The sequence below is a fragment of the Paenibacillus sp. JZ16 genome, from assembly GCF_015326965.1.
GTDB lineage: Bacteria > Bacillota > Bacilli > Paenibacillales > Paenibacillaceae > Paenibacillus_AQ.
In genome coordinates this window covers 2,133,842-2,249,184 of record NZ_CP017659.1, presented here as the reverse complement: position 1 = coordinate 2,249,184, position 115,343 = coordinate 2,133,842, and the positions used below count along the sequence as shown (strand labels likewise).

The 115,343-nt window shown below is 48.0% G+C and carries 121 protein-coding genes and 4 pseudogenes (1 of these 125 cut by a window edge); 102 read left to right on the top strand and 23 right to left on the bottom strand.

Going from position 1 to position 115,343, the window contains the following annotated elements:
• From BJP58_RS10235 to BJP58_RS10180, 12 genes and pseudogenes are all read left to right on the top strand, one after another.
• Positions 1 to 204: the end of a carbon-nitrogen hydrolase family protein gene (locus BJP58_RS10235; RefSeq protein WP_194543834.1), read on the top strand. Its footprint begins 690 nt before the window's first position; 204 of the gene's 894 nt are visible here — the last part of the coding sequence; its start codon lies beyond the left edge, outside the window; its stop codon occupies positions 202 to 204.
• 60 nt (positions 205 to 264) lie between these two features.
• Positions 265 to 603: a GNAT family N-acetyltransferase gene (locus BJP58_RS10230; protein WP_233355029.1), complete on the top strand. Its 339-nt coding sequence runs from the start codon at positions 265 to 267 to the stop codon at positions 601 to 603.
• Between the two features lie 120 nt (positions 604 to 723).
• Positions 724 to 1,543 (top strand): annotated as a pseudogene (locus BJP58_RS10225) (GNAT family N-acetyltransferase).
• A gap of 65 nt (positions 1,544 to 1,608) precedes the next feature.
• Positions 1,609 to 2,097, top strand: a complete 489-nt coding sequence (locus BJP58_RS10220) for an NUDIX hydrolase (RefSeq protein WP_194544897.1) — start codon at positions 1,609 to 1,611, stop codon at positions 2,095 to 2,097.
• Between the two features lie 100 nt (positions 2,098 to 2,197).
• Positions 2,198 to 2,743, top strand: a complete 546-nt coding sequence (locus BJP58_RS10215) for a GrpB family protein (RefSeq protein WP_194543833.1) — start codon at positions 2,198 to 2,200, stop codon at positions 2,741 to 2,743.
• Between the two features lie 51 nt (positions 2,744 to 2,794).
• Positions 2,795 to 3,283, top strand: coding sequence for a GNAT family N-acetyltransferase (locus BJP58_RS10210; RefSeq protein ID WP_194543832.1), 489 nt, complete (start codon positions 2,795 to 2,797; stop codon positions 3,281 to 3,283).
• Between the two features lie 54 nt (positions 3,284 to 3,337).
• Entirely contained in the window at positions 3,338 to 3,796 is a 459-nt protein-coding gene (locus tag BJP58_RS10205; protein ID WP_194543831.1) for a hypothetical protein, read from the top strand.
• Positions 3,797 to 3,857: 61 nt separating this feature from the next.
• Complete coding sequence (locus BJP58_RS10200; protein WP_194543830.1) at positions 3,858 to 4,328, top strand: GNAT family N-acetyltransferase; 471 nt, start codon at positions 3,858 to 3,860, stop codon at positions 4,326 to 4,328.
• Between the two features lie 43 nt (positions 4,329 to 4,371).
• Complete coding sequence (locus BJP58_RS10195; protein WP_194543829.1) at positions 4,372 to 4,779, top strand: NUDIX hydrolase; 408 nt, start codon at positions 4,372 to 4,374, stop codon at positions 4,777 to 4,779.
• A gap of 109 nt (positions 4,780 to 4,888) precedes the next feature.
• The gene (locus tag BJP58_RS10190) at positions 4,889 to 5,347 is read left to right on the top strand and encodes a GyrI-like domain-containing protein (protein ID WP_194543828.1); all 459 of its coding nucleotides are present in this window, start codon (positions 4,889 to 4,891) and stop codon (positions 5,345 to 5,347) included.
• Between the two features lie 277 nt (positions 5,348 to 5,624).
• Positions 5,625 to 6,272, top strand: coding sequence for a FusB/FusC family EF-G-binding protein (locus tag BJP58_RS10185; RefSeq protein WP_194543827.1), 648 nt, complete (start codon positions 5,625 to 5,627; stop codon positions 6,270 to 6,272).
• A gap of 97 nt (positions 6,273 to 6,369) precedes the next feature.
• A complete protein-coding gene (locus BJP58_RS10180; RefSeq protein WP_194543826.1) occupies positions 6,370 to 6,894 on the top strand; it encodes a GNAT family N-acetyltransferase in 525 nt (174 codons plus the stop codon).
• On the opposite strand, the gene BJP58_RS10175 is transcribed toward BJP58_RS10180, so the two are convergent.
• Complete coding sequence (locus BJP58_RS10175; RefSeq protein WP_233355127.1) at positions 6,840 to 6,971, bottom strand: hypothetical protein; 132 nt, start codon at positions 6,969 to 6,971, stop codon at positions 6,840 to 6,842. The genes BJP58_RS10180 and BJP58_RS10175 overlap by 55 nt on opposite strands.
• Before the next feature lie 101 nt (positions 6,972 to 7,072).
• On the opposite strand from BJP58_RS10175, the gene BJP58_RS10170 reads away from it, so the two are divergent.
• From BJP58_RS10170 to BJP58_RS10145, 6 genes and pseudogenes are all read left to right on the top strand, one after another.
• On the top strand, positions 7,073 to 7,699 hold the full coding sequence (locus tag BJP58_RS10170) for a cysteine peptidase family C39 domain-containing protein (RefSeq protein WP_194543825.1): 627 nt from the start codon (positions 7,073 to 7,075) through the stop codon (positions 7,697 to 7,699).
• A gap of 247 nt (positions 7,700 to 7,946) precedes the next feature.
• Positions 7,947 to 8,496 (top strand): annotated as a pseudogene (locus BJP58_RS10165) (HAD-IIIA family hydrolase).
• 16 nt (positions 8,497 to 8,512) lie between these two features.
• Positions 8,513 to 9,208: a DinB family protein gene (locus BJP58_RS10160; protein WP_194543824.1), complete on the top strand. Its 696-nt coding sequence runs from the start codon at positions 8,513 to 8,515 to the stop codon at positions 9,206 to 9,208.
• Positions 9,209 to 9,250: 42 nt separating this feature from the next.
• Complete coding sequence (locus tag BJP58_RS10155) at positions 9,251 to 9,790, top strand: DinB family protein (RefSeq protein ID WP_194543823.1); 540 nt, start codon at positions 9,251 to 9,253, stop codon at positions 9,788 to 9,790.
• Entirely contained in the window at positions 9,783 to 10,013 is a 231-nt protein-coding gene (locus BJP58_RS10150) for a hypothetical protein (RefSeq protein ID WP_194543822.1), read from the top strand. The genes BJP58_RS10155 and BJP58_RS10150 overlap by 8 nt, the downstream gene beginning before the upstream one ends.
• Positions 10,014 to 10,114: 101 nt before the next feature.
• Positions 10,115 to 10,867: a hypothetical protein gene (locus tag BJP58_RS10145; protein WP_194543821.1), complete on the top strand. Its 753-nt coding sequence runs from the start codon at positions 10,115 to 10,117 to the stop codon at positions 10,865 to 10,867.
• Between the two features lie 141 nt (positions 10,868 to 11,008).
• On the opposite strand, the gene BJP58_RS10140 is transcribed toward BJP58_RS10145, so the two are convergent.
• The 3 genes and pseudogenes from BJP58_RS10140 to BJP58_RS10130 form a co-directional block, all read right to left on the bottom strand.
• Positions 11,009 to 11,875 (bottom strand): DUF4097 family beta strand repeat-containing protein, encoded by an 867-nt coding sequence (locus BJP58_RS10140; RefSeq protein WP_194543820.1) that lies wholly within the window; start codon positions 11,873 to 11,875, stop codon positions 11,009 to 11,011.
• A 31-nt stretch (positions 11,876 to 11,906) separates the two neighbouring features.
• On the bottom strand, positions 11,907 to 12,605 hold the full coding sequence (locus BJP58_RS10135) for an ABC transporter permease (protein WP_194543819.1): 699 nt from the start codon (positions 12,603 to 12,605) through the stop codon (positions 11,907 to 11,909).
• Positions 12,601 to 13,329: pseudogene (locus tag BJP58_RS10130) on the bottom strand (ABC transporter ATP-binding protein); the annotation flags it as partial. The gene BJP58_RS10135 and the pseudogene BJP58_RS10130, both read right to left, overlap by 5 nt.
• 178 nt (positions 13,330 to 13,507) lie before the next feature.
• Between BJP58_RS10130 and BJP58_RS10125 the strand changes: the two are divergent.
• The 10 genes from BJP58_RS10125 to BJP58_RS10080 all read left to right on the top strand — a co-directional run bounded on the left by BJP58_RS10125 (position 13,508) and on the right by BJP58_RS10080 (position 21,267).
• Positions 13,508 to 14,227: a response regulator transcription factor gene (locus BJP58_RS10125; protein ID WP_194543817.1), complete on the top strand. Its 720-nt coding sequence runs from the start codon at positions 13,508 to 13,510 to the stop codon at positions 14,225 to 14,227.
• Positions 14,218 to 15,327 carry a sensor histidine kinase gene (locus BJP58_RS10120; RefSeq protein ID WP_194543816.1) on the top strand — a complete coding sequence of 370 codons (1,110 nt, stop codon included), beginning with the start codon at positions 14,218 to 14,220 and terminating at the stop codon, positions 15,325 to 15,327. The genes BJP58_RS10125 and BJP58_RS10120 overlap by 10 nt, the downstream gene beginning before the upstream one ends.
• Entirely contained in the window at positions 15,324 to 15,878 is a 555-nt protein-coding gene (locus BJP58_RS10115; RefSeq protein WP_194543815.1) for a GNAT family N-acetyltransferase, read from the top strand. Before BJP58_RS10120 ends, BJP58_RS10115 begins: the two co-directional genes overlap by 4 nt.
• Before the next feature lie 105 nt (positions 15,879 to 15,983).
• Positions 15,984 to 16,631, top strand: a complete 648-nt coding sequence (locus BJP58_RS10110) for a TetR/AcrR family transcriptional regulator (RefSeq protein WP_194543814.1) — start codon at positions 15,984 to 15,986, stop codon at positions 16,629 to 16,631.
• Positions 16,624 to 16,800 carry a hypothetical protein gene (locus BJP58_RS10105; protein WP_194543813.1) on the top strand — a complete coding sequence of 59 codons (177 nt, stop codon included), beginning with the start codon at positions 16,624 to 16,626 and terminating at the stop codon, positions 16,798 to 16,800. Before BJP58_RS10110 ends, BJP58_RS10105 begins: the two co-directional genes overlap by 8 nt.
• Positions 16,775 to 19,093, top strand: a complete 2,319-nt coding sequence (locus tag BJP58_RS10100) for an ABC transporter permease (protein WP_194543812.1) — start codon at positions 16,775 to 16,777, stop codon at positions 19,091 to 19,093. The genes BJP58_RS10105 and BJP58_RS10100 overlap by 26 nt, the downstream gene beginning before the upstream one ends.
• 4 nt (positions 19,094 to 19,097) lie before the next feature.
• A complete protein-coding gene (locus BJP58_RS10095; RefSeq protein WP_194543811.1) occupies positions 19,098 to 19,856 on the top strand; it encodes an ABC transporter ATP-binding protein in 759 nt (252 codons plus the stop codon).
• A 140-nt stretch (positions 19,857 to 19,996) separates the two neighbouring features.
• Positions 19,997 to 20,137, top strand: a complete 141-nt coding sequence (locus BJP58_RS34115) for an NUDIX hydrolase (protein WP_194543810.1) — start codon at positions 19,997 to 19,999, stop codon at positions 20,135 to 20,137.
• Complete coding sequence (locus BJP58_RS10085) at positions 20,121 to 20,687, top strand: nucleoside-triphosphatase (RefSeq protein ID WP_233355028.1); 567 nt, start codon at positions 20,121 to 20,123, stop codon at positions 20,685 to 20,687. The genes BJP58_RS34115 and BJP58_RS10085 overlap by 17 nt, the downstream gene beginning before the upstream one ends.
• 1 nt (position 20,688) lies before the next feature.
• Complete coding sequence (locus BJP58_RS10080; protein ID WP_071221808.1) at positions 20,689 to 21,267, top strand: GNAT family N-acetyltransferase; 579 nt, start codon at positions 20,689 to 20,691, stop codon at positions 21,265 to 21,267.
• 86 nt (positions 21,268 to 21,353) lie between these two features.
• Here BJP58_RS10080 and BJP58_RS10075 read toward each other — a convergent pair whose 3' ends face one another.
• On the bottom strand, positions 21,354 to 22,400 hold the full coding sequence (locus BJP58_RS10075) for a PocR ligand-binding domain-containing protein (RefSeq protein WP_194543808.1): 1,047 nt from the start codon (positions 22,398 to 22,400) through the stop codon (positions 21,354 to 21,356).
• Between the two features lie 204 nt (positions 22,401 to 22,604).
• Between BJP58_RS10075 and BJP58_RS10070 the strand changes: the two genes are divergently transcribed.
• From BJP58_RS10070 to BJP58_RS10035, 8 genes are all read left to right on the top strand, one after another.
• Entirely contained in the window at positions 22,605 to 23,741 is a 1,137-nt protein-coding gene (locus BJP58_RS10070; protein WP_194543807.1) for a glycerol dehydrogenase, read from the top strand.
• Between the two features lies 1 nt (position 23,742).
• A complete protein-coding gene (gene dhaK, locus BJP58_RS10065) occupies positions 23,743 to 25,503 on the top strand; it encodes a dihydroxyacetone kinase subunit DhaK (protein ID WP_194543806.1) in 1,761 nt (586 codons plus the stop codon).
• Between the two features lie 354 nt (positions 25,504 to 25,857).
• Positions 25,858 to 26,808, top strand: a complete 951-nt coding sequence (locus BJP58_RS10060) for a LacI family DNA-binding transcriptional regulator (protein WP_194543805.1) — start codon at positions 25,858 to 25,860, stop codon at positions 26,806 to 26,808.
• 75 nt (positions 26,809 to 26,883) lie between these two features.
• The gene (locus BJP58_RS10055; protein ID WP_071219829.1) at positions 26,884 to 27,192 is read left to right on the top strand and encodes a hypothetical protein; all 309 of its coding nucleotides are present in this window, start codon (positions 26,884 to 26,886) and stop codon (positions 27,190 to 27,192) included.
• 536 nt (positions 27,193 to 27,728) lie between these two features.
• Positions 27,729 to 28,718, top strand: a complete 990-nt coding sequence (locus BJP58_RS10050; protein ID WP_194543804.1) for an ABC transporter permease — start codon at positions 27,729 to 27,731, stop codon at positions 28,716 to 28,718.
• Positions 28,719 to 28,734: 16 nt separating this feature from the next.
• Entirely contained in the window at positions 28,735 to 29,646 is a 912-nt protein-coding gene (locus BJP58_RS10045; protein WP_194543803.1) for a carbohydrate ABC transporter permease, read from the top strand.
• A gap of 52 nt (positions 29,647 to 29,698) precedes the next feature.
• Complete coding sequence (locus tag BJP58_RS10040) at positions 29,699 to 31,315, top strand: extracellular solute-binding protein (protein ID WP_194543802.1); 1,617 nt, start codon at positions 29,699 to 29,701, stop codon at positions 31,313 to 31,315.
• A 171-nt stretch (positions 31,316 to 31,486) separates the two neighbouring features.
• Entirely contained in the window at positions 31,487 to 32,503 is a 1,017-nt protein-coding gene (locus BJP58_RS10035) for a glycoside hydrolase family 130 protein (protein ID WP_194543801.1), read from the top strand.
• A gap of 58 nt (positions 32,504 to 32,561) precedes the next feature.
• Here BJP58_RS10035 and BJP58_RS10030 read toward each other — a convergent pair whose 3' ends face one another.
• Complete coding sequence (locus BJP58_RS10030) at positions 32,562 to 34,892, bottom strand: helix-turn-helix domain-containing protein (RefSeq protein ID WP_194543800.1); 2,331 nt, start codon at positions 34,890 to 34,892, stop codon at positions 32,562 to 32,564.
• Positions 34,893 to 35,133: 241 nt separating this feature from the next.
• Between BJP58_RS10030 and BJP58_RS10025 the strand changes: the two genes are divergently transcribed.
• Both BJP58_RS10025 and BJP58_RS10020 read left to right on the top strand, forming a co-directional pair.
• The gene (locus tag BJP58_RS10025; RefSeq protein ID WP_194543799.1) at positions 35,134 to 35,709 is read left to right on the top strand and encodes a hypothetical protein; all 576 of its coding nucleotides are present in this window, start codon (positions 35,134 to 35,136) and stop codon (positions 35,707 to 35,709) included.
• A 214-nt stretch (positions 35,710 to 35,923) separates the two neighbouring features.
• Entirely contained in the window at positions 35,924 to 36,973 is a 1,050-nt protein-coding gene (locus BJP58_RS10020; RefSeq protein WP_194543798.1) for a hypothetical protein, read from the top strand.
• A gap of 482 nt (positions 36,974 to 37,455) precedes the next feature.
• Here BJP58_RS10020 and BJP58_RS10015 read toward each other — a convergent pair whose 3' ends face one another.
• The 4 genes from BJP58_RS10015 to BJP58_RS10000 form a co-directional block, all read right to left on the bottom strand.
• Positions 37,456 to 38,496, bottom strand: a complete 1,041-nt coding sequence (locus BJP58_RS10015) for a hypothetical protein (RefSeq protein WP_194543797.1) — start codon at positions 38,494 to 38,496, stop codon at positions 37,456 to 37,458.
• Positions 38,477 to 39,010: an RNA polymerase sigma factor gene (locus BJP58_RS10010; RefSeq protein ID WP_194543796.1), complete on the bottom strand. Its 534-nt coding sequence runs from the start codon at positions 39,008 to 39,010 to the stop codon at positions 38,477 to 38,479. Before BJP58_RS10010 ends, BJP58_RS10015 begins: the two co-directional genes overlap by 20 nt.
• Before the next feature lie 415 nt (positions 39,011 to 39,425).
• The gene (locus BJP58_RS10005; protein WP_009590031.1) at positions 39,426 to 40,304 is read right to left on the bottom strand and encodes a carbohydrate ABC transporter permease; all 879 of its coding nucleotides are present in this window, start codon (positions 40,302 to 40,304) and stop codon (positions 39,426 to 39,428) included.
• 38 nt (positions 40,305 to 40,342) lie between these two features.
• Entirely contained in the window at positions 40,343 to 41,269 is a 927-nt protein-coding gene (locus BJP58_RS10000; protein WP_194543795.1) for an ABC transporter permease, read from the bottom strand.
• A gap of 460 nt (positions 41,270 to 41,729) precedes the next feature.
• Between BJP58_RS10000 and BJP58_RS09995 the strand changes: the two genes are divergently transcribed.
• From BJP58_RS09995 to BJP58_RS09925, 15 genes are all read left to right on the top strand, one after another.
• A complete protein-coding gene (locus tag BJP58_RS09995) occupies positions 41,730 to 44,015 on the top strand; it encodes a helix-turn-helix domain-containing protein (RefSeq protein ID WP_194543794.1) in 2,286 nt (761 codons plus the stop codon).
• A gap of 310 nt (positions 44,016 to 44,325) precedes the next feature.
• Positions 44,326 to 45,843, top strand: a complete 1,518-nt coding sequence (locus tag BJP58_RS09990; protein WP_194543793.1) for a DUF3502 domain-containing protein — start codon at positions 44,326 to 44,328, stop codon at positions 45,841 to 45,843.
• A 363-nt stretch (positions 45,844 to 46,206) separates the two neighbouring features.
• A complete protein-coding gene (locus BJP58_RS09985) occupies positions 46,207 to 47,580 on the top strand; it encodes an alpha-L-fucosidase (protein ID WP_194543792.1) in 1,374 nt (457 codons plus the stop codon).
• 3 nt (positions 47,581 to 47,583) lie between these two features.
• Positions 47,584 to 50,700, top strand: a complete 3,117-nt coding sequence (locus BJP58_RS09980; RefSeq protein WP_194543791.1) for a glycoside hydrolase 5 family protein — start codon at positions 47,584 to 47,586, stop codon at positions 50,698 to 50,700.
• A 299-nt stretch (positions 50,701 to 50,999) separates the two neighbouring features.
• The gene (locus tag BJP58_RS09975) at positions 51,000 to 53,291 is read left to right on the top strand and encodes a glycoside hydrolase family 3 N-terminal domain-containing protein (protein ID WP_194543790.1); all 2,292 of its coding nucleotides are present in this window, start codon (positions 51,000 to 51,002) and stop codon (positions 53,289 to 53,291) included.
• Between the two features lie 129 nt (positions 53,292 to 53,420).
• Positions 53,421 to 55,268 carry a sensor histidine kinase gene (locus BJP58_RS09970; protein WP_233355027.1) on the top strand — a complete coding sequence of 616 codons (1,848 nt, stop codon included), beginning with the start codon at positions 53,421 to 53,423 and terminating at the stop codon, positions 55,266 to 55,268.
• Positions 55,234 to 56,925: a response regulator transcription factor gene (locus BJP58_RS09965; RefSeq protein ID WP_194543789.1), complete on the top strand. Its 1,692-nt coding sequence runs from the start codon at positions 55,234 to 55,236 to the stop codon at positions 56,923 to 56,925. Before BJP58_RS09970 ends, BJP58_RS09965 begins: the two co-directional genes overlap by 35 nt.
• 94 nt (positions 56,926 to 57,019) lie before the next feature.
• Positions 57,020 to 58,705: an extracellular solute-binding protein gene (locus BJP58_RS09960; RefSeq protein ID WP_194543788.1), complete on the top strand. Its 1,686-nt coding sequence runs from the start codon at positions 57,020 to 57,022 to the stop codon at positions 58,703 to 58,705.
• A gap of 114 nt (positions 58,706 to 58,819) precedes the next feature.
• On the top strand, positions 58,820 to 59,719 hold the full coding sequence (locus tag BJP58_RS09955) for an ABC transporter permease (protein WP_194543787.1): 900 nt from the start codon (positions 58,820 to 58,822) through the stop codon (positions 59,717 to 59,719).
• Positions 59,720 to 59,736: 17 nt separating this feature from the next.
• Positions 59,737 to 60,618 (top strand): carbohydrate ABC transporter permease, encoded by an 882-nt coding sequence (locus BJP58_RS09950; protein WP_194543786.1) that lies wholly within the window; start codon positions 59,737 to 59,739, stop codon positions 60,616 to 60,618.
• Positions 60,619 to 60,770: 152 nt separating this feature from the next.
• Positions 60,771 to 61,247, top strand: coding sequence for a DinB family protein (locus BJP58_RS09945; RefSeq protein WP_194543785.1), 477 nt, complete (start codon positions 60,771 to 60,773; stop codon positions 61,245 to 61,247).
• A 317-nt stretch (positions 61,248 to 61,564) separates the two neighbouring features.
• Positions 61,565 to 62,332, top strand: coding sequence for a class I SAM-dependent methyltransferase (locus tag BJP58_RS09940; protein ID WP_194543784.1), 768 nt, complete (start codon positions 61,565 to 61,567; stop codon positions 62,330 to 62,332).
• Between the two features lie 131 nt (positions 62,333 to 62,463).
• Positions 62,464 to 63,135, top strand: coding sequence for an HAD family hydrolase (locus BJP58_RS09935; protein WP_194543783.1), 672 nt, complete (start codon positions 62,464 to 62,466; stop codon positions 63,133 to 63,135).
• A 295-nt stretch (positions 63,136 to 63,430) separates the two neighbouring features.
• Complete coding sequence (locus BJP58_RS09930) at positions 63,431 to 63,853, top strand: VOC family protein (RefSeq protein WP_194543782.1); 423 nt, start codon at positions 63,431 to 63,433, stop codon at positions 63,851 to 63,853.
• Positions 63,854 to 63,901: 48 nt separating this feature from the next.
• Positions 63,902 to 64,738 carry a PIG-L deacetylase family protein gene (locus BJP58_RS09925; RefSeq protein WP_194543781.1) on the top strand — a complete coding sequence of 279 codons (837 nt, stop codon included), beginning with the start codon at positions 63,902 to 63,904 and terminating at the stop codon, positions 64,736 to 64,738.
• A gap of 83 nt (positions 64,739 to 64,821) precedes the next feature.
• On the opposite strand, the gene BJP58_RS09920 is transcribed toward BJP58_RS09925, so the two are convergent.
• Positions 64,822 to 65,628: a lipase family protein gene (locus tag BJP58_RS09920; protein ID WP_194543780.1), complete on the bottom strand. Its 807-nt coding sequence runs from the start codon at positions 65,626 to 65,628 to the stop codon at positions 64,822 to 64,824.
• Positions 65,629 to 65,871: 243 nt separating this feature from the next.
• Here BJP58_RS09920 and BJP58_RS09915 point away from each other — a divergent pair, with 243 nt between their 5' ends.
• From BJP58_RS09915 to BJP58_RS09825, 19 genes and pseudogenes are all read left to right on the top strand, one after another.
• The gene (locus tag BJP58_RS09915; protein WP_194543779.1) at positions 65,872 to 67,422 is read left to right on the top strand and encodes a tetratricopeptide repeat protein; all 1,551 of its coding nucleotides are present in this window, start codon (positions 65,872 to 65,874) and stop codon (positions 67,420 to 67,422) included.
• A 244-nt stretch (positions 67,423 to 67,666) separates the two neighbouring features.
• Positions 67,667 to 68,443 (top strand): glutamate racemase, encoded by a 777-nt coding sequence (gene murI, locus BJP58_RS09910; RefSeq protein ID WP_194543778.1) that lies wholly within the window; start codon positions 67,667 to 67,669, stop codon positions 68,441 to 68,443.
• Positions 68,444 to 68,513: 70 nt separating this feature from the next.
• Complete coding sequence (locus BJP58_RS09905) at positions 68,514 to 68,837, top strand: 3'-5' exonuclease (protein WP_194543777.1); 324 nt, start codon at positions 68,514 to 68,516, stop codon at positions 68,835 to 68,837.
• A gap of 287 nt (positions 68,838 to 69,124) precedes the next feature.
• On the top strand, positions 69,125 to 69,973 hold the full coding sequence (locus BJP58_RS09900) for a methyltransferase domain-containing protein (RefSeq protein ID WP_194543776.1): 849 nt from the start codon (positions 69,125 to 69,127) through the stop codon (positions 69,971 to 69,973).
• A 76-nt stretch (positions 69,974 to 70,049) separates the two neighbouring features.
• Entirely contained in the window at positions 70,050 to 70,940 is an 891-nt protein-coding gene (locus BJP58_RS09895; protein ID WP_194543775.1) for a serine hydrolase domain-containing protein, read from the top strand.
• A gap of 176 nt (positions 70,941 to 71,116) precedes the next feature.
• Entirely contained in the window at positions 71,117 to 71,575 is a 459-nt protein-coding gene (locus BJP58_RS09890) for a DUF4830 domain-containing protein (protein WP_233355025.1), read from the top strand.
• Between the two features lie 181 nt (positions 71,576 to 71,756).
• Entirely contained in the window at positions 71,757 to 71,909 is a 153-nt protein-coding gene (locus BJP58_RS09885; protein ID WP_194543774.1) for a hypothetical protein, read from the top strand.
• A 97-nt stretch (positions 71,910 to 72,006) separates the two neighbouring features.
• Positions 72,007 to 72,582 (top strand): hypothetical protein, encoded by a 576-nt coding sequence (locus tag BJP58_RS09880; protein ID WP_194543773.1) that lies wholly within the window; start codon positions 72,007 to 72,009, stop codon positions 72,580 to 72,582.
• Between the two features lie 72 nt (positions 72,583 to 72,654).
• Positions 72,655 to 73,172: pseudogene (locus tag BJP58_RS09875) on the top strand (8-oxo-dGTP diphosphatase).
• Positions 73,169 to 73,714, top strand: coding sequence for an NUDIX hydrolase (locus tag BJP58_RS09870; protein WP_194543772.1), 546 nt, complete (start codon positions 73,169 to 73,171; stop codon positions 73,712 to 73,714). The pseudogene BJP58_RS09875 and the gene BJP58_RS09870 overlap by 4 nt, the downstream one beginning before the upstream one ends.
• A gap of 177 nt (positions 73,715 to 73,891) precedes the next feature.
• Positions 73,892 to 74,170 (top strand): hypothetical protein, encoded by a 279-nt coding sequence (locus BJP58_RS09865; RefSeq protein ID WP_071219849.1) that lies wholly within the window; start codon positions 73,892 to 73,894, stop codon positions 74,168 to 74,170.
• Positions 74,171 to 74,307: 137 nt separating this feature from the next.
• Positions 74,308 to 74,976 (top strand): response regulator transcription factor, encoded by a 669-nt coding sequence (locus tag BJP58_RS09860; RefSeq protein ID WP_194543771.1) that lies wholly within the window; start codon positions 74,308 to 74,310, stop codon positions 74,974 to 74,976.
• Positions 74,977 to 74,981: 5 nt separating this feature from the next.
• Positions 74,982 to 76,070: a sensor histidine kinase gene (locus BJP58_RS09855; protein ID WP_194543770.1), complete on the top strand. Its 1,089-nt coding sequence runs from the start codon at positions 74,982 to 74,984 to the stop codon at positions 76,068 to 76,070.
• Between the two features lie 86 nt (positions 76,071 to 76,156).
• A complete protein-coding gene (locus BJP58_RS09850; protein ID WP_194543769.1) occupies positions 76,157 to 77,542 on the top strand; it encodes an ABC transporter permease in 1,386 nt (461 codons plus the stop codon).
• Between the two features lie 14 nt (positions 77,543 to 77,556).
• Positions 77,557 to 78,225: an ATP-binding cassette domain-containing protein gene (locus tag BJP58_RS09845; RefSeq protein WP_194543768.1), complete on the top strand. Its 669-nt coding sequence runs from the start codon at positions 77,557 to 77,559 to the stop codon at positions 78,223 to 78,225.
• Positions 78,226 to 78,255: 30 nt separating this feature from the next.
• Positions 78,256 to 78,624 carry a hypothetical protein gene (locus BJP58_RS09840; protein ID WP_194543767.1) on the top strand — a complete coding sequence of 123 codons (369 nt, stop codon included), beginning with the start codon at positions 78,256 to 78,258 and terminating at the stop codon, positions 78,622 to 78,624.
• Positions 78,625 to 78,859: 235 nt separating this feature from the next.
• A complete protein-coding gene (locus BJP58_RS09835; protein WP_194543766.1) occupies positions 78,860 to 79,258 on the top strand; it encodes a DUF1801 domain-containing protein in 399 nt (132 codons plus the stop codon).
• Between the two features lie 63 nt (positions 79,259 to 79,321).
• On the top strand, positions 79,322 to 80,134 hold the full coding sequence (locus BJP58_RS09830) for a class I SAM-dependent methyltransferase (RefSeq protein WP_194543765.1): 813 nt from the start codon (positions 79,322 to 79,324) through the stop codon (positions 80,132 to 80,134).
• A 76-nt stretch (positions 80,135 to 80,210) separates the two neighbouring features.
• Entirely contained in the window at positions 80,211 to 80,678 is a 468-nt protein-coding gene (locus BJP58_RS09825) for a GNAT family N-acetyltransferase (RefSeq protein ID WP_194543764.1), read from the top strand.
• Positions 80,679 to 80,711: 33 nt separating this feature from the next.
• Here the strand turns inward: BJP58_RS09825 and BJP58_RS09820 are convergent, their stop codons facing one another.
• Positions 80,712 to 81,215 carry a VOC family protein gene (locus BJP58_RS09820; RefSeq protein WP_194543763.1) on the bottom strand — a complete coding sequence of 168 codons (504 nt, stop codon included), beginning with the start codon at positions 81,213 to 81,215 and terminating at the stop codon, positions 80,712 to 80,714.
• Between the two features lie 141 nt (positions 81,216 to 81,356).
• Here BJP58_RS09820 and BJP58_RS09815 point away from each other — a divergent pair, with 141 nt between their 5' ends.
• The 5 genes from BJP58_RS09815 to BJP58_RS09795 all read left to right on the top strand — a co-directional run bounded on the left by BJP58_RS09815 (position 81,357) and on the right by BJP58_RS09795 (position 84,569).
• A complete protein-coding gene (locus tag BJP58_RS09815; RefSeq protein ID WP_194543762.1) occupies positions 81,357 to 82,097 on the top strand; it encodes an SDR family NAD(P)-dependent oxidoreductase in 741 nt (246 codons plus the stop codon).
• 48 nt (positions 82,098 to 82,145) lie between these two features.
• Complete coding sequence (locus tag BJP58_RS09810) at positions 82,146 to 82,625, top strand: NUDIX hydrolase (protein WP_194543761.1); 480 nt, start codon at positions 82,146 to 82,148, stop codon at positions 82,623 to 82,625.
• 43 nt (positions 82,626 to 82,668) lie between these two features.
• A complete protein-coding gene (locus BJP58_RS09805) occupies positions 82,669 to 83,220 on the top strand; it encodes a GrpB family protein (protein ID WP_194543760.1) in 552 nt (183 codons plus the stop codon).
• A 5-nt stretch (positions 83,221 to 83,225) separates the two neighbouring features.
• Positions 83,226 to 84,107: a class I SAM-dependent methyltransferase gene (locus BJP58_RS09800; RefSeq protein WP_194544894.1), complete on the top strand. Its 882-nt coding sequence runs from the start codon at positions 83,226 to 83,228 to the stop codon at positions 84,105 to 84,107.
• A gap of 75 nt (positions 84,108 to 84,182) precedes the next feature.
• Positions 84,183 to 84,569, top strand: a complete 387-nt coding sequence (locus BJP58_RS09795) for a histidine phosphatase family protein (RefSeq protein ID WP_194543759.1) — start codon at positions 84,183 to 84,185, stop codon at positions 84,567 to 84,569.
• Here BJP58_RS09795 and BJP58_RS09790 read toward each other — a convergent pair.
• Genes BJP58_RS09790 through BJP58_RS09770 form a run of 5 tightly spaced genes read right to left on the bottom strand, consistent with a single transcriptional unit; the run spans position 84,541 to position 88,667 of the window.
• A complete protein-coding gene (locus BJP58_RS09790; protein ID WP_071219863.1) occupies positions 84,541 to 85,149 on the bottom strand; it encodes a response regulator transcription factor in 609 nt (202 codons plus the stop codon). The two genes, BJP58_RS09795 and BJP58_RS09790, sit on opposite strands and share 29 nt — an antisense overlap.
• Entirely contained in the window at positions 85,146 to 86,252 is a 1,107-nt protein-coding gene (locus BJP58_RS09785; RefSeq protein WP_194543758.1) for a sensor histidine kinase, read from the bottom strand. Before BJP58_RS09785 ends, BJP58_RS09790 begins: the two co-directional genes overlap by 4 nt.
• 51 nt (positions 86,253 to 86,303) lie before the next feature.
• The gene (locus BJP58_RS09780; RefSeq protein ID WP_194543757.1) at positions 86,304 to 86,990 is read right to left on the bottom strand and encodes an ABC transporter permease; all 687 of its coding nucleotides are present in this window, start codon (positions 86,988 to 86,990) and stop codon (positions 86,304 to 86,306) included.
• Positions 86,987 to 87,721: an ABC transporter permease gene (locus BJP58_RS09775; RefSeq protein ID WP_194543756.1), complete on the bottom strand. Its 735-nt coding sequence runs from the start codon at positions 87,719 to 87,721 to the stop codon at positions 86,987 to 86,989. The genes BJP58_RS09780 and BJP58_RS09775 overlap by 4 nt, the downstream gene beginning before the upstream one ends.
• Before the next feature lies 1 nt (position 87,722).
• Positions 87,723 to 88,667, bottom strand: coding sequence for an ABC transporter ATP-binding protein (locus BJP58_RS09770; RefSeq protein WP_194543755.1), 945 nt, complete (start codon positions 88,665 to 88,667; stop codon positions 87,723 to 87,725).
• 175 nt (positions 88,668 to 88,842) lie between these two features.
• On the opposite strand from BJP58_RS09770, the gene BJP58_RS09765 reads away from it, so the two are divergent.
• The 5 genes from BJP58_RS09765 (at position 88,843) to BJP58_RS09745 (ending at position 93,841) form a co-directional block, all read left to right on the top strand.
• The gene (locus tag BJP58_RS09765) at positions 88,843 to 89,538 is read left to right on the top strand and encodes a response regulator transcription factor (protein ID WP_194544893.1); all 696 of its coding nucleotides are present in this window, start codon (positions 88,843 to 88,845) and stop codon (positions 89,536 to 89,538) included.
• On the top strand, positions 89,535 to 91,070 hold the full coding sequence (locus tag BJP58_RS09760; RefSeq protein ID WP_194543754.1) for a sensor histidine kinase: 1,536 nt from the start codon (positions 89,535 to 89,537) through the stop codon (positions 91,068 to 91,070). The genes BJP58_RS09765 and BJP58_RS09760 overlap by 4 nt, the downstream gene beginning before the upstream one ends.
• A 182-nt stretch (positions 91,071 to 91,252) precedes the next feature.
• A complete protein-coding gene (locus BJP58_RS09755; RefSeq protein WP_194543753.1) occupies positions 91,253 to 92,461 on the top strand; it encodes a WD40 repeat domain-containing protein in 1,209 nt (402 codons plus the stop codon).
• Between the two features lie 69 nt (positions 92,462 to 92,530).
• Positions 92,531 to 93,220 (top strand): hypothetical protein, encoded by a 690-nt coding sequence (locus BJP58_RS09750; protein WP_194543752.1) that lies wholly within the window; start codon positions 92,531 to 92,533, stop codon positions 93,218 to 93,220.
• Between the two features lie 78 nt (positions 93,221 to 93,298).
• Positions 93,299 to 93,841, top strand: a complete 543-nt coding sequence (locus BJP58_RS09745) for an STAS/SEC14 domain-containing protein (protein ID WP_442953957.1) — start codon at positions 93,299 to 93,301, stop codon at positions 93,839 to 93,841.
• A 144-nt stretch (positions 93,842 to 93,985) separates the two neighbouring features.
• On the opposite strand, the gene BJP58_RS09740 is transcribed toward BJP58_RS09745, so the two are convergent.
• Entirely contained in the window at positions 93,986 to 94,246 is a 261-nt protein-coding gene (locus BJP58_RS09740) for a hypothetical protein (RefSeq protein ID WP_194543751.1), read from the bottom strand.
• Between the two features lie 129 nt (positions 94,247 to 94,375).
• On the opposite strand from BJP58_RS09740, the gene BJP58_RS09735 reads away from it, so the two are divergent.
• The 4 genes from BJP58_RS09735 (at position 94,376) to BJP58_RS09720 (ending at position 96,343) form a co-directional block, all read left to right on the top strand.
• Positions 94,376 to 94,759 carry a nuclear transport factor 2 family protein gene (locus tag BJP58_RS09735; RefSeq protein ID WP_194543750.1) on the top strand — a complete coding sequence of 128 codons (384 nt, stop codon included), beginning with the start codon at positions 94,376 to 94,378 and terminating at the stop codon, positions 94,757 to 94,759.
• A 174-nt stretch (positions 94,760 to 94,933) separates the two neighbouring features.
• Positions 94,934 to 95,359 carry a GNAT family N-acetyltransferase gene (locus BJP58_RS09730; RefSeq protein WP_194543749.1) on the top strand — a complete coding sequence of 142 codons (426 nt, stop codon included), beginning with the start codon at positions 94,934 to 94,936 and terminating at the stop codon, positions 95,357 to 95,359.
• Between the two features lie 39 nt (positions 95,360 to 95,398).
• Positions 95,399 to 95,842 (top strand): GNAT family N-acetyltransferase, encoded by a 444-nt coding sequence (locus BJP58_RS09725; RefSeq protein ID WP_194543748.1) that lies wholly within the window; start codon positions 95,399 to 95,401, stop codon positions 95,840 to 95,842.
• Positions 95,843 to 95,884: 42 nt separating this feature from the next.
• Entirely contained in the window at positions 95,885 to 96,343 is a 459-nt protein-coding gene (locus BJP58_RS09720) for an NUDIX domain-containing protein (protein WP_194543747.1), read from the top strand.
• A gap of 73 nt (positions 96,344 to 96,416) precedes the next feature.
• Here the strand turns inward: BJP58_RS09720 and BJP58_RS09715 are convergent, their stop codons facing one another.
• Positions 96,417 to 97,625, bottom strand: a complete 1,209-nt coding sequence (locus BJP58_RS09715; protein ID WP_194543746.1) for an S-layer homology domain-containing protein — start codon at positions 97,623 to 97,625, stop codon at positions 96,417 to 96,419.
• 363 nt (positions 97,626 to 97,988) lie between these two features.
• Here BJP58_RS09715 and BJP58_RS09710 point away from each other — a divergent pair, with 363 nt between their 5' ends.
• Positions 97,989 to 98,666 carry a class I SAM-dependent methyltransferase gene (locus BJP58_RS09710; protein WP_194543745.1) on the top strand — a complete coding sequence of 226 codons (678 nt, stop codon included), beginning with the start codon at positions 97,989 to 97,991 and terminating at the stop codon, positions 98,664 to 98,666.
• Between the two features lie 40 nt (positions 98,667 to 98,706).
• A complete protein-coding gene (locus tag BJP58_RS09705; protein ID WP_194543744.1) occupies positions 98,707 to 99,180 on the top strand; it encodes a DinB family protein in 474 nt (157 codons plus the stop codon).
• A 52-nt stretch (positions 99,181 to 99,232) separates the two neighbouring features.
• Here the strand turns inward: BJP58_RS09705 and BJP58_RS09700 are convergent, their stop codons facing one another.
• Positions 99,233 to 100,717 carry an endonuclease/exonuclease/phosphatase family protein gene (locus BJP58_RS09700; protein ID WP_194543743.1) on the bottom strand — a complete coding sequence of 495 codons (1,485 nt, stop codon included), beginning with the start codon at positions 100,715 to 100,717 and terminating at the stop codon, positions 99,233 to 99,235.
• Positions 100,718 to 101,039: 322 nt separating this feature from the next.
• On the opposite strand from BJP58_RS09700, the gene BJP58_RS09695 reads away from it, so the two are divergent.
• From BJP58_RS09695 to BJP58_RS09640, 12 genes are all read left to right on the top strand, one after another.
• A complete protein-coding gene (locus BJP58_RS09695) occupies positions 101,040 to 101,318 on the top strand; it encodes a hypothetical protein (protein WP_233355024.1) in 279 nt (92 codons plus the stop codon).
• A gap of 124 nt (positions 101,319 to 101,442) precedes the next feature.
• Positions 101,443 to 102,735 carry a LamG-like jellyroll fold domain-containing protein gene (locus BJP58_RS09690; RefSeq protein WP_233355023.1) on the top strand — a complete coding sequence of 431 codons (1,293 nt, stop codon included), beginning with the start codon at positions 101,443 to 101,445 and terminating at the stop codon, positions 102,733 to 102,735.
• Positions 102,736 to 102,907: 172 nt separating this feature from the next.
• Positions 102,908 to 103,258 carry an NUDIX domain-containing protein gene (locus tag BJP58_RS09685; RefSeq protein WP_194543741.1) on the top strand — a complete coding sequence of 117 codons (351 nt, stop codon included), beginning with the start codon at positions 102,908 to 102,910 and terminating at the stop codon, positions 103,256 to 103,258.
• An 84-nt stretch (positions 103,259 to 103,342) separates the two neighbouring features.
• Positions 103,343 to 103,882 (top strand): YfiT family bacillithiol transferase, encoded by a 540-nt coding sequence (locus BJP58_RS09680; RefSeq protein ID WP_233355022.1) that lies wholly within the window; start codon positions 103,343 to 103,345, stop codon positions 103,880 to 103,882.
• A gap of 6 nt (positions 103,883 to 103,888) precedes the next feature.
• Positions 103,889 to 104,329, top strand: coding sequence for an NUDIX hydrolase (locus tag BJP58_RS09675; protein WP_194543740.1), 441 nt, complete (start codon positions 103,889 to 103,891; stop codon positions 104,327 to 104,329).
• Between the two features lie 39 nt (positions 104,330 to 104,368).
• The gene (locus BJP58_RS09670) at positions 104,369 to 104,836 is read left to right on the top strand and encodes an NUDIX domain-containing protein (RefSeq protein WP_194543739.1); all 468 of its coding nucleotides are present in this window, start codon (positions 104,369 to 104,371) and stop codon (positions 104,834 to 104,836) included.
• 17 nt (positions 104,837 to 104,853) lie between these two features.
• Positions 104,854 to 105,540, top strand: coding sequence for an HAD family hydrolase (locus BJP58_RS09665; RefSeq protein WP_194543738.1), 687 nt, complete (start codon positions 104,854 to 104,856; stop codon positions 105,538 to 105,540).
• Between the two features lie 38 nt (positions 105,541 to 105,578).
• Positions 105,579 to 106,460, top strand: a complete 882-nt coding sequence (locus BJP58_RS09660) for an alpha/beta fold hydrolase (protein ID WP_194543737.1) — start codon at positions 105,579 to 105,581, stop codon at positions 106,458 to 106,460.
• Positions 106,461 to 106,477: 17 nt separating this feature from the next.
• The gene (locus BJP58_RS33580; protein ID WP_233355021.1) at positions 106,478 to 106,669 is read left to right on the top strand and encodes a hypothetical protein; all 192 of its coding nucleotides are present in this window, start codon (positions 106,478 to 106,480) and stop codon (positions 106,667 to 106,669) included.
• A 158-nt stretch (positions 106,670 to 106,827) separates the two neighbouring features.
• On the top strand, positions 106,828 to 107,514 hold the full coding sequence (locus tag BJP58_RS09650) for a class I SAM-dependent methyltransferase (RefSeq protein WP_194543736.1): 687 nt from the start codon (positions 106,828 to 106,830) through the stop codon (positions 107,512 to 107,514).
• A 22-nt stretch (positions 107,515 to 107,536) separates the two neighbouring features.
• Positions 107,537 to 107,803: a hypothetical protein gene (locus BJP58_RS09645; RefSeq protein WP_194543735.1), complete on the top strand. Its 267-nt coding sequence runs from the start codon at positions 107,537 to 107,539 to the stop codon at positions 107,801 to 107,803.
• 161 nt (positions 107,804 to 107,964) lie between these two features.
• On the top strand, positions 107,965 to 108,441 hold the full coding sequence (locus BJP58_RS09640; protein ID WP_194543734.1) for a GNAT family N-acetyltransferase: 477 nt from the start codon (positions 107,965 to 107,967) through the stop codon (positions 108,439 to 108,441).
• A gap of 154 nt (positions 108,442 to 108,595) precedes the next feature.
• On the opposite strand, the gene BJP58_RS09635 is transcribed toward BJP58_RS09640, so the two are convergent.
• From BJP58_RS09635 to BJP58_RS09625, 3 genes are all read right to left on the bottom strand, one after another.
• On the bottom strand, positions 108,596 to 108,994 hold the full coding sequence (locus BJP58_RS09635) for an SRPBCC family protein (RefSeq protein WP_194543733.1): 399 nt from the start codon (positions 108,992 to 108,994) through the stop codon (positions 108,596 to 108,598).
• Entirely contained in the window at positions 108,991 to 109,320 is a 330-nt protein-coding gene (locus tag BJP58_RS09630; protein ID WP_194543732.1) for an ArsR/SmtB family transcription factor, read from the bottom strand. Before BJP58_RS09630 ends, BJP58_RS09635 begins: the two co-directional genes overlap by 4 nt.
• Positions 109,321 to 109,495: 175 nt before the next feature.
• Positions 109,496 to 110,203: an FAD-dependent oxidoreductase gene (locus BJP58_RS09625; RefSeq protein WP_194543731.1), complete on the bottom strand. Its 708-nt coding sequence runs from the start codon at positions 110,201 to 110,203 to the stop codon at positions 109,496 to 109,498.
• Between the two features lie 335 nt (positions 110,204 to 110,538).
• Between BJP58_RS09625 and BJP58_RS09620 the strand changes: the two genes are divergently transcribed.
• Positions 110,539 to 112,599 carry an alpha-galactosidase gene (locus tag BJP58_RS09620; protein WP_194543730.1) on the top strand — a complete coding sequence of 687 codons (2,061 nt, stop codon included), beginning with the start codon at positions 110,539 to 110,541 and terminating at the stop codon, positions 112,597 to 112,599.
• A gap of 20 nt (positions 112,600 to 112,619) precedes the next feature.
• Entirely contained in the window at positions 112,620 to 115,229 is a 2,610-nt protein-coding gene (locus BJP58_RS09615) for a carbohydrate-binding protein (RefSeq protein ID WP_194543729.1), read from the top strand.
• Positions 115,230 to 115,343: the final 114 nt, after the last annotated feature.

The window sequence follows — 115,343 nt, the reverse complement described above, 5'->3', positions numbered from 1 at the left end:
ATGTGGGATTCTGATGGGAAATCGGTCGATAACACCATTATGCTGGCGGATCATATGTCAGAGGGCATATTTATTGCTGAATTTGATCTGGATGAAATTCGTAAGTATCGTAATAAAGAAATGATGGGCAATACGTTTAGGAAAGTGAAAGCTTATAAAGATTTACTAACTGAAAAAGTAGAAGAGCCTTTTATACGAGAATAAACGGAATCATCAGACCAAAACATATTAATAGCTGGAAAATTAATTAAATGAGGGTTAACTGTGGATCTGGAATATAGAATCAATGATGACTGTATTGTCAGCGAGGTTAAAGAAGTATTTATTCGATCAGGGATCAGGAGACCGGTAGGCGATTCAGATCGAATTCAGAGGATGATAGATCATGCAGATGAGATTATAACGGTAAGAGAAGGAAGTAAACTGGTGGGATTTTTAAGGGCCATCACAGATTATTCATATTGCTGCTATATTTCAGATATTGCGGTGGATACGGAATATCAAGGATTAGGAATTGGCAAGGAACTAATCAGAATATTGAGGGACAAATTAGGAGAAGACATATGTACTAACTTCAGCACCGAAAGCCGTAGGATTTTATGAGAGAATCGGATTCGAAAGGGCAGATAAAGCTTTTGTAATAAGAAGAAAGAAGAAAGAAGAAAGAAGAAAGAAGAAAGAAGAAAGAAGAATTGAATCTATTAATCAGATATTTGGTAAGGCATGGGGGATATAAAAGTGATAACAGAACTTAATAAATCAGAGTTTTATAAAATAAGACATTTTACGGATAAGTGTAAAAATATCGAGGTTAGGGCTGTGGTTAGCGGGAATAACCCGGGCGGGGTCTATGTAGATCATCCAACAGAACCCACAGCAGCATTAATTTGGATTGAAGGACAAAAGGGTTTTCAGATTGTTGGAGATGCTCAGAGTACAACATTTATAACAGAACTAGCAGAATACATGAGAAATCATATAGAACCCAAACTACAGGAGCAAGATATAAATTGGGTCGAGATTGGTCTGGATCCTGATCCTTGGGATAAAACGATACAAAACATTTTTCAGGAGCGCCGCATTTCGAGTGATACTCAACATGTGTTCACATTAAGAGGGAAGCCACCACACATTGAATTTCAAGATAGCGTTGTAAATATTCAACGGATAACTCGTGAGTTATTGAAGTCAAGACGATTGGATAACCATTCGTTTTTAGAAAAGAAGATATTACGATTTTGGGATTCTATAGACTCTTTCTTAGAGCAAGGATTCGGATACTTTGTTGAGGATAATCACTTTATGTTTTTCAGCATTTGTTGTAGATAAAACGCATGCAATTGATATCGAAACGCTTGAAGAGCATAAAAGAAGAAATTATGGTGCTGCAGTAGCTCAGGCATTTGTACAGGAATGTCTTCAAAAAGGAATTCGTCCATACTGGGACTGTACTCCGGAGAATACAGGGTCTATTCGACTTGCAGAGAAAGTAGGAATGACCCCTGATTTTGACTACCAAATATCATGGTATGGTTTATCCTAGGGGCACTTTAGAGAAACATCTCAGATGATGAAAGGATATAAAGTAATATAGAGGAAGTGATTGGTTTGGAATACCAGGCACCTAAACAATGTATTTCGGTTTCAGCTTTAGTCACTAATGATCGTGGTGAGGTATTGTTGCTTAGAACACATTGGCGATCAGATACATGGGAAATGCCAGGTGGGAATGTTGAGTTAGGGGAACCCCTTGATAAAGCAATTTGCAGAGAGTTTCTTGAGGAGACGGGTATCATTATTAAACCAACTGGTATAACCGGTGTTTATATGAATACAACAAAACAAGTATTGTCTATATGTTTTAGAGCTCAATACATAAGTGGAGAAATTAAAATACAAGAAGACGAGATACTCGAAGCTAGATACATAAAAATTGATCAATCTAATATCGAGGAATACATAACGAGACCGCAGCAAAGATCTAGATTATTGGATGCGATGAATGCAGCATGTTTTGTGCCCTTTGAAGCTTGGGAAGCAAACCCGAATTATATGTTGTTACATAGGTTGGAAGGAAACATGAACAATGATTATTAACGGATCCCTCAAAGTATGCAGAAGAACCTTGAGGAAAGGTGAATACCGAACGAACCACGAATCCGCTATTAAAAGAGTTAAACCAAAGGAGACAAATTACATGGATGATCAATGGCGAATAGCTGAGTATGATCCAGAGTGGCGAAACTTGTTCTTGGAGATAGGAGGGAACATACGAGAAGTTTTAGGGGATATAGCAGATCGAATTGACCACGTTGGATCTACGTCGATTGTTGGACTAGATGCCAAACCAATTATTGATATTCAAATCTCAATTAGTAATTTTGAAGATGTGAATCAATATAAGAATAAATTAGAGTCTATAGCGTTTGTATTTCGTAAAGAAAATCCTGATAAGACTAAAAGGTATTTTCGAGAAATTCCGGGACATCGGAGAACACATATTCATGTAAGACAAACGGGGAGTTACTCAGAACAATTGACATTATTATTTAGAGATTATTTGAGAGAACATAAAGAGGATTGCTTAAGATATTCGGCAGAGAAGCACCGGTTAATGGGATTGTACCATCATGAAAGACATAAATATGTTGAAGGCAAAGGCCCGATTGTATGGGAGTTAATACAAAAGGCACATGTTTGGTCACAAGAAATAGGTTGGAAACCAGATAAACCGGATCTGTAGGCGAATCAATGAAACTTCAAAAAGGAGTAGGATGATACAAAAGGAGACGTTATGGAAATCGAACTTATTCCTGTTTCAGTTCAAGAGAAAGAAACATTATCGAACATGTATCAATTTTATTTTTATGATTTTAGTCAATACACTAATCAGAACTTAAATGATGATGGAAGATACGGGGTGAACATTGATTTCTATTGGGAAGGTGACCCTAGATGGAACCCATATTTCATAGTATCGTCAGGAGCAATTCTAGGGTTCTTGGTTGTGCTGTTTGAGAATCTAGACACAGATCCAGACCCAACGCATGTAATTTATGATTTTATGATTTTGAAGAAATATAGAAGAAACGGGATCGGTCGCACCGCAGCTAAACAGGCATTTGGGTTATTCAATGCAAATTGGAAAGTAGCTCAAATGGAGAGTAATACAACTGCCATATCTTTTTGGAGAAACGTAATCAGTGAATATTCCAAGAATAATTACACAGAGAGATACAGGGAAGATTCAAAGAAGTACATACAAGAGTTCAGTACAAAGTAGTAACCTCAGCGGCTGGAGGTGGGATGCACGATCGCAATCGAATGGAGGATTTTATTGAAAAAGTTACACCTGCGTCATCTTGTAATCCTAATATCAATCATCTTGATATGTGTAGTTGTTTATTTCTCAAGCCCGATCAGATTTCAGCAAATCATTAGCTCTACGGATCATGTTGAAAAAATATATTTTACTTATCATGCTCAAGGAGAAACCAAGAGGTACCTCATTCAATTCGATGAACAAAATGAGATTGCCGAAATGATAGATATTCTAGATACGATTACTTACTCTCGTGAAATTAACACATATCAAGGAACAACCAGCAGCATTGTGATGATGGATATTTTTAATCGGGACTCAAGTAATTATTCACTCAGTATAACGGAAGATGGAAAAATCATTACGGATCATGAGCTATATCAATCCAAAAGGGACTATGAAGCGATTTTTAAGAGACTTATAGAATGGATAATGAACAACGGAACGTCCCAGCCGATTAATCAAGTGGAATGAATGGAATACGATTCGATTATTTGTAAGGTGAAGTGATGTTAATGAATTCGGAGGTGATTCCATGATAATTAGAATTGCGAAAGAGGAAGATATCGATCAACTTATTCGGATGAGATGGGATTTTACGCTGGAAGACGATCTAGATGGAACATTAAAAAACGAAGCTTATAGTGACTTCTACGAGGAGTGTTATGATTTTTTATGGAAGGCTTTTCAAAGTGATATTTGGAGTATTTGGGTTGCTGAAGAAGACGGCATGGTCGTGTCCAACATATACATAGAACTTATTCACAAGGTACCGAGACCAGGGAGAATCACACATCCATTTGCATATATGACGAATGTATATACAAAACCTAATTATCGAGGTAAGGGGATAGGAAGTAAATTAATATCAAAGATTAACGAATGGGCAAAAGAAAATAAATATGAATTTATTATCGTATGGCCTAGTGATGAAGGGGTTGATTTTTACAAGAAAAATGGATATCAGCACTGCAAAGAGCCAATGGAAAATATGTTATGTGAGTAAAGCAGTTAATACGGAGGGAATTTATATATAAAGGAGAAGTAAGATGAATCTACCTAAACATATTGTCTCTGCTGCTGCAGGTGTACTGAATGAAAATAATGAAATATTACTTATCCGGGGGCCGCAAAGGGGCTGGGAAATGCCGGGCGGAGTCGTTGAAATTGGAGAGTCTTTGGCACAAGCAGCAATCAGGGAAACCAAAGAAGAGGCTGGAGTGGATATTGAGATTATAAGGTTTTGCGGGATTTTCCAAAACGTGAAGGCGAGTAGTTGTAATACATTATTTCTTGCGAAATACATTGGAGGTACACCCGTAGCTACAACAGAAAGTCTTGAATCAGGATTCTTCCCACTGGATGAAGCATTGAATATGGTGACCTATATGAATTTTAGGGAGAGAATCGAAGTTTGCTTAAGACCAGCTGATGAGCCGGTATATATTGAGTTCTAGAAGGAACAAGCGTGAAGGTAATTCAAGAAATGCATATGATGCATTAACAACATTTTAATGCATCTAGCCATTATCAAATATATTTTCAACGAAAGAGAGTGTGAGCTCTGTGAAGGTAGTCGAACTTCATGAAATGAAATTAGTCGGAATAAGAATAGTATGTCCCGGTGACCAGTATGTCAAAGAGATCCCCAAGGCCTCGGTTGAACTTAAAAATAGATTGCAAGAGATTCGTGACGTTGTAGAACCGGTTAGACTTGTTGGTGCATTCATCGCTGAGGATGTATCGGGAGGGGAAGATGGTTATTGGGTTTGTGTTGAGGTACTTGACATGAAACAAGTTCCTGAAGGGATGGTCTCATTAGTCATTCCAAAACAAAAATACGCAGTTCAACGACACCAGGGGCCTAATGATGAAATTAGAAATACATATGAAAAGCTCCATCGCTGGATACTAGAAAATAACCATGAACGATTGCCTAGATCCTGGCATCTGGAGATTTCGGATGAATGGGGACATGGGGAAGTAAATCATATTGAAGCAGACTTGTATGACACCATTAAATAGATTTTAAGTTTGATATAGACGGTGTTCTGTTCCAACGGAATAAATTGCGCCAACTGGCACTTGCTGTTATAATTTTGCGTATGAAATGTGATTGGGGGTTATACCGATGGCAATGCTGAATTGCTCATTAGCTAGGAAGTCCTCATGCAAAGCCTGATCTGGGGCGATACTTTGCGTGGGGTGCGATAGATGAATTCGATCGCCCAACCTTAACTTTATCGTTTCTAATAACAGGCTTTGCACCTTCATTTTTAATAAAAATAAGGGGCTGAAAGCTATGAGTACACCATTTATTAGAAACCACCAGTTTAACGTGATTAAAAAACAATCGGATTTCCTTCTGAAAACATTGCGAACGATCGCGGATAGAAAAGTCCTGGAAACGGTCAGGTATCGTGCCGTAACAAGCACTTTGGAAGCTTTTCCGTCTCTAACAGAGGATCAGAAGCGGATGCTTGGAGAAATGTCGACCATTGAGAAGGCCGAGGATTTCCAGAGATATCTTAACGCGTTAGAACCCTATCTGGAGCCTTATCCGACGATTACGCTGAAACAGATTCAGAAGTTATTTCCTAAAAATAAGAAACTGAAAGTTCCGGATCTGCAATCGATCGACTTTCGATATGTAACGTATTTGGGCTGGGTGGATATTGCCACAAACAAGTTATATATCGTATATCCGTTCGAAGGAAGATTCATCGGGATCGAGGGAAGAATTACGCCGACCAACAAGAAAGGGTACTGTCTGTTCTGCAACCGGCATCAAGAGCTTGCCTTGTTCTCGGTCAAGACCAAGCCGGCCGTTGCTTCACCGGATAATCTTTCCTTCATTGGCCAATACGTATGTCTGGATAGCCAAGCATGTAATCACAGCATTACCGATACAGGGGCACTTGAGAAGTTCATTCTCTCCGCCAGCAAGTAAACACAGGAACTAGAAATAGGCTGCCTTTAAGGGCAGCCTATTTTGTACTATGTTTCCGTTTGAAAGACATAAAGGTCATGAAAGGACGTTGAAACCTATGAACGATGTAAGATTAGTTAAGCCTCAACTAGAGCTTGAAGAAGAATATCTATCATTTTATCAAGAATGGAAAGAATCCGGTGAGAATATGGTTCCTTGGGTTATAAGTAAGGATCCAAGTGATTTTCAGGGGATGCTGAAGGAACTCTCTAATCAAGAGAAGGGCATTGGTGTAAAGGAAGGCTGGGTCTCAGATTCAACCTTTTGGTTGGTCGATAAACAACATAGAGTATTAGGTGCAGCTAATATTAGACATCAATTAACCGAATATTTATATAATGTTGGCGGGCATATTGGCTATGGCATCCGCCCGCTAGAAAGATGGAATGGCTACGCGACTAAACTATTGGAATTGTCCTTGATTGAGGCCAAGAAACTGGGGATAAACGATGTATTAGTTGTCTGTGATGCCGGTAATGTGGGATCGGAAAGAACCATTATTAAGAACGGCGGGAGGCCGGATACAGACTACATAGAGGAAGATGGGAACGTAATTAAAAGATATTGGATAAAGAATACGTGATAGGCTAATGCGATCCATTGCGAAGTAGCGAGAGAACCGAACTGGACGCGGATGGTATCACCTCTGAAAAACTCGATAATAAACCTCCCTGAACTATAAAAAATGAGATATAGACCTGCTATTAGGCCGTTAGGTCATGAGGATGCGTCAGTGAATAAACACAAAGTAACACGCAGATATGCGTTTAGTAGGGAGTAGGTGGTTGATTATTATTTTTATTTTGAATCTAATCATAGTCATAATTATAGTCATTCTAATGTCATATTATTTTACCATTCCAAGAAAAGATATGATCGACACAAGCGTACTTCCAGAATCCTATTTGATTAGAACTTCAAGTCGGATGGATATCCAGCCTCATTATGAGTGTGCAGCTTATTCAAGCGCATATGTTCTGAGACATTTAGGAATCGAGGCGACCGGTAACGAACTTTATAAACAATACCCCAGAAAGCTAGCCGATGGAACGGTCACTCCTAAGGGTATCCTTATATTTTTTAAAAGGCGTGGTTACGATGCGTCTTTTTACCGCGGTAATCTGCAAACGTTAAAGAAGCAAGTAAGCCAAGGGGTCCCGGTCATTGCGTTTATAAGGGTTTTTCCTAAACAGAGGTATTTACACTTTGTACCCGTGATTGGATTTGACCAAGAATACTTGTACTTGGCAGATTCTTTGGAACACACCATAAACTGCGAGGATTCTAGCTTTAATCGAAAAATACGAAAGCGTGACTTTGAGGCACTATGGAATACATGGGCCCCTTTTTGTAAAAAAAGTTATATTGTTATACGCAAAAGTGTTTAGAATCTGATGTCAATTTGTACAGAAGCGAGGGTTGGCGAATTGCACATCAAGAAGTCGCAGACATCCTATAACAAGGTATCTACGCTCCGGGATGCGCCCTTAGGTTGCCTATCAAATTCGATGTGATGAAGGCGAGGCAGATAACACATGCCAGCCTATAGTAGTAGTTAAACAGGATTTGAAAGCCAATGGTAGGAGATAATCCTATTCCCGCAAAAAAAATGAATGAAGAAAGGAGCCTGACCAATTGCTAGAGCCCTCAAGACAGGCGGTTTTCATTGACAGAGACGGAACGCTTGGAGGAACCGATCGGGTTGTTTTGCCCGGTGAATTTGAGCTTTTTCCGCAAGTACAGAATTCGATTGATTCACTCAGAGCTGCAGGCATGCTGATTTGTTCATTTACGAATCAACCTGGAATAACTCGGGGCGAGGCAACAAAGGATGAATTCGAAGCGGAATTATTAGGCTTTGGTTTTGACAAAATCTATCTTTGTGCTCATGAGCATGGAGCGGGTTGTCCGTGTAGAAAGCCGTCCCCTGGAATGCTGTTGAAAGCCGCAGAAGAAAATAATCTGGATTTAAGGAAGTGTTTTGTCATAGGAGATCGATGGACGGATATGGTTGCTGCCAAAGAAGCCGGTTGCAAGGAAAGTGTTCGTGAAGACGGGAGCTGGTGCCTAGGAACTGGGAAAATTCAATAACAACCAGTACTTCGGCAAATGGAAAGAAGCGTATCCCGATTTTATCGCGACAAACTTTAATGAAGCCGTGACATGGATATTAGAGGGCGGCTAAAAAAGGATGGTTCTCCATGGATTTGAGTCAAAGAAAACAGTGGAATGAAAATCACAAAAAGCTAACCCAGATCATTCTGGATCCGGCTAAGCATCAGAATGCAGTTGACTTATTTTTGCAGCAGCATCGCTTGTTACATTCATCAAGAATGAGCCATTCACCCAGTGCGACCCTTGAGGATGAATTAGTTAAAGATCTGCAAGAGGAAACATTCCGTCAATATCCAGTTACGGCTCCTGATACAAAGAATTCGATAATATGGCATATGTGGCATATGACGCGTATTGAAGACATGACGATGAGCGTACTCGTAAATAACGATGTCCAAGTATTGCATTCAGGCCAGTGGAATAAGAAACTCCACATTGATGATGTTCATTCCGGAAATGAAATGACGGAAGCGGAAATCGCTAACTTGAGTGCGACTCTTGATATTGATTCATTATTCGCTTATCGGATTGAAGTTGGGCGGAACACTCGTGAAGTCATATCCCGTTTATTGCCAGGGGACTTTAAGCAAAAAGTTGAAGCGGTAAGAATTCATGAACTTAAAGTACAGCATGCGGTTAAGGAAGAAGCAACGTGGTTGCTTGAATACTGGGGAAACAAAACGATTGCGGGATTAGTGCTCATGCCGGCGACAAGGCATATTTTTCTGCACTTGAATAAATCGATACGACTGAAACAAAAAATTCAAAAGTCCAAATTGTGAGGCTGGGATGCTATTTATTTTTACAAGAGAGGTTGTGCTAGGATGTTATACGATTTGCAAGGCGAGGAGAATATGTCAACGATCGTGGGAATGTTATATGGCGCTGTCAAAGAGAACAGCCAAAGGCTAAAATCCATATCAGAGGGCATGTCGCAAGAGGAAATAGACTACAAAGGCCCTGATAACAAATTCAATAGTGCCGCACAATTAATAAAACACATCATGTACGTCGACCTGAATTGGGTTTATAGGATTAAAGGGGAGACGCTTCCCCAGTCATTAACAGACGAATACGGCCCGATGATCGATGAACATAACAGGCTGCCAATGGTTTCAGGGATGCCTTTGGACACGCTTATATCTAAATATGAAGTTGTATTGAATATGCTGAAAGAAACATGCACGCAATTAACGGATGCTGATCTGGATAACATTGTCGCATTTGGTCACGAAAATGAAAAGCAAGCCACCATACGGTGGGGATTATGGCATATGGCTGACCATAACCGTTACCACCAAGCCCATATTAATCAGCTTAGAAAGTGGTACGCTGAGCAAAGGAGAGGCATGGATCATGAATAAAAGAATACGATCCATCCTCGTATTTTCCTTGAGTTTGCTATCGCTGCTTATTTCGTTAAAGTTATTTTGGAATATGGGTATTTTTGTGGATGAATACGGCTTGAGCCCAGACATTGTGAGTGGCGGAGACTTCTGGCTTTTGATGGATTGGTTAAGATTAGGGTTACTGTTTTTAGTATGCGTTATATCTGGCGTTAGCATCTTAAAAAGCTTTGATGAATAAACCTAATTGGTTTGAAAAAAAAGCATATTTGTTTTCGAAAAAGTAGCAAGGGATGCCAGAAATGTGACACATGATAGAAGGTTGTGAAAGGAGGGAAGAATATGCGAGCAACAGAAGATATCATGCAGGTATGGAGGAAGTTCAACGATGTTCCAATGGAGACCTTAACTAAAGCCTGGCACAGCTTAATCGACCCGGAATGCAAACAACGAACAACGGATGTCATGAAAGAGCATCGCGCATTATATGGAATGTCGGGCAATTGTTTTGATTTGGCGATTTGGTTAATCGATGAATTCAGACGGAACAAACGACCCTGTTATGGAGTACTAACGGCACATTTGCATGTAGCTGTGGTCGTAATTAATGAAGAAGGCAACAAATATTTCTGCGATCTAGGAGATCAATGGATTGAGCCTATTTTGTTAGAACCAAATCATGTAGCGTATACGGAAGAGTTTTTGGAAGATTTTTTTCCAGGTTCCCTTATCAGACTAAACACTCGCTCGAATCGACTCTTGGTAACCTACAGAAGACCAAACGGAAAGGAAAGCAGCCAAGCATTCGACTTGACGCCCGTATCCGATGAGGCATTGATCATCGCCGGGCAAAAAACGCAGCGCCTGTTCAGCGATCCGCTTGTGGAAAAGCGGATTTTTACGGATCAGCAGGTTCTCCATTGGGAATTCGATAATTATGAAAGCTACCTAAGTTCCAAGGAAGGCAGAAAAGTGGAGCTTCAGCTGAAGGATATCGAGGAATGGGCAGAACGAATACATACGATGAGCGGGATCCATGAAGAAGTCGTCATACGTGCATTGGAAGTCTACTCGAAAAAGTCTTTGCATCCTTAGCGCCGGACGTTCATCACTTTAGTCTAGGAAGAACGTGTGGCAACCAAAAGGAATGAACAGCTATTGCCGTGCGGCTCTTAGGAGATATCTCTCGTGCTCGGGCTTGCCGGCAATAGTCCGTTTCGTTTTTTTCGCATTCCTTTATTTTACAGCGATCGTTCCGGAACGGCTGACAAGCTCCAATGCATGGGCTGCATCCCCAATCGTGCCTGCCACTGATTGTTCCGTGCACTGTGTTTCTTTGAAGCCATCTAGACCAATGCTTATATCCGATGAATCGCTGGCTGCGGTAAGGTTTAACGAAGCAGGGGGCGTTTTATAAGATACGGCGATATCTCCGGATTCTGTTTCTACGCGCAGTCGCTTTCCTTCTTCGATCTCTTTGACGGATACTTCCCCAGCTGTTGATGCGATATTCATCAAGGGACTGGTCACGCCTGTAATATAGCTGTCACCGCTGCCAGAAGTTACGGTTAATTCGTTTAGCGAGCTGTCTTTCAATTTGAGCTCTCCGTCTTTGGATGTAAATTCCCCCTTGTCAGCTGAAAGTCCTTCGATGGTTTCAGAGCCCGAATGGTTGTTGAAGACGATGTTTAGAGCTGATACATCCTTCATCTTGATGTCACCCGCATCATTATTCAATGTAATCGTATCGACTTCTTGGTCGGGAATTGAGATATAAATCTTTCCTTTTTTGCCAAAAGTGAACCCTGCCATAGTACCACCCTGGTCTTTCTGGGTAACAACAATTTTATTCCCTTCCTGGTCAATCGTTACAGGGTCGCTCTTGTTGTCCTGACGCTTGCCATCGCAAGCGATAGTGATGTTCGAGGAATCCGAACGCTTGAATTCAATGTCCCAGGATTCATTGTTGATTTCAAATTCTTCAATGAGTTTTGCCTCAAAGGATGCTTCATGGTGATAACCTGATTTCCCTACACCTTGGCAGCCCATAGCTAACCCGCCAACGGTAAGCAAAACAAGCGAAGTGGTTATAATTTTTCTCATGCTCAAGCCCTCCAATCATATAGTGAAATTTTTAAGCTACATCGGTTCGATCCACTTTATGAAAAGAAAGATAGCCAAGGATCAGGCCAAGCAGGCAGAGAGCAATCGGGATGGCGATAAACTGAAACAGACTGGTCGAACTTCCCCCGTCGGACACCGTGGCGTTAATCACAAAGCCGATAATGACAGCCGAGGTTATCGTGGAAGCCGTTGATTTTTTTCTCATACCAATAGTTAAAGGAATCAGGCTGATTCCGGCGATCATGAATGCGTTGATCAACGTTGATGGAATAGCATCCACCATGTCATCGATACGAATCGGTGCGTCAAACAACCCTATTATCGGGTTCAAGAAGTATGTTAATAGATTGATCATAAACGTAGTGATGATGATGCTGAACAAACAAAATCCAAACACAATCGATAGCTTGGCTTGCATGATTTTTTTTCGCTGCAGGGGGTAGGTGAATAACACTTGGATCATGCTGCTCTTGTATTCTTCAATAACCAAACGTGACATAATCACACTTGAGAAAATGATATACGTAATTCTAATCAAAATATCCGATAAAGACATGAAATCCGCATAATCCATGGGTTCGTTCTCACTCTGAGAGCCCAGCGCCATCAATGTAACGGCGGCGAAAATTACTACAATACAAACGGCTAATCCTCTAAAATAACGGGTTATGTTACTTTTTTGCCATTCAAGCTGTATGAGTTTAAGCATATCGTTTGCCTCCATGAATGAGATGGATGAAGTACTCTTCTAACGATCCGGCATATTGTCTTCGGATGTCCTCCATCTTGACTTCCTCTAATAGTTTTCCCTGATGAATAATGCCAATCGTATCGGCAACCGATTCGATTTCGGATACGATATGACTCGAAATTAAAATGGTCGTTCCGTAGTTCTCCTTTAAATGCAAGAAAAGCTCCCGCATTTCCTTAATCCCGATTGGGTCAAGCCCATTGATGGGTTCATCCAGAATGAGAATGTCGGGTTTCGTAACAATCGCGCGCGCAATCCCTAACCGCTGCTTCATTCCTAAAGAGAATTCATGGATTTTTTTCTTCCCCACACCCTGAAGACCTACGATCTCAAGCGCTTCCTTGATCGCGGACATATCGCGATAGTCCATATATCTACAATGAAGCGCCAAATTAGCCTCTGCTGTCAGCCTGTCGTAAAACACGGGATATTCAATGATGCTGCCAATTCTTTTTAAGTATTCAACCGATGTTGGCAGAACCAGCTGATCGAATACTTGGATATTACCGGAAGACGGTTTTACCAGATTTAAGATCATTTTCATAATGGTTGTTTTACCGGCCCCATTCGGACCTAAAAACCCGTAAATTTCTCCTCTGCTGATACTCATATTGACGTTGGTAATGGTTTCTGTGCCCTTGAATGCCTTGCTTACTTCATTGATTTGAATGGCGGCGTTCACTTGTGATTTCCTCCCTTAATGATGTGCTACACTAAGCTTAGGGAATGAAAGTAAAAATAAAGTAAACACTGTGGAAAAAACTCGTAACATTTTACATAGAGTAATCTCGTAACCTTTTAAATAGAGTAAGATAGAAAATGAATTCGCAGGATAAGTTTAAAGTGAGGAGAAAATCGCAATGGAATCTGCAACCATACTAGCTGTTGATGATGAAATCGGTATTTTGAAGTTATTGGAGATCACGCTTCGGAAAGAGAACTTCACGAATATCGATACCGTATCATCGGGCAAAGGCGCGCTGCAGCGCATCAAAGAAAAGGCATATGATATGATATTGCTCGATATTATGCTCCCGGATCTAAGCGGTTTTGAGCTCTGTACGGAGATCCGTAGACATACGAATGCACCGATTATTTTTATTAGCGCGCGTTCCACCGACTTCGACAAATTAACAGGTTTAGGGATCGGCGGAGACGATTATATTACCAAGCCGTTTAATCCGATGGAGGTCATTGCCCGAATCAAGGCGATCCTTCGCCGGCAAAGGCTTACGGAGAATGCACATCAACAAAACACGGCGTACGATTACGGGTACTTCTCTTTTCATCCTGAATCGGCAACGTTAACCGTGCAGGGTCAATCTGTAGAATGCACGGCGAAGGAGCTGGAGCTGCTGCATTTCTTTTGTAAACATCCGAATCATATCTTCACGACGGCGCAGCTCTACGAATTGGTATGGGGAAATGATGTGTACGGGGAAGAAAAAACGGTCACGATCCATATCTCCAAGCTGCGAAAAAAACTCGGCGATGATACCCGAAAACCAAAAATCATCGTGAATTTGCGCGGAATCGGTTATAAATTCATTCCCCCGAATGAGGCACTGTCATGCGAATAAAGACTCGATTTACGATCCATTTAGCATTAGGGCTTATCTTATGGATGCTTGGGACGGGCTTGCTCGTCGTTATTATGATTGAAGGCTTTCTCCCCTTACTCGATATCCATGTCAGTATGGATGAGGAAGGGCTCGTTGTAGGATGGGTCTTTGGTATCAGCACGTTGCTGTGCATCGTCTTGTTTGGATGGTATTTTGGCGGCCCGATCGGCTTCATCATGGCGTGGATTCATCGACTCTCGCAGGACAATTACAAGCAGCCAGCCAATTTGTCCAAAATATATACCCGAAAAGGGAAGCTTCGCATGCGGTTCCGCCTGTATCAGGAGGTGCTTGAGCATCTTCATTCCTTGGGCAGTATTTTGCAAGCGAACGAAGTCGAGCGAACCCAAATCGAAGAAGCCAAGCAGGAATGGATTGCGGGGATCTCTCATGATTTGAAAACACCTTTAACCTATATCAAAGGCTACTCGGCCCTCTTATTGAATGACCAGTACGAATGGTCGAAGGAAGAGGCGATTTCTTTCATCCGGGAAATGGACGACAAGGGAAAGCATATGGAAGAGTTGATTCAAGATTTAAGCCTCGTCACACAGCTCAATCGCGCCGACGGCGCTTTGCCGTTACAGAAGACGAATCAAGATATCGTCGAATTTACTAAACGGGTGGTTGCCGATATTAGCAACAATCCGCAAGCGAGCAGCTATCATTTGCATTTTCAAGCGGATTCGCCTGCCATCCAGGTTGATTTTGATTCGAAATTCATGCAGCGCATCCTGCAAAATATGATGATGAACTCCATCCTCCACAATCCTGAACATACGGATATTTATGTACAGATTACGGACGAAGGAGAGCATGCTGCGATCCGCATCATGGACAACGGCGTAGGTATGCCGGCTCATATGTTGGAACATCTATTCCAGCAATATTACCGGGGCACCACCACGGAATCTTCATCAGATGGCACGGGACTCGGAATGGCGATTGTCTACAAGCTGGTTCAGGCCCATGACGGTGCAATCAATGTAGAAAGTGAGCCTTCACAAGGCACTACGTTCACGATTCGATTGCCAAAACAAGGAGGGAGACCAATATGAAGAAACTGCCGACCATTCCATTGGAAAGATTGATATTACGGCCTTTCGGTATAGAAGATGCCAAAGTCGTTCAACAATTAGCAGGGGATCCCTATATTGCGGAAACAACATTGTATATCCCGCATCCGTATGAGGATGGGATGGCAGAACAATGGATTGAAACACATGCTCATAACTTTCATGAAGACCGATCACTGGAACTGGCCATTGTACATAAAGAAGAACAATATGTAATAGGCGCAATATGTATTGGATGTACTCGTAAGTTTGATCATGGTGAACTTGCATATTGGATTGGGAGACCGTATAAGAACAATGGATATTGTACGGAAGCGGCAAGAGGTATCGTTAGGTATGCGTTTGACGAAATGAAATTACACCGCATATTTGCCCGTTATCTGGGTAAGAACCCTGCATCGGGTAAAGTCATGGAAAAGTTAGGAATGAAATACGAAGGACGATTAAGACAGCATGTTCGAAAATGGGATCAATACGAAGACCTTGTGTATTATGGCCTTTTAAGGGATGAATATGTTTCAGAGAATAGGTGAGGGGGCCCCCCCGCCTAGATTCACTTAAAAACATCTTGACAATAACAGGAAATCTGTTATTCTATTACCGACAGGCAGTCGGTCTGTAGTGAGGGGGGTGTAACCATGAGAGTTGTAAAAAAAGCGGAGGAACGCAGGAATGAGATCCTTGATGCAGCGGATGAGCTGTTTGCTCAGAAGGGCTTTGACGGCACAAGTACAAACGATATTCTTGAAAAGGTCGGCATTGCGCGGGGAACCTTGTATCATCACTTCAAGTCGAAGGAGGATATTATGGATGCGCTGATTGATCGGTATAGTGACGGTCTTCTAGATGCAGCGCAGGTCATTGCCGCAGACAAGACGATACCCGTAGTCGAGCGCGTGATTCGCGTTGTTATGGCTCTGAACTTAAGCGGAGGAAGCAGCAAGGAGATTATGGAGCATATTCACAAGCCGCAGAACGCGCTTATGCACCAAAAAATACAAAAGGTCATCATCAACCGAGTTCCGCTGATCCTGACGGGAATCATCCGCGAAGGCATTGAGCAGGGGATGTTCAGCACGCCGTTTCCGTATGAATGCATGGAAATGGTTGTGATCTATGCGAATACCGTTTTTGATGATGATATGATTACCTTGACGAATGAAGAGCGAGGCACACGAATGCTGGCCTTTGTTTGCAACGTAGAAAGGCTGCTCGGTGCGGCAAGCGGGAGTCTTATGGACGTCATGCAGATGTTTGGTGGAGGAGACGAAAGCAGGCATGAATAAACGGATAGTGTGGGGAATATCATCGGCGGGCCTCGGCAGAGGGATGGCATTTCTCATGATTATCGCCGGGATGCTGTTATGTGAGACTTCGGTCATTCTGTATAAGTTAAGGCGGTTAAAATGCGTGAAAGCAGAGGTGTTTTATGTACTCCAGAATAATCCGCAATGATCTTTTAAAAAGCAAGGCCATTACGCTAACGACCATGATATTTGTCGCTGCGGCGGCTATGCTTGTTTCGCTTGCGGCGATCCTCGTCGTCAATCTCACGGGTGCGCTGAACACATTGATGATACAAGCCAAAACCCCGCATTTTATGCAGATGCATTCCGGTGAAATAGATTCTGCGCGGCTTTCAGCTTTTGCGGAGCAGCATCACAATGTGGATGACGTTCAAGTGATGGAATTTCTCAATATGGATGGTGCGCGGATACGATTAGGCGAGCATTCGCTTGCGAATAGTGTCCAGGATAACGGATTTAGCATGCAGAGCCAAAAATTCGATTATCTGCTTGATCTCGACGGAAACATCATCAAACCTGCCATCGGCGAGTTGTATGTTCCGGTAAGCTATATGAGGGATGGAACAACCAAGGTCGGTGATCTGGCGGTTATTAGCGGGAAGGAGTTTATCGTTGCAGGATTCCTCCGGGATTCACAGATGAACTCTACGCTCTCCTCCTCCAAAAGATTTCTTGTACATAAACATGATTATGCGGAAATTAAGAGCCTTGGCAGCACGGAGTATCTGATTGAGTTTAGATTAAAGGATCTATCCGAGCTCGGTTCATTTGAAACGGCTTACGCCTCCGCAGGCCTTGAAGCAAACGGACCAACCGTTACATACAAGCTTTTCAAAATGATGAACGCACTTTCCGATGGATTGATGATCGCGGTTATACTTCTTGTGAGCGCGCTTGTCGTGGCCATCGCATTGATGTGCATACGATTTACGCTCCTGGCGAAAATCGAAGACGACTACCGCGAGATTGGCGTGATGAAGGCAATTGGGCTGCGTGTTTCCGACATAAAGAAGATGTATCTCGCGAAATACGCAGTGATTGCGGCGGCGGGTTGTATGCTCGGTTTTGCACTGTCGTTTATGTTCAAAGGCATGCTTCTTGAAAATATACGGCTGTTTATGGGAGAAAGTGAAAATTCCGCTTATGCTTTGTTGTTCGGAATTACCGGCATACTGCTTGTATTCCTTGCCATCATCGCCTATGTAAACACAGTGTTGAAACGTTTTCGGAACATATCCGCTGCAGAAGCTATACGCTTTGGGACTTCGCAGGACAAAAGCTCAGGCGCCAGCCGTTTTAATCTAAGTGGAAACAGGCTGTTGAATACGAATGTGTTCCTCGGCATCAAAGACGTTCTCGCAAGGAAAAAGCTTTATGCTACAAGCCTAACGGTACTGGTGATTTCAGCATTTATCATGATGGTTCCACAGAATTTGTACAACACCATCTCCTCTACAAGTTTCACGCAATATATGGGGATCGGAAACTATGATCTACGTGCTGACATACAGCAGACCGATAACATTTCAGAAAAAACGGCTGAACTACGAAATGAGATGAGCAGCGACCCCGCCATATCCAAGGTTGCCGTCCTTACAACAAAAGTCTTTAACATCAGAACAGAAGACGGTTCTGAGGAAAACATAAAAATCGAACTCGGCGACCATTCCATATTCCCGATTGCTTATTCCATTGGCAGAGCACCCGCTGCAGAGGATGAAATTGCACTGTCGGCTATAAATGCCGATGAACTAAGCAAGAAGGTCGGCGATGTCATTACACTGGTAATAGAGGGACAGGAGAAGGAACTGACGGTGAGCGGGATATATTCCGACATTACCAACGGCGGCAAAACCGCAAAGGCGGTATTCACCGACAATTCGGCGGATATGATGTGGAGCATCATCTGCGTTGAACTTTCGGATATATCTCTTATCGGCGCTAAGATTTCAGACTACGCGGACAGGTTTGATTTTGCGAAGATTTCAGATATTGATGAATTTATTACGCAGACATTCGGCTCAACGATAAATGCTGTTAAGAAGGCCTCGGACGCTGCAATTGCTGTTGCGCTGATGATATCGGTACTGATTACCCTGATGTTTATAAAAATGCTTGTTGCGAAGGACAGATATTCCATTGCCGTTATGAAAGCCCTCGGTTTCACGAACTCGGACATAAAGGTGCAATATGCTTCGCGTTCGGTATTTGTTCTGATGGTCGGCATTGTTCTTGGAACGCTTCTGGCGAACACGCTCGGAGAAAGGCTTGCGGGTGCGGTTATCTCTTCGTTTGGAGCGTCAGCGTTTCATTTTGTGGTCAATCCGCTTTCGGCGTATCTGTACAGCCCGCTTATGATGATAACCGCGGTACTTATCGCAACCATGATCGGCACTTCGGGCGCAGGACGTATCAAAATATCCGAAAATATAAAGGAGTAGGCAGATGAAAAAGATGATTATCGGTGAGGATATCGTCAAGTCTTTCGGCGAGGGTGGCGAACAGCGCAATGTTCTGGACGGGGTGTCCGCCAGTATACACGAGGGCGAGTTCGTAGCTGTTATGGGACCATCAGGCTCGGGCAAATCCACGCTAATGTTTGCACTGAGCGGGACGGATGGCGTGAATGGCGGAAAAGTCGTTTTTGAGGGCAAGGATTTATCGACGCTTGGGGAGAATGAGCTTGCAGATTTACGCAGAACCCAAATGGGTTTTGTGTTCCAACAGCCGACGATGCTGAAAAATTTGAATATCCTCGACAATATCATTCTTCCTTCCATGCGGGATAACCGTAAAAACGCCGCGACCATTTCGGTGAAGGCGAGGGAGCTTATGAAAAGGGTAGGCATCGCAGAGCTTGAAAAACGGAACATCACCCAGGTTTCGGGTGGTCAGCTTCAGCGTGCGGGAATATGCCGGGCACTGATGAACAACCCGCGAATTATCTTCGGCGATGAGCCAACGGGAGCGCTCAACTCCATTTCCGCTAAGGAAATCATGGACCTATTCTCGGAGATCAATGCAGACGGTACGGCGGTCATGCTTGTCACTCACGATGCACAAGTTGCGGCGCGGACGGAGCGCATTATGTTTATGCGCGATGGGAAAGTGGTCGGCGAACTCAAGCTTCCAAAGCTTGTGGGAACGGATATGGATGGCAGGGTCAAGAAAGTTATGCTAAAAATGCAGGAAATCGGAATATAAATCGATATCCATTTAAGCCGCAGGACTATCGCCCTTGGTTAGCGAATGTATAATTATGGAATCACTTGATTCGCACTATAATTTACGCTTGAGCAGTCATTTGAGCGAAACATTAATCAAGAAACGGATGGTATTATAAGATGCATGATCAGTCCAAACATTTCGTTGCGGTTTCAGCACTTGTTAAGAATGAGGATGGACATGTTTTAATGGTTCGTACTCATGTTCGTTCGGATACGTGGGAAATGCCCGGAGGTTTCGTTGATGCTGGCGAGTCGTGACGGGGAACGCCTGAAGGCCAAGCACGCATTTTTACTGACAGGGGAACCTCGGATCGGTAAAACGACGATGATCAAACAACTTATCAATGCCATCGGTCCGGATCTTTGCGGTGGATTCTATACGGAGGAAATCACGAATTCGAGTGGTCGAATCGGTTTTAAATGCGTATCCGTTTGTGGGGAAAGCATCGAGATTGCACATGTAGAAAACCCTAGCAGCACTCGTATTGGAAGATACGGAATGGATGTAGAGGCATTCGAGGATTTTGCCGTGAAAATATTAGAGGACGCCTTGTCCTCCAAGAAAATCATCGTTATCGACGAAATTGGTTTTATGCAGATGTTATCTTCGTCTTTTCAAAAAATAGTACAAGCGATTATTTCAGGTTCCCGGATTGTTCTGGGGACCATTCCTCTGGAGAGCCATCCTGAAATAGACATCATCAAATATCGGAAGGAAGTCAGGATTCTAAGTATGAACGCATCCAATCGTGACACGATATCCGAAACTTTGTTAAAGGATATGATGAAAGCTGTGGAGGGTGAATGATATGCAGATCGAAGATGTCTTTTCGGATCTCCCTACGTTAGAAACAGACAGAACGATATTAAGAAAACTGAGGAGCGAAGACGAACAGGATATATTTCATTACGGCTCTGATGAGGAGGTATCGAGATATACGGCATGGCCGACGCATCAAACGATGGAAGATACCCGTCTCTATTTAATGAGGGTCCTGCATAAATACAGCCAGCATGCTGTGGCCCCTTGGGGAATCGTGGACAAAGAAACCGGAAAGGTCATTGGAACCTCAGGATTTATGGCTTGGGATGTCCGACATGCTAAAGCGGAATTGGGGTATGCTCTGTCCAAGGATTATTGGAATCGTGGTTACATGACCGAAGTGATCAGGACCATCATCTCTTTTGGATTTGAAAGAATGAAGCTGGTTAGAATCGAGGCAAGCTGTCTGCCGTCAAACCTAGGATCAGCCAGAGTGATGGAAAAGGCCGGCATGTCCTATGAAGGTTTATTAAGACAGACGATATTCGTAAAAGGGAACCATGAAGATCTGAAATTATACTCTATTGTTGTGGATGACTACCGGAATCAGAGCAACTCCCGTTAACCGGCTGATTGAATAACGGCCATCGTAGGAACCCCCTTCGTTTATGAGCGAAGGGGGTTACTTGGAATGATCGGTAGGCAGAACGGTCACTTAGCTGATAGCCCGGCATACAAGTTCCGGTACACGGCCGGGGTGAGGTGCTCGAACTTTTTGAACGTTTTAATGAAATAGCCCGTATCGCAAAATCCTAAATCATCGCTCACTTGATGGATCGGCGAATCGGTGGATTCCAGCAGCTGCTTGGCCCATTCAATCTTAAGCCTGGCAATGAAGACGGAGAAATTCTCACCTGTTTCCTTCGTAAAGATGCGGCTGAAATAGCTGGGACTGATATGGCAAAGCTTGGCCATCTCCTTCAGGCTGAAGTTCTCATGCTTATGCGCAAAAATATAGTCAAATGCGGGCTGAAGTACGGCATTCGACGAGACGAACCGCCCAGCGCCATTCTTCAATTTGGTATCGATCAGCGCACCTGACAGCTCCTGCTGCATGGATTGGATGCTGCGGACCGCACGATCCGACTCCTTAAAAGCTTCCACAGAAGCTGGCGCATCCATCTGGGACGAGAGCACTTTTTTGTACAAATCAATCGTGGTATGCTTCTGAATCGCTTCCTCCACGATATAGGTGCTTAATTGCAGCAGCAGATCCACGCACTTCGTCACCTCATCATAGGATAAGACGGGCAGTGCATCGTAATCCCCTTCGAGTTCCTTGAACTTCCGGTTTGACTCCACATTGGGCGGCCGAGATACGATCTGCTCCAGCATCGGAGCATCAGGTTCTCGGAGCTTGAGCTGTCCGGCCATAATCGCACCAAGATATTGGTTATCGATAATGATCGGGATGGCGATATCGATAATGTTGAAATGGCATAAATAGATATATGGTTTGTTTTGGCGAACCGCTTCAATGCCGGCTCGCGCGTCGCATTTTTGACAATATGAAGAGAGATGGGAATCCTGGCGAACGCCTTGGCAGAAAGGCTGACAGTGGCTGTGCTTGGTGACGGGAACGCCCTTGTAATCAACCGTAAGGATCGCCATTTTGGTCACGAGCGATAAGGAATCCTGCAGCTTCTCCCATTTCTCCAAATCAATGATTTCTTCTAAATCATATCGGGATTTGGACATGACAACATTCTCCTATGAAAAGTTATAGAAACTCTATTGAATATTATAGCGAATGGTTCCACTGAAGAACAAGATAATACAATTTTCCATGGGGATGACAAAAAAACACGATAAGAAAACGCTTTATTCCGACCTCATTGTTTCATGCTTCCCGAATAAGTACAACCTATAATAATTAATATAGTTTACGTAGGAGGAATGATCATGAGAAGAGCGTTTATCAGTCCGACAAAATATGTGCAGGGTGAGAACGAACTGTTGAATTTGGGTTATTTTGTAAAGACATTCGGAGATTCCGCCCTGCTGATTGCCCATCCCGATGATGTTGCACGGGTGAAAGACAAATTTGAGTCAACAAAACAGAAATTTAATATAACGCTAGTTGAAAGCGGCTTCCGTGGGGAATGTTCCCGGCAGGAGGTTGCCAGATTGCAAGCATTGGCGAAGGAGCATCAATGTGCTTGCACGATTGGCCTCGGCGGAGGCAAAGCGATTGATACGGCAAAATGCGTGGCCGAAGGTGAGGCCCTGATCATTGTTCCGACGATTGCGGCAACCGATGCGCCGACAAGCCATTCAGCGGTCCTCTATACCCCGGAAGGCGAATTCGATGATTATGCTTATTTCAAACAAAGTCCTAGCGTTGTCATGATTGATACGACGGTTATTGCCAAAGCGCCGACTAGATTCCTTGTCGCTGGCATGGGGGATGCGCTCTCTACCTATTTCGAAGCAAGAGCAACGGCGCAATCGTATTCCAATGTTAATGCCGGTTTGCCATGCGGCGTTCGCGAGGGCGTATGCGGTGAAGCCAAAGGGACGATTACCGCGCTGGGACTTGCCAAGCTATGCTATGAAACGCTGCTTGAGAACGGGTACAGAGCGAAACTGGCCTGCGATCAAAACATCGTGACGCCTGCGCTTGAGAATATCATCGAGACGAATATTCTGTTATCGGGACTAGGCTTCGAGAGCGGAGGTTTGGCAGCGATTCACGCGATTCACAATGGCTTGACGGCTCTGGAAGGAACGCATCATTATTATCACGGCGAGAAGGTAGCCTTCAGTACGATTGCTCAATTGGTGCTTGAGAATGCCGATAGGAACGAAATGAAGGAAGTGCTGGACTTCTGTCTGTCGATCGGTCTTCCTGTATGTCTGGAAGATATCGGCGTCGAGCATGTGACCTACGAGGAATTGCTTGAAGTGGCCAAAAAGGCATGTATTGCCGAAGAATCCATCCACTCGATGCCATTCCCGATTTCGGAGGAAGCGGTAGCATCGGCGATTATGGCCGCTGACCAATTGGGCCGTCAATACAAATGGAGTAAGGAGATATAAGATGAAGAAAATCATGAACAAACCGGAAACCTTGGTTCGGGAAATGTGCAATGGGCTTGTGCTCGCGCATCCTGAGCTGGTGTTCAACCCTAAATTCAAGGTGATTTCCAAAAAGGAGATCGACCAAGATAAAGTTACGCTGATCAGCGGCGGCGGAAGCGGCCACGAACCGGCGCATGCCGGATTCGTTGGAAAAGGCATGCTGGATGCGGCCGTGTGCGGCGATGTGTTTGCTTCCCCATCCCAAATCCAGGTGTATCAGGCGATCCGCAGCTCCGCGAGCAATAAGGGAACGCTGCTTATTATCAAAAATTACAGCGGCGACATCATGAACTTCAAAAATGCGGCCCACCTCGCGAGCGAGGACGGCATCCAAGTGGATTATGTGAAGGTCGATGATGACATTGCCGTTGAAGACAGTCTTTATACGGTAGGGCGAAGAGGGGTTGCCGGAACGGTGCTCGTTCATAAGGTAGCCGGAGCGGCTGCAGAAGCCGGGCTGTCCCTGCCGGAAGTGAAAGAAGCGGCGCAGCATGCGATTAACCATGTTCGCAGCATTGGCTTCGCGTATACCTCCTGCACCGTGCCCGCCAAGGGAACTCCCACGTTTCATATCGAGGATGACGAGATGGAGTATGGCGTCGGCATTCACGGCGAACCGGGAATCCGCAGGGAGAAATCGGCTTCTGCAGATGAGCTGGCGCAGCGGATGGTCACGTCATTGCTGGACAACTTGCAGATGAATGATGCTGCAGAGCATGAAGTAGCCGTATTAATCAACGGATTTGGCGGCACGCCGCTGCAAGAGCTGTATTTGCTGAACAATTCCGTCATGCGCGAATTGGCGTCCCGGAGCAAGCGGGTATTCAAAGTATTCGTCGGCAACTATATGACCAGCATCGATATGGCAGGCGCATCGGTGACAATGATGAAGCTGGACGAAACGCTCAAGAAGTGGCTGTCTGCTCCATGCGATACGCCGGCACTGTCGGTCAAGGGACCTTTTGAGCCTGTGAGCTATACCGAGGTTGTTCACGAACAGAAGTCAGAGAACGCGGTATCGTATAAAAACAATACGGATCCTGCCGCAGCTGTAATTAAAAACAACCGGCTGTCCTTGCAAAATATCGTATATCTGATCGATCAAATGAGTGAGGTCATTATCGAGAACGAAGTACCGTTCTGCGAACTCGACGCCCATGCCGGAGACGGTGATTTCGGCATGAGCGTTGCCAAGGGCTTCAAGCAGTTAAAAGCGGAGTGGAACGATATTCTGACCCACCATCTTCGCGATATCGGCGATTTCCTCGACGCCTGCTCGATGATCATCATGGAGCATTGCGGCGGGGCTTCCGGACCGATCTGGGGATCCGCATTCCGGGCGGCGAGTAAATCTGCCGGTCAGAAGCAGGAATTGTCCGTTCAAGAGGTTGCCGATATGATGCAGGCCGTTGTCAAGGGAATTCAGGATACGGGCGAACGATCGTTCGGAAGAGGAGCCGTTGTCGGCGACAAGACATTGATCGATGCGCTCGTGCCGTTCGCGGATGCCTGGACGCAGAGTGCGGAGCAAGGCGTGGCGATGAAGCCGGCAGCGATCAAGGCGGCCGAAGCGGCGGTTCTCGGCGCTAAGAAGACGGCAGACATCGTTGCCAGAATGGGAAGAGCAGGCACGGTCGGCGAACGCAGCATCGGATACCCGGATGCGGGGGCGCATGCGCTCGGGGTTATTTTCACCGAGCTTGCCGAAGCGATGAAGTAATCTGGAATGTGGTTATGTTCCTGTCAGGTACTACAGTACTACTCATATGTAATTGTGAAACGGAAGTCCCCTAAATCTACGGGGACTTTTCTTTATTAACTTATTTCGATAGTGGATAGCATAAATGGTCAAGAGATTATAGCCTAAGAAATGGATCGTTAGCATACTATCCATAACGGCAATTGTATACGAGAAATATAAATGAAATTAATAGTAGGTTGCTTTCAGCTGCAGAGTCGAAATAAATAAGCTCCTCATTACTGTGATTACACTTGTGGGAAGCTTATTGTTGTTTTACGCGCTGATTTGGTGTAAGACTAGAGTATGAAGTGTGAGATATAGGAGAAGGTGACAATGGCAAATATTAATGATATTGCAAAGCGGGCAGGAGTATCCGTATCAACAGTATCAAGGGTGCTGAATCAACATCCTTATGTATCTGAATCGAAGCGGGCAGCTGTGCAGCGTGTGATTGATGAAATGGACTATACGCCAAATCGCTCAGCTGTCGATTTAATTCGTAAGGAAACAAGAAGTATCGATGTGATCATGCCGCACAACAACAATCAAGCCTTTGATCAACTGCTTCATGGCGTGCTTAATCGATCGGTCGAGCATGATTATTCCGTGATGGTTCTGCCTACAAAGTACGATCCGGATAAAGAGCTCAGCTGCTTAAATATGCTGAAAAATAAACAACTGGATGGCATCATCATTACCTCTCGCTCAAACACTTGGGATGCCATTGTGCCATATACCAAGTATGGGACGATCGTCGCATGCGAGTTTACGGATCATCCTGAGATTGGCTGTGCCTACATGGATCGATATGCATCTTACGTAGACACGTTTCAATTGTTAAAGGATAAAGGGCATTCACGAGTCGCTTTTACGACAGCAAGAGGAGAAGAGAGCAATAGTACACAGCTGACGATAAAGGCGTATCAGTATATATTTGGCGATCTGCCGCCAGCATACCATATCAGGGATTGCTACAGCATGGATGACGGGTTAAGAGCGGCACAACAACTACTTAATATGGATCTTAGACCAACCGCTGTTTATGCGAACGGCGATGAGGTGGCGACAGGTATTTATCAGTATGCAAGGAGCATACAACTGGAGGTGCCAGAGGATCTGGCGATCATTGGCCAGGAGAATCAGCCTGTTGGAATTGGGTTACGCCTATCTACGGTTGATCATCAATTGGTGAAAGTCGGTGAACAAGCCTTTGATCTTACAATTAAGAAATCAAAGGATAAGGTAGAGATTCCTTATCACATCATTGTACGGCAATCGATATAGGTATTGACTTACCATCGCTCCCTGCATGGTATTTTTCAATGATCCAGCCCATCATTTTATTTTTGGAGGATATTTATGAATCAACGTTTTCGGATTACAAGATCCATGAATGCAACTACTAGTGATCAAGAGATTTCATTGGAGGAATGCCAAGCTTATTTTTCATCCAAGGCGGATTTCACTTATCAGACGGTGCTGACTGTGAAAGGGGAGGAGAGCACCATGTCCGTCGAAGGAGATTTCTTTATGTGGAAACATGGAGAAGCCCTTATTCCATTTAGACACTATATGGGGGAGTTGTACATAGCCGTCTCCCATCAAGAAATCGTACCCCTCATGATCGGAATTGCAGCTGATTTACGGGCAGATATCGTAGAAGGGTAAGGAATGAAAATTGCCATATGACAAGATATTAAACTTAAAGGCCGCATTCTTGGTCATACCCCTGTCAAGTAGACAGAACGAAAAGAGACCTTTGAGCAGCAACCGTTTCTCGGTATTCCACCGGGGAACGGTTGTTTCATTTTTTCGAAATCGTTCTCGGCGTGTCGTATTGGCGGATGACTTTTTCCTCTTGTCTACTAGTCTGGCAGAACAGGTTCATGACGATTCTCCTCTTGGCTTGGACAGCTTGAAGGAGCACAATATGTAACATATGAAACCTGATAACAGGTTCATATGTTACATATTCTCAGCAGCATACTTAAACATGGATTGCGGTGATCCGGATGAAAAATGATGATAGCAGCGGGATGTCGCCGGACAGACGGATGACAATGCACATCTTACACATTTACGATGTCATGCCGTCTTCTCTACACTTTGGAATGTAAGCGTTACCTGTTAACCACTGAAACGTGATGTACGTGAGTGAGCCAGATAACCTGACATGAATCGATATGTAAGAAAGGAGGGGAAGCATGAGGGGGAAAAGACTACTTGCTGTGATATCCGGAAGACGTTTCATCCATCGCGAAACGAAGCCGCCTAATCCAGGTGTAAACCCAACGTCTCTCGGTAAAAGAATCAGGGTGAACTGGGAGCTTTATCTGTTCTTGGTGCCGGCCACACTGTATTTCCTTGTATTTCACTATGCGCCGATGTACGGTATCCAGATTGCCTTTAAGAACTTTATCCCTAGCAAAGGAATCATGGACAGCCCATGGGTGGGCTTCGATCATTTCGAGCGTTTCTTCAATTCCTACTATTTCTGGGATCTGCTCTGGAATACGTTCAGCCTCAGCTTCTACGAGCTGATCATCGGGTTTCCGCTGCCGATCATCCTGGCGCTTGCTTTCAACGAAATCCGTACGGGTCCCTTCAAGAAAATGGTTCAGACCGTTACGTATGCGCCTCATTTTATATCCGTTGTGGTCATGGCCGGTATGATTATTACCTTCTTATCGCCGTCCACCGGCATACTGGTCCAATTCATCAAATGGATGGGTTTCGATGCGCCGAACTTTTTGTCGGATCCGGCCTGGTTCAAGACCGTATACGTTCTGTCCGGAGTCTGGCAAAGCACCGGATGGGGGACCATTATCTATCTGGCAGCGCTGTCCGGTGTCGATCCCCAGCAGCATGAAGCCGCGATTGTGGACGGAGCCAGTCGTTTCAAACGATTGTTGCACATCAACCTGCCGGCCATACTCCCAACGATCACCATTTTGCTGATTCTGAACATGGGCAACATTCTTACGATTGGCTTCGAAAAAATACTGCTGCTGCAGAACTCCCTGAATATGGAGTCTTCGGATGTCATTTCAACTTATGTTTACCGGACCGGTCTGGTAGACGCGCAGTACAGCTTCTCGACAGCTGTTGGCCTGTTCAACTCCGTGATCAACGTCATTTTACTCGTAACCGTCAACCGGATTGCCAGACGCACCAGCGAGAACAGCCTATGGTAGAAAGGGGGAAAGTACATTGGTTACCGCAATGAAGGAATCGAAGTGGGACAAAATTTTTCTGGGCAGCGTCTATATCTATTTATCCATCGCTCTGATTGTTGTTCTTTATCCGCTCATTTATATTCTCAGCGCATCGATCAGCAGCCCGCAGCAGGTGAATTCGGGTGCGATGTGGCTGTTTCCCAAGGAAATTACCTGGGCCGGATACCAGCTGGTCTTCGAAAACCCGAAGATTTGGAACGGATATCTCAACACGATCGTCTATACTGGGATAGGAACGCTGTTGAACCTGGCCGTGACACTGCCTGCAGCCTATGCGCTCAGCAGGTCGGATTTGGTCGGTCGTCAACTGTTCTTGGGATTTATCCTGTTCACGATGTTCTTTACCGGAGGGCTTGTGCCAACGTATCTCGTAGTCCGGAATTTGGGGCTGATCAACACGATGGGGGCGCTCATTCTTCCCGTAGCTGCATCGGTATGGAATATCATCGTTGCCCGGACGTTCTTCCAGACGACGATCCCGAAGGAACTGCAGGAAGCGGCCTATATGGACGGCTGTACCAACCTGAAGCTGTTCGTCCGCATTATTCTGCCGTTGTCAGCGCCGATTATTGCTGTTATGGCTTTGTTTTACGGGGTCAGTCACTGGAACAGCTATTTTCCGGCTCTGATCTATCTCAACGATGAGAGCAAGTATCCCCTGCAGATGGTGCTGCGGCAGATTCTGGTTCTTCAGGAAATGACGGCGGAGACGACCGGCGCTGCAATCAGCGGGGATGCCGCCAGGGCAATGAGTTCCAAAGCCGAAACCGCATCGCTGATCAAATACGGGGTTATCGTCGTATCGACGCTGCCGATTGTCGCGCTCTATCCTTTTTTACAACGATACTTTGTCCAAGGGGTCATGATTGGTTCTGTAAAAGGATGATGAAAGCGTTTTATAAAATAAAAGCTTGAGTATGCAAAGGGAGGAAACATGGATGAAGATGACAAGCAAAACTTGGAAGCTGGTGCTGACGGGGATAACAGCCCTGTCTCTGCTCGCCGGATGCGGTTCGGGCAGCGATACGAAATCTGCCGGAACAAAGTCAACAGAAGCAGCCGCCGTGAATAAGGAAGGCTTCCCGATTATGAATGAACCGATTACGCTGACCATGATGGCACCTGATGTCGGCGTTCAGAACTGGAAGGATATGATCGTGCTGCAGCAGATGGAGGAAAAGACGGGCATTTCATTCCGATACTTGAACGCTCCGAAGGATAGTTTTGATACGAAGAAGAACCTCGTATTTGCCAGCGGCGATTACCCGGATGTCTTCTACGCTGCAGGCCTGACGGCGGCTGAACAGATGAACTATGGCGAGCAGGGAATTCTGATTCCGCTTGAGGAGCTCATCGAGGAATATGCTCCGAACTTCAAGGCGCTGATGGACGAAATTCCGGAGATCCGTAAATCCATTACAGCTCCGGATGGACATATCTACTCCTTGCCAGCGATCGATTTAAGCCAGCACTGGTATCGCAACCCGCTGTGGTACAACGGTGATTTTTTGGAGGCCCTGAATATCGACAAGCTTCCGGAGACGACCGAGGAGCTCTATGCCTTCCTGAAGCGTGTAAAAGAAGAGGATCCGAACGGCAATGGAGTCGCTGATGAAATCCCGATCTCTTCCGTTTCGACAGCTACAACTAATGCTCGGGATATTCGTACTTGGCTGCTTGGCGCTTTCGGCATCTATGAAGACGAAATTTATGTGGACGATGAGGATGTTGTTCATTATACCCCGATAGAAGAGGGCTTCCGAGAGTATCTAGTTTATATGAATCGTCTATGGAAAGAGGATCTGCTTGACCACGAAAGCTATTCGCAAACCGCAGAACAGAAAAAGGCCAAGGCACAGAACAATCAGGTGGCGCTGTTCTCCGACTGGCATGCCTACATGACCAAAGGGGGAGAACCGTCCACCAAGGATCCGATGTTCGCTCCGGTAAAAAGCGATCTGGTAGACAAGCCGGCTATCGCCAAGAACAGAGGGATCACGACAGGGGCTTTTGCCATCACGGTTACCAATCCTGCCCCTGAAGCATCGATGCGTTGGGTGGACTACCTTTATTCTTATGAAGGATCGCTCTTTTTCAACAAAGGACCAGAAGGCAAGCTGTGGGAGTACACGGATGAAGCCAACCGGGTGAAGCGCTATTTGCCTGTGCCGGACGGCATGGAGATGGAGGATTACCGTGCGACTTTGACGCCAAACTACGGCATTCCGGCTCCTACCATCAATACGGACGATATTAATAAAGGATTGAAGACCGACTTTGATCAGTGGGTTGAAAAGGAAACGAAGGAAAAGCTGCTTGACCGCGGAGCAAGACCGCCGTTCCCTGCCTTGTTCCTGACCGTTGAAGAGCAAACCGAGATCAACAGCCTGAACTCGGATCTGAGCACGTATGTACAGCAGATGGAGGCGAAATTCGTTACGGGAGCAGAACCATTGTCCAATTGGGATAACTACCTGAACACGATGAAGAAAATGGGTGCCGACCGGGTCGTTGAAATCTACCAAGGTGCATATGACCGTTGGAAGTCGAACTAAACGCAGATTGCGTCTAGCAGAAATTAGCCATCAAGATAAGATAAACGAGATGACAGAGGTTTTCAAAGAAAAGGTGGCCTGGGAGAAGTCGATTTCTCATTCAGGCCCACCTATGAATTCAAGAGGGCCTTGATAGATTCTGAATACCATACAAGTGTGGAGGCCTAGCCTATGAAAATAACGAGACATCCAAACAATCCGATCGTCGTTCCGGGAAAGTACGAATGGCGTAAAGTTACTGTATTCAATCCTGCGGTTATTCTAGACAACGGCAAGTTTTACATGATCGAACGTACCGCAGGCTCCCTAACGCCTTGCAAGAATGTTTTGGGACTGCTGGAGAGTGAGGACGGAGTGAATTTTACGCACGTGACAGACGAGCCGATCGTGACGCCAGACATGCTGGGCTTCCCATATGGAAGCGTCCAGGACCCGCGGATTGTCAAAATAGACGGCACGTACTATTTAAACTATGCCCTTAGGCCGTGCGCCATGAGTTACTATCCGACAGGAGCGGGCATACCGGAGCGTTCAATTCCGAAATATCCGGACGGCTGGGGGGAGGAGGAAGGCCACTGGCTCACCCGCTCTTCGATTGTGAAGTCGGACAATCTGATCGACTGGGAATTCGTTGCCGATACGACACCGCTCGACATCAATGACCGTGACAACATTTTGTTCCCTGAGAAGATTAACGGAAGGTATGTATTGCTGCGCCGTCCGGAGGAATACGTGGGTGCAGCTTACGGAACGGACAGCGCGGCGATATGGATTACGTACTCCGAGGATCTGGTTCATTGGGAAGAGCCGAAGCTTCTGGCCAAGGCTGAGAACCCGGCCTGGGAATCCAGGAAAATCGGCGGAGCAACCCCGCCTGTGCGAACCGATAAAGGCTGGCTGGTCCTTTACCACGGCGTTGATGATCAGGTCGTTTACCGAGTCGGGGCGATGCTTCTTGACCTGAACAACCCTGAGAAGGTCATAGCAAGAACGAAGAATTTCATTATGGAACCGGAGGCCTATTATGAGAAATTCGGTTATCAAATTCCGAATGTGGTGTTCCCGACAGGAAACGTGGTCAAAGACGGCCTGCTCTATATCTATTATGGTGTGACCGACACTGCCATTGCACTGGCTACCGTGCCGGTCGATGAGCTGGTAGAGCATATCCTGAACGAACCGCAGTAAGTGAAATAGAAGCATCCGGGCCCTTTCGAGACAATGTCTCGTAAAAGGGCCCTCTTTTTTATATATCCAGACTGCTCGAGCAATGTTGTTTGCGGTACTGACCGGGTGTCAGTCCGGTTTCTTTCTTGAATTTGCGGATGAAATTGGGTGCATCCAGATAGCCCACCTGTTCGATGATTTCCTTCAGAGGAGCGCTTGTCGTCACAAGCAGCCGAATGACTTCTTCCATACGCCTCTTCCAAATATACTGCGAGAAGCTGATCCCGGTCTTTTCTTTAAAGCTGCGGCTTAAGTAAGAGGTAGAGACGGAAAATTTAAGGGCCACATGCTCCAGGCTGAGCGTGTAGTCGGCAAACTGCTGATTTACATAATGTACGATATCATCGATCAGTTTAGGCGCTGCTTGCTCATGGTTACGCTCAACCTTCTCGCAAATCTCGGTCGTCAGCGACAACAGCTTGTCCTCAAATTCCTCCAGCGTCTCAAACGACGTATAGTCCGAGATGCTGCTGAATGCTTCGTTCATTCCGACCTCGGAGGCGGACCGAAGCAGCGCGTTCAGCAGATCGAAGCAAATGCAGCGCAGCAGGTGAATCTGCAGCGGTTCGCCCCGAATGGTCTCCATCATCTCGGCGATCATCTGCACGGCCACCGACTCGTTGCCTTGCTTTAAGCTTTGCTCCAGCTTGAGCAGCGACTTTCTTGGAAGCCACACGCCTTTGGCAACAGGATGATTCTGCTCTGCCAGCTGGGCGAAATAGGTGATCCGGCTGCTGCCAACCATTCGATGCTCAAGAGCGGTTGCGGCTTCGATGAAGGATTGGTTCAGCTGCCCCAAATCCCGGTAAGGCGTACCTATGCCCATGCTCGGATCGAGCCGAGTGTTCTCGGCGATCAATCCCTGAAGCGCACGAATGATCTGCTCCATCCGGATCTTCAGCGAATCTTGACCTGGGTCAGGAAGCGATACGATCAGCGCGAACTGATTATCGGCTGAGAATTCGACGCCGTGGATATTCGCATGAAGCTCTGTTAGTTCAACATGGCTGAGCAAAGCTTGCATCTGTTGACGATCATTTTGGACATCCTCGGTCTCATCGGTTTCTTCCCAGGACAGAATTACACAGAAATACATGACTTGATCTTGAGGAAGCTCCAGTCCCGCCCCGGCGATCATTCGCTCGATTTCGGGATCATCCGGCTTGCCGTGTTTTAGTAGAAGCAGCATGCATTGATTGCGCACGAAGGGCTCCTGCATATCGATTCGGGCACTGTAATCGTGAAGGGTCTGACGAATCCAATCCCATTCACTGCGCGTTTTGGGCTCTGGGGTATCGTTGACTCTGAGCTTGGCGAATTCCATCAAGTCCTTAATCGGGTGATATTGGCGTCTAGCCAGTACAAAAGCGGCGAGCACTCCGGTAATTACGGCGATGCCAAACACCAGCAGAATGAGCGTCTGTACATGAGCGACCCGGCTGAAGAACTGGTAGCTTGGCATGATGGTCATGTAGTTCCAGCCATTCTCCCCGGATTTGACGGATACGACGGAGTACTTGTCATTATTCAGGGAAAGATTGTGTATGCCGGCATCAAGCGCAGCCAATGACCCGAGGTTCTCTTGAGACAGGGTTACGCCATGATTGCTCGCTGTAAGCACTTCGTCATGTTGATTGAAAATGTAGCTGCTCCCAGTGAAATCGCTAAGAATGGAATCCATGACCCCGGTAAGATTGGACTCTTTCACCATATATACGACGCTTCCGTACGGATACGGGGCATTGGGCTTAATAGGTACGATTACGGTCAGCATTGCCTCCTGCCTGGAGCCGTTGATCGTAACATTTTCGGCAGGCCGTATTACCATCTGATTCGTTTCGTTCAGAGCAACGATGATATCCTTCAGACTCCAGTTCTCATAACGATAAAAGGAATCGAACGTAACGTTAACATTCGTTAGGCCGCGGTAAGAATAGATAACCGGGTCGTTATGATAGTATATGAAGATGTCTTCAATGATGCTGCTGTTTGCCTTATAGTTGGCCAAAGCTTGTATGGCTTCCACTCTGTAATAATCATCACGGACCATATAAGGGGTTAAGCGTCTGTCGTAAGCGATTCGGCCGGAAAGCTCCCGAAGCTCCGCGATACGGGAGTCGATGGTCATTTTCACCTGGTTCAATTGATTGATGTTGGATTGTTCAATCTCGGTACGAAGCCCGCTGACAGCGCTATCATAAACAAATATCGTTACTCCCGTCAGGGGAATCAGGAAGATCAGAATATAAGACAGAACGTATCTTAGGAGCAGCTTCGACTTAAAGTGATTCCAATTTATTCGGAAAGTGAAGGTGGATACGATGAATGATTTGAGCTTGTGAATGGTCATTTGGGTGCATCCTCCATTGCATTCTTTTCATGTCATGCGTACATCCGACTTGATCAAAAACGATAGGGTTATCTGAAACATTATATCATTATAATGAATCGAATGCTTCCTCGACACCGTTTGATCGGTTGTATCTTCGCTGCCGCTAAGGGAACCCTCTCCCCTTGTTATTAGTCAATATTACTGTGTCGCCTATATTTCGGGATTAGACACTAATACATTTTTTTGGAGGAAGATAACTATGAACAAAATTAACAAGGTTATAAGCACGGCTGCCTTGGCCGCAGTTATTGCCGGTGTGGGAGCCGTTGGAGCGGTTCAGACTGCTCAGGCAGCAAAGGATGTCACGGTCGAGCAGGCTGGGCAAACCGGGCAAACAGACGGTTTGAACCATGTGGATCAGAAGCTGATCGATGCCGCCCAAGCGAAGCTCAAAGAGTTTGTCAAGGGACCCGTTACATTCACTAAGGCGGAGACCACGAAACTCGGCGATGAGGAAGTTGTCTGTTTCGTCATCAGCGAGATAAAAATGGAATCTGAGGCATCCGTTAACGAAAATGTAACGGTAAAGCGCGACGGTTCAGTGGTAAATCTCTATCTTAGCACCTCTTATAAAGAGCTTAACGAGACCACCAAGGCAAATCTGGACTCCGCCTGGAAGCAGGCCTTTAACACAGATTCAAGCGATATTGAGCGTGTAAACGTTCATTATACCAATTCAGATTATTATTACACTGGATTGAATTATTCCAACATAACGGCTACCAATAGTAAAAACGAGTCTATTGATCTTATGAACGGAAAACTGAAGAAGTAAGAGGTGCCGGCCGCAAAACAAAAAGCGGCAGTCGAGGTTCTGACCAGCGTCGGAGCGACAACTACGGGAAATCTTGATGTAACCTTCGGAAACAAACATATTAAGCAATGACCGAATATACTGACGGATAAATCTGTAACGGCCTCAATCGATTTTGACTGGGGCCGACCGATCTGAAACAGACGAATACATGATTGGAAGGATGTAAGACAAAATGAAACACAACTTTTATAAAGTTTTAAGCACCGCTGCGCTGGCCGCTATCATTGCCGGGTCGGGAGCCATGGAGACAGCAGAGATGGTACAGGCAGCGTCGGGGCCTCAAACCGGACAAGCGAAGCAAACGATCAATATAAACAATGTGGACCAGAAGCTGGTCATGGCCGCGCAAACGAAGCTTAAAGAGTATGTCAATGAATCGGTTTCATTTAACAAGGCGGAAACTACTGATTATAACGGAGAGGTTGTCAGCCTCTCTTGGCAGAAAAACGGCAAATTAGCCGGTTCAGTATATGTGAAGCCTGATGGAAAAGTGGTTAGAGTCAACCTTGATCTAAAATATGTACAAATGAACGGTACGATAAAATCTAAGTTGAATACCGCCTGGAAACAACTCTATAAAAAAACGGCCCCCGGATTTACGAAGCTGGATGTTAATTATTTGCAAGAGGGAGCTGGATCTACTGATATCACCGCGTTCTGCAATAATGAGCGTATTACCCTTGTGAACGGAAAAGTCGTAAGCGGTGGCGGATCGTTGAAATCGCTGCCTGCTGCAACTCAAAAGGCGGCAAACCAGGCGCTTTCCCGCGTCGGAGCCAAGGCTAAGGGCAGTCCGAGAATACACTTCAGTCTCAAGCCGAACAAGAAGAAGATATACGATTTGGAATACGCTACCAACAAAGGCAAGATTGAGCTAGAGATTGAAGAAACGACGAATCGGCTGCTCAGCATCGACTTGGGATATTTGTCCTTGATCAATGAGCTTGGAAATGTAAGCAATGAAAACCCTGGCGAAGAAACGCAGGCCATTCGCGAGAAAGTAAATTCATATAGTCTGGATGAGTTAAAGAAAGCGGCCGTAAAACAAGCTAAGGAGATTATGAATTTGGATTTATCGGGGTATAGTGCCGCGCGTGAGAAAGATAGCGGGGACCCATCAGCTTTTCACGATTCCATCATCTTTATAAAAAAAGGATCTCCGACTATAACAGGTTACTTTAACTCTAAAGGTGTCTTCTCCGGCTTTACGATTGAGTTATGAAATGAGCTTGGCATCTGAAAAAGGATGCAATTCAAAATTTGAACAAGGAGCTCCTGCTTATGTGGGGCTCCTTGTTCTATGATTTTTTACAAATCAAGGATCAAGAAATGATTGTTTGTTTTTTACTGTTGTGGAACATCCCGGTCCGGCGATTAGGGCAAAAGGCTTTGTCTGCCGCAAAAGGAAGTACTACTGAATTGAAAACTATTACGTCTGACTTTCATATGACGTTGGGCATCAGCACATATATGCGCAATAAACAGTGCGGGCTCCCGGGTTTGTCCGCTATGTCCATTATTATAATATTGAGGCATATGAAAACAGCAAAGACGCTCCTCGCATGAGGAACGTCTTTTGTACTATAAGGCCACTCGGGCTTTATCAAGCTCAAGCGTAACCGGCTCATCACGTAGTCCTGAAAGGGCTAAATTCAACATCACCCCCTTCACGGTGGAAGGATCGACCTGAAGTGAAAACGTTCTCTATTGCGAAGGGGTCTGATCTTTATCGACAGTAAACGTCAGCTTCCAGTCACCTTTAACCATCCTTACTGTTTCCGGAAAAGTGAAATACAGCTTTGCTTCCGCAATTTCCTTGTCGCTGAGGTCTGATATATTAAAGGCATCTGAACGCTGCCCCGGCGCGGCTCCTCTGCTCGTGGGCTCAATTGTTTTATTCCCTGTCACTAGCACCATCTGATAGTTTTCCTGCTCGGTCGAATTTCTCCATTCATTGAGGAATTCATTCTCTGGCTCCATATTCTTAGGAATGGAATAACGTACGACCCAATCATTGCCTACACGTGCCGAGGAGTTAATTGTTAAAGAAGAAAAACGATCTCCCGTCAGATCAAAGATCGTTCCGTTCATTCCATCTATCTTTCCTTTTAGGGACATTTTGACGGTTTTCCGCATATACAGGTCCTGAAGCACGAGCTCATAATGCCCTGAGATGCCAGCTTGCTCTTTGCCCTGGGATACGAAATAGGAGGCGAGCCTACCCTCACGCTGAGTAAATTTGATCTGGTTGGCAATGTACTCTTCTTTCTCTCCTGTATCCAGATTGGTAAGGGTACCGGTATCAAAGAATGCATAATCGTAGCCGGATCTTTCAGGAACCTCCAAAGAAAGGCGGAACTCCAAATCTGTCAGGTTGTCATTCAGCGTTGAAGGGCTGCTAAGGACACGATCCAGCGTTATTTTGACATCACTCTGTTCTGTGTGCACATTCAACGTCTGACCTGCGGTTGTATTTTGAAAAAGGTTCTTCTGCAACGTGCTTAACATACCTGTCTGCTGGGCTGTTACGCCAAGTACAGTGATGCCCAGCACACTTGCCAGCAGCACGGCCGACTTGAAACGAGTTTTGGAGGTTGGCATCTCCACATGAACGGCTTGACCTCCCGTTTCTCTTCTCCACTTCCTTTTACGCTCCTCCAAAGTATGAAACATGGCTTCGAAATCCGGTTTTTGCTCCGGGTAGCCAGACAGTTTCTTCACAAATTCATTCCTGTGCTCCGGCATGAGTGTTTCCTCCTTTCCAACTACCCGATGGATCTTCTTTCAGCAATTTTCTCATTTTCTTCAGACCTCGATTCATCCGGGATTTCACCGTACCCAGAGGCACATTGAGCACCTCGGCTGTTTCGGGCAACGACAGCTCTGCGGAATAATGCAGCACAATTACGAGCTTGATTTTCTTGGGGAGTTTATCCAGCTGAAGATGCACGGTTTGCACCATTTCCCTATGCTCACAGGTTTCCTCGACTGACGGGGAACGCAGCGGCATGCCCAGCATATAGGAACGAAGCTCCTTGCTCCAACCGTTTTGTCTTCTTTTCAGAAAAGTATTGCACTCGTTAGCTGCAATTCGAAGTAGCCATGCTTTCATGTTCTGCACCTTCGCTCGGTCAGCAACCATTGCTTTGAAAAAAACATCTTGGCAGAGATCCTCGGCATCCGCCCGGCTCTGCACCATATAGCGGCAAAACAGATATACCGTCTCCTTATACTTTTCAAACAGTTGCCTGTCGTCCAACTTTTGTCACTTCCTTGTTGTTAACTTCTTCTTCTATATTTTATAGACGATTATCTAAATCGAACGGTTCGCATCACACGCTAATAAATCTCTCGTATACACCAAGGTGCCTATAATCCATGATTATCTAGCTGTTTAATGCGGGAGTTTGGGAGCAACTCCTATTATTGGCATTTAACATCAGTGATGAGCTGAAGATGTGGTGTTAACCTGGTTTTATATCACAGCCACATCAATACCTAGGTCGGCATCGTCCATTGTTCCACAGGAAGAAATCCGTCTAGACAGGAGCATGACTCAAAAAAACATCCTGATATCACCCCCCAACATAAAGAGGCTAACCGCCGTAGTGGTTAGCCTCTTGGGTTTCAAATTAAGACAGGGAGTGAAGGGCAGCGTTTATCGATGCCTACCTTTACTCCTTCAAGGAGCCAATCAACAGCCCTTTTATAAAATACCGCTGTAGGAACGGATAGAACAGCACCACCGGCCCGATCGTCAGAATGGCGGTGGCCATCTTCACCGATTCCTGAGGGAGCGTCTGGCTGCCGAGGATGGCTCCGCTGCTCTGCATCTGCTGGATCATGCTGATTTCGGAGTTCAGCTTAAACAGCAGATATTGCAGGGGATACAACTTCTCGTTGTCAACCAGCATGATAGCGTTGAACCAGTTGTTCCAGTAGGCAATGCCGTAGAAGAGCGTTATCGTGGCCAGAACGGGCATGCACAGCGGGAAGTAGATCCGGAACGCGATATAGAAGTCGCTCGCGCCGTCGATCTTGGCCGCCTCCGTCAGGGAAGGCGGAATTTGGGACATGTAGTTGCGCACAAGAAACAGGTTGAACGGGTTGAACACCAGGGACGGAATGATCAGGGCCCAGATGGTGTTGTTCATGCCGAGATTCAGGTTGATCAGATACCATGGCACCAGGCCTGTGTTAAACACCATTGTAATGAAAAAGAACAATCCGAGCCCGTTGCGGTAACGGATATGCTTGGCGGCAAGCGTATATCCGGCCATGGACGTGATGGTGACCGCAAGGATCGTGCCGACGACCGTCACGATGATCGAGATCATGTAACTCCGGTACAGCGGCGTGCTGCCGAACAGGAGCAGCTTGTAGGCATCCAGCGAAAGCTCGCTCGGAAACAGCTGGTAGCCGAATTGTTTAATGCTGGCTTCGTCGGTAAAGGACACCATGAGCACAAGCAGCATCGGCAGGATGCAGAGAATGGAGATGATGCCGATCAGCGCGGCATTCACGGCGTCGAAAAATTTAGGTCTGGACGTCATCTAGGTTTCGCTCCCTTCCGAATGATTCCGGGCTTGCTTTAGAACAAGGCATGGTCCGGATTCACCTTCTTCACGATTTTGTTGCTGCCCCATACGAGAATAAAGCCGACCACGGATTGATACAGTCCGACGGCCATGGCTTGTGCCGGATTCCCGATGGTGCGGAGGGAACGGAACACATACGTATCGATGACGTCGACGGTCGGATACAGCAGCCCGTTGTCCTTCACGATGGCATAGATCATGTCGAAGCTGCCGTACATGATTTTGCCCAAGGCCAGCAGTGTCAGGATGGATATGGTCGGCAGCATGAGCGGAATGGTGATATGGCGGATGAGCTGCCACCGGGTAGCGCCGTCGATCCGCCCGGCTTCGTAATAACTGTCATCAATCCCGGTAATGGCCGCCAAATAGATGACGAGATTCATCCCGAGATCCTTCCAGACGGCCGCGGTCGTTAGAATCCACGTCCAGTATTGCGGGGAGGCGTACCAGTTGACGGGGTCGACATGGAAGAACGCCAGGATCCGGTTCAGGATACCGTAGTCGGTCGACAGCAAGCTGTAGATGATGTAACTCACGATAACCCAGGACAAGAAATGCGGGAACAAAATCGTGGATTGGGTCACCCTCGAGAACCAGCGGCTGCGGAGCTCGTTGAACAATATGGCCAGCGCCATGGCTGCGAGCGTGCCGACGATGATAAATAGAAAATTGAGCTTCAAGGTGTTGAAGGTGACCTCCCAAGCCCGAGGCGAAGAGAAGAAGAACTTGAAATTGTCAAAGCCGACCCAGGCGGAATTGAAGAGTCCCGTCTTAAAGTTGAATTTCTGAAACGCAATGAGCATGTACGGAAGCGTGAAATAACCGAAGACCAGCGTATAGATGGCAGCCGGTACAACGAGCAGGTAGGCGGATCCGTTCGAGCGGATTTCGCGCAGGAAGCCGAAGCGGCTTTTTTTCATGAGTAGGCACGTCCTTTCGTAAATGATGGGGGCTGCAAGCCTGGCAGTTCTGATTCGAGTGTAAAGAGAGTTGCCGCGTGCAGTAAACTATGAAAATGGAGTTTGAGCGGATTGAAGGGGGGAGCGTCTGCTTTAAAAAACGGCAAAAACTTCGAATTTGAGTATTTCGCACAGTGTCGACAGGATTGAATAATGACCGGAAGAGCCTTGTTTTATAAGGGGTTTAGCTGATGGAGCCTATGAAGGAAAGTTTGGGGAGGAAAATAAAGAATGCGTTTTCATATTGATGAATGCCCTGAGCAAATGTAAGATGAGAGTGAAATATGAAAGCGTTCCGAGTGATCGGATCGTTAGGGAAACATCATTAAATTAACATATAGATTACATATTATGTTAGTAATTTTCATGAATTATGAAGATTTCACTTAACTATACAGATCCAATGGCAGGGAGGGAGAATATGATCCGGCAGCGATTATTCCGTTATGCGGTGTACCGAAATATGTTTCTCAGCTTTATTTTGCTTACGGCAGCCATGATTGCCCTCGTAACCGTCGTCCTGTACATGATGTTCTCCTGGAGCACCGCGAAGGAGGTAGGGAAAATATCCGAATCGATGCTGAAGCAGAACAGCGCCGTATCCAGCGTCATCCGCGACCAGGTATATAACGTGGGCAACCTGCTGCTCAGCGACAAGGAGATCGTGAACGCCCTTTTGGACAAAGAGGCCGATCCGGTGAAACAGTATGGGGTATTCGGCACTCTTAACCGAGTACAGTCCACCTATCCGTTCATCCATTCGATCGGTATCTATAACGGCTCGAATAATACGTATCTGAATACGAAGGGGATTACCAAGGAGCAGGAGAAGGCGCTGTTGGAGGAGATCAACAGCAAGAATACATCTTATTTTCACCTGTTCCCTCGCAAGATATCTACCGCCACTTCCGCTTCGGCCAACCGGAGCGAAGACGTCCTTACTTTCGTTCTCCTTCCGAGCTATTATTCGCCGCTAAGCTCCAAAGGCGCAATCGTAATCAACATGAGCACCGACACCATCCAGGATCTGATCGGAGGCTACCGCAACGAAGCGGTGGATTCGCTGCACGTCATTGACGACAAGGGAACCATCATCACCCATTCGGATCGTTCCCGGTTCATGGAGAATGTATCGCAGGAGTCCTATGTCCAGTCCATTCTGGAATCGGACGCGGAAAGCGGTTACTTCACTCGCTCCATCGACGGCCGCAAGAGCCTCGTGACCTACGTCAAATCCAAGGATATGAATTGGACGTATATCAGCGTAAGCCAATATCAAAATCTGCTGTTCAACATGCAGGCCCTTCGAACGTCGGCGCTGGTTCTCGCTTTGGCTTGTTTCGTCGTCAGCATGTTCTTGTCGATCTGGCTGACGCATCATGCGTACAACCCGATTCGTCACCTGCTGGAGAAAATGAGCACCATACCGAAAATGAAGGAAAACCGGCGGCAAATCAACGAATTTGCCATATTGGATACCACTTACGCCGAAATGACGGAGAAAATGAAGTCGATGGAGTCCGAGGCTTCCGTCGCTCGGCAGGCGCATGTGCTGCAGCTGCTGAAAGGCGGCGACGAGACGGCATTCCGCCGTTTGGCCCGCGAAGGCAAGGGGCCCTATTTCCTGGCGGTCGTCCTTCTGCTCGACAGCTTAGACGGCTCGCCCGGGGGAGAGGACGAGGACCTGCAGTCCTATTCCTCCGCGGCCGTCGCTCAGGCGGCCCAGCAGATGCTGGAGCCGGAGGGAGCGAGCGTGGCAACGGTAGGGGACGGGACCATTGCGATCATTCTCCCCATGAAACAGAGCCGGCTTCCCCTCCATGTCGTGGGCATGCTGGAGGAGCTGCAGGGCGAGATGCTAAGCACGCTCCGCGTGTCCGTCACCGTCGGCATCGGAACGGCCGCACAGACCTACGAGGAGCTGCGCGAATCGTTCGATTGCGCGCAGTCCTGCTTCCAGCAGCGCTTTTTCGCGGGAAAGGGCAGGATGTTCCATGGCGATCCGGTCAACGCCGCGGAGTCGGAGCATTCCGAGGCTCAGTATCCGGACAAGCGGGAGAAGCGCATCATCGAGGCCATCAAGCTGCAGCAGCGGGATAAATTGGAGAAGGAAATCGATCAGTGGATCAAGGAAATTCGCGATTACAACTACCATGAAGTCATGTTTTTCATTAATCAATTCATTGGCGGCCTGTACAAGCAGCTCAATGTCCATACGGTAAAAAATCGGGAAAGCGCGGATCTCTTTCTCGACTTTACGCGGCGGATTACCCGCTTTCAGACACTGCAGGAAACCGCGGATGCCCTGAAGGATCTTGCCCTCAGGCTCTGCAGCCTGTCCGAAGAATCGGGAGCGGTCCGGCATGCGGAGGTGGTTGATTTTATCCAGATGTACGTACGCAAGCATTATGCAAGGCCGGATATGTCGCTCGAGCAGGTGGCGGGCGAGGTGAAGCTGTCCCGCAGCTATGTCGGCAAGCTGTTCAAGGCGCACTGCGAGCTGTCGTTCAACGATTACCTGAATGCCGTTCGTCTGGAGAAGGCGCGGGAGCTTCTCGCAAGCACCGAGGAGTCGGTCCAATCGATCAGCGAGCAGGTGGGCATTCTGAATACGACCTATTTCTACACGTTGTTTAAAAAGCACTACCAGATCTCGCCGGCCCAGTTCCGCAGCCAGCATGCGATCGAGACGAAAAAGGCGCAGTGACGGGCAGATTAATTGCGGGTTCAAAAGGTCGACTTTTCAGCACCGAGAAGGTTGGATGAAGCTAGGGACTGAGTAGCGGAGCGTAGGCAATCCTACGTGAGCAACGGAAGGCCCGGCTGAATTCAAGATTCGACGCCTTAGACTGCTTCCTTACCTGCCTCGTGATCAAAAGATGACTTTCTGAACAACCTTTTAATGTGTTTTAAAATGGCGAAAACGATCATTTTGAAGTATACGTCATCCCTAATGTCTCCTTAAGATAGGAATCGTACCGCATGACTAAACCAAATGAAGACAGGGGGACACATGCATGAAAAAAAGGAAAGCGCTAGCACTATGGTTGGCTGCGATATTCATGGTATCCGTGATCGCAGGCTGCTCCGGCGGGGGCGATGCCGGCGGCGAGAACGGATCGGCGAGCGGCGAGAATGACGGCGGGGACAAGCTGCCGGTCCGGTATCTGCTTCCGGGCTCCGCGCCGCAGGATTTGGATGCGGCGGTCAAAGCGATCAACGAGAAGCTGGAGGCCGACGGACTGAACCTTACGTACGAACCGACGTACATCGCGTGGGACGTATGGGATCAGAAGACCAACCTCATGATGTCGACGGGCGAGGAATTCGAGCTGATTGCCATCATGCACGATACCAAAGGACCGACGGTGCTTGCGGGCAGCGGCGGTATCATTCCGATCGACGATCTGCTGGACCAGTATGGCACCGAGCTGAAAGCTTCCATGCCGGACTGGATCTGGGAGTCGTCGAAAATCAACGGCAAGACCACGTACGTGCCGAACTTCTGGGCGGATACCGCTTATAACGATGGCATGTTCACGATCCGCACCGATCTGCTAGAGAAAAACGGCCTGAAGCCGCCGACATCGCCGGAGGAGCTGCTCGATGCAGCCGAGACGTTGCAGAAGAACTGGCCGCAGGACAACAAGAACGTATATATTAAGATGCTGGAGGAGCCAGCCTACTTCCTGCATACGACCTACGACACCTATCCGTTTACCGTGGCCGACAACATGATTTACATCGACCAGCAGGGGAACGTGAAGTCTTGGTTCGAAACCGAGGAGTTCAAAAAAGACGTGCTGTTCATGAACGAGGCTTACAAGCGCGGGCTGATCATGAGCGATCTGCTTACGACGCCGACGGAGGTTATCAACCAAGAGGAGCTGGCAGGACGTTATCTGTACCGTCCGGGCGACGTCGGCTTGAGCGATGCCATTCTTCAAACGTTCCCGGATGCGAAGCTGGATATTTATTATTTGGCCGACCAGCCGAAATTCAGATCCTACGCGATCCGCAATTCCAACGGGATCTCGGCCACGTCTCCGCACCCGGAGGCCGGCATTCAATTTTTGAACTGGGTATACAGCAGCCAAGAGAACATGGATCTCGTTCAAAGCGGCGTGAAGGATGTGCATTGGAAGGATACCGGCAAGAATACCAAGGACTATCTGGCCAAGAACGAGAACGGTTCCCCGGCTTATGAGCTTCCGTACTGGCTGCTTGGCCACGTCGAGATGAACCGTTATCCAACGAATACGGACCCAGCGCGTCTGGAGCGCCGCACAACGGTATCGGACGACGCCGTGAACAGCATCACGATCGGCTTCACCTTCGATCCGACCAACGTTGCTTCGCAGTACGCCAACTGCATCGCCGAGCTGAAGACCAGCGTATATCCGGTCATGCACGGGGTCGTGAAATACGAGGACGCCTACGATAAAATGCTGGCCGCCATGAAGTCCGCTGGAATCGATGAGGTCGTTGATGAATACAAACGGCAATTCGATGAATGGAGAGCCGGTCAGTCGTAAGTTCAGGCACACGAACACTAAGAAATAATGGAATAGGGCAATCCTTTACCCGGTTTAATAACCGGGGAGGGATTGCTTTTTTTTTGTGCACCGCCATGGAGCGTTCTGTGAAGAGTACCGAAGGAATTCCATGGAGATTCCTAGCGGATTCGAAAGTGATCAATGTTACCGTTTAGGACTTCAATTCTCCGATATTGGCCAAAATCAAAGTTTTCTCTCAAAAGTAAAGTGTTCAAGACAGGGATTCTCGGGCTAGAGTATAGGTCATAAGAAGCCTTGAGACTGCTCAAAGAGCCAGAAGCGTAATATCCATCAAGGCTGACCTCACGGCAAGAGCCGTGCAGAATAAGGAGGACGTTGTTCATGATCAAGCAAGCTCAAGCCATCCGGGAAGGCTGGCAGTGGTTTACGGAAAGCCGGTATGGCATGTTTATTCATTTCGGGCCATATGCCCAATACGGGCGCGGCGAGCAGGTACTGTTCCGGGAGCATTTGGACCAGGCCGAATACGCGCGGAAGGCCTGCGAGTGGAATCCGGTGTTTTTTGACGCCGAGCTATGGGCATACACCGCGCGCAAGGCGGGGATGAGATATGCCTGCTTAACGACGCGGCATCATGACGGGTATTGCCTGTGGGATACGGCCACGACGGATTATTCCAGCGCGAAGCAGGCGCCCGGCCGGGATCTGGTGCGCGAATTTACCGATGCGTTCCGGGCCCAAGGGCTTCGGGTCGGCTTATATTATTCCTGGATCGATTGGCGGATCCCGGCTTACTTCGACGGACCGGAGAAGGATCCCGAGGGCTGGGAGACGATGAAGCAGTATTTGCATGCCCAAGTGGAAGAGTTGGTCACGAAATACGGGCGCATCGATCATTTCTTTTTTGACGGGGTCTGGCCGCGAACCGCGGAGGACCTGGACAGCATCAAGCTGGTGGAGCGGATGAAGTCGATTCAGCCGGACATCCTGGTCAACAACCGTCTTGGACTGTCCGAGGAGGAGAAGCTGCATGCGGACGGCGGCGGCGGTTCGGGCGATTCCGAGGTGCTGGGCGACTTCGGCTCGCCGGAGCATGTCATCGTCCCGGATCAGAAGCGGCTGTGGGAATCCAGCCAGGTTACCACGTGGAGGCTGTGGGGATACACGAATGGCGAACGTTGGCGTCCGGCCGACGTTCTGCTCGACATGCTGTGCGAGTGCGCGGAAAAAGGGGGTACCGTGGGCGGCAATCTGCTGCTTAACGTCGGACCGCAGCCCGACGGACAGCTTCCGCCGGCCTTCGTAGAGCGGGCGCTGAAGATCGGGGAGTGGCTGGACGTTCACGGCGAGGCCATCTACGGCTCCGACGGAGGGAACCTCACCGAGTTCATCACCTATGGGCGGCAGACAATGAAAGACAACAAGCTGTATCTCATCATCCGCTTCTGGGATGGGAGGCCGGTGCTGAGGCTGGCGGATCTGGTGACGCCGGTATTACGGGTGACGCTGCTGACAACGGGACAGGAGCTGTCGTTCCGACAGGAGGGCGACGTGCTGTGGATCGAAGGGCTGCCGCGGGAACGTCCGACCGAGCTGTTCCCGGTCATCCGCATCGAATGCGAGGAGCGGCCGCAGACCAATGAATGGGGAGTGAACCGCCTCTGGACCGGCGACCCTTCCCGGATTGCCGACTGGGCTCGAACGCGCGGAACATCCGTATACGTCGACGGCAAGCCGTGGACGAGAAAGGAGTAAGCGATGAGAACGCTGGTATTTTACGACGAGCATTTTCCTTACGAAGGCGAACGTCCGTCCGCAGAGGCACTGGAGCGATTGCGGGAATGGGCGGTGGTCGCCGGTGCCGCGGATGTGGCTGAGCGGCTGACGGAAGGCGGCTGGGACACACTGATTCATCTGCACGGGTCGTACTTCCCGAAAGCGGCTTGGGCAGCCATCGAAGGCCACCTGAAGGCCGGCGGCGGTCTGGTTCATGCCGGGGGCGTGCCTTTCCGCAGGCCGGTTCGAGAGCTGAACGGAAGCTGGCATGCCGAACGCGAGCAGCTGGCTTATCATCAGCGAATGGATATCCATGATGCGCTGGCGGTTGACGTATCGCGCGTCCGGGAGTTGAAGGCCTCCGCCGAATTTCCGATCCTGCAGGGGCGCGAGGAGCTGTTCGGCATGGAGCCGACCTGGGGCTTGACGCTGCACCCGACCAAAGCGAGCGACATTCCGGCCGAGATGGGGGCATGCGGTCCGATGGACGCCGTCATCTCACCGCTCCTGATCGGCGTGGACCGTGATCGACGCGAGCGGTCCGCACCGGTCGTCATGCTGGAGCAGCATAAGGGCGATTATGCCGGGGGGCGCTGGATTCTGATCAACCAGCAGCTGAGGGCATCGTTCTGGGAGTCTAAAGGGATGGACGTTCTGAAGGATCTGGCCGAATACGCGGGAACAGGCGTGACGGAGCTTTGGTTGAAGCCGAACTATGCCTCCTACGAGCCGGGCGAGCAGATGTGGTTGACGATCCAGCTGCAGACGCTGTCCCGGACGTCCGCTCCGGCGCAGACCTGGCAATTTGCAGTGAGTGTTATCAAGGAAGACAACGGCGAGACCGTCTGGACCGGACACGAGAAGTCGGAAGCCGGCATGCAGCAGCGGGATCTGCAGCAGCTTCGCTTGTCCGTACCCGTACGGCTCGAGGCGGGCTTGTACCGGATCGTTTGCGAAGCCGAGTCCGATTCCGGGGAGCGCCGCACCCTGACCCAGGCGGTATGGGGCGTCGATCGTCCGCTGCTGCAGGCGGGAGAGCGGCTGGAATCCGGGCGTGATTACTTCCGCCGCGGCGGGCGGACGGTTCCGATCGTTGGCATGACGTACATGACCTCCGACGTCGCGCGCAAATTCCTTCATCTGCCGAACGTGCAGCGTTGGGATGCGGATATGGCGGAGATGAAGCGGGCAGGAATCAACCTGATCCGGACGGGCATATGGACGGGTTACCGGATGATCATGTTTGCCGACGGCCATGCGGCCGAGGACGTCATGCGGGCGATCGATGCCTTTATCCTGACAGCCAAGCGGCATGAGCTGGAAGTGACGTTTACGTTCTTCTCGTTTGCGCCCGAGGCTTGGGAAGGCGTGAACCCCTACCTGGATCCGCGATCGGTGGAGGCGCAAAAGCGCTTTATCGCCTCCATCGTCGGACGTCACAGGGGCACGACCAACGTGCATTGGGACCTGATCAACGAGCCTTCGCTGTTCGATCCGAAGCGAATCTTCGAGGGGCCGGTATCGATAGGGGACCGGTTCGAGCGGCAAGCATGGTCCGAGTGGCTGCGGCAGCGCCACGGGGATGATCTGGTGCTGCTTCAGGAGCGCTGGAACATGACGCCGGGCGAGCTGCCTTCATTCGAGTCGGCGCCTGCGCCGAGTCCGGACGACAAGCTGTTCAACAGCGTGCTGCAGCCGAAGAAGTGGGGACCGTGGATCGACTTCACGTTGTTCACCATGGACATGCATAATCGGTGGGCGTCCGAGCTCATCGGCACTATTCGCCGCTCCGATCCCCGCCAGCTGGTGACGGTCGGGCAGGATGAGGGCATCTGCTCCCAGCGCCCGTCGCCTTCGTTCTACGGTCCCGCCGTCGATTACACGACGGTCCACTCCTGGTGGCAGAACGATCACCTGGCTTGGGACGGCATATTTACGAAAACGCCGGACAAGCCGAATCTGATTCAGGAGACCGGCATCATGCACGTGCAGCGTCCGGACGGCATTGCCAAGCGGACGGAGGAAGAGCTTCGCAGCATCCTGGAGCGGAAGTACGCGTATTCGTTTTCGACCGGGGGCGCGGGTGCCGTACAGTGGATATGGAATATTAACTACTTCATGGATAATGCCAACGAATCCAACATCGGGGCGCTTCGGGCGGACGGAACGCAGAAGCCCGAAGCCGATGTGTCCTATGACTTCGGGCGCTTCATGAAGGAAGCAGCCGGCCTGTTCGACGATGAACGTCAGCTGGAGGATATCGCCGTCGTTTACCCGTATTCGAATGATTTTTCCAGCCGCAAGCTGGCTTACGAAGCGACGACGAGGGCCATGCGCGCATTGACATTCGGCATGAACGTCCATCCGCGGGGTATCGGCGAATATCAGCTGGAGGACCTGAAGCGCTATCCGGCCAAGCTGATCATCGTGCCGAGCGCGCATAATTTCGACGATGCCGCGTTTGCCCAGCTCCTCGACTTGGCAAGGGAAGGGAGCACGATCTTGTGGACAGGTCCGTTTCGCACCGATGCATATTGGGGGCCGGCGCCGCATCGCCTGCAGCAGGAGATCGGTGAAACCGTCCATGCCAACGTTCTTCGAGAAGAAACGCTGGAGCTGGCGGGAGAGCATTTCGCCGTTTCGTTCGGCGAGCGGAAGATTAACGCGCTGGCGGTAGATCGTCCGGCGGGCCGGTTGGATGGGACGCTAGCACCCGTCACGGTGAGCTTGGAATCGGGACGGTTCATCTGGTGCCCGCTCCCGGTCGAGATGAACGAGCGCTGGGAGCCGATCCAGGCGCTGTATGCGGAAGCTATCCGCTCCGCAGCCGTTTCGCCTGAGCTGGAATGGCTGAAGGGAGGCGAGCTTCCGGGCATCTACGGCCGCAAGCTGGCGTTCGGACAAGGAAGTTTGTACGTCTTCGTCTCTGAGTATGGGGCAAGCGCAGAGGTCGAGGTAAAGGACCCGGCAACCGGAATGGTCTATGTCTTCGAATTGGAGCGGGAGCGGACCGTGATGTTTACGACCGATGCCAGGGGACAAGTGCAGACGGTTTACCGGCCGGAGGAGGTTCGCATCCGGCAGAGTCAACCAAGTTGAAGCGTGTTCGCTCATGAAAAGGTTGGACGAGGGTTCTTGCTGTTGACCTGGATCGTCCCGCGCGGAGAAGCCTCTGCATGATACAGATAGAGGGAGGTTCTCCGGCCGATCGGATCGTGTCGGAGAGCCTTTTTCTTCAATCGGAAATTTTGGAAGGGCTGCTGCTTTGGCGATATTGGCGTTGAAGACGATAGGAAATCGCCTTAAATCCGAACCCTAATAGGATGCGGGAACATTCATCGAACGGTTACATGTAATCAGTAAGAACGAATTAAACAGGAAAAGAAAGGGTGTGCGCCATGGACTATAAGGACGCTGCATGGCCGGTTTCGCGGCGGGTCGAGGACTTGCTGGAGCGGATGACGGTCGAGGAAAAAATCGGACAGCTGATCCAGCCGTTCGGTTGGAAAGCTTACATAAGGAACGACGACGGTACGATCAAGCTAACCGAGGAGTTCAAGTCGCAGCTTGCGGAGGGAGGAATCGGTTCCTTGTATGGTACGCTGCGGGCCGATCCCTGGACCGGAGTGACGCTGACGAACGGACTGTCCCCGCGGGAAGGGGCAGAAGCGGTTAATGCGATTCAGCGTTATGCGATGGAGCACTCGCGGCTTGGGATTCCGATTTTGTTCGGGGAAGAATGCTCCCACGGACATATGGCAATCGGGGCGACGGTGTTCCCCGTACCGCTCACGATCGGAAGCACCTGGAACACGGAGCTGTTCCGCAGCATAAGCCGCGCCGTTGCCGCCGAGACAAGAGCTCAGGGGGGAGCGGCCACCTATTCGCCGGTGCTGGACGTGGTACGGGATCCCCGGTGGGGGCGTACCGAAGAAACCTTCGGCGAGGACCCCCATTTGGTGGCCGAATTCGCGGTTGCCGCCGTGCAGGGACTGCAAGGCGAGCGCCTGGATTCACATATCAGCCTGCTGGCTACGCTGAAGCATTTCGCAGGCTACGGCGCTTCCGAAGGGGGACGCAACGGGGCCCCAGTCCACATAGGACAACGGGAGCTTCACGAAGTCGATCTGCTGCCGTTCCGCAAAGCCGTTGAAGCGGGTGCCTTGTCGGTCATGACGGCCTATAATGAAATCGACGGAGTCCCCTGCACGTCCAGCCGGTACCTGCTGCAAGATGTACTTCGCGAGGCGTGGGGCTTTGACGGCTTCGTCATTACCGATTGCGGCGCGATCCATATGTTAGCATGCGGTCACAATACGGCCGGATCGGGAGTGGAGGCGGCGGCCCAGGCGCTGAAGGCCGGTGTCGACATGGAGATGTCAGGGACCATGTTCCGGGCACATCTTCACCAAGCGCTGGAGCAAGGGCTGATCACTGAAGACGATCTGAATATGGCAGCCGGACGCGTGTTGGAGCTGAAGTTTCGTCTGGGGCTCTTTGATCGGCCTTATGTAGATCCAGCCTGGGCAGAGCAGGTCATAGGCTGCAACGAGCATACCGCACTAGCCTACCATGCAGCGGCTGAAGGCATCGTGCTCCTGAAGAACGAGGGGGGCCTGCTGCCTCTGGATTCGAGCAGCGGAACCATTGCCGTCATTGGCCCCAACGCCCATGCGCCGTACCATCAGCTTGGCGATTACACCTCCCCCCAGCAGCCGGGGCAGATCGTAACGGTGCTGGACGGCATCCGCCGACGGCTGGGAGACAGCCGCGTTCTATATGCCCCGGGCTGCCGTATTCAAGGCGATTCAAGGGAAGGGTTCCCTCACGCGCTGGCGTGCGCGGAACAGGCCGATGTCATCGTAATGGTGCTTGGCGGCTCCAGTGCACGGGATTTCGGGGAGGGTACCATCGATCTGAGAACTGGTGCCTCGGTCGTGACCGGGCATGCAAAGAGCGATATGGAATGCGGGGAAGGCATTGACCGCTCGACCCTGACGCTGATGGGCGTGCAACTGGAGCTGCTGCAGGAGCTCCATAAGCTCGGAAAGCCCGTGATTGTTGTCTATATCAACGGACGGCCGATTACAGAGCCGTGGATCGACGAGCACATCCCTTCCATCGTGGAAGCCTGGTATCCCGGCCAAGAGGGAGGCAGCGCCATTGCGGACATGCTGTTTGGCGATATCAACCCGTCCGGCCGTCTGCCGCTGTCCATTCCGAAGGAGGTTGGCCAGCTGCCGGTCAATTACAATGCCAGACGGACTCGGGGCAAGCGTTACCTGGAGACGGATCTTGCGCCACGGTATCCATTCGGCTTCGGCTTAAGCTATACGGAATTCCGTTACGGCCGTCTGACGGTTGAGCCGGCCGTCGTTCCCATAGGCGGCGAAGCCACGGTCCGGATCGACGTGACCAACGCGGGAGTACGGGACGGCGCGGAAGTCGTTCAGCTGTACGTCTCGGATCTGGCCGCTTCCGTTACCCGTCCCGAGAAGGCGCTGAAAGGGTTCTGCAAGGTGTTCCTGAAGGCCGGGGAGACGCAGGAAGTAACGTTCACCATCGGCAGCGAGCAGCTGGAAATGATCGACCTAGACCTGAAGCCGGTGGTGGAGCCCGGCGAGTTCCGCATCCAGGTCGGTCCCGACTCGACGAGAGGAGAGATCGCAAGCTTGATGGTGGAAGGCTAACCGGTTCGTCCCCCTCCAAAACATAAAGACTTAACGATACAGGTTCAACCCGGCGAGAGTGGATATGCGGAAGTTGTTGGCCGTCCTGCTTAAGCCGGGCAACCGGTCGTAAAAAAGGGCATAACCGTTATGGTCCGTTTTCATCCTGTTCATCGGTTAGGCGAAGCGATCATGGTAACGAAGTGGAGGCAAACGATGAAGCTGCTGTGGTTCAAATCGATTTATCCCAAAATCGTGGCCGGCTTTTTGTTGGCCATTATGCCGGTTTACGCCGCTGCCCTGTACATGAACGAGTCCGGGCTTGCGAGCGTGGAGCAGGAAATTACCCAATCCTTGAATGCGAGGACTAATTTTTTCATGCGCACGCTGGAACAGGAGCTGCAATCGACGGTGCTGCTGATGAACGATTTGTCGCAGGACTCCGACCTGCAAAAGCTAAGCACCATTGCGCCCGCCATGAGCCGTTCCGAATATTTTCAGGCGATCAACCGCCTCCAGGGCAAAATGCGGCTGCTGCAAAGCTCCAATCAATACGTTCAGGAGGCCAAAACTTATATTCCGCTGATTGAGAAAACGATTGAACAGGTGTCATACGAAGGAGCCATGCCGCCGGAGCAGATGAAGGCGCTTGAGGAGCATCCCGATCGGGTCATTTTCGAATGGAAGAACAAGCTTCTGTTGGGGATGGTATACCCGGAACGATTGCGAAACGGCAATCCGCCTAATTTTGCGATTGCGGCGGAGCTCTCCGTTCCGAAAATGCAAACGGCGCTCCTACAGCTGGCCACGGGGGACGGGGGGGCCGTTCTCATCGGCGTGGACAACAGCTGGGTCCTGACTCAGGAGGATGGAGGCGAAATCGGTCCGCGGTTGGCCGAGCACATTGATTTGGAAGCGCTAACAACCACCGAATTTTCGAAGCTTCCCTACAACACGAAGGTAAAGGCGGATGGGGCCAACTATTGGGTTAGCGTGGAGCGCTCCGCCTTTTTGAATGCCGACCTGGTGGTTTATGTGCCCGAAGCCGAATTTCTGGGCCCGCTTGGAAAATACCGCATGATCTTTTTCGGGCTGTCGGGCTTCTCCCTGCTGGTGGTTATTCTGTTCTCGGGCTGGATCTACAGCCGCATTCATCAGCCGCTTCAGCGGATGGTGAGGGCATTCCGCAACATCGATTTCGACAGTCCCCGGGTGGAGCTGCGCCATAAGCATCATGACGAGTTCCACTATCTGTACGAGCAGTTTAACCATATGGTGAAGCGCCTGCAGGTGCTGATCCACGAAGTGTTTGAGCAGAAAATCCGCTCGCAGCGTTCCGAGCTGAAGCAGCTCCAATCCCAGATCAACCCTCATTTTTTATATAACAGCTTCTTTACGCTTCATCAGATGGGAGAGATGCAGGATTATGAGAATATCGTTCGTTTTACGAGGCATTTGGGGGAATATTTCAGGTTCATCACCCGCAACGCAGCCGACGAAGTTTCGTTGAAGGCGGAAGTGGGGCATGCCAAGGCTTATGTGGACATTCAGTCCATCCGTTTCCATAACCGGATATCCGCTTATTGGGATGACATCCCCGGTGATTGGGAGCAATTGGACGTTCCGCTGCTCATTCTGCAGCCCTTAATCGAAAATGCATACGAGCACGGACTTGAGGAGAAGGAAGCGGATGGGCAAATCCAAGTGACCATGGCCGCTGAACGGCATGTCCTGCATATCATCGTGGAGGATAACGGGGAGACGTTGACGGACGAAAAGCTGCGGAACCTGCAATTCATGATCGCGAATTCGGACGTAAAAGGAGAGATCACCGGTTTATCCAACGTGCATCGACGCCTTCGTTTAAAATTCGGGCCTGCGGGTGGATTGGCCTTTTCGAGAAGCCGGTTAGGCGGTTTGAGAATCGATATGGCACTGCCAAAGCAAGAAAGGAGCGGGATGGATGAAGAGCAGGTACAGAATACTGATCGTGGATGACGAACCTTTTATCGTAAACGGGCTTGCGGAATTGTGCCTTGGCGCGGAATTTCTAGAGCTTGAGGTGTATAAGGCTTATTCCTCATCGGAGGCCTTGAACTGGCTAAAACGGGCGAAAATGGACATCGTTTTGTCGGATATCAAAATGCCGGGGTTAAACGGTCTTGCCCTGCAAAAGGAAATATCCAGACAGTGGCCCCGTTGCAAAGTGATTTTTTTGACCGGATACGACGACTTTTCTTATATCCAGGAGGCCACACGGCAAGGAAGCGTCGATTACGTTCTTAAGGCAGAGGGAAACGATGCTGTGCTGAGCGCGATCGAGAAGACCGTGGAGCTGCTTGACCAGGAGATGAAAGAGGGCAGTCTGATTGCCAAAGCGAGGGAGAATATGCGCATGGCGCTGCCGTTTTTACAGCAGCAGTACGTGCTGGAGCTGATGCAAAAAGCACCTTGTCCTATTCGGCGGGAGGAGCTGGAGCAGCGCTTTGCGGAGCTGGAGATGAAGCTGGATCCCGGCAAGTCTTGCCTGCTGCTGTTATGCAGGCTAGACGGCTGGCAAAGGCAAGACGGTCCATCGGCCCAATCGCTGATGCTGTACGCGGTCCAGAACATCATCGGCGAGCTGCTCGGCCCGATGACCGACGGCATGGCCGTGGAGTTCGGCAGGGCCAAGATGATCTGGATTTTGCAGCACAAAGAGGAGGGGGAGGAGAATCCGGAGGAGGTTGGAGGACCGGCGGCGGAACGGGTCCAGCGTTTTGTCCACGGGATGCTGGAACAAATTCAGGACGTTTGCAAAACGCTTTTGAAATTGAAGACTTCGTTTGCCATGGCTGGCGAGTGGGTTGATTGGGAACGGCTGCCTGACAAATTCGAATCACTGAAGCAGCTGCTGGACAGCGGCCTCGGGATCGGCCACGAATCTCTGTTGACCGAAGCCGGTGAGCGTAACCGCCCGGATCGCATGGGGAATTTTCTGGGGCGCTCTCGCTCGCATCTGAAGCGGATGGAGCTGCTGCGCGGCTGTCTAGACAATGGGGACCGGGAGGAGTTCATGCAGCTGTTGCATGAGGTGACCGATACCTCTTCCTTCCCGCCGGAGGTTGAATATTTGCTGAAGATGGAAGTGTATTACGGCCTGGTGTCCGTGATGATGCCGTCTCTGGTGGATATGGAAGCTCTCTGCCAGAACGTGGAAGGAGAAGGGGCGGTGGATTATATCACATTGACTCATCTGGAGGAGCATGATTCCTGGACGGAGGCGGCCGAATATTTCGAAAGGCTGGCGGACATTATCTTCAACCGGAAAGAGCAGGGGAAGCAGGATCAGCAGCATGAGGTGATTGCCAAAGTTCAACGGTATATCGAAGATAATCTGGGAGGTGACCTGTCCTTGACGCAAATCGGGGAGGCCGTGGGACACAACCCTTCGTATTTGTCCAGATTGTACAAACAAGTGACCGGTGAGGGCCTGTCCGAGTCGATTAATGCGGCACGGCTGGCCAAAGCGAAGCAGCTGCTGAAGGAGACAACGGACAAAATCCATGTCATCGCCGCTGCGGTGGGTTTCAGTTCTCCGCCGTATTTTTACCGCTTTTTCAAAAAAACGACCCATTTGACGCCGCAGGAATACAGAGAACTGCACAACATGTAAAGAGAAGATATCAAAGTAAAGAGCTTAAAGTAGATAGCTCTTTTTTTGTTCCCTTATACTCTAAACAAACATCGAATTCAAGGAGGTCGCAAACATGAAGAGAAATAAGATCTTGTCCGTATTGTGGATCAGTATGCTGGCTTTCGTGTGTATTTTAAGCGCTTGCAGCAGCAAAGGGGAAGAAGGCGGAGGCAGCACGTCTGGTTCATCCACCGATAGCGAAGCCACGGCCTTGGAGCCGGGCGACCCGTTCGGCAAGTATGATCCCCCCATTCAGCTGGATGCCGTCCGGTTCGTGGGAGAAGAAGTGAAGTTCCCGTCCGGACAGGATATTAAAAACAACGTGTGGACCGACCTATATAAGGAAATGGGCATCAACCTCAATTATAAATGGGTGGTGACGGGCCAGGAGCAGTATGAATCCAAAATGAATATCGCGATTGCTTCGAACGACCTCCCGGATATCATGCAGGTGACGCCGGAGCAGCTGCGCCAGCTTGCGGACGCCGGGCAATTGGCAGACTTGACGCCCGCTTTCGAGAATTACGCCAGCGATGACCTGAAGCAGGTCATGGAGATCGAGAAAAACGCGCTCCCTTCCGCGACGTTTGACGGCAAGCTGTTGGCGATCCCGTCCACCCAGCCGGTCATCGGCGGCTCGGCTCCGCTGCTGTGGGTCCGGGAGGATTGGATGGAGAAGCTGAATCTGCCTGAACCGAACACGATGGATGACCTTGTGGCCATTGCGGAGGCGTTTGCCAAGCAGGATCCGGACGGGAACGGCAAGGCCGATACCTACGGACTTGCGCTGACCAAGGATATCGGATTAAACAGCTCTTCGGTAGGTTTCTTTAACGGCTTCGGCGGTTTCCCGCAAATTTGGATCGAAGACGCAGAGGGGCAATTGCAGTTCGGCAGCATTCAGCCGGAGATGAAGGAAGCGCTGGCCAAGCTGCAGGACATGTTCAAGAACAAGCTGATCGACCCGGAGTTCGGCGTAAAGGATACCGTCAAGGTCTTTGAAACCGTGACCACCCACAAAATCGGCATGCTGATCGGACCCAGCTGGTATCCGGCATGGCCTTTCTGGGACATGGTGAAAGAAGATGAATCGGTGAATTGGAAGTCCTACCCGATCCCGTCATTGGAAGGCGGTCCGGCGACGGTGCAGATGCCTTTTGCCGTATCCCAATATTACGTGGTCAAAAAGGGGTACGAGCATCCCGAGGTCATCGTCAAGTTGGCGAACCAGTATTATGAGAAGCTGTACAGCAACCATGCGGAATTTGACAAGTACGGTCAAATCATCGAAGACGGCGTATCCATCGGGGTCAACAAATATTCACTGGTTGAGGTCGTCAATCCAAACAAAGACCTGATCCGGCAGGAGGAGCTGGCCCAAGCGCTGGAATCCGAAAGCGACGCGGACATCACCAGCGCCGAAACGAAGATCATGTTCAAGGAATTTCAGGAATATCTCGCGGGCAACAACCCGATGGGCTGGTCCGGTTATGCTGCCAACGGTCCGGAAGGCTCCATGAAACTGCTTCGCGATTTGAACGATGCGGGCAAAGTCATTTCGAACGGTTATGTCGGCGCTCCGACCGAGACCATGGCGGACAAAAAAGCGACCCTCGACCGGCTGGAGCAGGAAACGTTCATCAAAATCATTTTGGGCGAGGCAAGCATCGACGCCTTTGATGAGTTCGTGGCTAATTGGAAGAAGCTTGGCGGCGACAAGATTACGGAAGAAGTTAATGCATGGAAGGCCGCCAGATAAAAGGAGATCGGCTAACGGGAACAGGGGAGGGAGGTTTCTGACACCCGCCCCTGTTCTCTGTTCACCACCTGCTGAAGGCGAAAGGGATATACATTGACAGACAGGAGGATCGCCATGTTAAGCAAAAAATTTCGACGGCAGTGGCCGCTTCATTTGATGATCTTGCCCGGCATCGTCATCGTGCTGATTTACAGCTATTGGCCGATGATCGGCATCGCCATGGCCTTTCAGAAATTCGTTCCGTTCAAAGGCCTTTTCGGCTCCGATTGGATCGGGCTGGACAATTTCCGCTATGTGTTCGATCTGCCGGAAACCGGCCAAATCATTTGGAATACGGTGTTTATCGCCTTCATGAAAATCATCGGAGGATTGGTCGTGCCGATCCTGGTAGCCCTGCTGCTGAATGAGCTGAGGAACGAGCTGATCAAACGCGGCGTGCAGACGCTTGTATATTTGCCACATTTTTTATCGTGGGTCATCCTTGGGGGAATCTTTATCGACATCTTGTCGCCGACGAACGGGATCGTGAACCAGATTTTGGGCTGGTTCGGCGTCGAGCCGATTTTTTTCCTTGGCAGCAACCAATGGTTTCCTTATACCCTCGTCATAACGGACATCTGGAAGGAATTCGGCTTTAGCACCATCGTCTATTTGGCTGCGTTAACCTCCATCAATCCTTCCCTGTATGAGGCGGCTACGGTGGATGGCGCCAACCGCTGGAAACAGACCTGGCACATCACGCTTCCCGGCATGATGCCGATCATCATTTTGCTGGCGACCCTCTCGCTTGGGAATGTGCTGAATGCCGGTTTTGATCAGGTATTCAACTTGTACAGCCCGCAGGTCTATGAGAGCGGGGACATTCTGGATACGTTTATTTACCGGATCGGCATGCAGGGTGCCCAGTATGGGGTGGCCACGGCGATCGGCTTGTTCAAATCCTTGATCTCGTTCGTCTTTATCGTGACGTCCTACGCCCTGGCATCCAAGTTCGCCAATTACAGAATATTTTAGGAAGGAAGGTGTCCCGTATGCATAAACCGTCACTCAGCCGCAAATTTTTTCTTGGCTTCAACTACGCTTTTCTGATCGGTCTGGGGCTTCTCTGCTTTCTTCCCATCGTTCATATTCTGGCGGTTTCCCTCAGCTCCAAAGGCGCGGCGACGGCGGGGATCGTGAAGCTGTGGCCCGTTGATTTTACGCTTAGCTCCTATCAGTACGTGCTGAACAAACCGCAATTTATGGTAGCGATGTGGGTCACCGTGCAGCGTGTCGTTCTCGGGACCGGGATCAGTATGCTGCTAACCCTGCTCATCGCTTATCCCCTGTCGAAGGAACCACGGGATTTTAAATTTCGCACGCAATATGCCTGGTTCTTCGTGTTCACCACCCTGTTCTCCGGAGGGTTGATACCGAGGTATATGACAATCAGGGATACAGGTCTGATCGACACGATATGGGCATTGGTCGTCCCGGGTGCTGTAGCAGTGTTCAACGTGATTTTGCTGCTCAATTTTTTTCGCGGCCTGCCCAAGGAACTGGAGGAATCCTGCTTCATTGACGGCGGGAGCTACATCACCAGCCTGTGGAAAATATACGCGCCGCTGTCGCTGCCGGCCATGGCTACCGTTACGCTGTTTACGATCGTCGGCCAATGGAACGAATGGTTTGACGGACTGTTACTGATGAATTCTCCGGAAAAATACCCGTTGTCGAGTTATCTTCAGACCGTTATCGTACAGACCAACCTGACGTCGATCAATGCAGACGATGCCGCGGCCCTTTCCGAAGTATCCAATCGAACGTTTAAAGCCGCTCAAATATTCATCGGCTCACTGCCGATTCTGCTGCTGTATCCCTTTCTCCAGCGTTTTTTCGTCAAAGGTATCGTGCTTGGCAGCGTTAAAGAGTAATCTCGAATATGCGTTATGTTCGTTTGATCTCCGTGCCTGCTTTTTCGTTATATATGGTATAATTTTCTATCGAGGTGCTAGGGGATAGGTGCTAGGGCCAGCATCGTAAACTCAGACTTTCCGATAAAGCGATCAAGAGAGGAGAGAGCAGAATGAACGAAGCGTATCTTCAATTGTACGATTATCACATTTGGGCGAACGAAAGACTATGGAACCATCTGCAATCCTTGCCGGAAGGCGTGTTTCTCCAGGAAGTGAATCTGGGCTTCAAATCCATCGCCGAAGTCTTCGGTCACCTTGCGGCTGCGGAGGAAGTTTGGTTTGCCCGGATCAAGGAGGAAAGCCCTCCGTCGCTTGCCGCGAGACCGTTCGCGAATTTGGAAGCAGCTCGTCAATACCTGAGCGAGCTTCAAACCAAGCATCACGAATATTTAGCATCGGTAGGCGATATGGGGAAGGTTGTGACTTACCACAACACAGCGGGTGAGGCATTTCAGAATTCGATTTCGGAGATTCTCCAGCAGGTCGTAAATCATGGAACCTATCATAGAGGCAATATCACGACCATGCTTCGGCATTTGGGACACAAAGGGTTAATAACGGATTACATTGCCTTTTTAAGAGCGTAGCTTAAACGCACCACACATAGGTGACTTCCTGCTGTCATGATATCTCATGAGCCGGGAAGTCTTTTTTCTGTTTTTCACCAAATAGAAATTAGGATGTAAAATAGAATATATGCCTTGGGAATCGTTTTAAGTAGAGAATATTTATAAATATAATGGGTATAGTTCTTCCTGCGACTCTCTTATATGATGTAGGCGATATGGATACTAAAGATTGGGATTATCAAAGAATCCTCTATCGACCGGATGAGAAAAGAGAAGTCTAATTGCGTAGAAGGCAATAACGGGAAAAATACATATAGAATGGGGAGTTTTATTCTATGTATAGTTTGTACGGAGAGCTGTGTACGGAAGTGTATGATTTGAGTAAACCATTAGGTTTCTCGTTTGGTGACGTGGAGTATTATTTAGAACGTCTGAAGGACGTACAAGGAAAGGTGCTGGAAGTCGGCTGTGGATCAGGGAGGGTGTTAATTCCGCTGCTTCAAGCAGGGATCGATATGGAAGGCGTGGATAATTCAACGGCTATGCTGGATTCTTGCAGAAGACGAGTCGAGGAATTGGGCCTAACAACTAAACTGTATGAAGACGAAATGCATAACTTTTCGTTGACGGATTCGTATGAGGCTATTATCATCCCTGCCGGATCCTTTCAATTAATAGAGGGTCGGGAGCAGGCTGTTACGGCACTGCGTCATTTTTATTCTCACTTGAGACCTGGTGGCAGATTAATTGTGGATTTGTTTATTCCTACTAATTTTGACGCGAATCACACCTCGACTAGGAGCTGGGAAACCTCCGATAACGAAGTCATCGTTCTGGAGGATAGACGTACGGAATGCAATCTGCTTGACCAGCGCATCGTCTCGATTCTGAAGTATGAAAAGTGGAAGGAAGGCGTTCTGGTTCAGACCGAGCTGCAGCGGTTTCCTCTTAGCTGGTATGGATACCACGAATTTGAACTCATGCTAGAGAAGCAGGGATATGAAGAAATCACGAAGTCGGCTGACTATACATGGTTGAATAAACCTGTTAAAGCGGATCAGATGATTACATTCGAGGCGAGGAAAGCTCCGATAGGGCGCTAGTAGAACTAGTGCCCTCGGGTGTTTATCCATACGTGGCGTGAAAAGCCTGTGTGCAGGGATAAATTAGAATCAGTGAGGTGTTAGTACAGTCATATGAAGTGATGGAATTAGAACGTGAGGGAGGAATAACAGTGACAACCAAAGCGATTTTCCTCGACTTTTATGGGACTGTGGTTCATGAAGATGATGAGATCATTCCGTTAATATGCCAAAAAATCAAGGCGACTTCCTCTGAGGACTGTACCATTCAGGAAATAGGTCAATACTGGTGGAAGTCCTTTTCAAACATGTTTCATGAAAGCTATGGGAAAAGCTTCGATAATCAAAGAAATCTGGGAAGAACATCTTTACGCGCGACGATAGACTACTTCAAATCGGATTGCATTGCAGAGGAGATCATTCAGGAGCAATTTGACCATTGGCAAAAGCCAGGTATTTATGAAGATGCGCTCTCTTTTCTGAAGTCGTGTGAATTGCCCATATATATTATTTCTAATATTGATACATCGGATGTGATGGCAGCGATAAGTTTTCATGATTTAAAGGTCACTGGCGTGATCACTAGCGAAGATGTTAGGTCATATAAGCCTAGATCGGAAATATTTGCAGAAGCACTTAGAAGGTATGAGTTAAAGAATGCGGAGGTCCTGCATGTCGGGGATTCATTAACAAGTGATGTTGAGGGGGCTCAAGCATTGGGAATCCGAGCCGTTTGGATCAATCGCTTGAACAAAATAAGGCCAGATCATATACAGCCCGATTACATCATAAAGAAGCTGACGGAATTAGAAGGGATCATCTAGCGCGAAATATTTAAGAACGATAATGAATAGGAACGCTTGTGCGTAACCACAATGGAAGGTAGAGTAGAACATATCGTATGAATAAGAAAAATCATTCAGTCCGCCAACTCCGCTGAACAGCTGAAACCTAATGGAACCAGTTAATTTACACTTGGTGTCTTTTCGTTTTATGTTTTTTTCATGTCTACGATATGGAAAAGCAGTAGAATGGTATACAAGGTTCCTGGGCGTACCAATCGTACAAGAAGATTTATAAGAAACTGAATTGAAATATCACATGGGTGGGGGAGAAGACATGATACAATCCATTGTCCATATTGCATTAGTCGTGAAGGACTATGATGAGGCCATCGCATTTTATACCGAGAAGCTGAATTTCACCTTGATTGAAGATACATACCAGCCTGAACAAGATAAACGTTGGGTGGTCGTAGCACCTCCCGGCTCGGTCGGCACGACGATATTGCTTGCCAAGGCGTCCAAGCCGGAGCAAAAGCCATTTATAGGCAACCAGTCGGGAGGCAGAGTGTTCCTGTTCTTGAATACGGATGATTTTTGGAGAGATTATCGTGAAATGGTATCGCGGGGGATTGAGTTTGTAAGAGAGCCCAAAGAAGCGGATTACGGCATGGTGGCGGTATTTAAGGATTTATACGGCAATCTGTGGGATTTGCTGGAGTTGAAGGAAGATCATCCACTGATGAAACGCACGAAGTAATCGGTATATCGATCGTGTATCCAAGAACATATAAGGAGGAAGCGACAGATGTCTAAAATCCTCAATGTGATTGTCATTGCAGCGCACCCGGATGAACCCGAAATCTATGCAGGCGCGATCTCGGCAGCTTACGCAGAGATGGGTCATCGGGTGAAGTTCGTAACGCTAACCGATGGATGCTGCGGTCATCATGAAATGAGCGGGCAGCAGCTGGTCGAACGTCGGATTCAGGAAGCTCATGAGGCTGCAAAGCGTCTTGGGGTGCTGGAATACGTCGTTCTGCCCATTCCCGATGGCGAATTGATGCCAACGCTCGAAGTACTCAAGGAAGTGATCCGTCTGATTCGCGGCTGGGAGGCGGAAATCGTCATTACGTTCCATCCGAACGGTCCCGGTCATGTGGATAACCGCAATGTCGGGAAGGTCGTGCGGGATGCGGCAGATTTTGTTGCGAACGTACCGAATGCCGTCCCTGAAGTGCCGTCATTGAAGAAATCCCCGATATTCCTGCTGATGCCGGATTATGCGGCACGGGCGACGTACCAACCGGATATTGTTATCGATGCTGGGGGCGTGATCGAGAAGAAATTGCTGGCCTGCGATGCCCATGCTTCCCAATTCTATGAGTTTGCGCCTTGGCAGGGCGGTTTCTTGGATGCCGTACCGGATACCTGGGAAGAGAAGCGGGAATTTATTCTAAAGCATTGGGATCGGTTTCTTAGCGTCTCGGACGAAATGCTGCCTTCGCTTGCGAAGCAATATGGCCAAGACCTTGCAGCCAGCTTACAATATGCAGAGCCTTTCGAAATCGCGGATTATGGCAGAAGACCGAATGAAGCTGAAATGGAGATTTTGTTCCCGATGTTAACGGGTACTCATGTGTAATCAATTTTTGGTTAGATCAGAAATAAAAGAGCGGATTCCCTTCTCAGGGAAATCCGCTTTCTTTTATGATCCGAAAAATAAGCTTATACCTTCTCTAAGGGGGATTCACCAACTGGACAGAATTCGGGATTCGTTGTACTTAAGCGTTCGGCAAATTCCGGCTGAAGCTTGGCAAGCTCCGCATAATAACTTCCGATTACATGATTGCCGCTCACCGATCCATTCTGGAAGGTCAACGGCCATTGGGTATGGACATGGCTGTAATAGTACTTCTTCTCCCGTTTAGGCATCTTGTAGATGTGAGGCGGGGCATGCGTTACGACGTCGAACAGGTTGGCGATGCGGCAGCTGTTTCGAACATACTTGGCGAAGGCCTTGGTAAAATCGAGATCTCCTACACGAGGGGACCCGTAGGTAAATACATAAGGGGATGGGTGGTCCGTGTTGGCGGCCGCATCGACTGCACATAAGGTTGCGAGCGCTCCTCCAAGGCTGTGGCCGGTAATGAACAGTGTTTTGTGTGCAGGAAGTCGGTTAAGTGCCGACATGACCTGGCCCCGAGCAGAGGCGTAGATGTTCGTGAAACCGCGGTGTGTGAGAGAAGAGTCCTTAATATATTTGAAGTTTTTTTGGGAGGCGATGGCATCAGAGATCCAGTTTGTTGTTGAACTGGTGCCCCGAAAGGCGATAATGATTTCATCCGGTGATTCCAGAATAAACCCAAAGCGCTCGGACACGCTGATTAAGGAGTTGGCCTCAATGGTGTCATAGAGCGAATAATTTAGCGGAAGGACAAATGAGCCGTCCGTGTTGCTGAATTGTGTATAGGTCTGTCCGCAGATCGCTGCCAAGAAAATGGCCCATTGTTCTCGTTCCATGCTCGTACCCATGCACATCCCGCCCTTCTGTTCTCCTACACTATATTAGGGTGTGGAAGGAAAGGTGCCTATACGCCTAAGAATGGCGAATTCGCCATCTTGCCCAGGCGCATACACGGGATTTTATCATGAGAAGGTTTGGGTAGAATTAAGAAATATGGTACGATTCAATAGACGTTCTTGGTCGATCGGTGCATAAGCATGCACATCATCAGATTGTACTTTAATGATACATAGAGAGCAGGGTTATATAGTATGACGGACAATATTCAACAACGCTTCCGTTACAGTGAGGCACCCATCTGGGAACTACAGCGGAATTATTACGAAGAACTGGGGATGAAAGCCTGGAATAATGATCAGGTTCCGCAGTATATTACAAGCAATCCCATGATTGCTACGGCTTACGCCGAAATTATATTCGGATTCCTTCGGGACCGTGCCGATCAAGGCGAGCTAACCGAAACGGTGACGATTCTGGAACTGGGAGCCGGAGCCGGGCGCCTCGGTTATCACGTGCTGCACAAGCTGTGCGAGCTGAGAGATTTTGCGGGTATAGCGCTGCCCCCTTTCCGCTATGTTATGACGGATTTGCCGATTAAAAATGTTGCGGCATGGCGTCAACACCCTGCCATGCAATCCTATATTGAACAGGGGCTCCTGGACTTCGCGAGGTTCGATGCCGTGCATGACACGGAAGTGAACCTGGTGGTATCGAAGACAACGATACGTCCTGGAGATTTGAAGCAGCCGCTGCTGGTTGTCGCGAACTATTTCTTTGACGGTATTCCGCAAGAACTGATCTATGTGGGGGAAGGCAAGATTTACGAGAGCGATGTTGTTATCGAGTTTCCGGAGCAGCACGACAAGCTCAAGCCGGCTGAAGCACTGGAACAAATGAAACTGGCCTATGAGCACCGCCGTGCGCCCAGATACGAGGAGGACAACTATCCGTACCGTGATGTCATTGCTTACTACCAGCAAGAGCTGGAGGATTCGCATATCCTGTTTCCGGAGATAGGACTGACCTGCATGGAGCGTCTGAATCAGTTATCAACGTCGGGTTTCATGCTTCTCACGGCGGATAAAGGAGATCATCATATCGATAATTGGAAGTTTGCCGAACCGCCGCAATTAATTTACCATGGCAGCTTCTCATTAACGGCTAATTATCATGCGCTGCAGCATGTGTTTGAGCAAAGGGGCGCACATGCGATTTTCCCCACGCAGCATTATAAAAATATTAACGTCGGCTGTATCCTCATGCTGGAAGCACCGATGAGTTACGCGAACACCCGGATCGCTTACCGCCAATTTATCGAACGCTTCGGACCTGATGAATTTTTCAGTATGAAGGAATGGATCGACCGGAATATTGAAAGCATGGGTATGCAGCAAATTTTGTCTTTTTGGCGATTGGGCGGGTATGATGCCGAGTTCTTCATTCAGAGCGCGAAGCGCATCTCGAATCTGCTGCCGGATGCCAATGACGAAGAAATGCTGGATATTCGAACAGGCATCTACAAAATGTGGTCATCGTACTATGTGATGGAGCAGCGTTATGATCTGGCATTGGACGCGGGGCTGGTGCTGTTCGAGATGGATATGTACGAGGATGCAAGGTTCTTCCTGAAGGAATCCGTGGAAACGGACGAAGACGAGCCGGTGCCAACGGTTATATATTGCTTGGCGATCTGCTGCTATGAGCTTGGTCTCGACGAAGAGGCTCTGGAATACACGCGTGAGGCGCTTGTTCTGGAACCCGATCATGAAGAGGCTTTGGCACTGTTGAAATGTTTTGAGTAATACACGCATTACTTAATCTTCGCGAAGGAAATTGCGTATTTTTCTCGGAATTGCATAGAACGACGCACGCGACCCGGCCTCTGAGATTACAATAAGGCTGGGTCGTTCTGTATTTTGAACTAGATCCCATTTACGATTCCATTCATACAGATGGCCCTGCGAGGATTGTTGGAGTGGAGTATAATGTATAAGGACATTTACGTAATGATGCTGACAGAAAAACATACAACGATAGGTGAAAAACATGAGAATAGCTTTTTTTGATTCAGGTTTAGGCGGTTTAACCGTGTTATCGGAGGCAATGAAGGAGCTGCCGCAGGAAGATTTTTTGTTTTATGCGGACACTCTCCATGTGCCTTATGGTACCAAAGCCAAGGAAGACGTGAAATCTTACATCCATCATGCGATGGAATCGATCATGAAGGAAGAAGTCAAAGCCATCGTCGTTGCATGCAACACGGCTACAAGCATGGCGATTTCCGATCTGAGGAAGGCTTATCCGATCCCGGTTATCGGGATGGAACCGGCCGTAAAGCCGGCCGTCGAAATTAATCGTTCCAGCGGGAAGCGAATCCTGGTGCTTGCCACACCGCTGACCATAAAGGAATCGAAGTACAGGGATCTGGTTCGACGAGTCGACAGCATGCATATCGTGGACTCCCTGCCCCTTCCGGAGCTGGTAGAGCACTGTGAGGCTTTGAATTTCGATCGAAAGGTCATGAAGGATTACTTTACCAAGCAATTCGAATCCTTCGATATGAATGAGTACGGAACTATTGTCTTGGGCTGTACCCACTATCCATTTTACAAAAGCATCTTATCGGATCTGCTGCCGGATCACATTCGCATGATAGATGGCAGTAAAGGAACCGTGAACAGACTCATTCAGGTTTTAAGTGACAATGATCTGCTCAGCTCCAGCGGTAATCGGGATGTTACGCTATTAAATTCGAGGCAATCCATGGAGTATACAGAGAAGATGAAGAAAGCGTTGAGCATTTATAGGGAAATAGAGGGATAGGGTAACAGGAGTCTGTATGGCTTTGTGCGGCATATCAGATTACTTCACAATAAATTGGAGGGGATTAGGGGTGGAAATTCGCTTTTTATCCGATGTAGAATATGCCGTTTCAGTTTTGGCAGTCAACGAAATTTTGAAACAAAGGTACTGTGTATTTGACTTGGAATCAACGGGCATCCACCATGAAACGGAACATATTACGCAGGTGGGTGCCGTTATCATTGAGAACGGTATCGTTCAGAAATCCCAAACCTTCAACTCGTATGTTCAGCCTCTAAAGCCCATTCCTGAAGCCGTTGAGCGTTTTACCGGCATATCTAATACAAATGTAGAGTCTGCCCCGAGATTCAACGAGGTTTACAGCCGTTTTATCGAATTTATCAAAGTACTATAAGGTGAATGATCGGGACCTAAAGCGACATGATGCGCTAGGTGACAGTATTTTGATCGGGCGAATCTTTTTAAGCATATTAGAGGAGTTTCAAGCGAGGAATTTACATGACATTCATTTCAAAGAAGAGGTTGTGGTCAAAAGGTTCCAGATAACGCCCTTGGTTTGAGGGATTATTGAGGTAAGGAGCAGCATAGTCTAAGCGTATTTATAATGTGTGGTAGAGTTCAATTACATATAAATTATCCATATCCTGTCAGGCGTAGGTTGTAGCATAATAGCCGATATAAATGTTTAATTATGAATACGCTTGCGTTTGGCAGGCAGGGGGGGTGCAAGATGGAGGGCAAACGGATATCGTTAAAAGATCCTGGGACGAATGGTCAGACTCGTGGTACGTAGGATATCGAACCGAAGAGGTCATTTCCAGAGTCATAAAACAACCTGCTTCCGCGTTTCACCCTACTACATTCTCGATGATCATGAAAGCATTCCCAGACCTTCGGGGCAAACGGATATGTGTTCCTTCAAGCGGAGATAATCATGCCGTGTTTGCTTTTCATCTCATGGGGGCTCACGTCACTTCATGTGACATTTCGGAACGGCAGCTCGAGAACAGCTCAGTTATAGCACAGAGATATGGATGGGATATTGAGTTTATCTGTGACGATACCATGAAGCTGAGCAGCATCAAGAGCAATGACTATGATTTTGTCTACACATCGAATGGGGTCCATGTATGGATTCATGATTTGAATTCGATGTATACCCAGATCCATCGAGTTCTTAAACCTAATGGGGCTTTCATCATGTATGATATTCATCCATTTATGCGCCCATTTGGAACCAGCTCTACAGATAAGATCCATGTGGTGAATCCATATGACTCCACAGGGCCTTTTGGAGAAATACCAACGTATAAGTGGCGTATTCAAGATATGTTGAACGCCATGATGTCATCCGGTTTTACCGTTAAACATATGGAAGAAATGTTCGCAGTAGACGGTAGGTTCTGGGTGGATGAATCCAAAGGCGAGGCTAGCCGTTTGTCTGATCAAGATCTGGAAGATTTCCGTAACTGGCAATTTAACCCGCTTGCAGCGCTTCCTCAATGGTTATCGATCTATGCAACGAAATAATATAACAGAATAACAGACAACATATGACCCGACCTACGTTCTAAAGGCCGGGTTATGATGTTAGAAGGGGACTTTAATGAGCAATCCTTTCGAGAAACTAATATCATATACACAAACTTCTCAGGAGAAGTATGGTGCTTCTGCCTCCGCTTTGTTCATCATTCAAGATGGTCAAGTCGTAACGGAATGGTATTCTGGTCAGCATCATTTTAAGCGTGGTGCATTGCCGGTAACCAGGGATTCGATGTTTAATCTATATTCAATCAGAAAGTCATACGTTGGCATGGCAACAGCTATAGCGGTTACAGAAGGGAACATCTCCATCGATACGGTTGTCACTGATATTGTTAAGGATATGGCAATTAGCGATTTAAAGGGCGTGACGATCCGAGAATTAGCTACCAAAACCAATGCGAAGTACTTTGGTCCCCAGCGAATCGAACGCGAAGAAGTCGCAGGAAAACTAATAAAAGTGATCACAGGCAAGACAATCGCTCAAATAATAAGAGACCGGGTATTTAAACCACTGGATTTGAACCATTCGGAGTGGGTGTCTGTGCCGGAAGCTCGATTGGTATGTGATTTTCAAGCTGCGGATGGGTATGCATCCATTCGAATAGAATCCGATGAAGGCTGCGACCGGAATTTGTATGCCAGCGCTAAGGATTTGGCGATGTGGGGATATCTCCATCTACATCAGGGAACCGTTCATAACCAACAACTTTTATCCAGTGAAGTATTTCGTTTAATTAACCAATTAAGAGCTGAAACTCAAGATCAACACCGGATTTTTGGATGGTATTATCAAGAAAAATGGTTTTATGCTTCCGGAGCCGCCGGCTGTCATTGCGTAGTTATCCCTGAGTTCAATGCGGTAGGGGTTCGGATGTTGAACAAATATACGGAGAATTATAGTGAAGATCAGACCATGTTTAATGAAACATTATACGAGTGTTTGGGGTTATAAAAGGTAGAGCTGATAGTGCAATAATAAACTGAAGGGCGGTACGCATCGACGACAACCTTTACACCAGCGGTAAAATTGGACCCGCACAATGGGCAAAAATCTATTGTCCGGCCCAAGCATGATAAAGGGTTCTCATTCGGTTACTCATAATCCTGATGTAGGAGAGGACTGGGGAATTGAAATTAAAATTATTTTTCATTCTTATGTTAGCTATCCTTGTTGGTTGTAATAAAGAGAATGATGAGATCGTCATAGAAATCCATAAAGAACAGCATGTTAACTACTTGGAGAATTACGGATGGAGCATTGATAGATTTGCGTCCGAAACAAAATACGCTGCCTATACTTTACAATCCTTTAAGTCGCATGTGAAAGATATTAAAGAATGGGGTCATGTGGATTTGACCCGATTTTTGGATCAAGAAGTTACAGAGACAGGGTACTTCCTGCAAGAGAAAACAGCGACGTACAATCAGATTGTAGGATTTATACTGGAGTCAGGCAATGAAATTATTGGAGGGTATTTGGTATTTAATTATGAGGCAGAACAAGCTGATGGAACATTGCACATCGATCATAATGTTATGAATCCTATTCTTCATCGCAAGGAGTTAGGTAGTAGTCCGTCTTCGTAAATGTTGAGATGTATTGCAGGATCTATGCGCAGGTGCATTTAACCTGGAAACATGAGCAGTCGGCGGAATGGCCGAAGACTTTGATGTTTAGTGGTTTTGATGAGTGGGTTCGCGATTCAATGCTGCCTGATAACTAATATTATTGGAGATCAATCTAAGAACGAAAGGATGCGCTCTAAATATGATCGGTTTGATTATTATCGTTATGATAGTTGGCTTGGCCGGGATCATCAGCAATCAGTATTCTGCTCTGAGAAGAATGGAACGCATGCAGCGTTCACTGGATGAACTTAACACAAGAATGCAAGAGATGAACCATCATCCTAAACCGTGAAATTGTTTATTAGTGGAGCGAGGTTAGTCTTCCTTAACGAGCAGACAAGGAATCTGGGAGCGTATTCGCCTTAATACAATTAATGTGGGAGTATGATATGAACCCTTTTAGACATTCAAATAAAGAAATCAGAACGAAGTTTGAGATCGATTTGCTGCACCAGGCACAAGCCAAAGAACCTACGAAACCACCACATCCTTGGATTCATGAGGTTATCATTCCAGCTGCGGGGTGTATTGCGTGCGGGTGGGATGCCGATGAGAACCTTGTTCTGATCAGCAGCAATGGATACAGTATTACGCAAGCCGAGTCAGGAACCTTGATTCACAGAGAGCGGGATTCTGATGTAACCGAAGATCATATTAGCGAGAATTACTTGAGTTTTCATATTCCTAAGAGCGGACAGGACATTTCTATTTTTGGGTTTGAGTCTGGCGATGGGATTCACATCACGCACGATGGTTGGATGCTTGAAGTCATTCACCCTTGGTGGCCAAGGGCTTCCGTCGTATTGGATCAGATATTTGTCCCTAACTATGAATATCTTAAACAAGCCGCGGTGATCGATTTGAACCGGCTGGATGGAAGAATAAAGTGCGGGTTTTCGCCGTCTGGTCGACATTTCGTCATTCTGGGGTCTGGTGGAGCAATCTTGTATTCGAGGGAGCAGTAGATATCTACCTACATAAGTGAGTTCGTTATATTTTAAGCAAGCTGACATGTGCCAGGACGGAGGAGAGATAGAATGTCTAGGCCCCAAATAACCTATGGCATGTATACTATGTGCCTGATCCAAAAAGATGATAAAGTGTTATTAATCAATCGCCCAGACAAGCTGGGTTTTCCCGGATATCTTGGTCCTGGGGGAAAGTGGAGTTTCCTGAGAGCATTTCAGAAGGTGCTGTGCGTGAGGTTTTTGAGGAGACAGGACTGATCGTAAAAAATCTGGTGTACAAAGGATTAGATGAGTATGTGGTTCCTCAGACAAACTATCGTTACATGGTGTTTAATTATTTGGCGGACTCTTTTGAAGGCAAGCTGTTAGCGGATCCGCCGGAAGGTGAGCTCGTGTGGGTACCGATTGATGAAGCAATGGATCTACCAATGCAGCCCTGGTTTAAACGAAGATTTCCCCTATTCTTTGAAGAAGGGACTTTTGAAATCTCTATTGTCTGGGATGAGGATGGACAGAAGCCGATTGAAGAGAAAATTAGAAGCTTAAGACAAGGGCAACGATCCAGAGGAGGGACCATTATCAGATGATCAAATACAATATTTGTTTTGTTCGGCGCGGTGATGAGGTTTTATTGTTGAATCGTAAATCCCCGCCATGGATGGGGTGCTGGAATGGCGTGGGAGGCAAGCTGGAGGCGAACGAAACCCCGCGAGACTCGATGTTACGTGAGCTGGAGGAAGAGACACATATACGAGACTACAATCTAACCTTTAAAGGCGTAGTGACTTGGTCCGTCAACGGCTCGATGACGGGTGGTATGTATTTATACCTAGCAGAGGTGCCCGAGGGTTACACCTACCCTACACCGATCGCGACAGCTGAAGGAATATTGGATTGGAAACCAGTGAGTTGGATAACCGACGATGCAAATGCTGGAATTGCAGCTAATATACCGGGTTCGCTCGAACTCATCCTACATGATTCGAATTGCTATGATCATCGATGTACATATGAGGATGGTAAACTGGTCGAACAAACGCCGCTTCCGATCAGTTCCTCGATTGAAACGGATGAAGCGATGAGGGGGGCGTGGTTAAATCAGTATCGGGGAGAGGAAATTGCAATTTAATCACGTGAGAAAAAATACTCGAGCACCACATGGCTCGACCTAAACAGGATATATCTGAGGTCGGGTTTTGGCGATCATTACTTAGAAGTGGTATACCCATCCGAATGAAAGATTAGAGAGGCGCGAGAACGAAGGAATGAACCAGAACTACAATACATCCATCACGGAGATAAATACATGATGAACAAATTACTTCATAAGGCGTTGGTCCCCACCTCCTACGGACTCTTGCTTGCAGTGATCTGGATTCCTATCGGCATTTTAATCTACATGAACTATCTAGCAGGCGTCATTACTATGAAATACATCTTGTATTTTTTACTCGGGTTGCCCCTCATTGCCATTTTGATCGGATTAATCTGGTTTCGAAAGAACTCGGGGTATTCTATTTTTTCTGTTTCATTTTTGGTACTGACCCTGTTGATTACGGTGCTTATTCCTATTATTTTCGAATAATACCAAGGCATCTCATAGACTCTGGAGCGCCGATGCTCCAGGGTCTTTTTTTATGGCAGCAGTAAGTTTATCTTAAGGTCCTCTTAACGTAGATTTAACATTGGCAACCGTATAATGGTGGGGAGGTGGTAGAAGAGATGCGTCTGCTAATAATCGAAGATGATCGTGAATTATCCTATGTCATGAAAGCCGGGCTTGAAAAAAGCGGGTTTCATGTCGATGTTGCCAACCAAGGGCTTGAAGGTGAAGATAAAGGGTTTGCCAACCGGTATGATGCTATTTTGCTTGATTTGAATTTGCCTGACAAAGACGGGATGGAGATCCTTTCCTTTCTACGTGAACAGCATATCGACACGCCAATCGTTATAGTTACGGCACGGGATGAAGTCGTTCAGAGGGCACTGGGATTAAACACGGGGGCCGATGATTATATCATCAAGCCTTTTGATTTTGTCGAGCTTGAAGCCCGCATTCAAGCCGTCATCCGCCGCTATTATGGGCGAACGAAGAATGAGATTGATATCGGCCGCATTCGAGTCTGTCCCCGTACACGGAAGGCCTACATAGATGGAATGGAGATCGCATTGTCCGCCAAGGAATTTGATATATTGGAGTATTTGGCTAGCCGAAGCCCGGATATCGTATCCAGCGAGGATATTGCGGAGCATGTGTACGATGAGTTTTTTGACCCGTTCTCGTCAGTGCTAAGGGTGCATATTGCGAATTTGCGCAAGAAATTAACGCTGCAAGGTGGACAGGGGCTACTGGTCACTATAAAAGGGAACGGGTATCAGTTATGCGGATAACCTCGATGAAAGTCAGCCGAGTTCTTCTGTATTATTCCCTTACGGTGACGGCTTGCCTGATTCTTGCATTCATTTTATTCATTAGCTCCATTACGGTCCCCGAGTCCAATCTGCCCACATATTTATTTATGATGAACATGAACAAAGTGACAATGCTCATACAAAACGGGGATTTTGGCGGCATGTCCTTCCTCGATCTGAAGCCGTCCATCATCAACAAGAGAAACCTGGAGGATTATTATGTGGGAGCGCTGCTTCAGCATATTCCTATCTTGATTCTATGTCTTGTAGGCATACTCGTAACAGGGACCTGGGTATTGTCCAAAATTCTGAAGGTCCAGCATGAGAAACAGGCCTTCCTATTAGCCAAGCAACTAAGCAGCATGGACGAGGAACATATCATCATGGAGCAGCATCCTGCCATTGTTAAAGCATATCAGGAGATTAAGAGTAAATTCGAAGCGTACACCCTGGATTACGTCCGGCTTAGCGCTTACGTGACGCATGAGCAGAAGAATATTCTTTCCTTGCTCCGAGCCAAATTGCAGCTTTCAGACCATGGGGAGCTGACGGAAGAGGTGGATAAGGTTACGGATAGTCTAGACGATATTTTGACATTGAGTGCCTCCAAAGAAATTACGACCATGGAATTAGTCGATACAGCACTTCTGTGCGCTAATGTATGTGACGAATATCGGAGGCTGCACCCGAACATCCATTTTGATTTTGATGACGATGCCAACAACACCATAATCGGGCGGGAGCTCTGGATAAGCCGGGCTGTCACCAATCTGGTGTCCAATGCAGTGAAGTATGGCGGGAACAGTGAAATCCATGTGTCGGTATGCAACAGGAAGGGAAGCTTGATTATATCGGTCTCCGATGGAGGAGAAGGCATTGACGAAGCGGAGCAGGAGAAGCTGTTCGATTACCAGTATCGGGTCGGCAAACTCAAGAAAGACGGCTACGGCATCGGGCTGAGTCTGGTACGCCATGTGTGCGAGCTCTGCGACGGATTGTGCTGGGTAGAGAATAGAGGCGCTAGGGGCACTACATTCTATATGATTTTTCCGGAGGCCTTAACATTAGATTAACATGGCATTCATTAGAATGGGATTGTCCAGGGTGGCAGTGAACCGCTTCGCTGCATCTTAGGCCAATAACAAAAGGGAGGATAACCATGTACATCTTTCAACATGCCATGAAAAACATCGGCCGAAACAAAGGACGAAACCTGCTGATGGGAATCATCGTCCTGGTCATCATCGTTGCGACCGTCATTTCGCTGATTATCAACAACACGTCAGGCAGGATCATTGACGACTATAAAACGCAGTTTGGCTCCAAAGTCAGCTTGGCTCCCGATCTGGAACAAATGTACAGCAAGGGAGCGGATTATGAAAAAGTCACGTCGGAGCAATATTTGGAGTTTGCCAATTCAGCATATTTGCGCCAGAGCACCTTCTCTGCCATTGTGCCGAGTGTCAGTAATACCGTCAAAGCGGTGGACCAGGATAAGGATCTAAAAGGCGGAAATATCAAGCTTCAAGGGCCGGGGGGAGCGTCCAAAGGCAATCCTACGATGAAACTTGTCGGAAATTCTAACCTGGAAACCCTTGCCGAATTCGCGGACGGACAGAGATCCATCACGGAAGGCGAAATCTATAAGGAGCCCAATGAAAGTATCGTAAGCAAGGAGTTTGCAGAGCTGAACGATATCTCGGTCGGGGATACGATTGAGGTGAATAGCGTGATGGGCGAAGGCAATCCATATACATTGACCGTTACCGGAATCTATCTGGACTCTACTGCAGAATACGGGGACATGCCCATGGAGATGAGTTTTATGAACCGCCGCAACGAAATTTTGACGAGTTTTGATACGGTGATGGGGGATGATCCATCGTCAGCAAGTGCAGTCAACATTCAGGCTACTTATTACATGAAAAGTCCGGATCTATTGCCTGATTTCGAAAAGGAGCTGCGTGACAAAGGGCTTCCTGGTTCCTATACGGTAAGCACCGATGAGGAGAGTTATGCCAAGGTTGTTGGCCCGGTCGAAGCGATGAAGGGAATCTTCTTAACATTTATGATTGTTGTGATTATTCTGGGATCGATTATCCTTGCGCTGTTGTCTTCCATCACGATCAGGGAGCGGAAATATGAGATCGGGGTTCTACGGGCGATGGGGATGAAAAAAGGCAAAGTCGCTGCAGGACTCATAAGCGAGGCACTTATGATCACGGCCGTCTGCCTTGTTGTCGGGCTGGTCATTGGAAGTGCGCTGTCGCAGCCTACGGCCAACACCATTCTGCAGAATCAGATCGAAGCAGCGGAACAGGCAAAATCCGCAAGCGGACCCGGTAAATTTCTGATGGTCGGGGGACAGAGCAATATGAGTAACGTTACAGCCCCGCCGATCAGCCAAATCGATGTCGGGCTGGGGATGGATACCCTTTTACAAATTGCACTTATAGCGCTGCTGTTAGCAGCGGTCTCCAGCATGATGAGCATCAGCCGAATTACGAAATACGAACCCATCAAAATTTTGATGGAACGGAACTAGGGGGCGCATGAAATATGAGTGTATTGGCCTTGCAAAATGTATCGTATCGCTATGAAGGTGCAAAGCAGCTTGTACTGAAAAACGTCAATGTGGCGTTTGAGAGCAGTAAAGTATATACCATTGTAGGAAAATCCGGCTCTGGCAAATCCACCTTGCTGTCTCTCCTGTCTGGCCTGGACGTATGTGCGAACGGGGAGATTTTGTATAAAGGAGATAGTCTGAAGTCGCTCGACCGCGACTATTATCGAGCGAAGAGCATCGGCGTTATTTTTCAAAGCTTTAATCTGCTCACTACGGCGACGGCCGTCGAGAACATTGTGCTGTCCATGAATATAAGCGGCAGTAAGGAAAAGGACAAAAAGGCGTTTGCCTATTCGCTTCTGGAAAAAGTGGGGATCAACCGGGATACGGCAGATCGTCGAATATTGAAGCTGTCGGGGGGAGAGCAGCAGCGCGTTGGGATTGCACGAGCCTTGTCGCACAATCCGGATGTTCTCATTGCCGATGAGCCGACCGGGAATTTGGATCGGGATACGGAAGCCGAAGTGTTGAATATTCTAATGTCCCTTGCACGTGATCATGGTAAATGCGTCATTATCGTTACCCATTCCAAAAAAGTCACATCGGTAGCAGACGAGGTGTGGGGGCTCTCGGAAGGGAAACTACTCTATATCAAATCTTAATTAAGCTTATATAGAAAGGCTGAACATATCATGAACAAAAAGAAAATACATGTCCTCAGCATCGTTCTGTACGTTCTTGCCGGATTGTCAACGCTGTATGCGGCTTGGGCAGCGGTGGAGTCGCACGGTTACATTTCCAGCATGATGGAACAGAATCAGATCAGTGTAAGCGGAAGCGAGTATGATATTGTCAACTTTTATATGGCGAACAGTGCACAGTATGTGTTGTTTGCCGTGATCCTGGGAACTCTCGGTTGGATGCTGCAGCGGAATGCTTCAGGTCCAGCAAGCCATGTTACCTTCGCACGGCAGCAGGCGGGCTCTACTTCCTCCAATGATCGGTCCGTTGAATCGGACGGGGAAGATTTTGAAGAGTGGTTCCGGAATAATCAGAATTAGTAGAAGTGTGGAAATTGAGAAGTACAGGACCAAGGATGGATCCTGGGTCAATCGTGAGTAAATGGAACCAAAAAGAACCTCCCCAATGGGAGGTTCTTTTTGGTTCCTTCCCGAGCACAAATCATCTATTATAGAGAGAAGGAAAATTCTTCTATTTGGAATTGAGGCGATATTCTTGTTTGGGCGTGCAAGAGATTGACGGGTCATGGAAGACTCACATGAGGAGGAGCTATGGATGGCCAAATTATCAGGTCACGGGCAAGTCGTGGAGTATCTTCAACAACTTGAGCATCCACTAAAGGCTGAAATTGAGGAAGTAAGAAGCTTCATATTAAGCGTCGATGATCAAATAACCGAGCAGATCAAATGGAATGCACCCAGCTTCTGCGTTCAGGGGGAAGACCGGATCACATTGAATTTACAAGGGAAGGGCTTCTTTCGCATCATTTTTCATTGTGGGGCAAAAGTTCAAACGCATGACATCAAGGGAGCCCTGCCTGAGGATACGCTATTGGAATGGGCTTCTAATGATCGGGCAATCGTGAAAATATTGAATTTAAACGATCTGGAGGAGAAGAAAGAACAATTAAGAGAAGTTATCGTTCGATGGATTGAAGCAACGAGTAAGGAGTAGACGGGGAGTAACATGGTTGTCGTTTTAGCGCTATAAGATGCTTGTAAATGGAGAGTGACTTAGTTGAACAAAGTGATCGATTATTATAATGCCTTCGATGAATGGGGGCGTTTGGATAGGGAGCCCATTGAATTTATCGTCAATCTGCATCATATCTTGAGTATGCTGCCTGAGAAAGGTCACGTGCTGGATAACGGAGCGGGACCTGGGAAGTATTCGATGGAATTAGCGAAGAACGGTTACGATGTGACCTTAACAGATCTTACGCCAAGATTAGTCGAGATTGCGGCTGCTAAAGCTGAGGAACTCAAGTTAACCGGCCAGTTCAAAGGATTTCACCGTGCCAATGCCAACGATCTTAGCCTATTTCAAGATGAGCTGTTTGACGCCGCACTGATGATGGGACCGCTATACCATTTACAGACAGAACAAGATCGGTCTACGGCCGTCCGGGAATTGTATCGCGTTACACAAGCGGGTGGCTGCGTCTTTGTGGCATTCATGACCCGAATTCGGCATCTGATGACATCCTTATCATTTCCGGAACATTGGAAACCGAATGATACGATCAGCAGCATTAAGGAATTTGTTAGGACCGGGATATTCAATCATAGTGATGAAGGACGATTTACCGGTGCGTATTATTTCAACTTGGAGGATATCAAGCCGTTCATGGAATCGAATGGCTTCAAGACGATTAAATTGATAGGCTCGTCAAGTATAGCAGGCTCCTTCAAGGCAGAGCAGTTCGATTATTGGCGGTCCCGTGGGGAAGAGGAATTCCAGGAAGTAATGAAATTGATCTACCAGGAAGCGGAGAACCCCAGCATTTTGGGAGTCTCATCTCATTTATTGTATATTGGGCAGAAACGATAAGAGATTATAAATACGAGTGGTTTGGGGTACTTTATACTTTTTTTGAGTAATAGTCGAATGATTCAGGGGGATAGACATGATCGTTCAAGAAGTTGATGACCTGGGTGCAATAGACATAGCCGAGCTCTTGACTGAAAGCAAGAGAGAAGGGTTCAGGAATATCCATAGGCTTGTGAATGATTATAATGAGGGCAGCAATAGGTTTCAGCATGAAGATGAAGCCTTGTTTGAATGTCGAGTTGGTCATAGGGTCATCGGCATTTGCGGGTTGAATCGTGATCCGTATTCCGACGGAAGCATAGGCAGGATCCGCAGATTGTATGTGTTAAAGGAATTTCGGCATTATGGTGCCGGGAGAAGGCTGGTCGAAGCGGTAATTCAGAAGGCGAGCAGTCATTACAGTAAACTCGTGTTAAGAACGGACAACCCCAAAGCGGCTGATTTTTATAAGAAGCTGGGTTTTAAAGAAGTGAAGGGTGATGTACGGATCACGCATGAACTTGGGTTGGGATGTAATCACGGCTGCCATGCATCGATCCTATAGAGTAAAAAAAAGACCGCCGTGAAGGCAGCCTTCCTACCCCTCGTAGGCTTGCTGTAATGTCTGCATATCGATTTTTGATTTCGTCTGGAGTAAAGCCTTCATGACGCGTTCGGATTTTGCCGGATCGGAGTCAGTTATCATTTCGCTTAAGTTAGCAAGGACGATCTGCCACGATACACCGAACTTGTCCTTCAGCCAACCGCATACTTGGGCTTTCTCGTCGCCGCCCTCAGACAGCTTCTCCCAATAATAGTCCAATTCTTCTTGGGTTTCGCAATGCACAATAAATGAAATGGCTTCATTGAAGGTAAAATGCGGACCGCCATTTAGGGCAACAAAATGTTGGCCTTCCAGCAGGAATTCCACAGTCATTATCGCACCTTCGGCAAATGTATGGTTGTCATTTTTTTCTGCACCGTAGCGCGTAATACGCTCGATCTGTGAATTTTTAAAAATAGAGACGTAATGCTGGGCGGCTTCCTCGGCTTGGTGATCAAACCACAGGTTTGGCGAAATCTTTTGGACTCTATTCATCATAATCCCAACTCCTTCATCACAGGTAATAGAATGTAATGCAATCGTACCATATCCTTCTTAACACGATTTCTTTCCAATTGCGATATATTCCTGGAATTATAGTACGAAGATAACTTTTTAGGATAACGGAGGGTTAAAACAATGAGTGGAAGTCAATTCATCATTACGGGAACCTCAAGGGGAATCGGCGAGCAACTGGCTTATATGCTCCTAGAGAAGGGCCATGAAGTGCATGGAATCGCGAGAGGAACGTCCGAGAGATTGAGCAGCTATCCAAAATACAGACACTATGTATATAATCTGAGCGATACGTTGGGGCTGGAGGAGCTTGTGGATAGGGTGTTTGACGAGATGGATCCCGTTCACGCGGATAGGATCTGCCTTATCAATAATACGTCCATGCTTGAACCACTGAAAGCCATTGAACAATGTGATGCAAGAGATATACATATGAATGTGCAAATCAGTCTGGTTTCCCCCATGATTCTGACATCCGGCTTCATCAAGAAAACGGAGGGGTTGTCCATTCGGAAGAAAATCATCAACATCTCTTCAGGCTCTGGCATATACCCAGCACCTACGATGAGTGTCTATTGTTCGGTCAAGGCCGGAATCAATATGTTTACGCAAAGTGTAGGGAGCGAGCAAAGGAACAGGCCAAACCCGGTAGAGATCATTGCGGTTAATCCAGGTATGGTAGATACGGATATGCAAAGAATGGCCAGAGGGAAAAATGAGCAGGAGTTTGAAATGGCCAAAGCCTTCGCCCATGCGTATGAGTCAGGGCAGCTTCTATCTACAGAGGAAATCGGGGCGCATCTGTTACGTATCATCGACAAGGATTTTGCAACCGGAAGTGTTGTGAATTATGACGAAATCTAAGCGACCTGTGAAAGCTGAAGTATATCTTATCTATCGGAGGCTGTTATCATGTTGATGCCAACACATATCGTCGCTGTCGGCGGCATAGTTGAGAATGAACGCGATGAGATTCTATTGGTGAAGGGGCGCAGCGGCTGGGTTTTTCCAGGTGGGCAGGTGGAAGCCGGAGAGAATCTGATGGAGGCGTTGATAAGAGAAATCAAAGAGGAGAGCGGCATGGATACCATCGTTTCCCACCTGATCGGAGTCTATTCCAATACATCAACCTATCCGGGACACAGCGGAGTTGCCGTGGTTCCAACGAAAGTGATGATGGATTTTGCGTGTAAGCCTACGGGCGGCGAGCTGGGGATCTCGGACGAAACGACGGACAGTCGTTGGATCCCTAAGGATGAAGTGCTTCAATTGATTACGGCCCCGGCCATTCGTACGCGATTTCAGGCTTATTTGGATTTTAATCGAGAGGTCGTCTATATGGAATATATGACGAAGCCGGAGTTTGAAATTAAGTTGAGACGGAATATCTAAGAACTACGAAATGGTCTGATAATGGATTGAAAGGAATATTCGCATGGAAGAAGTCATTGTCACCCCGTACAATCCGGACTGGAAGAATGAGTTTGAACGGGAACAAAATAAAATTAGGTTGGCTCTGAAGGGACTCGACGTACACATCGAACATATCGGGAGTACGGCAATTAAGGGTTTAGGATCGAAACCGACCATTGATATGATGGCTGGTGTTTTGAGTTTAACGTTAGTAAATGAAAATGAACAATACATAGAGAATCTGGCCAGAATCGGGTATGAATATGTGTTTAAACCGGAGTTCCCGGAGCGGCTTTTCTTTCGAAGAGGCCAATGGCGGGCGGGGACACATCATCTTCATGTTTACAAGTATCAAGGCCAACAGTGGAACGACCAGATTTTGTTCAGAGAGTATTTAAAGAACCATCCGGACACACGGGATCAGTATTATTCCTTAAAAAAAGTTCTGGAAAGCCAGTTTAAACATGACCGCGTGGCCTATACCAGCGGCAAGGCTGATTTCATTCGTGAAGTGATCCGGAAGGCAAGGCAGGATACAGATTTAGTCGAGGAACTTGATGCGGAAAGGAATTAAAGATGATGTCCGAATATTACTGGGATTCCACAATCGAATACCTGAGGAATACAAGAGGGTTATATTATAACAATGATTATCTGGAGTTTCTTGTTAAGAATGTCTGGAAAATGAATACTCCCATTAACATTGTGGATTACGGTTGTGGTTATGGGTATCTAGGATTAAAGCTTCTCCCGTTATTACCCGAAGGTTCAACCTATACAGGGATAGATAAAGGCAAGGATTTGATTAAGGAAGCAAGAGAAGTGTTTGATAAGCTGCCCTATTCTACTGAATTCATTCAAGGAGATCTTGAGGATATGTTTGTGGAACGTCAGTATGACGTTGCGATCTGCCATGCATTTTTATTACATATGGCAAGCCCTCGGGAGATTCTTCAGAAAATGATGAATAGTGTACTGGACGGCGGACGAGTCATTTGTTTTGAGCCTCATTGGATTGCTAATACGGCTAATTATGGCTTCGATGGAATCCAGCAGTCTGAAGTCGTCCGTCTAGGCATATTACAGAAATTGTATGAAGCGAGTGCCAAAGATAGCGGGAAAGACGGAAATATCGGCATGAGGCTCCCTATTCTTCTAAGTCAGCTGGGATTACGGAATGTGGAATGCCGAGTCAGTGATAAAGTGAATTTTTTAGATCAGAATATGGATGCTGCTGAGAAGGTTCGGCTTTTTCAGTCCTTGAAGGAAGAAGGCATTGGGCAGGAACTGGAAGATCCGGTTAAGGTAGTGGAGCAGATGGTACAGAGAGGTTTATCAGTGGAAGAAGCCCAAGCCCAATATGCCGCTGAACTCAAGTTGTTCCAGGTGTTTAATAGCGACTCGTGGTTGACTTATGCACCGAATATGAAGATCTCTTATGGAACGGTTGGTCGAGAATAAACTTGCTTAAGGAGCCCTATGAAAATTGGATTGGTAAGACATTTTAAAGTTATACATATATTGGATAGGAAATGGATGAGTTCCGATCAGTTCAATGCTTGGGTGGAAGCTTACAACAACGCTGAAATTGAACAATCCGACCTGGACTATGATTATTCGGAGTGGAATGTCTGCATATCCAGTGATTTGCTAAGGGCCATTCAGACGGCAGAAACGATATATCCAGGCCCTATCATCACAACGAATCGTTTAAGAGAGATTGAGGTTCAATCGATTCATTCTTTGGGAAATCTAAAGCTTCATTACCACATGTGGTTGGTGATGGGGCGCTTGGCTTGGTATCTGTCTCACCGCTCGCAAGCGGAGCGGCGAAGCGAGACACGGAAGCGAGCTGGGCATATCATTGATTGGATCGAAACGAAAAAGAATAGGACTACAACGATCTTCTCCAATAATAGATAGCCAACTGGGTTCTGTCTCGAAGCTCCAATTTATCCAGTATGATCGAGAGGGTATTGCGCACGGTTCCTTCGCTGATAAACAATTGCTCGGCAATTTCTCGATTCGAGCAGCCTAAGGCAACCAGCTCGAGAATATCGTTTTCCCGCGGGGTAAGGTCGGCACGATTCTCTTTTTCGGGCAGCATCAAGGTCTTCAGCACATTGGCATCCACAACGGAAGTACCGGAAGCCAAAGCACGCAGCTGTTGTGCCATACTGGAGACCTGCGTTGATTTCAGCATGTACCCCTCGGCTCCGGCTAGCAGCGCCAGGCGGATACTATGCTCATCTTGAAATGTGGTCAGCATCATAATCTGCACCTGGGGCCATTTTTGCTTGATTTGCCTCGCCGCTTGGATTCCGTCCATACCAGGCATCCGAATATCCATGAGGACGATGTCCGGCAGGACCTCTTCACAGCATTGAATGGCTGCAGCGCCGTCATTCGCAGTGGCCGTTACTTCCATATCCGGTTCTCTGGATAGAAGCAGCCGGAGACTCTGACATACCAATGGATCGTCATCCACAATGAGAATGTTCATCGAATGCCCCCCTTTCCCATAGGTAATACGCAGACCAATTGAAAGCCGCCGGATGTATTGATGGAGATGCTCCCGCCTGCCGCCTGGGCTCTTTGCCTTAGGTTGCGGAGTCCGGTTCCAGGCAGCGAGGAGGAATCCAAAACGCCGTCATTTTGGACGCTTAACCGCACGATATGTTCATTGACGTCCAACGATACTTCAACGTGTTTGGCTTTGGAATGACGCACCGCATTGGTCAAGGCTTCCTTGAGACTAGCATTCAGGATGACCCACAGATGGGCGGCTATACGAGATGTATCTCCATAAATTTGCAGCTGGACAGGCATCGCTTTGAAATTACGGCAGATCCCCTCCAGGCTCCGAATGCCGGTCGCTTGGACAGGCTGCATATTATGGACCGTTTCCCGCAGCTCCAGGGCGCTGCTCGACAAACGCATCTGGGCTTGGGCAAACATATCTTCCGCTTGCGGGTCATTCTCCCTCCATAATGTTTCAAAAGCTTGAAAGGCTAACAACGCGGCTGTTAATTCATGGCCAACCTCATCGTGCAGCTTCTGGGAGATTCGATGACGCTCTCTGAGCTCTGCAAGCTGAGCCGTTTGCACATTGGCCATAAGCAGCTCACCCTTCAATATTTCCAGTTCGTAGCGATCGCGACGCTCCTGATCTGCCTCCAATCGATACTGATGGGTTTGTTTGGACCAACATAAAACGATCCATCCCGCAAATGAAGCTTGAACGAGCATGAGAAGAAGCGGGAGGTCCGGATCGACATAGCAGATGACAAGCACTGCCAGGATGGGCAGGGAAAATAGCGGTGTACCGGCAAGCATGGTTTCAAATAGCGGCAGAGCCAGTCCGAAGCCGGCCTCCGGCCAGAATGGAATGATGGATATGCATAGAAGCTGGTCGACCAGTGTTGTCCATGAAGGAAGGGGAAACCGCCATCGGGCTAACGCCAGGATCGCTAAGGCGAAGACCAGGATGAATCCTTCGGTCCCGGCATCTCCCATAAACCAAAGAGCGGCCAGAAGCAGCAGGGCAAGTATTCTCCAAATCACGACGGCTATGCTCGGGGACCACGAATCGGTATAGCTTCTCATGAAAACCTCCCATGGCATACGTTCTCTTTTCCCCATATCGTAACATATTTTTCAAGCCAGTTTCTTTCGGCTGCCAATCAGCATAAAAGCGATCGCAAACAACAGCAGGATCCCGAGCGGAGTGAGCTGTTCCGCGAACAAGCCTCCGTTCTTAGCAAGCATGATTCCCTCATGGAACCAATAGGTAGGGGATACCATGGCGATTTTCTGCAGGGATGCAGGCATAGCCTGAATGGGAAATAAGGTTCCTCCGAGCACCGCCATGATCAAGATGATTCCCAGCATAACGGCTGTAGAAGATTCAGGCTGGCGGAACATGGAAGACCAAGCGAGAGAGAAGCTAATCGCGGTGACCGAGAACATACTCAAAATGCTGAAGAGTTGAATCAGACTGCCAAAAACATCGGCATGCATCAACCAGGCGCTGCACGTGATCACGGCACTTTGTCCTACAAGCAGCAGAGCGAAAGCGAGCAGATTCTGCGATAAATACTTGAAGTGGGTCACAGGTGCAACGCCGATTCGGGTCAGAATTTTATTCTTCCGATCCTCCATGATCATATGAACGAGTTTGGAGGCAGCGAATAACAGCAGGATTCCGTAGAAGTGATACCCTAGCGGTAAGCCATGCCAACCGCCCACCGGGAGGACAACGACGGCTGCGGGAAGGCCTAACAGCAAGATAAGATTGGGCAAGCTGCGGACGCTCCGAATGAGCGCGAAGTTAAATATCGTCAAGCGAGCTTCCTCCTCCCAAGCCATGCGCTGATCATCATGCATATCACGGTTAAGGCTAACAGCAATAAGATGCTAAGGTACGCTTTCCCTTGCCCGCCATCGATAAACATCTCTAGGATGGCCATCTTTCCGAGGGATACCGGATTCCCATAAGACGACATGAACTCAAAGAAACGATGATCTGGAAGAGGAAACATGAGTCCGGTCAAGATGATGAAGCCGATTCCGAGGACTTCAGATACTCTTTCAGCCAATTTTACGTTATGGATGGATAATGTCAGCAGCAGATGTACGGACTGTGCAAATAAGGAATAAATAATAAATACCAGCAATACCCAGCCAAGCGATCCCCACGCGATCCCGAACACCCAAGTTGTGAATAGCACCAAGACCAATCCTTGCAAAGTACTGAAGAGTGTGCAGGCAAGAATAAGAGAGCTTGAATAAACCGCTACGTTAATAGGGAGCGAATAGATTCTCCATTTGCGGGTTTTAAGTAAATCGATATCCAAATAACTCATCAAATACGTGCCGCCAAAAAACTGAACGCCCATAATGGTCGTAACGACCGTCAAGTCCAGCGGAGGAACACCCTTCATGCCTTCATAGGGTCCAATAACGACACCCAGCACGGTAATGACGACCAGCGGCAGGCCCACAAGAAGCAGCTGCCCGATGGGTTCTCGTATCAGGCGAAGCAAGGAGAAGTACGTCATTCTGAACACAAGCATGTTAAGTTCCCTCCGTGTCACGTAGTTGCTTACCGGTAAGCGTAAGGAATACGTCTTCAAGCGTAGGTTTCTCCGCATGGATGGATAGGACGCCGCCCGCGCTTTTGGCCAACGACAGGATACGATCCAGATTTCCTGCACCTGCCCGTGATATGATCTGAATTTGCGTTCCATTCAAAACCACGTGCTTGACTCCATCCAGTTGTTTGATGTTATCGATCAGATCCTCCGTCAACTCCACGACTTCCAGCTTGATCTTCTCTTCATGGTGGATGTTCTTTACCAACTCATCAATCGTCCCCTGCGCGATGACGTGGCCTTGATCCATAATCACGACGCGAGATGCGAGGGACTGCACCTCTTCCATGTAATGGGTGGTATAGAGAATGGTCGTCCCCCTTTTTTGCAGTTCGCGTACCGATTCCAGGATGTGATTTCTGGATTGGGGGTCGATTCCAACCGTAGGTTCGTCCATGATCAGGAGCCTGGGCCTGTGAATAATAGAGCAGGCGATATTCAGTCTCCGCTTCATTCCCCCGGAGAATTTGGAAGGGCGTTTATGGGCTTGATCCGTTAATCCGACGAATTGGAGCGTTTCCGTGATTTGCCTTCTCAATTCTGCACCTCTTAACCCATATATTCCGCCAAAAAAGGCGAGATTCTCTTGGGCGGTTAAATCCTCAAAAACGGTGATATCCTGCGTGACCAGTCCAATTTTCCGTTTGACCTCCAGCATAGGGCCGCTTAGCCGTTCACCAAACAGCTCGATGCTACCGGAATCGATGCCGATTAAGCCGGATAACGCATGGATCAATGTGGTTTTACCTGCACCATTCGGACCAAGAAGACCGAGTATTTCGCCTTGCCTGATTTCTAAATGGACATGGTCCAGGACAAGCTGATGCCCATAGCGCTTAATGATATGGTTCATGGTAGCGATTGTCATCCGAATCCTCCTTAGCTTGAGTGTTTAGCTTTATTATGGCAACCGGGAGAAAGCGTTCATAGTTACAATTGTAATGAAATCGGCAGGGAACCGCATGTTGAAATATGATGCCGGATACGTTACCATCATGGAATTAGTACATGTTGAATCGGCCAATAAAGGAGTCGTATCTGCGATGACCAAGGTACTTGTAGTAGATGATGAGATCAGTATCTCAAGTGCAGTTGCCTATGCGCTGCGGAGGGAAGGACATACGGTGGAGACGGCAGGGGATGGGCAGGAAGCGCTGGAGCGTGTGGAATCGTTTGATCCCGACGTGATGGTGCTCGATGTCATGATGCCGAAGCTTAGCGGGTACGATGTCTGTCGCAAGCTCGGGGACCGGCAGCGCCCGGCCATTCTGCTGTTGACGGTGAAGGACGATATTGTGGATAAGGTGCTCGGGCTGGAGCTTGGTGCCGATGATTATATGACAAAGCCCTTTGACATGCGGGAGATCATCGCCAGGGTAAAGGCATTGTCCCGAAGAAGCCGTACTCCCGAGGCTGCCGGGAACCAAGCCCCCGAACAGCATGTCATCCGGATCTCCGGGCTTACCATTAATCTGTTAAATCGCACCATTCACGCCGAAGGCAAGCCCCTTGAGCTTACGCCGAAGGAGTTTGACCTGATGGCTCTCCTGGCACGGAATCCGGAGCGGGTATATTCGCGAGAGGCTTTGCTAGAACAGGTATGGGATATGGATTTTGCCGGCGGTACGCGTACGGTAGATATTCACGTCCAGCGATTGCGCAAGAAGCTGGGGAACCAGCATGAAGTGATCCAGACCGTTTATGGGATTGGATATAAAAGCACGGAGATTCCCTCATGAACAAGGGAAAGGTGCGTTTCGGCTTAAAGTGGAAAGTCGCGCTGCTTCTCGCTTTGCTGCTGATCGCCGTTGTGGTTGTTCTAAGCACGTTGGTTCTTGCCGGGATACGGGAGGATCAGCGGGTGCGTCTGGAGCAATCCTTCGCACAGAAGGCCGAAGCAGCCAATCTTAGAATTCATCAGGAATTACTGACGAATCCTGAGATGAAGCCGGATGAATTTATGGAAAATGTCGGTCAACGGCTGGCCGTCGATCTTGGAACCCAGAGCGGCATGCCGGTGACGCTATATAAGCTGGATGGTACATTCACGGGGACTTCCCTTCCTTTCCAGCCGAAGATGGATGTACAAGACGCGCTTGCACATACGGCGCAAGGACGTTCCGCCTATATAACCGAGGGTGACCAGCTGCTCTATCTTGCTCCGCTTCGGCATATGGAGGAGCCGATCGGAACGATTCAATTCCACGCCTCCCTGGCTGAGCAGCACGCTTTCTATGACAGGATCCAGAACTTGTTTATCGTGACGGGCCTTGCGGTGCTGGCCGCCGGCTTCCTGATCGGGTTTCTGTATGTTTGGCGGCAGGTGCATGTCATCGGCAGGCTGAACCAGGCTGCGCAGAGGATCGGTGAAGGCGTCTACCTTAGCGAGCCGACGGTGAAGCGAAACGATGAGCTCGGCGAGCTAGCGCAAGGCATATATGAAATGAGCGGGCGAATTTCCTCATCGGTGAGCCAGCTCACGGAGGAGAAGCAGAAGCTGCTGGATGCCATCGAAAGACTGCAAGAGCTGGAACAGCAGCAGAAGCAGTTTATCGGGAATATCAGCCATGAGTTGAAAACGCCGCTGACCTCCATATTGGCTTATGCGGATCTGCTTGAAATGTATCGCGATGATCCCGCCCTGCTGGAGGAAGCCAGAGGACAGATCGGCAAGGAAGCACAGCGTCTATACCGCCTGGTAGAAAAGGCGCTTCAGTTATCGTCCATGGATATTTATGAATTCGAAACCCATGCGGAACACGTAGATCTCATGCCGATTCTGGAAGAGGCGGCAGCCCGGTTAGAGGTCAAGGCAGAGCAATCGGACATTACGATTCGATCATCTTTAACGGATGGTAAGGTGTGGGCTGATCCGGAGAATCTGATGCATATGGTACTGAATCTGCTGGATAACGGAATTAAATACAATAAGCCCGGAGGGACGGTTACGCTCTCGAATGAAGTGAAGCAGGATCCTAATGGCCAAGATCGTATGATCATTAAGGTAAGCGATACCGGTATCGGAATTCCGGATGATGCCAGAGAACGGATCTTTGATCCGTTTTATACGGTGAGCAGCGACCGTTCCAGGGTTCACGGAGGAACGGGACTAGGGTTATCCCTGGTACGCAATCTGGCAGAGAAACAGCACGGCTCCGTTCAGCTTGCGGAATCGGGTCCCGGCGGTTCTACGTTTGTGATTGCCCTGCCGATGAATCGGCCACAATCCTCAGAGGTTATTTCGACAGAAGAAAGTTCAGACTTGGAATAAGGTCTGGACTTTCTTTTTTTTCAAGGGTACCTGTTTGTTTACAAGTTCGTTACAAGCTCGATATCGTATCGAGATATTCACATTCTATACTGAGTTCAACAGGGAAAGAGGCGGCATGCCAAGATACATTCTGTGCTGCTGCCGAAGCGCCTTGGGGGATATGCCATTGGGAGGAACCTGTTATGAGAAACAGAGTAGGGAAGTATGGGTTCAAGTTGATGTCTGCTGTTGTTATTGCTGCAGCCCTGACGGCTTGCCAATCCCAGGATCGGCTGACGATCGCGGAGCCAGGCAACAATCAAACCGGCCAGCCCCCTGTATCGAATGCTGGAGAGACGGCATCAGGAGAGCGCAAACTTACGGTTGTAGAAGGAGCGAGTGGTCCATCCAGTCAGGAAGTGGTTGTGAATCAGACGCACCGGATCGCCTCGTCGAACATTGAGACATGGCTGTCGGAGAATGAGGTCAAGGTGCTTACAACCAAGCTGATCAAGGAAGCGACCGAAACGGAAGAACCGCAATATGCTTATTCCTCCGAAGCAGTGAACGTAAGTACAGGTGAGCGGCGTGAGCTCACGAATCATGAAGAGTCGCATCCAGGCGAACATCTTGTCAAAGAAGAAATCTCGCCGGACGGTAAATATAGTTTTATTCAGAAATGGAGGGATAAGTATAAGGCTGATAATTTCCTGAAGGATCTTAGTACAGGCAGGAGCATACCGGTTAAGGGCGACAATTACATGGAGATCGGAGGGTGGCTGGATACAGACACCTATGTTCTTGCAGCAGGCTCCATGAGCGGCAAAGGCGATATTCGTCTCATTTCAACGGACGGCTCTTATACTACCATAGCTATTGAGGATGAGGATGTTGAAGTCTACAACCAGTTCGGGGCGAGTAAAGGCCGGATCTATTATATCGATGTAAACCAGGTGCTGAAGGTCGTTGAACCGGGGCAATCGAAGCCGGTACAGCTTATTGAAAATGTATGGAGCTTCACCATCTCGCCGGATGGAGAGTACATTGCCGTCTCCACAGCGACCAACACGGAAGGGAACTCAGGCAGCAATTTACTGATCTATGACGCAGCCGGCAGCCTGCAAGGATCCCTTATCGGAAAAGGAAATCTGATTTCTTACCCGTCTTGGTCGCCGGATTCTGCCAGACTAGCTTTTGATGTATATTCGGAGAATGAAAGCGGGATGAACGGAGTGTATGTATTTGATACGGCTTCAGGAAAAGTAAGCTGGATGGCGCCCTATTATTCGGCGGTGCATCCTGCGGCCCATCCGGTCTACCCGCTGACTTGGAGTCCATCTGGAAAAAGACTAGGAATTACGATTGACGATAAAGAAGCGTTGATTGCGACGTATGTCATCGATTTTAAATAAAGATATCGAGCTTCATACTATGACTCATCGACTTGGAAGGTTGGTGAGACAACGAGGGGAATGGATGAAATGAAACCGTTGAAAAAATCAATCGTGGCGGTTGCCGTGCTGGGAATGACGTTAACGGGAGCAGCAGGTGTCTATGCGGGAGCCAACCTGGAGAAAATCTCGGCTTACCTCAATCACAGCATCGGTATCAAAGTGGATGGAGTCGTATATAACACAGGCAAAACATTGACTCCGATCACGTATCAGAATACGACATACCTGCCGGTTCGCGCGATGGCCGATGTGCTGGATGTACCCGTGCAGTACGATTCGAAGAATAACCTGGTGCTGATCGGAAGTAATCCTGGAAACGGTCAGACGACCGAGCTGACCAACGTGAAATACAGTGATGCCGAGCGAAAAGAAATCAAAAGCGCATTCGCCAAATTTGATGGTTTTCAAACGCCGTATGCTCCAACTCAGATGGTAAAAGGCGATGTGTACCAAAAGACAGGCGCATCGGAAGATGGCGTTAACATGTTATTCAAACACATGACGGTATATATCTCCCCAAGAGACTATTCTCATGGATATGACAGCAAATCGGTTACATTGTCCAATGGGGTTAAAGCGAAATGGTATACACCGGATGATACGGACATGCTGGGCTTTCAGATCGATGATCGTTTTGTGACAATCAGCTCACCGGAGCATTCCTTAAGTAGAGCACAGCTGGAGAAGGTTGCTGTAAGTGTTGCCCAATTGAAATAAATATAGAGATAAAAGAGATAAAGATATGGCTTAGATATGAAAAAGGTGAATAGAGGTTAGTACGAGGAAGCTTGCAGGGTGAAAGGAATGCCCTGTGAGCTTTTTTTATTTCGAAAAGCTATCACGCGCATTGATATTTCCTGGGCAATCCAAACTTCCAGTATATGTAAGAATGAGTTTTGGTTTTACTTTGATTTTATAGGAATTTTACGCATAATAGAAACTAAGGGAGATGATTCCACTTTGAATGAAAAGAATATCAGTACGGTTGTTAATGGGGATTTAATTGTTACTCATCTGATAGGGAAGATAAACACGGATGATGTTATTGAATGGTTTAATGGTTTTGAAAATTCATGTCAGCAGTTTATTGGTAAGGGACTGAAATACAAATTGTTGGTGGATAGAAAAGGATATACTCCAAACCACTTCTCCGTTCAAAAAGTATGGAAAGAAAAGTTCTTTAATGACACTATCCTGAATCAAAGCAAGGCCATTGCGTTTCTTCTTGAAGAAGGGGAGATCATGAATTACCTGCAGCAATCCAACACCAAAGAATCCGTTAAATTTTTTGATGATTATGAACAAGCACTCCATTGGTTAAACAACTATCCAAGTTAAAAATTTATGTTGAACCAGTTGCTCTATAGCAACTGGTTTTTTTCTTATGCTCACAGCTTTACGTTGTAGCGAAATTGGCTTGCTTGCAAGCTTCTAACAGCTAAAAAAAAGAAGCAGCATGATCGCCGCTCCTTCTAAAATCCATTAATTACGCTGTAATAACAGGTAACCGCTAATGCTGGATGTTCTTTGGCGGAATACGATTTTGAAACCTACATCATGATCAAGCAAACAGGCTAAGGCAGTTCTTAGCAATGCATTCGGCGTCAAATCAGCTCGGCAAGGAGAAGCATTGCCAATGACACGAGCAGCAACGATTCTGCGCGGGGAACCCGCAACGAGAGGGTTTCTTGCCCAGCTGATTAATACTAAATCCGGCTCTGGAACAGCACGGACACGACCCATTTGAATCACCTCTTTTACTATAGTAGAGTCAGTATATTAAATGATAATCTGCTATGAAGTGTGCACAGTAAAGGCGGAGTTTTTTAAGATCGTGGTTGCAACCCAAACTGACGGAAGGGGAGATGTGGTGTGAATTCTATGAAAATGAAGGACATGATTAATGAGTATGTGAGAGCCTATAATTCTTTTGATATCGAGGGGATGATTGCTCTTCTGCATGAGAAGATCGAGTTCAGAAACATATCAAGCGGATCGATCGACGTGGAGACCAAAGGAATCGAGGAATTTCGAGAGATCGCCGAACAGTCCAAGTCGTTATTCTCCTATCGTTGTCAGACGATCATTGGTTATTCGTTCGAAGATGACAAGACTCAGGTTGCGATCGACTACGAGGGTATTCTTGCTAAAGATCTCCCCAACGGTATGAAGGCCGGCGAGAAGATTCATCTGAAGGGAAAGTCCGTATTTGCGTTTAGAGACGATAAGGTAGCAGTGATAGAGGATCATAGTTGATTGAGCAGTTGGAACTCAGGTGCACCTGAGTTGATCATTCCAAACTGTATTAGCACCACCTCTTGTATTGGTCGGAAGGCAGGAAGAGTTTATCTATAGTTGTTTAATCCCGGAAATAGGGTTCCTCCACATGGTATTATTTGGTTTAGTGTACTGAGAAAAGGGAGTGAGCGAGTGTCAGAAATCAACATCAAACGAAGCAGTCCGGAAGAAGCGCTTGCGGTACGGACGAACCTGATTCAATATAATGCACAGCATATTGCAGAAGATTTGCAGCAGAATTACGAGGAGATCAACTTACATATAAAGAATGAGAATGGTGATATCGCAGGCGGGATCAATAGCGTGTTTTGCTGGAATTGGATTGAGGTCGATATTCTATGGGTGGAGGATCGATCCCGGGGGCGGGGCTACGGTTCAAGATTGTTACAGGAGATCGAGAAGATAGCCAGGGAAAAGAAATGCACCTTCATCAAGCTCAATACGTTCAGCTTTCAAGCGCCACTGTTCTATCAAAAGCATGGATTTCAAGAGATTGCACGTATCGACGATGCCCCAAGAGGGCATCAGCATTATTATTTGATAAAGCATTTGGTGTAGGCATGTATTAAAACCAACAACCATCCAAAGGAGCTTGATATGATTAGATTGCAGCCCATTGATAAGGATAATTGGACCGAATGTATTAAACTGAAAGCGAAGCCGGGGCAAGAAGGCTTTATCGCCTCCAATCTGTATTCGATTGCCCAGTCTCAATTTCTTGAACATTTTGAAGCAATGGCCATTTATAAGGAAGAGACGATGGTCGGATTCGCGTTATATGGCTTGGACTCCGATGACGGGAACTACTGGATTTACCGTTTGATGATCGACGGTAATTTTCAAGGGAAGGGTTACGGTAAAGCGGCTTTGCGAGACATAATTGAAGAAATCCGAAACAAACCTGACCGGACGGATGTCCTTATGATAAGCTTTGATCCGAAGAACGAACAGGCCAGGCAGCTTTATGTCAAAGCGGGTTTTGAGGAGATCGGCGTCATGCCGTGGTCGGAGGGTGAGTCCGTAGCAAAGCTGATGCTGTAAAAAAACCTCAGCCTACAAGTATGCGGAGAGGATGATGCTGATATGAAAATCGTAGTGACTGGCGGCGCCATCATCCGGGATCATCATGGGCGAATATTGCTTCAGAGACGCTCGGATTACGGCAATTGGGGACTTCCCGGTGGCGGTATGGAAGCCGGAGAATCCGTGGAAGAGACGATGAGACGGGAAGTGCTCGAAGAAACGGGGCTGGTCGTCCGCGATCATGAACTCTATGGTGTTTATAGCGGACCCAGAATGCAGTATCGATACCCGGACGGAAACGAGGTCGTGTTTGTCATGTTTATTTTTAACGCGACGGTGGATTTGGAAGGGAAGACGGAGGAGCAGGGCAGAATACTTAATCATCATGATGTCAACAACGAGTCGTTGCAGTTGGAATTCAAGGCATTGCATGAGATTGATCTAGAGGATATCAGCTCTGTGCAAAGACCGGTATTTGAGGATCTGCAAAGCGGGAAGGCACACATTTTAAGAACATGAATCTGTCTTGCATACGATAAAAAAGGAGTGCCTACTGTTTGTGACAGTTGTGCACTCCCTTTTAGTAGCCTATCTAGAGATCGGCTTCATACCCCAATAATTGGGTAAAGTCCTGGAATGTATCAGAATAATAATACATAACCTTAATGTTATTATTGTCATCGGTGGCTTTCTGGCCCTTGCTTCGGATAATGGGAATGAACTCAGCATAGGATGCGCCATTCAAAGCAATTCGAACAGGCTGCTTAGGGTTGCTTAATTGTTCGTAAGTATAAAAGGATGGCTCCCCGTTCATGTTGATCTGCAAGTCGATTTTCTCTGAAGCCTTCACGGCCAGATAGAATTCCGGTACGGAATCGGGATTTACTAAAGCAAAGTCAGCAACCGGACTTTCTCCGTGTCCAGACGGAGATCCCGCATAGATAAAGTTTCTAGTGCCATTCGGGATGAGATCATCTGCCGATGGTTCTCGGACATAGTCGCTGCCATCATAATAATCGTATATGCGATGCAGGATGACCGCGGTTTCGGCTAACGTTACCTTTTGATTCGGACGAAAATGCCCTTTCGCGTCAGGTTTCATGATGCCGGCCTCGGCAAAGCCGAGCAGCGCATAAGCTTTAACGTAATCGAGATCGGAGGCTAAGGAAGGCCCCCATTTTTTGTCTTGCATCAATCCGATTTCGGGTGCCAATGGTTGATAGGCGTACTTCCATTTTTCGTATTGGTTGTAGGAATTGAAATACCTTTTGGGAAGATCTTTGATCTCCCGCAGCCTGGCAATCTCCTCACTTTCCAACACCTCCACAGAATATCCAATATCATCGAACAGCGCATTCAGCGTAATCAATAAGTCCCAGCGTGTTAACACCTTCTCCGGTATAAACTTGAAGGTTTCGTCATGATAATTGATTTTGTCGGCGGCGGCAATTAATCCGCTCGGCGCCGACGGTATGCTGCCGTATACATCTTTAAACATCTGGTAGGAGGGATGTCCATTTGGGACCCCGGGTATCTTGAGGTTCTTATCGCTTTCGACCCGTAAATCGGTAAACAGCCGATGAACCATGAGCGTGAGATCGGACTTGGTTACCATCCTGCCTAAAGTTTTTGTCTTATACTCCATATTCTCAAAGACTCCATGGGATCTCAGGAAATCAACGGATCCATTGGCCCAGGCATATTTGTTTTGACTGGTTTCCGCCGCGCTTGCCATGGATGTCATGCACAACGATAGAATGAGGGTAAAAGATAATAATCGACGCCACCTTTTTAGAAACATGAAATCCTCCTGTATGTATCTATGTATTGGATTAATATTCCTTCATTGTAGACGACAAATTATGACAGGAGCAATGTTTTTATGAGTATATACATAGCAATAAGGAGTTGGCCTGCGCACACTTCTGTTTGAACGTATCGGATGAGGAGAAGAATATCGGAATATCGACCATGAAAGGTATGATTTTGACGGATTTTTTTCAATGTAACCGTTGACATTACGGAACAAAATGGTAATATTTTAAGTCATTAGATATATAGCGGTTAAATTGGTGCCTATTGGCTTCTTTCATGACCATGTAATAACAGATTTCGGCTATCTTGGATAGTGGATGCAATGCAGCCTATGACGGAGGAGGTATGTATGGGAATAGACTGGTATGACATGATCGCACGAAGAAATGGCGGCTACAAAGGAAGAGCGGTGTGTACCGTCGTCGGCCGGTCGGCGGAAGAGGTGTTTGAGGAGCGGTTAGTGGAGATGCTGCCGCAGTTTCAATCGGTGCTGGATGCAGGCTGCGGGCATGGCGAGTTCACGCTCCGGATGTCCAGACATGCTAAGAACATCATTGGTTTTGACAACTCCGCGGAGATGATCCGAATCTCCCAATCCTTACTCGAAAGCAGCGGAATCGGTAATGTGGAATTTGTGTTTGCCACAACGAAGACCGAGTTGCCCTTTCAAGACGCTCAGTTTGATCTCATCTATGACCGCAGAGGGCCCACCTCGATCCTCGAACATCCCAGGATATTAGCTTCAGGCGGCACTATTATCGGCATACATAATGATGTGACTGCCGTACGAAGGCGATTGTCGGAGAATGGCTACATGAATGTCGAGATTGAGGAGTATAATGAAGCGATTACTTACTTCCCGAATGCCCGCGAATTTGCATTGTTTCTGTCGGATGTGCCGGGTAATCCCGATTTCACTTTGCCGGAAATGAAGGGTGAACTCGAGGCCAAGATACGGGAGAATCAGATCGACGGGCAGCTTGGAGTCCGTGAACACAAATACATCTGGAAAGCCATGAAGAAGTGACGTCAAGTCGTTTATCATACCGAAAAAGGAGTGTTGCGTTATGGATCATGAGTTCAACCGGAAGTGGCTGGAGGACAAATTTGAAAACATCCGCAGCCGTACCTTAAAAGTGCTGGTGCAGTTAAACGATGAGCAAGTCAATTGGCGGCCCAACCATTCCAGTCTGAGCATTTCGACGTTGATCAGGCACATCGAAGGCAACATTCAAGAGCGGGTCATGAAAGGGATTCTGCACAAAGACATCACGCGAAACCGGGAGGAAGAGCTGACGCAGGTTTTTGTCAGCCGGGATGATCTGATTCAGATTGTAAAGAATCGGTTTCAGTTCCTGATCGATACGGTAAAATCCATGTCGAGTGCGGACTTTGAACAGGTTCAACAGGTACGCGGTAAAGAACGAAGCAATCTCGACATACTGCATCAATGCGCCACGCATTATTCGGAGCATATGGGTCAAATTTTTTATATCGCGAAGCAGTGTTTGGCGGTTCAATATAAAGCTACATCGATCTAATAAGCAAGTCCCCCTTAGCTGGGGTATCCAGCGATCAAGGGGGACTTTTATTTTACGGTTGACCTGGAGAAGGGACCTGGTGGGTTTCTTTTTTCTGCATCATGCTCGTCAGCGGCTCGGGCTCTCGATACGTGATCGATTCATTAACCCCGGCATCCAGTTGCCCGTTATTGAACTGTACGCCGATAAGATGCGTGCCGGATGGCGCTGAAATGCCCAAAGAGCGTCCGCTGGTGGAGGTTCCGTTCAGGCCCTGATTGTTGCCCGGCGTGAAGACGGCCAGCAGTTGAGACGGTGAGAAATCTTCGCCATCAGCATTATAGTTGGCAAGGAACTGCTCCATGCTCAGGTCGTAACAGCAAGGCTGCTTCTTGATCCAGATCACCTTGGTTTCATTAGGACGGATGATGGTGTCCGTGCTGTAGCGATCCTTCGTAATGGTCCAGCGGTTGGACTTGGATTTGTCGAATGGAAGAGCAGGGTCGTAATAGTAGTAGATTTGATATCCTTCCAGGTCGATTTCCCGATCCGTGGGGTTGTAAATCTCCACATAATTGTAATTTCCTTGCTCGTTCGAGTTAGCGACCACCTCGGTGATGTGCAGGGCGGTGGTTAAGGGCAGCTTAGGTACCGTTTCTTCGGTGGTTTTATTGGATCTTTGCAGGGTACCTTCCATCATGACGGGATAATGATCGCTAGGGTATTGGCCGACTTCATTGTAATTAATAATCTCGCTGTGCAAGACATTCCAGCCCTGGCTGTGCAGAATCCAGTCGATCCGGTTTCCGCTGCCGCCGCCCGTAGGGTCCTTGTAATTATGAAAGGTTCCCAGGTCATCGTTGGTGCGTTTCTTGGCGGTGACATGTCCATCCGACATCCCGTTGCTTGTAAAAATTGAATACGTATCGCTTCCCGGCCGGGTATTGAAATCGCCGGTTACGACAACGGGGATATCCGAGGCAAAAGCCTTCATTTTGTCGACAATGAGTTCGGCGCTCTTCTGCCGGGAAACCTCGGATTGGTGATCCAGATGCGTGTTGACCATATAAAAGGTTTTGCCGTTCTGAAGATCCTGGAAGCGAACCCAGGTTGCCATCCGCGGAATCTGGTTCCCCCAGCTGGCGGAGCTGATCGTCTGGGGCGTATCGGACAGCCAGAAGTGAGACTGTTCCAATGGCTTCAGTCGTTCCGTATTATAAAAGATCGCCATATACTCGCCTAAGCTCCCGCCTTCACGTCCGACTCCAATCCGACCATATCCCGGCAGATCATTCTCCAGATCGAGGATTTGCCGGTGAAGCCCTTCCTGCGTTCCGATGACGTCCGGTTTATGCTCCAGGATGAGATTCTTGGTGACAGGGCGGCGTTTCTCCCAAGGTTGATTGTCATTGGCGGCATAACGCAGGTTGAAGCTCATAACACGCAAAGGCCCAGGCGTTGCTTCCGCGGTACTCCCCAACTCGCCGGAAGGGGAGAGCGACGCCGTCGTCAGAAATGTTAGCATCATGAACAGGCTGGTGATTTTGGGGATTCTCATTAAAGTTCCTCCTTTGTCATGTGCAAGAATTGATTCCTTCTAAAGTGGACGTTAAGTAGATGTATCCTGTCCTCCCTTCCTGATTTGCCCATATCATATCTTATTTTTAGTTGGCTGCGTATTTACAATATTTTAGGTTTTTGCTTTCCTTTTGGGTAATCGTGGAGGAAATGGATGAGTATATCCGGAATATACCATTTAGGATTCGAGGTGATATGGTTTGAAGCCATTGAATTATAGCGCATTGATCTGCTCTTTGATTATCGGGATATCCATCGTAATGGCAAGTTTTATACTTCAGAGGACTGAGGGTGTAAAGTCTGTGCCAGCTGTAACGGATGAAGCCTATTCGATGCAAACGGAAAGCCCATTAATGACTCTTGAACAAACGGCCGAATTCTTGAACCTCACCGAGTCTCAGGTGAAGAGTATCATCTCATCCGAGAATGCGCTAAGAGCGCAGGGTGATTCCGAGGGGGTGCCGTTTCCTTATATAGTGGTGCAAAACGAAATCTACGTTAGCCAAATAGGGCTTATCTCGTGGCTTGAGGGGGCTACGCGGAAAGAAGGATATATTGATCATGCGATTGTTACGATCTAAGACCCTTAATCTCACGTGAAGATGGACAAAGCATGCACTCAACCAGAGGTTGAGTGCATGTTAGCTTACTCTACTTCCGCGTTATGTTTTTTCGTGAGGTTGTTGTGTATAGTAGAGGCATCTCATGGAAAGCGTGGTGTCTGGATTGATGAATCAGGCAAACGGCGTGATTGGTAACAATATTGGCAGGCTGCGAAAACAGCTCGGCATCACACAGGAGCTATTGGCTAACAGACTCGGTGTCAGCTATCAAGCCGTAAGTAAATGGGAGAATGGACAATCTTGCCCGGATATTATACTGATTCCGATACTGGCAGATGTATTCGGGGTCACGATCGATGAGCTTTTTGGCAGGACAGTCCATAACATCGATTTACGAAAAGGACTCGTGCTTGAGTATTTGTTCGACGGCAATGTGAGAGATACCAGCGGGGAGGGACATCATGGGCGACTAGAAGGCGGGAATTATGGCGAAGACCGCTTTGGCCGGAAGGGCGGGGCTTTAGTGTTGGATGGCGGAAGTCATTATGTCCGGATCGATCAACCGCCCATTCTTGTGAATGATGCTTTTTCAGTATCCGTATGGTGTTATTATGATGCACACAAGATCCTCCGTGGATGGCATAGCGCGATTGTCTCGCAAGATGGCCATCACCAGAACCGGGCGATGCAGCTTAGCACGAAGGATGAGTATATTACGTTCCATGGTTTCCTTAGAGAACCGGATCTATCGATGAACACCAAGATCGTGAAGGAGCACTGGTATCATGTGGTTATAACCTATGAGAAATCCCGTTACCGAATGGTTGTCAATGGCCGTCTCGTTGCTGAGCGTACAGGCAGTTTTACACCCTATAATAAAGAACCGATGTATGTAGGTAGAAAATCAACCGATGAACCGTATTTCTTTTTCCAAGGGCGTATCGACGACCTGCGAATCTATAATCGTGCCATGCAGGACCGTGAGATCGAAGCCCTCTATCTTGAAGGTGGTTATAAGCCTGCCCCAATGCCGCATGTGGAGCCTGCGGAGGAGCCCATTCCGGTTCTTGAGGGATTGGACGACATCCGTATGGTCTTTACAAAAGATACCATTGATGCAGCGGCTGACTGGTATACCCGAAATTTAGGATTCAACATATTGATGCAGGAAGAAGGCTTCTATATGTTAACGTTGTACAACAGCCCGAATTTGATATTGGAATGCGTGAAAGCAAGGGAGCTGGAGTCTGGACAAGAGGCATCATTTATATTCAAAACCAATCGGGATATCGTAGAACTGAGCTCTACTTTATCTGCCGCTGGTGCGAGAATTGAGCAAATTCGGGACGAAGGCTTCGCATGGTTTCTGGATTTTATGGATCCTTATGGACAAGCTTGGATCATTATGCGCGAGAAGGGGAGTCATTTGAGTTGAAGTTGTAACAACGTCGCGCGATTGCGCGTTATGTCCGTTAACGGTAGAATGATGTTAAGCAGTTGATATTTCATCCAAGAACCCTCCTCATGGTTAACGCCAAAGGTGGGTTTTGTTTATTTAAGACCATACCTGGAACTTCCCGGGAGGGCGCATCGAGCCTGGGGAAGCTATGTTCGAGGCGGCTATAAGAGAAGTGAAGGAAGAGACAGGATATGATGTGCATTTGACAGGCACTACAGGCGTGTATCCATTCATAAGCAGCTTGAATCACCCTGTGATCATGTTTCATTTTACCGGAAAAGTGGTGGGAGGCTCGCTTCATTTGGGAGCAGGCGAGATTAAGGATGCCCGGTGGGTCACACTGCCTGACATCTTAGCTGATCACAGCATGAAGATCAGGGATGTCGAAGTCATGAGACAGATCGTTGAGAATCTCAATAATGGCGTGCAGCACTCGCTTGAATTGTTTCATCCTTCTTTGCTTCTAACTTCGGGGTCATCGCATATTCATAATGCTTAGCGGATAATTTCGTATTATTTTTTGCTGTGGAACACAGTTCTTTCGTATGGGAAGGATACGATGATGTATCGAGGAGGTAAGGAAGTGGCCAGCATCCGTTTTCCCCTGGGTTCCTTTGAACCGAAGGTGGAGCCGACATTGGAGGAGAGGCAGAGGTTTATACAACAGATACCTTCAATCGTACCGACGCTCCGGCAAATCATAATGAAATGCCCCCTTTCTCAGCTGCTTATGCCTTATCGTGAAGAGGGCTGGAGCATTCAGCAAATCGTGCACCATCTGGCTGATAACGACATGAACGCATACTTGCGATTTAAACGTGCATTGACCGAGGAGGAACCGGTGGCAAACTCGTACCGGGAGGATTTATGGGCTGAACTGAGTGATTACACGGAGGTTCCCATTGAGAACTCGCTTACGCTTCTCGAAACACTTCATTTTCGTTTTCTTATACTGCTTAAGGACTTACAGCCTGAGGATTTCAAAAGAACCATGAGAACTCAAGTGCTCGGCAGCATTACACTGGATATCGCGCTGCAGCGATTCGTGTGGCACAACCAGCATCATATCGCGCAGATAACATCCATATTGAACCGTGAAAACGCGAAGTTACATAAGGAGTGAGCCCAATTGAGCTGGAGATCCAAGTATGCTTATGGAGGCATTGTGTTCAATCAGAATCAAGAGGTCCTCATGAGAAGTCCGCGCGGCCAGTGGGGCGGCTATGTTTGGACCTTCGCCAAAGGCGGTGCTGAATTAAGCGATAGCTCCCCAGAAGAAACCGCAACCCGGGAAGTGTTAGAGGAGACAGGGTATAAATGCAGCATTATCGCAGCCATTCCGGGTGAATATGAATCGGATACATGCTTGACGAAGTATTTTTTGATGAGCCCTGATGGTTGGAGCACCCATCATGATAAGGAAACGCAGGAAATCAAGTGGGTTAGCGTAGAGCAGGCCTTTGAACTGATAGAATTGACAACAACCTTATTAGGTAGACAACGCGATACAGATGCATTAATAAGTGCGATATATACGATGAGGGCATTGATAATAGAGAACAGATTCTAGTTATCCATTTTATTAGGAATCCAAAGGAGCTATCAAACCATGGGAATGTCAGATTACTATAAGGATCTAAGAGAAAAGATCGGAGACCAGTTAATATTCATGCCGTCCGTTGCGGGTATTATCCGTAATGATCAGGATTTTGTTTTATTTGGAAGAAAACATCGCGAAGATGTATGGGGACTTGTGGCCGGTGCCATCGAGCTGGGAGAATCCCCGGCAGAGGCGATGGTTCGCGAAGCGAAGGAAGAAACTGGGCTAGATATCGTGCCTGAACGAATCATTGGGGTATATGGCGGAAAAGAACGCCGATATACGTACAGCAACGGACATCAAGTGGAGTACCTCACGATTGTGTTTGAGTGCCGCATCATTTCGGGAGAGTTGGATCTTGAGAATGACGAGTTTGCTGAACTCGTATTCTTTCCGGAGGATCAGCTGCCACCCACGGCTTTAAAATATCCGGAACATATTTTCTTCAAAACGAATGGAGAGCGGGCTCATTTCTGATAGAAAGCAGGTCCCCTATGACGTTAAAAGCGATAATCTTTGATTTGGATGAGACATTAACGGACAGAAGGTTGGCGATTGACTCGTTTATTGAGCGATTGATTGCCAGGTATTTCCTAGACTCCAATGAAGATGCTCAGTTTAGGATAGCCAAGCGATTTAAGGAAGCCGATCAGAACGGCTACCGGGATAAGCGTGAAGTGTATGAGATGCTGGTCGAGCATCTTCCGTGGGTGAATCCGCCTACGGTCGATGAATACCTGACATTTTTCAGGGAAACCATCCCACTTTGTATCCAGCCGATGGATCAGTTGTTACCCGTACTGCGTCATTTGAAGTCTAAGGGGCTGAGGCTCGGCATCATTACCAATGGAACCGTCCAAGTTCAAGAGGGGAAGATACGTCAATTGGGTATACGCGAGTACTTCGATTCCATCGTGATTTCCGAAGAGGCTGGCGTCAAAAAACCGGATCCCAGGATCTATAGGAAGGCTTTAGATTTGCTAAACGTACGGCCATCAGAGACGTGGTTCGTCGGCGACCACCCGCATAACGATATCATCGGAGCAGCACAATGCGGAATCAAACCCATATGGTTTACGCGAGATGGAAATTGGAACTACTCTGAAGAAATAAAGCCATATCGGACGATACATAAGCTGGAAGAATTGATTCATATTTATACCGAATACCATGAGAATTAGCAATAAGGGTAAAGTCCAGTGTCTTGGAGGTGCAGTAATTGAAGCGATTTAAAAGCGATAATGGACAAAAGCTCGTCTATGAATCCTATGACCGCCTGATGGCAGGATGGACGGTACCTTACGAGCAGCACCATATATCCACCTCGTACGGGATGACTCACGTAATAACGGCAGGTTCATCGGATCTTCCCCCGCTGCTGTTATTGCATGGAACGGGCGATAACGTCGCCATGATGTGGATATATAATGTGGCGGAGTTATCCCGGTATTTCCATATCATCGCCGTGGATAATATCGGAGGTTCGGGAAAAAGCGAGCCGAATGACCGGTATGCGCATGACTTCAATCAGGCAAAATGGTTGGACGAGATCCTTGAGGCGATGAATGTTGACGCAACCTATATTGCCGGCGTATCCTATGGAGCTTATCTGGCCTATCATTACGCCATTGTCAGACCGGATCGGGTAAGAAAAATTGTATGCTTGGCTGGCGGCATTGCCGGAAGTCAATCTGAGCTGATGAGCAAAATGATGCGGGCTTTTCTGCCTGAAGCACTGTTTCCTTCAGAACGGAGTGTGCGTAAACTGCTTCGCAAGCTGTGCGGTACGAATGCAGATGCATTCGAGAACCATCCGGAGCTTATGCAGCACTGGGTCTACTTGCTGAAGTACTTTAACAATCGCTCCATGATGAAACACGCCATTACAATCCATTCGTCTGCCGACATTCAGACTATACGCAGCAAGACCTTGATCGTTATAGGTGAGCAGGATCTGCTTAGTTGCTATCCGAAGGCGGTTGCCAGACTGGAGGCGAATGGGATGCGTTACCGCCTCGTTCCGGGCGTAGGCCATGCGATCAATCACGAGATGCCGGACCTTGTTCATGAAGAGATAATAGGCTTTTGCAGGGAAGCTTGAGGGGAGGGGGATAAACATTGAAGATAAAACGATTCATCTGGCTGTTTATAAGTGCGCTTCTCTGTCTGCTCGTGGTTCTATTCGGGAATGCGATGACACCTAAACTCGGCACGAGTTCGGGGAACGGCAATCCTGCAATTCTGCTGTTCATCCCTCTGAGCATACTTTTTCCTGTGCTGGTGAGTCCGGTATTTTATCGATACATATGAATAATCAATTTTTTAATGTAAACACGTACTTCATGATGATGGCCTTTTCGCTTCTACTGTGCTTTTTGTACAAGTTGATTGAAGGACTCATAAACACAAGTCAAGGAACCTCTGCGGAGAATTAAATCAGTAATCTAGGTGGATAGGAGGAGCATGGTATGTCAACGAACGGGATATACGATAAGCAGGCCGAAGCTTATGAGGCCATGATTAGCAAGCAGCCTGATTTAGCGGGGGTTATTTATGAAAAAAAGCCATTCGAGGGGCTGGATGTACTTGATTTGGGGGCAGGATCAGGGCGATTATCTATGCTGCTAGCTGGAGACGCCAGATCTTTGATATGTACTGACATAGCGCAGCCGATGCTGGATATTTTGGATAATAAATTGTCTGAAGCCTATAATTCTCGTAATTGGACGACCGTAGTCGCTGATCATCGCAGCCTGCCGATTGATTCATCGAGTGTGGATCTGATCGTATCGGGCTGGAGCATTAGTTATCTGGCGGATTCGAGTCATGACGATTGGCGTAAGAATCTTGAACTTGTCATGACAGAGCTGCAGCGAGTATTGAGACCAGGCGGGACGATTGTGATTCTGGAAACGATGGGAACCGGAACGGAGACACCGAATCCTCCCGATTTCTTAACGGGTTATTACGAACAGTTGGAGCATCAATATGGATTTAACCATCAGTGGATTCGAACGGATTATGTTTTTGAAACAGTAGAAGAGGCGCTGGATCACACGGGATTCTTTTTCGGAGAAGAGCTGACGGACAAGATTCAGGCGAACCAATGGTCAACCGTGCCGGAATGCGCGGGGATCTGGTGGAAGCATGTATAGGCTAGGACGGTGATGTGGCCTCGTGGAATTTCTAATGTATGTGGTCTTGTTTATTCTTAACATTCCGATATACAAGTGGATTTTCAGAAGGATTTTCGATGATGTGGATGATCTGAAGCAGTCGGTAAAGTATTCGTTGACGCCGGATATCATCTCCTTGTTCCGCAGACGTTTTTGGAAGGATCAATTTGGAGAGCTGAAGCTGTCCGTATTCTATTTTTGTTGTTTAGGGATCTTTGTCATAGAGTGCGTGGTATTGACCAAGGTGGTTGACGTGATCTTTCAATGAATTAGCTATTATGGGTTGAACGGTTACGTACCGCTGAATCTGTGGTAGAATTGCGAAGGACAATAACCCATACACATTCTACTGGAGAAGCAGGGAACGTATGTTAGCCCTGCCTTTTTGATTTGAAGATGTTTGCTAATGGATCATAAGGAGAATAGAGAATGCCAACGATGATTACAAAGTCATTTGATCAAGAAATGCAGCGATGTTTAAGTGAAATTACATCGGCTTATCATGCAGGGGAACTGAGCACGATGGACCTAGCGGAATTACCGGAAGAAATCTATATCATTGAGGCGGAAGATGAGATGGTAGGGTACGGAGTCGTGTGGGAATACGATAACGGGAAGCAGCTCATGCAGAAGGCCGAACAAGATTATTTTAGCGCCGATGAGCGGTATTTGGAGAAGGATTTCTATATTGATGTCAAGAATAAGAAGGATTTTATCTTTATCCAAGCCTTGGATGTACTCAAAGAATTCGAAAACAAAGGATACGCGGCTTCCTTCGTGAACTGGCTCAAAGCAAAGTATCCGAACAAAAAAATGTATGTCTATACGCTGGAAAAATCACGGAATTTCTGGTTCAAGCAGAATTTCGAGATTTTAGGAAGTACGGCATGGATGACTTTTAATTAAGGTATTGTGCAGCATCAAAATTATACGAGGGAAGTTCATTGCGTTCTTGACCCGAAACGATAAGCGTCAGTTGATCCAAAGTAGACATCAAGATAACCGGCTGCAAATTTGCAGCCGATTTATCTTGATTGAGTCAAGCAGGGTTGGACGCCTGTTAATGATCCAACGCGTTTTCAAACTTGCCGAACCACTCACTCCAGCCATATCTGGCGCCTTCGAGTCCATGAACATGGGAGAAGCCCGTTTGTTCGAGATGAAGGTTAACCTTGCCGTCGCCTAAATCTTGCAGCGTCCAGGTGACGGTATGCCGCTCGTCTCCGGTAGCCCAAGAATAGGACAACAGGTTAGGCGGTTCTACGATAAGTACTTCGCCGTCAACGATTCCATCCCAATATTCGGACGGCTCATGGCGAAACTGAAAACGATGTCCAACGATAGGCTTAAAATCATTTTCCGTGATCCACTTTGCTAACTTACTTGAATCGGTTAAGGCAGCCCAAGCCTTCTCGATCGATGTCGTGTACTGAAAATCCATGGATAAGATTAAACTCATTCTTCTTCCTCCTCGAACAGCTGGTTCAAGCGCAGCATATTTGTAGTCCAGTATTTGCTGTAGAAAGCCACCCAATCTTGAACTTCTCTAAGCGGATCGGGGTTTAGCTTAAATCGCGTTTCTCTGCCTACTTTCCGGTCGAGCACCAGCCCGGCCTCTTTAAGGATAGTCAAATGCTTGGATACCGCTGTACGGCCCATTGAAAATTGTGCCTTTAGTTCGTGAAGCGGTTTCTCCTCTGCCTGTGATAACAGATGAATCAGTTGACGCCTAGTGGGATCTGCAATCGCGTCAAATACATCGCGGGACGGATTATTCTCAATCACGACAACCCTCCTAAAAGTCTAATTTTGTTGTTAGTCATCTAATGATGGATGAAGGGACCGCCGTTAATTTCACCACCTCTGCTTCATGATTTTATAAGTGAAATTTTCAGATATACCTGGAAATGACGATCACTCGATTAGAGAGTTAGTGTTAATCTCTAATGTTCATTCTAAACTAATACCCAAAAAAGGCATCCTTTTTGATATTTCGCTTAGAAATCTGATTACTCTGCAAATGGCTGGAAATAGAATCGACCAATGACTTCGGGCCCGCAATAAAGTATTTTCCATTGTTTTTATATAAGGTGTTAAACGTATCGATTTCCTGATGCAAGTCATCTCTTGAATCAAGATAAGTCACAGTTAATGAAGGATGGTTAGCCATTTCATCTAGCTCATTCTTGAAGATATATGATTTTTTTCCATCCAAATAGAGCAGCTTTCTTTGCTTCCCGTCATGATTCCCTTCTGCCTCTAATTGTTTAAGGATCGACCGAAATGGTGTGATTCCAATTCCGCCTGCGATCAGGAGCGAAGGACTGTTATCTTGCATATAAAAAGAACCGACAGGGCCGCTCATTTTAACTTTCATTCCCTGTTTTAATTCTAATAGAGCTTTTTTAAAATCACTGGGATCATCGCTGATACGCGTTGTTATTTTAACTATATTCTCTGTAGGAGCAGCAGCCAAGCTGAATGGTTTTGTAGGGTTTTTTATGGTCTTATGAGTAATGCTAAACAAACCATATTGTCCTGCCTTCCAGGTTAAATCTTTCTCTCTTTCAAATAGAAAAGAATAGACATCCTCTGATTCTTTGCGGCTTTCTATAAATGATAGTTCTCTCTTCTTGAATATGGAGAACATATCCTGAAAAAAACTCATTTTCCCATCTCCCTCTTATAACGTTATCGGTAATGCAATCGCTATATCTTCAACCAAACTTCTAATTGGACACCATTTAGTGATACTTTGATTTTAGGCCACCATTTGGTGTCGTGTCAATGACATATTTAAACTCCATTTGATCACGGTCCAGCCCATATTGCATTTTAACAAATGATTCGCTCTAGATGCGTTATATCCCGATATGGATCGGAAGATCGTTGTATGGTAAGCGCTTTACCCACGCTTCTATAATGGTAGCAAGCTGCAATAGGCGCTTGAAACTAAACGTCCTGAATGCAGCACAGATGCACGCAGAAGGAGGCAATCCACAGATGTTAGGAAGCAGCGATACGGCGGTGAAAGTGGGGGTGAATGCCGAAACTCACATTCGCTTGGCGAATGGTCTGGTGGCCATTGAGGTGGATTTGGAAAAAGGCGGTTACAACTACGCAGGCAGCAGGGGATTCGCTCTGAAAGAAGTACGAAGCGGCTTTCGATGGCAGGGCCGGGAATACCATACGGGAAATTACGACCGCCACTATATGATAGGCCAGCCGGAGAAGATTCAAGATTCGTTCGGAACAGGCATCCATGTCGTGATGAAGCATGAATCCGATCTGCTCCCAGGCCTGGAACAGCATTTTTACGTCTATGAGGGGGCTTCATCTTTTATCACGCAGGTCGTCATAGTCGGTCAGGGAGACTTAAAGGTAAACCGCATCGCGGTGGTGAAAACCGATAGCGTATCGAGCTGGAGCGAGACGGTTCCGGGAGAAGCGCTGCATGTGCTGCGCGTGCCGTATGACAATGACAAATGGGTTCGCTACCTGACGGAGACGGCCCCGCTGGAGACGGAAAGCTACGAAGTGACGGCCTTGTTCCAGCCGGATAGCCGCAATGGATTGATTCTGGGATCGATTAGTCATGACGTGTGGAAGACTGGCATTCGCGTCAAAGGGGAAGCCGCAGGCAAGCTGGATGAACTGGAACTGTACGCTGGCGCGGCCGGCATCATGACCCGAGATTCCCAGCCGCATGGCTACGTAAGAGGAACTCGCGTCGCATCGCCGCTGGTTATGGTAGGGGATTACGACGATTATCGGACAGGATTCGAAGCGTATGGGGAAGCGAATGCGAAGGTAGCGCCTGCTCTGAGCTGGGACGGCGGCGTCCCGATCGGCTGGAACAGCTGGTCGGCCGCCATGAGCACGCTGGATTACGACCTCTATGTATCGACGAGCAATTTTCTGAAGCGGGAGGTTCAGCCGCAGGGCTTTCATAACAAGGATACCCTGTACATGAATTTCGATGCGTTCTGGGATCGCCTGACGCCTGTCGAGATGGAGAATGCCTTGAAAAGGGTCCGCGAAAACGGGCACAAACCCGGTACATACTGGACGCCGTTTGCGTTCTGGGGAAGTCCGGCTGGGTTCGGGAACCCCGTGGAGGGTACTGATGGGAAGTATACCTATGGCGATATCCTGCTTCGCGACCAGGGCGGCGAGATTTTGCCGGATGTTGACGGCGGACTTGCAATTGATCCCACGCATCCCGGGAACCTGGCGCGAATCGATTGGTTCATGGATAAATTCGTCTCCGAGGGATTTGAGTATATCAAGCTGGATTTCATGGCTCACGGGGCTCTGGAAGGCAAGCATTATAACCCGGATATTACGACGGGGATCGCTGCATACAATTACGGCTTGTCGTATCTGACGGATAAACTCTCCCCGGAGCGGATCGGCAGACCGTTCTTCATCAACCTGTCGATTGCCCCGCTGTTCCCTTATGCCTATGCGCACAGCCGCAGAATTTCCTGCGATGTGTTCGGAACGATCCAGGATACGGAATATTTGCTGAATTCGCTGACGCACGGGTGGTGGATGAACGATACGCTGTACCGTTTTAATGATCCGGACCATGCCGTGATCTTTAAAAGCTTCAACCAGGATTCGACGACCCGCCATGAAGGGCGAAGCCGTCTGACCGCGTCCGTGATCTCGGGAACGGTGCTGCTGCTGGGCGATGACTTTCGGCATGAGGAGGCGGCATGGCGCGCCAAGAACTGGCTGGGAAATGAGGCGATCATCGAGATTGCGAGACTGGGCAGAACCTTTGTGCCCGTAGAGGGGAATCTCGGGAAACAGGCTGCGGATACGTTTGTGCTGAACCATCCGAGCGAAGCAGGAACGACGTATATTGCCGTATTTAACTTTGACGGGGCCGAGTCCGTGCAGAAGACGGTTTCCTTGGAACGGTGTGGCCTCGAGGCGCACGCTTCCTACACGGTCCTGGATGTGTGGGAAGGCACGGCAGGTCAATCGGAGGGTACACTCACGGTCGAGTTGGCGCCAGCCGAATCGAAAATCCTGAAATTAAGCCGAAATCAATGAGTAGAAGGAGGAGAGGTTCAGTGCGTATTCATCCGTTCACATTCTTCCAAAAGCCATTCATGCTCTTCTTATCGTTTCTGTTAGTGGGGTCTGTGCTAGGCGGCTCCCTCGCTTCGGCAGAACCGCAGCAGCCGAGTCAGTCGGCCGGAGGCATCCTTTCCTACGAGGCCGAGGCTTCTCAGAACACGTTTACCGGCAATGCAGGAGCGGTCGATTGCGGCTTCTGTTCAGGCGGGCAAAAAGCCGGCAATCTATACGGCGGCTCCACGCTGACGTTCAACGGGATTCAGGCCGATAAGGCCGGTATCTACAATATGAACATGTTCTACATCTCCGGGGATTCCCGCGCGGCTTCGATCTCCGTGAACGGAGCGGAGAAGGAGAATTTCAGTTTTCCGAAAACGGCGGATTGGAACACGATCGGCACCTATCAGATTCAAATTTACTTGAATCAGGGCAGCAACACGATTCTGTTCGATGATGCAGGCGGATACTCGCCCGATTTTGACAAGATTGAGCTGACCTTTGATTCAGCCGGCGATAACGGATCAGGCCCGGATGGCAGCATTGGCGATCTAGGCAAGCAAAAGAAAGCCACCAGCTATGGCTCCATCACCGTAACCGAATATGCCAACGGCTTTAAGGTATCCAATCCGACGTATGAGCTGCTGTACAACACCTCGACCGGATTGTCGCAATACAATTGGAACGGTGAGGCGGTTGCCAAGGGGTTATACAGCGAGATCCAGCTCGACCGGATGGTTGCAAGTACAGATTATAAACATCATAAATTCTATAAAAATCAAGTGGTCCCATTCCAGGATGCCACCGGCAAGGGGATCAAGGTGACAGTCGTGAATGAGGATGGGGGAATGCCATCGCTCAGCCAAATCTATTACGTCTATGAAGACGGGCCGTATCTGCTTACGGAAACGGTCGCTTCCCATCATTCCGCAATATCTACGGGGAACATCGCACCTATCGCGATGGAAGCGAGAGGCGGCATCGACATCGGCAGCTATGACGATAACCGGGTCCTCGTCGTTCCTTTCGACAATGATGCTTGGTCCAGATACCAAGCGAAGCCGATGAATACCGGCCTCAACAACGGTCTGTATGTCAGCTCGGAGCTGACGGCCATTTATGACAATACGAGCCGGAACGGCCTTGTTATCGGATCGGTAACGCATGACACGTGGAAAACCGGCATCTATTGGAGCGGCTCGAATGACAAATTGAACAAATTGCGCGTATATGGCGGATTTACGTCATCCACATCCACGTGGGACACGATCCCGCATGGAAAAGTAACCGGCAAGCAGATTGCTTCGCCGAAAATCATGGTCGGCTTTTTCGAGGATTACCGGACCGGGCTGGAAGAGTTTGGCCAGGTGAATGCAGCAATCCAGCCTCCGTTAGCCTTTGGCAAAGACATTCCTGAAGGCGTTCCGGTCGGTTGGAACAGCTGGGGAGCGTATGCCAGCGATTTAAGCTTTGACAAGGCGGTTTCGGTCTCGAATTATTTTAAAGACCATATTCAGAACCATTCCTTCAACAATGAGGGCAATATCTATATCAATCTCGATTCCTATTGGGATAACATGACGGATCAGCAGCTGACGGATCTGGTTCAGCTCATTCATAGCAATGGACAGAAGGCCGGCATCTATTATTCGCCGTTCGTGTACTGGGGCAACAATATGGAGCAGGAAGTCGAAGGGACGAGCGGCAAATATAAATACGGCGATATCGTGCTGCGCGATTTGGGCGGCAACGTCCTGCCGACGCTGGACGGCGCTTATGCCGTGGATCCGACGCATCCGGGCGTGAAGCAGCGGATCGATTATTACATGAATAAGTTCAAGAGCAAGGGCTTTGAATATATCAAAATCGATTTTCTGAGCCATGGGGCAATGGAAGGCAAGCATTATGATCCTAGCGTTCAAACCGGCATCCAGGCCTATAACCAAGGGATGGCTTACGTGAATGAAGTGCTGGACGGCTCCATGTTCATCAGCGCTTCCATCGCGCCGCTGTTCCCTAGCCAATATGCGCACAGCCGCCGCATCTCCTGTGATATCGACGGCAGCATCGGCAGCACGGAATACCAGCTGAACAATCTCACATACGGCTGGTGGCAGAACGGAACGATCTACCATTATACCGATCCGGACTATATGCACTTAACCAAAGGCGGATCGATGGAAGGCGCGCAGTCTCGCGTCAATGCGGCCGCGATCTCCGGCACGGTCTTCCTGAATTCGGATGACGTAACGGATGCGACGGCACGGCAGTACATGGAAACGCTGCTAACCAATCCGGAAGTGAACGGGCTGGCGATGAAGGGCAAGGCGTTCCGGCCGGTAGAAGGCAACATGGGCACGCAGGCAGCAAACGTATTCGTGCTGGACGATCAGGGAACTTACTATGTTGCCGTGTTTAACTATACGCAAAATGCGGAACAGCACACCGTGGATCTCGTTCGTGCCGGTATCGCTTCGGAAGGGGCGGCGTCCTATACGGTGACGGATGTATGGAGCGGCCAATCTCAGACGGCATCGGGCTCTTCGCTGGATGTGACGCTAAAAGCGGCCGAATCCAAGCTTTATAAAATCGTCTCTAATCCATAACAAGAAGTCATCGGTTCATCATGTACATCTGCAAGTTCATCGCGGTTCCCGGCTTCCTCCGGGGATCGCGATTTCTTGCTTTTGCTGTAAGGGTAGTGCTTGTCGCGTTATTGG

Excerpts from the sequence above, each read along its gene's own strand:
- BJP58_RS10215 (WP_194543833.1), top strand. The coding sequence starts at position 2,198 with ATGGATGATCAATGGCGAATAGCTGAGTATGATCCAGAGTGGCGAAAC.
- BJP58_RS10210 (WP_194543832.1), top strand. The coding sequence starts at position 2,795 with ATGGAAATCGAACTTATTCCTGTTTCAGTTCAAGAGAAAGAAACATTA.
- BJP58_RS10200 (WP_194543830.1), top strand. The coding sequence starts at position 3,858 with ATGATAATTAGAATTGCGAAAGAGGAAGATATCGATCAACTTATTCGG.
- BJP58_RS10195 (WP_194543829.1), top strand. The coding sequence starts at position 4,372 with ATGAATCTACCTAAACATATTGTCTCTGCTGCTGCAGGTGTACTGAAT.
- BJP58_RS10185 (WP_194543827.1), top strand. The coding sequence starts at position 5,625 with ATGAGTACACCATTTATTAGAAACCACCAGTTTAACGTGATTAAAAAA.
- BJP58_RS10180 (WP_194543826.1), top strand. The coding sequence starts at position 6,370 with ATGAACGATGTAAGATTAGTTAAGCCTCAACTAGAGCTTGAAGAAGAA.
- BJP58_RS10170 (WP_194543825.1), top strand. The coding sequence starts at position 7,073 with ATGCGTTTAGTAGGGAGTAGGTGGTTGATTATTATTTTTATTTTGAAT.
- BJP58_RS10160 (WP_194543824.1), top strand. The coding sequence starts at position 8,513 with ATGGATTTGAGTCAAAGAAAACAGTGGAATGAAAATCACAAAAAGCTA.
- BJP58_RS10155 (WP_194543823.1), top strand. The coding sequence starts at position 9,251 with ATGTTATACGATTTGCAAGGCGAGGAGAATATGTCAACGATCGTGGGA.
- BJP58_RS10150 (WP_194543822.1), top strand. The coding sequence starts at position 9,783 with ATGAATAAAAGAATACGATCCATCCTCGTATTTTCCTTGAGTTTGCTA.
- BJP58_RS10145 (WP_194543821.1), top strand. The coding sequence starts at position 10,115 with ATGCGAGCAACAGAAGATATCATGCAGGTATGGAGGAAGTTCAACGAT.
- BJP58_RS10140 (WP_194543820.1), bottom strand. The coding sequence starts at position 11,875 with ATGAGAAAAATTATAACCACTTCGCTTGTTTTGCTTACCGTTGGCGGG.
- BJP58_RS10135 (WP_194543819.1), bottom strand. The coding sequence starts at position 12,605 with ATGCTTAAACTCATACAGCTTGAATGGCAAAAAAGTAACATAACCCGT.
- BJP58_RS10125 (WP_194543817.1), top strand. The coding sequence starts at position 13,508 with ATGGAATCTGCAACCATACTAGCTGTTGATGATGAAATCGGTATTTTG.
- BJP58_RS10120 (WP_194543816.1), top strand. The coding sequence starts at position 14,218 with ATGCGAATAAAGACTCGATTTACGATCCATTTAGCATTAGGGCTTATC.
- BJP58_RS10115 (WP_194543815.1), top strand. The coding sequence starts at position 15,324 with ATGAAGAAACTGCCGACCATTCCATTGGAAAGATTGATATTACGGCCT.
- BJP58_RS10110 (WP_194543814.1), top strand. The coding sequence starts at position 15,984 with ATGAGAGTTGTAAAAAAAGCGGAGGAACGCAGGAATGAGATCCTTGAT.
- BJP58_RS10105 (WP_194543813.1), top strand. The coding sequence starts at position 16,624 with ATGAATAAACGGATAGTGTGGGGAATATCATCGGCGGGCCTCGGCAGA.
- BJP58_RS10100 (WP_194543812.1), top strand. The coding sequence starts at position 16,775 with ATGTACTCCAGAATAATCCGCAATGATCTTTTAAAAAGCAAGGCCATT.
- BJP58_RS10095 (WP_194543811.1), top strand. The coding sequence starts at position 19,098 with ATGAAAAAGATGATTATCGGTGAGGATATCGTCAAGTCTTTCGGCGAG.
- BJP58_RS34115 (WP_194543810.1), top strand. The coding sequence starts at position 19,997 with ATGCATGATCAGTCCAAACATTTCGTTGCGGTTTCAGCACTTGTTAAG.
- BJP58_RS10085 (WP_233355028.1), top strand. The coding sequence starts at position 20,121 with ATGCTGGCGAGTCGTGACGGGGAACGCCTGAAGGCCAAGCACGCATTT.
- BJP58_RS10080 (WP_071221808.1), top strand. The coding sequence starts at position 20,689 with ATGCAGATCGAAGATGTCTTTTCGGATCTCCCTACGTTAGAAACAGAC.
- BJP58_RS10075 (WP_194543808.1), bottom strand. The coding sequence starts at position 22,400 with ATGTCCAAATCCCGATATGATTTAGAAGAAATCATTGATTTGGAGAAA.
- BJP58_RS10070 (WP_194543807.1), top strand. The coding sequence starts at position 22,605 with ATGAGAAGAGCGTTTATCAGTCCGACAAAATATGTGCAGGGTGAGAAC.
- dhaK (WP_194543806.1), top strand. The coding sequence starts at position 23,743 with ATGAAGAAAATCATGAACAAACCGGAAACCTTGGTTCGGGAAATGTGC.
- BJP58_RS10060 (WP_194543805.1), top strand. The coding sequence starts at position 25,858 with ATGGCAAATATTAATGATATTGCAAAGCGGGCAGGAGTATCCGTATCA.
- BJP58_RS10055 (WP_071219829.1), top strand. The coding sequence starts at position 26,884 with ATGAATCAACGTTTTCGGATTACAAGATCCATGAATGCAACTACTAGT.
- BJP58_RS10050 (WP_194543804.1), top strand. The coding sequence starts at position 27,729 with ATGAGGGGGAAAAGACTACTTGCTGTGATATCCGGAAGACGTTTCATC.
- BJP58_RS10040 (WP_194543802.1), top strand. The coding sequence starts at position 29,699 with ATGAAGATGACAAGCAAAACTTGGAAGCTGGTGCTGACGGGGATAACA.
- BJP58_RS10035 (WP_194543801.1), top strand. The coding sequence starts at position 31,487 with ATGAAAATAACGAGACATCCAAACAATCCGATCGTCGTTCCGGGAAAG.
- BJP58_RS10030 (WP_194543800.1), bottom strand. The coding sequence starts at position 34,892 with ATGACCATTCACAAGCTCAAATCATTCATCGTATCCACCTTCACTTTC.
- BJP58_RS10025 (WP_194543799.1), top strand. The coding sequence starts at position 35,134 with ATGAACAAAATTAACAAGGTTATAAGCACGGCTGCCTTGGCCGCAGTT.
- BJP58_RS10020 (WP_194543798.1), top strand. The coding sequence starts at position 35,924 with ATGAAACACAACTTTTATAAAGTTTTAAGCACCGCTGCGCTGGCCGCT.
- BJP58_RS10015 (WP_194543797.1), bottom strand. The coding sequence starts at position 38,496 with ATGCCGGAGCACAGGAATGAATTTGTGAAGAAACTGTCTGGCTACCCG.
- BJP58_RS10005 (WP_009590031.1), bottom strand. The coding sequence starts at position 40,304 with ATGACGTCCAGACCTAAATTTTTCGACGCCGTGAATGCCGCGCTGATC.
- BJP58_RS10000 (WP_194543795.1), bottom strand. The coding sequence starts at position 41,269 with ATGAAAAAAAGCCGCTTCGGCTTCCTGCGCGAAATCCGCTCGAACGGA.
- BJP58_RS09995 (WP_194543794.1), top strand. The coding sequence starts at position 41,730 with ATGATCCGGCAGCGATTATTCCGTTATGCGGTGTACCGAAATATGTTT.
- BJP58_RS09990 (WP_194543793.1), top strand. The coding sequence starts at position 44,326 with ATGAAAAAAAGGAAAGCGCTAGCACTATGGTTGGCTGCGATATTCATG.
- BJP58_RS09985 (WP_194543792.1), top strand. The coding sequence starts at position 46,207 with ATGATCAAGCAAGCTCAAGCCATCCGGGAAGGCTGGCAGTGGTTTACG.
- BJP58_RS09980 (WP_194543791.1), top strand. The coding sequence starts at position 47,584 with ATGAGAACGCTGGTATTTTACGACGAGCATTTTCCTTACGAAGGCGAA.
- BJP58_RS09975 (WP_194543790.1), top strand. The coding sequence starts at position 51,000 with ATGGACTATAAGGACGCTGCATGGCCGGTTTCGCGGCGGGTCGAGGAC.
- BJP58_RS09970 (WP_233355027.1), top strand. The coding sequence starts at position 53,421 with ATGGTCCGTTTTCATCCTGTTCATCGGTTAGGCGAAGCGATCATGGTA.
- BJP58_RS09965 (WP_194543789.1), top strand. The coding sequence starts at position 55,234 with ATGAAGAGCAGGTACAGAATACTGATCGTGGATGACGAACCTTTTATC.
- BJP58_RS09960 (WP_194543788.1), top strand. The coding sequence starts at position 57,020 with ATGAAGAGAAATAAGATCTTGTCCGTATTGTGGATCAGTATGCTGGCT.
- BJP58_RS09955 (WP_194543787.1), top strand. The coding sequence starts at position 58,820 with ATGTTAAGCAAAAAATTTCGACGGCAGTGGCCGCTTCATTTGATGATC.
- BJP58_RS09950 (WP_194543786.1), top strand. The coding sequence starts at position 59,737 with ATGCATAAACCGTCACTCAGCCGCAAATTTTTTCTTGGCTTCAACTAC.
- BJP58_RS09945 (WP_194543785.1), top strand. The coding sequence starts at position 60,771 with ATGAACGAAGCGTATCTTCAATTGTACGATTATCACATTTGGGCGAAC.
- BJP58_RS09940 (WP_194543784.1), top strand. The coding sequence starts at position 61,565 with ATGTATAGTTTGTACGGAGAGCTGTGTACGGAAGTGTATGATTTGAGT.
- BJP58_RS09930 (WP_194543782.1), top strand. The coding sequence starts at position 63,431 with ATGATACAATCCATTGTCCATATTGCATTAGTCGTGAAGGACTATGAT.
- BJP58_RS09925 (WP_194543781.1), top strand. The coding sequence starts at position 63,902 with ATGTCTAAAATCCTCAATGTGATTGTCATTGCAGCGCACCCGGATGAA.
- BJP58_RS09920 (WP_194543780.1), bottom strand. The coding sequence starts at position 65,628 with ATGGGTACGAGCATGGAACGAGAACAATGGGCCATTTTCTTGGCAGCG.
- BJP58_RS09915 (WP_194543779.1), top strand. The coding sequence starts at position 65,872 with ATGACGGACAATATTCAACAACGCTTCCGTTACAGTGAGGCACCCATC.
- murI (WP_194543778.1), top strand. The coding sequence starts at position 67,667 with ATGAGAATAGCTTTTTTTGATTCAGGTTTAGGCGGTTTAACCGTGTTA.
- BJP58_RS09900 (WP_194543776.1), top strand. The coding sequence starts at position 69,125 with ATGTTTAATTATGAATACGCTTGCGTTTGGCAGGCAGGGGGGGTGCAA.
- BJP58_RS09895 (WP_194543775.1), top strand. The coding sequence starts at position 70,050 with ATGAGCAATCCTTTCGAGAAACTAATATCATATACACAAACTTCTCAG.
- BJP58_RS09885 (WP_194543774.1), top strand. The coding sequence starts at position 71,757 with ATGATCGGTTTGATTATTATCGTTATGATAGTTGGCTTGGCCGGGATC.
- BJP58_RS09880 (WP_194543773.1), top strand. The coding sequence starts at position 72,007 with ATGAACCCTTTTAGACATTCAAATAAAGAAATCAGAACGAAGTTTGAG.
- BJP58_RS09870 (WP_194543772.1), top strand. The coding sequence starts at position 73,169 with ATGATCAAATACAATATTTGTTTTGTTCGGCGCGGTGATGAGGTTTTA.
- BJP58_RS09865 (WP_071219849.1), top strand. The coding sequence starts at position 73,892 with ATGATGAACAAATTACTTCATAAGGCGTTGGTCCCCACCTCCTACGGA.
- BJP58_RS09860 (WP_194543771.1), top strand. The coding sequence starts at position 74,308 with ATGCGTCTGCTAATAATCGAAGATGATCGTGAATTATCCTATGTCATG.
- BJP58_RS09855 (WP_194543770.1), top strand. The coding sequence starts at position 74,982 with ATGAAAGTCAGCCGAGTTCTTCTGTATTATTCCCTTACGGTGACGGCT.
- BJP58_RS09850 (WP_194543769.1), top strand. The coding sequence starts at position 76,157 with ATGTACATCTTTCAACATGCCATGAAAAACATCGGCCGAAACAAAGGA.
- BJP58_RS09845 (WP_194543768.1), top strand. The coding sequence starts at position 77,557 with ATGAGTGTATTGGCCTTGCAAAATGTATCGTATCGCTATGAAGGTGCA.
- BJP58_RS09840 (WP_194543767.1), top strand. The coding sequence starts at position 78,256 with ATGAACAAAAAGAAAATACATGTCCTCAGCATCGTTCTGTACGTTCTT.
- BJP58_RS09835 (WP_194543766.1), top strand. The coding sequence starts at position 78,860 with ATGGCCAAATTATCAGGTCACGGGCAAGTCGTGGAGTATCTTCAACAA.
- BJP58_RS09825 (WP_194543764.1), top strand. The coding sequence starts at position 80,211 with ATGATCGTTCAAGAAGTTGATGACCTGGGTGCAATAGACATAGCCGAG.
- BJP58_RS09820 (WP_194543763.1), bottom strand. The coding sequence starts at position 81,215 with ATGATGAATAGAGTCCAAAAGATTTCGCCAAACCTGTGGTTTGATCAC.
- BJP58_RS09815 (WP_194543762.1), top strand. The coding sequence starts at position 81,357 with ATGAGTGGAAGTCAATTCATCATTACGGGAACCTCAAGGGGAATCGGC.
- BJP58_RS09810 (WP_194543761.1), top strand. The coding sequence starts at position 82,146 with ATGTTGATGCCAACACATATCGTCGCTGTCGGCGGCATAGTTGAGAAT.
- BJP58_RS09805 (WP_194543760.1), top strand. The coding sequence starts at position 82,669 with ATGGAAGAAGTCATTGTCACCCCGTACAATCCGGACTGGAAGAATGAG.
- BJP58_RS09800 (WP_194544894.1), top strand. The coding sequence starts at position 83,226 with ATGTCCGAATATTACTGGGATTCCACAATCGAATACCTGAGGAATACA.
- BJP58_RS09795 (WP_194543759.1), top strand. The coding sequence starts at position 84,183 with ATGAGTTCCGATCAGTTCAATGCTTGGGTGGAAGCTTACAACAACGCT.
- BJP58_RS09790 (WP_071219863.1), bottom strand. The coding sequence starts at position 85,149 with ATGAACATTCTCATTGTGGATGACGATCCATTGGTATGTCAGAGTCTC.
- BJP58_RS09785 (WP_194543758.1), bottom strand. The coding sequence starts at position 86,252 with ATGAGAAGCTATACCGATTCGTGGTCCCCGAGCATAGCCGTCGTGATT.
- BJP58_RS09775 (WP_194543756.1), bottom strand. The coding sequence starts at position 87,721 with ATGCTTGTGTTCAGAATGACGTACTTCTCCTTGCTTCGCCTGATACGA.
- BJP58_RS09770 (WP_194543755.1), bottom strand. The coding sequence starts at position 88,667 with ATGACAATCGCTACCATGAACCATATCATTAAGCGCTATGGGCATCAG.
- BJP58_RS09765 (WP_194544893.1), top strand. The coding sequence starts at position 88,843 with ATGACCAAGGTACTTGTAGTAGATGATGAGATCAGTATCTCAAGTGCA.
- BJP58_RS09760 (WP_194543754.1), top strand. The coding sequence starts at position 89,535 with ATGAACAAGGGAAAGGTGCGTTTCGGCTTAAAGTGGAAAGTCGCGCTG.
- BJP58_RS09755 (WP_194543753.1), top strand. The coding sequence starts at position 91,253 with ATGAGAAACAGAGTAGGGAAGTATGGGTTCAAGTTGATGTCTGCTGTT.
- BJP58_RS09750 (WP_194543752.1), top strand. The coding sequence starts at position 92,531 with ATGAAACCGTTGAAAAAATCAATCGTGGCGGTTGCCGTGCTGGGAATG.
- BJP58_RS09740 (WP_194543751.1), bottom strand. The coding sequence starts at position 94,246 with ATGGGTCGTGTCCGTGCTGTTCCAGAGCCGGATTTAGTATTAATCAGC.
- BJP58_RS09725 (WP_194543748.1), top strand. The coding sequence starts at position 95,399 with ATGATTAGATTGCAGCCCATTGATAAGGATAATTGGACCGAATGTATT.
- BJP58_RS09720 (WP_194543747.1), top strand. The coding sequence starts at position 95,885 with ATGAAAATCGTAGTGACTGGCGGCGCCATCATCCGGGATCATCATGGG.
- BJP58_RS09715 (WP_194543746.1), bottom strand. The coding sequence starts at position 97,625 with ATGTTTCTAAAAAGGTGGCGTCGATTATTATCTTTTACCCTCATTCTA.
- BJP58_RS09710 (WP_194543745.1), top strand. The coding sequence starts at position 97,989 with ATGGGAATAGACTGGTATGACATGATCGCACGAAGAAATGGCGGCTAC.
- BJP58_RS09705 (WP_194543744.1), top strand. The coding sequence starts at position 98,707 with ATGGATCATGAGTTCAACCGGAAGTGGCTGGAGGACAAATTTGAAAAC.
- BJP58_RS09700 (WP_194543743.1), bottom strand. The coding sequence starts at position 100,717 with ATGAGAATCCCCAAAATCACCAGCCTGTTCATGATGCTAACATTTCTG.
- BJP58_RS09690 (WP_233355023.1), top strand. The coding sequence starts at position 101,443 with ATGGAAAGCGTGGTGTCTGGATTGATGAATCAGGCAAACGGCGTGATT.
- BJP58_RS09685 (WP_194543741.1), top strand. The coding sequence starts at position 102,908 with ATGTTCGAGGCGGCTATAAGAGAAGTGAAGGAAGAGACAGGATATGAT.
- BJP58_RS09670 (WP_194543739.1), top strand. The coding sequence starts at position 104,369 with ATGGGAATGTCAGATTACTATAAGGATCTAAGAGAAAAGATCGGAGAC.
- BJP58_RS09665 (WP_194543738.1), top strand. The coding sequence starts at position 104,854 with ATGACGTTAAAAGCGATAATCTTTGATTTGGATGAGACATTAACGGAC.
- BJP58_RS09650 (WP_194543736.1), top strand. The coding sequence starts at position 106,828 with ATGTCAACGAACGGGATATACGATAAGCAGGCCGAAGCTTATGAGGCC.
- BJP58_RS09640 (WP_194543734.1), top strand. The coding sequence starts at position 107,965 with ATGCCAACGATGATTACAAAGTCATTTGATCAAGAAATGCAGCGATGT.
- BJP58_RS09635 (WP_194543733.1), bottom strand. The coding sequence starts at position 108,994 with ATGAGTTTAATCTTATCCATGGATTTTCAGTACACGACATCGATCGAG.
- BJP58_RS09625 (WP_194543731.1), bottom strand. The coding sequence starts at position 110,203 with ATGAGTTTTTTTCAGGATATGTTCTCCATATTCAAGAAGAGAGAACTA.
- BJP58_RS09620 (WP_194543730.1), top strand. The coding sequence starts at position 110,539 with ATGTTAGGAAGCAGCGATACGGCGGTGAAAGTGGGGGTGAATGCCGAA.